Consider the following 112,016-nt stretch of genomic DNA (forward strand, 5'->3'; position numbering starts at 1 on the left):
ATGACCGAGGAACCTAACAACGACGCTGGCCAAGGCCTGTGGCAGGTCTGCGTGGAGCAGCTGGGGCAGGATCTGCCCGAACAGCAGTTCAACACCTGGATCAAGCCGCTGACCGCCACGGTGGCGGAAGACTTTTCAAAGGTCACGGTACACGTGGCCAACCGCTTCAAGCTCGACTGGATACGTGCGCAATATGCCGGGCGCATCTCGGCAATGCTCGAAGCCCTGTATGGCCAGCCCGTCACCCTGGAGTTAGCACTCGCTCACCGTGAATCGGTGACGCGCACTTACGTGCGCCCGTTTTCTGCCGAGCGCGGCGGTCAGCAGGAAACCCACCAGATCACGACCAGCGCCGTGCAGGAAGAGCCTGCGGCGCCCGTGTTCCGCACCCGCCTGAACGCTGCCCTGACCTTCGACACGCTGGTCGAAGGCACGGCCAACCGCATGGCGCGCTCGGCGGCAATGCACGTTGCGGGCTCGCCCGGTCATCTGTACAACCCGCTGTTCATCTACGGCGGCGTGGGCCTGGGCAAGACCCATTTGATGCACGCTGTGGGCAACCAGCTGCTTGCCGACAAGCCCGACAGCAAAGTTCTCTACATCCACGCCGAGCAGTTCGTGTCGGATGTGGTCAAGGCCTATCAGCGGCGCACCTTTGACGAGTTCAAGGAACGCTACCACTCGCTCGATCTGTTGCTGATTGACGACGTGCAGTTCTTCGCCAACAAGGACCGGACGCAGGAAGAGTTCTTCAATGCGTTCGAAGCGCTGCTGGCCAAGAAGAGCCACATCGTGATGACCAGCGACACCTATCCCAAGGGCCTGGCCAACATCCACGAGCGCCTGGTGTCGCGCTTCGATTCGGGCCTCACGGTGGCGATAGAGCCGCCCGAGCTCGAGATGCGCGTCGCGATCCTGATCAACAAGGCGCGCGCCGAAAGCGCCGACATGCCCGAGGAAGTCGCATTCTTCGTCGCCAAGAACGTGCGCTCCAACGTGCGCGAGCTCGAAGGCGCGCTGCGCAAGATCCTTGCGTATTCGCGCTTCAATCAGAAGGAAGTCTCGATCCAGCTCGCGCGCGAAGCATTGCGCGACCTGCTTTCGATACAGAACCGCCAGATTTCGGTGGAAAATATCCAGAAGACGGTCGCCGACTACTACAAGATCAAAGTCGCCGACATGTACAGCAAGAAGCGCCCGGCCAGCATTGCGCGGCCGCGCCAGATTGCGATGTACCTGGCCAAGGAGCTGACGCAAAAGAGCCTGCCCGAAATCGGCGAGCTGTTTGGCGGCCGTGACCACACCACGGTGCTGCATGCGGTGCGCAAGATTGCCGCCGAACGCCAGCAGCTCACGGAACTCAACCAACAGCTGCACGTGCTGGAGCAGACGCTCAAGGGCTAGGGCACAACGCCCGCGCTTTCCACGCCCAGAAATGCCACGCGACAAGGCAAAATATGCGGTGGGGTGGCGCGAGGGCCCAACCCCTTGAATCGCACAGTAGCAGCGACCGTACCCCCAATTTACTAAAGGTTGACATGATCGTCCTGAAGGCAACACAAGACAAGGTTCTCGCAGTTCTGCAGTCGGTGTCCGGCATCGTCGAACGCCGTCACACACTGCCCATCCTGGCCAATGTGCTGATCCGCAAGACCGGCAATGCCCTGCAACTGACCACCAGCGATCTCGAGATCCAGATCCGCACCACCGCCGAACTCGGCGGCGACACCGGCGACTTCACGACCACCGTGGGCGCGCGCAAGCTGATCGACATTCTCAAGACCATGCCCGGCGACCAGACCGTGGCGCTGGAAACCAGCCAGAACAAGATCATTCTCAAGGGCGGCAAGAGCCGCTTCACGCTGCAGACCCTGCCCGCCGAAGACTTCCCGCTGGTGCAGGAAGCCGCGGCTTTCGGCCCGTCTTTCAGCGTGCCGCAGAAGGTGCTCAAGGACCTGCTGGGCCAGGTCTCGTTCGCGATGGCCGTGCAGGACATCCGCTACTACCTCAACGGCATTCTGTTCGTTGCCGAAGGCAAGACACTGAGCCTGGTGGCCACCGACGGCCACCGCCTGGCGTTCTCCAGCGCCACGCTGGACGTCGAAGTGCCCAAGCAGGAAGTGATCCTGCCGCGCAAGACCGTGCTCGAGTTGCAGCGCCTGCTGTCCGACGTGGGCGGCGACAACCAGCCCCACATCGAGATGCAGTTCGCCAACAACCAGGCGAAGTTCACGTTCGGCGGCATGGAATTCGTGACCAAGCTGGTCGAAGGCAAGTTCCCCGACTACAACCGCGTGATTCCCAAGAACCACAGCAACAGCGTGACCCTGGGGCGCGCGCCGCTGCTGGCCAGCCTGCAGCGCACGGCCATCATGACCAGCGACAAGTTCAAGGGCGTGCGCCTCACGCTCGAACCCGGCACGCTGCGCGTGGCGTCGAACAACGCCGAGCAGGAAGAGGCCGTGGACGAGCTCGACATCGACTACGGCGGCGACACGATTGAAATCGGCTTCAACGTGACCTACCTGATCGACGCGCTGACCAACATGGCCCAGGACATGGTGAAGATCGACCTCGCCGACGGCAACAGCTCCGCGCTGCTGACCATCCCCGAGAACGAGTTCTTCAAGTACGTCGTCATGCCGATGCGCATTTGAGCCACCGGCCCCACGCAATCAATCGCGGCATAGGCCTGTTATCCACAGCCTGTGCCGCCTTTAACTACCCCACTGAATATTTTGGAAACTTCGTTTCCTCCGGATCGCAAGGCTCCCCCAATGACCGCTGACACTACGCTGCCCGAACCCCAAGGCGACTCGATCGAGCCGACCCACAAGATCGACGCCCAGCAGGCCGGCGCCAGTGAAGGCTACGGCGAAGGCGCGATCCAGATCCTCGAAGGCCTGGAAGCCGTGCGCAAGCGCCCCGGCATGTACATCGGCGACACCTCCGACGGCACGGGCCTGCACCATCTGGTCTTCGAAGTTGTGGATAACTCCATCGACGAAGCCCTGGCCGGCCATTGCGACGACATTCTGGTCACCATCCACGCCGACAACTCGCTGTCGGTGATCGACAACGGCCGCGGCATTCCCACCGGCGTGAAGATGGACGACAAGCACGAGCCCAAGCGCTCGGCCGCCGAAATCGCGCTGACCGAACTGCATGCCGGCGGCAAGTTCAACCAGAACAGCTACAAGGTCTCGGGCGGCCTGCACGGCGTGGGCGTGTCCTGCGTCAACGCGCTGTCCATCTGGCTCAAGCTCACCGTGCGCCGCGAAGGCAAGGCGTATGAGATCGACTTTGCGCGCGGTTTTGTGCAAAACCGTCTGATCGAGGAAGTCAACGGCGTCGAAGTTTCGCCCATGCGCGTCATCGGCGACACCGACAAGCGCGGCACCAAGGTCCACTTCCTGCCCGACGTCGAGATCTTCACGCAGAACCACGAGTTCCACTACGACATCCTGGCCAAGCGCCTGCGCGAGCTGTCCTTCCTGAACAACGGCGTGCGCATCCGCCTCAAGGACGAACGCTCGGGCAAGGAAGACGACTTCTCGGGCGCGGGCGGCGTGCGCGGCTTTGTCGGCTTCATCAACGCCACCAAGAAGGTGCTGCACCCCACGCCGTTTTATGCCACGGGCACGCGCCCGGCCGAATCGTACGGCGGCATTCCCGGCACCGAAATCGGCGTCGAAGTCGCCATGCAGTGGAACGACGGCTACAGCGAGCAGGTGCTGTGCTTCACCAACAACATTCCCCAGCGTGACGGCGGCACCCACCTGACCGGCCTGCGCGCTGCGATGACGCGCGTCATCGGCAAGTACATCGAGCAGAACGAACTGGCCAAGAAGGCCAAGGTCGAAGTCACGGGCGACGACATGCGCGAAGGCCTGTGCTGCGTGCTCAGCGTCAAGGTGCCCGAGCCCAAGTTCTCGAGCCAGACCAAGGACAAGCTGGTGTCCAGCGAAGTGCGCGCCCCGGTGGAAGACATCGTCGCCAAGACGCTGTCCGACTACCTGCAGGAGCGCCCGATAGACGCCAAGATCCTCTGCGGCAAGATCATCGAAGCCGCACGCGCGCGTGAAGCCGCGCGCAAGGCGCGTGAAATGACGCGCCGCAAGGGCGTGCTCGACGGCATGGGTCTGCCCGGCAAGCTCGCCGACTGCCAGGAAAAAGACCCGGCGCTGTGCGAAATCTACATTGTCGAGGGCGACTCCGCCGGCGGCTCCGCCAAGCAGGGCCGCGACCGTAAATTCCAGGCCATCCTGCCGCTGCGCGGCAAGATCCTGAACGTCGAGAAGGCACGCTACGAGAAGCTGCTCGCAAGCCAGGAAATCATCACGCTGATCACCGCCCTGGGCACGGGCATCGGCAAGGCCAGCGCCGAGTCGGGCAAGAGCAGCAGCGACGATTTCGATCCCGCCAAGCTGCGCTACCACCGCATCATCATCATGACCGACGCCGACGTTGACGGCGCCCACATCCGCACGCTGCTGCTGACCTTCTTCTACCGCCAGATGCCCGAGCTGGTCGAAGCCGGCCACATCTACATCGCCCAGCCGCCGCTGTACAAGGTCAAGAGCGGCAAGGAGGAGCTGTATCTGAAGGACGGCCCGGCGCTCAACAGCTACCTGCTGCGCATCGCGCTGAACAACGCCAGCGTCACCACCGGCGGCGAGACACCGCGCACGCTTGAAGGCGAAGAACTCGCCAAGCTGGCCTACATGCACCTGGCCGCCGAAACGGTGATCGAGCGCCTGTCGAACTTCATGGACGCCGAAGCCCTGCGCGCCATCGCCGACGGCGTGCAGATCAAGCTCGACACCCTGGAAGAAGCCCAGGCCTGCGCTCCCATCCTGGAAGCCAAGCTGCGCGAACTCACCATGACCGGCGTGCCCGCCGAAGTGACCGGAGAGATCGACCCGCAGACCGACAACCCGGTGCTGCGCATCAGCCGCCACCACCACGGCAACATCAAGAGCTCCATCCTGACCCAGGACTTCGTGCGCAGCAGCGACTACGCAGCCCTCTCGGACGAAGCCCAGCACTTCAACGGCCTGCTGTCCGAAGGCGCCAAGGCGCTGCGCGGCGAAGGCGAAAAAGCCAAGTCGGAAAAAGTGGGCGACTTCCGCCAGGCCATGCAATGGCTGCTGTCAGAAGCAGAACGCACGACCAGCCGCCAGCGCTACAAGGGCCTGGGCGAAATGAACCCGGCCCAGCTGTGGGAAACCACCATGGACCCGAACGTTCGCAGCTTGCTGCAGGTGCAGGTCAATGACGCCATCGAAGCCGACCGCGTGTTCACCATGCTGATGGGCGACGAGGTCGAGCCACGCCGTCACTTCATTGAGAACAATGCGTTGCGGGCGGGGAATATTGACGTCTGATGCAGCGGGTCGAATGCCTTGGGTTGTGAAAACATCCGGCAGAGACTGATAGCAAAAACGCCCGGCATGCCGGGCGTTTTTCTTTGGCGCCGTATGCTTTGAGAAAACTGGAAGTCATTGCGCAGACGCAGCGCAGCCCTATCTAGGCAGCGCCACTCCCATGAAAATGAACCATACACCCGACACTGCCTGTCCTCGCATCGAGCGTTTGGCATGCTTTGCCTGATGACCATTGCAGTGCTTGTGCCCAGCACCCTGGTCGCGGGTTTCTGGTCGCTGCTGGGCGCGGGGTGGTGGATGCGCTGGCGTTTTTCACCGTGCTGCTGTCGCGCCTCAGTCGGGCTGCTGCAACCGCCCCGTGAACGGCTGCGCCTTGCCCTGCGCATTCTGATGGGGCAGTTGCCAATCGGGCCAGCGCGAACGTTCGGTGGTGATTCGGCCTTCACGCAATAGATCGCGTGTCAGGCGATTTTGCTCGGCGCTGAAAGTATCTTTCCAGACCACAGTGCCCTGGTCCTGCCATTGGCCTTCGGGGTTGCGCGCGCTGAGACGGCAGCGACGGTTGCTGCGGTCTTCGAGCTTGCACAGCAGGTGGTCGGTCTGCTGGTCCTGATCCCAGTCGCCCGACAGCAGCACGCAGTCGGCGCCGGACAACAGGCATTCGAGCGCCCAGGGTTGCTGCTGCGCCTGCTGTTGCCACCAGTCCCACCAATCGGGCTGCGGGCGCGCCATGCCCGCGGGGGTCTTGATGCGCTGCTGGGCCGCGACCAGGTCGAAATCATCACCAGGTTGCGGGGCTGTGGCGGCACGCCTGGATGTCGAAGCGCGTGCCATGTCGAGCCGCTCGCGCGCCTCGCCCGCCTGGAAGCCGGGGTCGCTGGCCAGCGCGTCAAGCGCGGCAAGGCCGTAGGGCCCGTGGCCCCACTTCAGATCGGTCAGGCGCTCCAGGCTGGCATGCGCCGGATAGGCACGCAGGCGTTCGCGCTGGCTCGCGGCGCTGATGCGCTGGCCGTCGAGCAGCGGCGTCTGCAGCGCCAGCAACAGTGCCAGCACCAGCAGCGACAGCGCCAGGTTGACGGGCGCGAGCCATTGCAGCCAGGGGCGGGCCGTGCCCTGGCGCACGCTGTGCACGGCGGCGCAGGCATAGCCCAGCGCATAGAGCCACAGCACGCCGGCGGCGGCCGCGGCCCAGACGCGCTCCAGCGTCCAGCCGTATTGCCGCACGCGCAGGCCTATGGCCACGCAGGCCAGCGTGGCAAACACGGGCATGGCGATCAGGCTCGCATCGACCAGCCAGCGCAGCAGGCGCGGATAGGGAGCCTGGGCCGCCGCGCCGTCCTGGTAGACCGCGTTCACGACCCAGATCTGCAGTATCAAGACGCCCATCAGCAGCGCCGCGGCAAAGCGCGTGGCCCACAGGCCTTCGACGCCGGTGAACACCAGCGCCAGCACGAAGAACACCAGCACCCAGGCGAGCAAGGGCAGCAGCAGGCGTCCCAGCGCCAGCAGGGTCTGGCGCATCACCTGGATGGGCCGCTGCTGGGTGCGTGCCAGCCACAGGCCCAGGCCGCCCAGCAGCCCGGTCACGATGAACACAAACCACTGCGCGGAAAACAGCGTGGCGAAGAACTCGACTTTGACCAGCGCGAACAGCCCGGCCCAAAGCCACAGCACGCCCCATACCAGCTGCACGCACAGCGTGGCCAGCGCCAGCACCAGCGCGTTGTTCCAGGCCAGCACGAACAGCGCGGCATAGGGCACGCGCCAGCGGCCATGAGCCATGAAAGCCTGGAACCAGGGCAAGGCGACAAACCACCAGAGCGACAGCGCCACGCCCAGGCAGGCAAACACCCGGCTGTCTTCCCAAGGCGAATGCCGTAGGCCCCAGATCATGCTGCCCGCCATCACCGCGACCACCGCCGCCATCACGGCGCCACCGGCCCACAGCCGGGCGTCGCGCCAGCGCGTGACGGTCATCGCCATGAACAGCGGCGGCAGCAGGACCAGCAGCAGCGCCAGCGTCTGTCCGTCGCGCTCCAGGCCCGAATGCACCAATGTCAGTGCCAGCAAGCCTTGCAGCAGGCCCATGCACAGCAGGCCATTGCGCGCCTGGGCCAGCGGTCTATCCAGGGGAAGCGTGGGTGTGGGCATGGCGCGCAGTGTAGCGCCAGCCCTCTTGAACCATCAGGCCTTGGCGTCGCGCACCAGCAGATCGCCCGTGATGTCGCTGATCTTGCTCACGCTGGTCAACGTCATCGCCACCCGCATTTCCTTTTCCAGCAATTCCAGCAGATGCTTGACGCCCGCCTCTCCGGCAGCGGCCAGGGCGTAGATGTAGGCGCGGCCAATCATCGCCGCATCGGCGCCCAGGGCGATGGTGCGGACTACGTCGAGGCCGTTGCGTATGCCGGAGTCGGCCAGGATCTTGATCTGGCCCTTGACCGCGTCGGCGATGGCCGGCAGGGCGCGGGCCGAGGACAGCACGCCGTCAAGCTGGCGGCCGCCGTGGTTGGAGACAACGATGCCATCGGCGCCGAAGCGCACCGCGTCCTTGGCGTCTTCGGGGTCGAGGATGCCCTTGATGACCATCGGGCCCTTCCAGAACGCGCGAATCCATTCGAGGTCTTTCCACGAAATGGAGGCGTCGAAATTGGCGCCCAGCCAGCCCATATAGTCCTGCAGTCCGGTGGGGCTGCCGCGATACGCAGAAATGTTGCCCAGATCGTGCGGCCGGCCCTGCAGGCCCACGTCCAGCGCCCAGCGGGGGTGCAGCACCGACTGCCAGTAGCGGCGCAGCGCGGCGTTCGGGCCGCTCATGCCGGAATGGGCGTCGCGGTAGCGCGCGCCGGGCACGGGCATGTCGACGGTGAAGACCAGGGTGGTGCAGCCCGCGGCCTGGGCGCGCTCCAGCGCGTTGCGCATGAAGCCGCGGTCCTTGAGCACATAGAGCTGGAACCACATGGGGCGCTTGATCTCGGGTGCCACTTCTTCGATCGGGCAGACCGAGACCGTCGACATGGTGAACGGAATGCCATGCGCGTCCGCCGCGCGCGCAGCCTGCACTTCGCCGCGGCGGCGGTACATGCCCGTGAGCCCCACGGGCGACAGCGCGACGGGAATCGACAGCTTCTCGCCGAACAGCTCGATGCTGGTGTCGAGCCGGCTCATGTCCTTGAGCACGCGCTGGCGCAGGGCCACGGCGGCCAGGTCGTCGACATTGCGGCGCAGCGTCTGCTCGGCATAGGCGCCGCCGTCGATGTAGTGGAAGAGAAAAGGCGGCAGGCGCTTTTGCGCGGCCGCGCGATAGTCGGCAGTCGAAGAGATGATCATGGTCTAGAAACTTTCATGTCAGTGGTTCATGGCGCTGCACATGAAACCGGCAGCCTCATGCCAGATCCGAAGGCGGCAGTCGCATGGAGCGCTCCAGCCTGGCCTGGTCTTCGTCGAGCTGCTGCAGGCTCACGCGCACATGCTCCAGGTGTTCGCCTATGCATTCACGCGCGCGTTGCGGGTCGCCGTCAAGGATGGCCTGCATCAGGCTCTGGTGCTGCAGGGTCAGCTCCTGCACGGTGCGCGGCGCGCTGAGCCGGAACATGACGTGGCGGTTGTGCGCCACCGTGGACAGCACGACTTTGAACAGGCTCTGCATCACCTGCACCAGCACCAGGTTGTGCGAGGCCTCGGCAATGGCCAGATGGAATTGCGCGTCGGCGCGCGCCGCCAGTTCGGAATGGCCGTCCTGCTGGTGCTGGACCATCACGTCGAAGCAGCGCTTGATATGCGCCTTGTCCTCGGCCGTGGCGCGCTGCGCGGCCAGCCAGGCGGTGCTGGACTCCAGCGCGTGGCGCGTCTCGAGCACGTCGTAGCGGTAATGCTGGTCATCGTTGATCAGCCGCACCAGCGGACCCATGGCGTCCTGCAGCCACTCGGCGGGCGCGCTGGATTGCACATAGGTGCCGGCGCCGCGCCGCGTGGCGAGCACGCCCTGGCTGATCAGCTTCTGTATCGCCTCGCGCACCGAGGTGCGCGATACGCCCAGTTCGGTGGCCAGTTGCCGCTCCGCGGGCAGCCGCTGGCCGGGCTGTATTCCGCGGGCCTGCACCAGGGCAAGCAATTTCTCGACGACATGATCTGCAAGGCGCATGGGGGACGTTTCGGTTTTTCAGTGACCCGGAATCATCCACGTAAACACATAGGCTTGCAGCGTGGTGATCACTCCAATGAGCGTCGCGAAAATCAGGCTGTGCTTGACCGTGAAGCGGAACAGGTCGGACTCGCGTCCGGCCAGCCCCACTGCGGCGCAGGCAATGGCGATCGACTGCGGAGAGATCATCTTGCCGGTCACGCCGCCCGTGGTGTTGGCCGCCACGGTCAGCACCGGTGGCAGACCCAGCTGCTGCGCGGTCGTGGCCTGCAGCGCGGCGAACAGCGCATTGGCAGAAGTGTCCGAGCCCGTGAGGAACACGCCTATCCAGCCCAGGAAAGGCGAGAAGAACGTGAACGCCTTGCCCGTGTGCGCCAGCGCCAGCGCCAGCGTCGCGGACAGGCCCGAGTAGTTGGCGATGAACGCGAAGGCCAGCACCATGCCGATCGAGTAGATCGGCACCGCGAGTTCCTTGAGCGTTTCACCCAGCGTGGCCACGGCCTTGACCGGCGACAGGCGCGTGAACGCGATGTTGATCAGCGCCGCGATCAGGATGGCCGTGCCCGTGGCCAGCAGCCAGTTGAAAGTGTAGGTCGCGCCATAGGGCGCGGCGGCCGCAACGACGGGTGGAGTCTTCTCGACCAGGTTGTGCAGGAAAGGCACGGGAATGTTGATCACCGAAGAAGCCAGCGCGCCGCCGGTGGCGAACAGCGCCTTGAAGGGCTTGATGCTCCAGACCGTCACCATGAGCGTGAGAATGAGGAACGGCGACCAGGCCTTGACGATGGCGCCCGCGGTCAACGAAGCGCCCTTTACTGCAGGCGCGGGTACGGCGGCACTGCCCTCTTCGGGCGCAAAACGGAAGATGCGCTTGGGCTGCCAGACCTTGAGAAAGGCCGTCAGCACCACCAGCGAGACGATGGCCGAAGTGATGTCGGGCAGTTCGGGGCCGATGTAGTTTGCCGTGAGGAACTGCACCACCGCGAACGTGCCGCCGCCGACCAGCACCGCGGGCCAGGTTTCCTTGACGCCGCGCCAGCCATCCATGATGGCCATCAGCCAGAACAGCACGATCACGGTCATGAACGGCAGCTGGCGGCCGGCCATCTGGCTGATCGCGAACGTGTCCACGCCCGAGACCTGTCCGGCGACGATGATGGGAATGCCCATGGCGCCGAAGGCCACGGGCGCGGTATTGGCGATCAGGCACAGCCCGGCCGCGTACAGCGGCTTGAAGCCCATGCCCACCAGCAGCGCGGCCGTGATCGCCACGGGCGCGCCAAAGCCGGCAGCGCCTTCGAGAAACGCGCCAAAGCAAAAGCCCACGAGGATCAGCTGCAGCCGCTGGTCGGGAGTGACCGCCAGGATGGAGGAGCGGATGACGTCGAACTGCCCGGTCTTGACCGAGATCTTGTAGAGGAACACCGCCGCCACGATGATCCAGGCAATGGGCCACAGACCATAGAAGAAGCCATAGACCGCCGAAGCCAGCGCGGCGCTGACAGGCATCTTGTAGAACAGCAGTGCCACGCCCATGGCCAGCACCACGGTTCCGGTGCCGGCCTGGTAGCCCTTGAGCCTGAACTTGGTCAGCGCGAGAAAGAAAAAGATGATGGGAATCAGCGCAACCAGCGCCGAAATCCAGATGTTCCCTACAGGGTCGTAATTCTGTTGCCAGATGGTTTGCATGACGAAGTCTCTAGGTTTATTGAAAGGGCGCAGAGCGCCCCTCGTTTACTTCTTGCGTCAACGCCAGGTCTCGAGCCGGACTTGTCTGGCTGAACAGAAGGCGCTGTGTAGTTTTCTCAGTGGCGCAAATCCAGAAAACTGAAATTGGTCATACCAAAATAATCAGAGAACCAGAAAACGCCGCAAGGTGTGCGATCTTTGAGTTTTTTGCAGCATTTACACATAGGGAAAATACCTATTCGCGTTGTAAATGCACCATTTACTCAAATTGGTACTACCAATTAACCAGTAGTTCAGCCCTGTCTCTGTAAGAAAACAAGCCACTGCTGACGACCGGCACGCATACGCCGCGGGCCGTGGCCGCGTGGCGCGATCTACACTTTGCGACGCACCCGCCTCAGGCCCACGGCAACGCTCTCAACGCCGCATGGCCTGCATCAACAAGGACCCCTCATGAAAATGGAAAACATCCCCTTCGGCACCACTGACTGGTCCGCAATCCCTCGCACCGAGCACTCGGCCGAAGCGGGCCAGGCGTTCTGGCAGACGCAGAACTTCGGCGGCATTCGCGTGCGCATGGTCGAGTACACGGCGGGATATGTGTCGGATCACTGGTGCAGCAAGGGCCATGTGCTGCTGTGCCTCGAAGGCGAGATGGAGACGGAGCTCGAGGACGGCCGCAAGTTCACGCTCAAGGCCGGCATGAGCTACCAGGTGGCGGACAACGCCGAGCCCCATCGTTCGCGCTCGGCCCACGGAGCCAAGCTTTTCATCGTCGATTGACGGCACAGGGACCGTCCCTTCCACCGCTATACCTGGGATTGAAGTGCTTGTGCACGCCCGCGGCAGGCGCTTTGCAGGCAGGCAATGAAGTCTTCCAGCGTCGCGTTCACATGGTCCGTGTTCCACATCACGGTGATGGGCCCGAAGCGGATCGCGGATTCCATAGGCAGCTTGCGAAACAGGCCCACGCCGACCATTTCGTCGGCCATGGACTCGGAACACACGCCCACGTAATCGCCCTTGAGCAGCAGCGCCTGCATCATCGCCAATGATGCGGTCTCGACCCGCGGCACCAGCCAGGACGCACCTTGCTCGATGAGAAATGCATCGAACTGAATGCGCGTGAGCGTGCCGCTGGGCGGCATCACCCAGCGCTCGTGCAGCAGCCCGGAAAAGCCCGGCGTCGCGGCCCGCGACCAGAACCGGCTGCCGCGCCCTATCACCACCGCAACCCGGTCTTCGAACAACACCCTGTGCTCCAGCCCTTCGCGGTGCGCACGCGCGTCGAGCACGCCTATCACCGCATCCATGGAGCGCGACTCCAGGCCTTCGAGCAGGCTGGCGAACGGCCCGTCATGGATGGAAATGGCGACGTCCTCATGCAGCGCCTGGAACGCGGAAATCGCCTGCGGCAGGCCGCCCGCGATGCCCGCCCAGACGCTGCCGATGTTCAGGCGCGGCACATGGCCCGCGGCCACCGCGCTCAGCGCTTTTCCGGTGTGCTGGATGTCGCCCAGCACGTTGATGGCCAGCTGCTTGAGCAGATGGCCAGAAGGCGTGAGCTGCAGCTTGCGGCCGCGCACCACCAGCGCCGTGCCGACCACGCTTTCCATTTCTGCCAGCCAGTGCGACATCGCCGACTGCGTCATGTGCAGGCGCGCGGCGGCCTGCGTCAGCGTGCCGGCCTCGTCAAGCGACAGGAACAGCTCCAGGTGCTTGATCTTCAGTCGGCGCGCCCAGTTGGTGCCATCCATTTTTTGAGTCATGAGAAAACCTTCATGAGCGCAGTTTGCATTTTCATTAGGAGATAGCCAAGGCATCACATGAAAATAACTTCATGTTCCATGTTTTCTAAGTCCAAGGATTGCCCGTGTCAAATGCCTTTCCCCGCGCCTTCCAGCTGCTGGCCTGCGCCGCAGTCTGCGCCGTCAGCACTACCGCCGTGCATGCCCAGAGCGCCTATCCCGAACGTCCCGTGCGGCTGATCGTTTCGCAGGCGCCGGGCGGCAGCTCGGACACGATTGCACGGCTGTGGGCCGAGCATGCGGGCAAGGCCATCGGTGCGACGATCGTGGTGGAAAACAAGCCCGGCGCGGGCGGCATCATCGCGGCGCAAGGCCTGCTGACCCAGCCGGCCGACGGCTACTCGCTGCTGTTCGGCAGCGTGTCGCTGATGGTGCTCAACCAGTTCACCTACAAGCCCCTGCCCTACAACCCGCAAAAGGACTTCACCGGCGTCGCCATGCTGACCACCGTGCCGTTCGTGCTCAGCGCCAACCCGGCCACCGGCATCAAGTCGCTGCAGGAACTCACGGACAAGGCCAAGGCCGCGCCCGGCAAGCTCAACTACTCCTCGGCAGGCCTGGGCAACTCGACCCATCTGGCGGTGGAACTGCTGTCGAAGAAGCTGGGCATCACGATGACCCACATTCCGTACAAGGGCGAGGCCGACGGCATTCTGGCGACCATTGGCGGGCAGACCGAAATCATGGCGCCGGTCTATGGCACGGCGCTGCCGCACATCCTCAACAAGAAGCTCAATCCGCTGGCCGTGCTCGCGCCCCAGCGCGTGCCCGGGCTGCCCGACGTTCCCACGGCCAGCGAGCTCGGCGTGAAGGGCTTCGACAACATGGGCTGGAGCGCCGTCGTGGCGCGCGCCGGCACGCCCGCGGCCATCGTGGAAAAGCTCAACAAGGCCACCGAGGCCTTTCACCAGAACCCGGCCGTGCAGGCCAAGCTGAAGACGCTGGGCGTGATCCCGGTGTCCGGGCCGGCATCGATGGTGATGGAGACCACGGCGCGCGACGTCGCCGCCTGGGGCCCGACGCTCGAGTCGCTGGACCTGCACAGCAAGTAAACCCCATCCCGTTCACTTCGCTCCAGGCGACGCCGCACAGGCACGCATGGGGCCACTTTCCCTATTCCATGAACAAAGAAGCAATGGTGGTCTGCCCTCAACCGGAGGCTGCCGAATCCGGCATCGAGATCCTGCGCGCGGGCGGCAACGCCGTCGACGCCGCGGTCGCCACGGCGCTGGCCCAGACCGTGGTCGATCCGCTGATGTGCGGCATCGCGGGCTTCGGCACGGCGGCCGTCTACCTGCCCGGCGCGGGCGTGCACGAGTACTTCGACTTCCACTCGCCCGCGCCGCTGGCCGCCACCGAAAACATGTGGGAGCACCTGCTTGAAGGCGAGACCAAGGACGGCTTCGGCTTCATCCTGACCGGCCGCGTCAACGACATAGGCCCGCAGTCCATAGGCGTGCCGGCCACGCTCAAGGGCCTGGCCGAAATGCACCGCGCCCATGGCCGCCTGCCGTGGAAGCAGGTGGTGGCGCCGTCAATTGCCTGGGCCAACGACGGCTTCTTCGTGCGCCCCGGCATGCATGCGTTCTGGACCGACGAACCCTCGATGGGCCGCGTCGGCAATCTGGAGCGCCTGCAATACAGCGAGGAAGGCCGGGCGCTTTATTGCCGGCCCGACGGCCGCGCCAAGCCGATAGGCGCGCCGCTGCGCAATGCGGGCATGGCCGACGTGCTGCGCCAGATTGCCGACGAAGGCGCAGCGCCCTTCTATGAAGGCGAGATCGCGCACAAGATGGTCGCGCACCTGCAGTCGCTGGGCGCGCTGATCACGCTCGAAGATCTGGCGCAGTACCGCGTGCAGCGCAATGCGCCGCTGGTGGGCAGCTACCGCGATCGCAGCATCACCACCAACCGTCCCCCGGGCGGCGGCGCGATGCTGCTGGAGATGCTCAACATCCTCGAGCACTTCGATCTGGGTGCGATGGAACACAACAGCCCCGCGTACATCCAGTTGGTCTGCGAAGCGATGAAGAAGGCGACAACCGACAAGGACCGGCATATCGGCGATCCGCGCTTTGTCGATGTGCCGCTGGAGCAGCTGCTGTCCAAGGACATGGCGCGCGCGGTCGCGCAGCAGATTCGCCAGGGCCAGCGCTTCAACGTGGAGCGCTTCAATCCGGGCGCGCCCGTGCCGCGCGACACCACACACCTGAGCATCGTGGACGCCGACGGCAACGCGGTCTCGATGACGCATTCGCTGGCCATGCCTTCGGGCGTGATCACGCCGGGAATGGGCTTTCTCTACAACGGCTGCATGGGCGTGTTCGACCCGCGCCCGGGCCGCGCGGGCAGCATACAGCCCGGCAAGAGCCGCTTCACGTCGTCCTGCCCGACCATGACGTTCAAGGACGGCGCGCTCGACATGGTGCTGGGCGCGCCCGGCGGCACGCAGATCGCGATGGGCGTGCTGCAGGTGCTGCTCAACGTCATCGACCATGGCATGGAAATGCAGGCCGCCGTCGCGGCGCCGCGCTTCTCCTCGACCAGCAATTCCATCGACGTCTGCAACCGCATTCCGCGCTACACCACGCGCGAACTCGAAGCCGACGGCTACAGCGTGGGCCGCAACCCGTACAACTACACCATAGGCTGGGTGCATGGCGTGCAGGTGCAGGCGGACGGACTGCACGGCGGCGCCGACCCGGGCCGCGATGGCGTGGCGCTGCGCACGGCCATCAAGGGCTGACCTTCAGCCCGCGCTCGCGGCCCGCTGCAGCGCGGGATGGGCCGCGAAGTAGCTCGCCATGGTCTTGAGCAGCCCCGTGATGTCGTTGCGCACCACGTCGAAATTGGCATTGCGTTCGCGCGATTCCTCGTCCATGTAGATCGGGCGGCGGATCTCGATCTGCATGCTGTGGCGCTGGAGTTGGGGCTGGCCTATCTTGGCGATCAGCTGCACGCCCTTGTAGGGGTCGTTGCGCGCCACGGTGTAGCCGCAGCCGCGCAGGTATTCCTCGACCAGCGCGACGAATGCCGGCTCGCAGGTCGTGCCGTCGCGGTCGCCGAGAACGAAGTCGGCCAGCGGCTTGTCGCTCTTGATCTGCAGGCGCTCGTAGGCGTTGTTGGGCATGGAGTGCAGGTTCAGATGCCACACGGCGCCAAAGCGCTGGTGCGTACTTTCCACGGCCCCGGCCAGGGCCTGGTGGTAGGGCTGGTAGCAGCGCGCAATGCGCTGGCGCACTTCGTCCACGGGCAGCAGCCGGTCGTAGATGGGCGTGTTCTTGACCGTGCGCCACACCAGACCCGAGCCAATGCGCGTCTTCTCGCTGGGCGCCAGCCGCGTGGGCCAGTCGCTGGCCAGCAGCGTGGGGTCGATGTCGTCCAGCGTGCGGTTCAGATCGAGATAGCTGCGCGGAAACAGCGCTTCGACCAGGGTCGCGCCCAGTTTGGGAGCTTCGCCCCACAGCGCTTCGACATGGGTGTCCTCGGCGGCGCGCAGCAGCGCGCGCGGCACGGCGTGGCCGAAGTCTTCGGGGTAGCGGACGCCGCTGTGCGGCGAGTCGCAGACCAGCGGAATGGCCGCGCCTTCGGGCGCGTGCAGCAGGAACATGGCGGAGCTGTCTTGCATTCTTACTCCATCGAGATCTTGGCGACCTTGGCAACGTTCTTGTAGCGCTGCACGGCCTGTTCGATCTGGGTCTGGAACTGCGCCGAGGTGCCGGGAATGAGCGTGGCGCCGGCCTCGTCCATCTTGCTGATGAAGTCGGGTTCCTTCATCGCGGTGTGGATCGCCTGGTTGAGTTTCTTCACCACCGCCGGCGGCGTGCCCGCGGGCGCGACCACGCCAAACCAGCCGCCATTGCCCATCTGCGGAAAGCCCAGCTCGCCATAGGTGGGCACGTCGGGCAGCGCGGGCGAGCGCTTGTCCGAAAGCACGGCCAGCGCATGCAGGCGCCCGGCCTTGATGTGCGGCAGCGCCGAAGGCAGGTTGTCGGTGATCGCGTCCACCTGGCCGGCAATCGCGTCGTTGAGCGCCATGCCCGAGCCCTTGTAGGGCACGTGCAGCAGCTTGATCTTGGCCATGCTCGAGAAGTACTCGACGTTGGAGTGGCCCAGCGAGCCCGTGCCCGGCGAGGCAAACGTGATCTTGCCGGGCTCGCTCCTGGCCAGCGCCAGGAAGTCGGCCATGTTCTTGGCCGGGAACTTGCCGGTGACGGCCAGCACGCTGGGCACGGTGGCGACATTGCTCACCGGAACGAAGTCCTTGATCGGGTCGTACTTGAGGCGGCTGCCGTAGGCCGCAACGTTGGAGCCATGGGTGCTCATGGTGGCCATGCCCAGCGTATAGCCGTCGGGCTTGGATTTGGCGACCATGTCCATGCCCAGCGAGCCGCCGGCGCCCGCGCGGTTCTCGATGACGATGGCCTGGCCGAGCACGCGGGCCGCGTATTCGCCGATCAGGCGCGCCGCGAGATCGGTGGAGCCGCTGGCGGCAAACGGCACGATCAGCTTGATCGGGCGGTCGGGGTACTCGGCGTGGGCCGCGCCCGCGCCCAGGGCGGCGAAGGCGGCAAGCAGGGCGACGGAGCGGCGGGAAAGGAGGAAGGTGGGCGTGGTCATGGCTGCCAAGTGTCGGGCGCCGGTGCTGCGGCGCAAAACGACAAATTGGCAATGAGCATGACTGTTGTGCATACTCGCACCGACGCGTGGCACTCATGCACCGCGCTTGACACCTCCTGCCCCATGCGAATGCACTCGCCCTCGATGTCCGAACTCCATGCCTTTGCCACGGCGGTCAGGCTGGGCAGCTTTTCGCGCGCCGCGGCGGAGCTTTGCGTGACCCAGAGCGCGGTGAGCCGGGCCGTCGCGCGGCTCGAGTCGCACTACGGCATGCCGCTGATCAAGCGCAATGCGCATGCGCTGTCGCTCACGCCCGTGGGGCGTGAACTGCTCGATGCGGTGCGCGCACCGCTGGCGGCCATCGAGGAAGTCAGCGCGCGGCTGCGGGTCGCGCCCGCCGACCGTCCGCTGCATCTGGCGGTGGTACCCACCTTTGCCAGCGTCTGGCTGATACCGCGGCTGCGCGGCTTCCAGGAGCTGCACCCGGGCATCAAGCTGAACTTCGTGCCCTACAGCAAGGGCGAGGACTTCTCGGGCACGGTGCCCGATGCCGCCGTGCTCACGGGCCTGGGCCCCGAGGAATGGCCGCAGTGCAGCGCCGACTACGTGATAGGCCGCGAGATGGTGCCCATCTGCCACCCCGCGCGCCTGCAGCAGCGGCTGGCGCAAGGCCTGTGGCGGCGCCCCGGCGATCTCGCGTCGGAGCCGCTGCTGTACCACACGACCGCGCCGGGCAACTGGACGCAATGGCTGCGCGCCGCGCAGGCCGGGCGCGCAGCGCCCAACCTGACCACGGCCTTCGACCAGGTCTCGATGCTGATCCAGGCCGTGATAGCCGACATGGGCGTGGCGCTGGTGCAGCGCTGCCTGGTGAAAGACGCGCTGCAATCGGGCGCCGTGGCCGTGCCCTTCGATCTGCCGATCGCGCTGCAGCGCGGCTATTTCCTGTGCACGCCGCAGGACCGCCGGCCGCGCCCGGGGTTTGCGGAGTTTCGCCGCTGGTTGCTGGATGCGGCGCAGGAGGATATCCGGGGCATGGGGGTCTTGGCTGGGGGAGCGCCTGGCCTTTGAGGGCAGGACGTTCATCCTTCGACGAGCTCAGGACGAACGGGAAAGCCGTTCGTGGTGAGCCTTGCTGGCCGGGCGCGTCGAACCATGAACAGCCCGCCCTCGAACCAGCGCCACCGACCCACGCCCATGCCGCACAAAAAACGCATATCCATCCAATGAAAACAAGCACTTGGCTTCGACCAGCCAAAGCGACATAGCCAAAAACCAGATATCGAAGATCTCTTTCCTTCGTTCCTTGCAGGCCCATGTCTTCTTAACCTTCAGCAACCACTGCATGAAGGATGGATGCCATGACGAGAAGACTTTCGAGCAAGAAATCATCGCGCTGCGCCGCCGTCAAGTCGCGGCTGGATTTCCCGGGGACAGACGCCGGTGTGCATGTCAACGACTACACGCCCACGCTGCGCCGCATTGCAGCGGCGGCGCGCCGGTCGATGCGCTGCGCCTGTCGCTGGGCGGGCGGTTCGCGCCCTATGGCGCCGGGCGCACCAAGGGCCGGCCGGTGAACAAGCAAGCGCCGCTGCGCGACCGCCTGGGCGCCTCGGCGCTGGTGCAAGGCCGCGCGCCCCAAGGCAAGCAGCCCGCTCAAGCCAACCCCGATTTTTTCGCCGCCCGGCGCTGAGCGGCGCGCATTTTTCTTCGCATTTTTTCGCGCGCCACGCGTGGCGCCAGTCCCTGCCCAAAGGAATCGAGATGACCTACGCCTTCACCCTCCGCCGCCGCGCCAGCTTGCTGGCCCTGGGCCTGTTTCTTGGCGCCACGGCCCAGGCCGCGCCGCCGCAGACCATACGCATAGGCGTGGCCACCGCGGGCGGCGGCGAGCCCGTGACCTGGGGCGGATCGCCGGGCGGCGTGCTGCGCGCCAACCAGGCGCTCGAGGAGGCCTTCAAGGCCGACGGCATCACGGTCGAATGGCTGTTTTTCAAGGGCGCGGGGCCGGCGGTGAACGAGGCGCTGTCAAACAAGCAGATCGACTTCGCCTACCAGGGCGACCTGCCCTCCATCGTGGGCCGCGCCAACGGCCTCAGGACCCGGCTGCTGCTGGCCAGCGGCGCGCGCAACAACCTCTACGTGGTGACGCCGCCGCAGTCCGACATCAAGGGACTGCAGGACCTCAAGGGCCGCAAGGTCTCGCTGTTTCGCGGCACCAACGGCCATCTGGTGGCGATCAATGCGCTCGAAGGCGTGGGCCTGGCCGAGCGCGATCTGAAGGCCGTCAATCTCGACACCGGCAGCGCCCAGGCGGCGCTGGTGTCCAGCGGCGTCGATGCGGCATTTGGCGGCTATGAATGGTTCAAGGTGCGCGACAGCGGACTGGCCAAGATCATCTATTCGACCCAGGGCAAGGACCCGGCGCTCACGCGCCAGGCCGCGCTGCTGGTGCGCGAGGATTTCGAGAAGCAGCATCCCGCGCAGGTGCAGAAGGTCGTAGACCAGTTCGTGCGCGCGGCCCACTGGTCTTCCGATGAAAAAAACCGCGCCGAGCTGTTCCAGATCTGGGCGCGCAGCGGCACGCCCCAGGCCTCGTGGGAAGCCGAGTTCGACAAGCAGGAGCTGGCGCTGCGCAACTCGCCGCTGCTCGACGAGTTCATCGTCGGGCGCTACAAGGCCGTGGCCAGCGATGCACTCAAGCTCAAGCTGATTCGCCGCACGATCAGCGTCGACGGCTGGTTCGAGCCGCGCTATCTGCAGACCGCGCTCAAGCAGCAGGGCCTGGAAAAGCGCTGGCAGTCGTTTGACGCCAAGGGCCTGGCCAAGGCGTCGGCCGGCACTCCGATCGCTCAGCGTTGATCAGCATGGCAAGCACTCTTTCCTATCCCGTGGCCGCAGCGGCCTCCAGCGGCCGCCAGCGCCTGCAAGCCGTGGCGCGCAGCGCCGAACCGTTCCTGCTGCCGATCGCGTTGTTCGCGCTCTGGGCCGTGGGTGCGGCCCAGGGCTGGATCTCGGCCCAGGTGCTGCCTTCGCCGCAATTCGTCTGGGAAACGCTGAGCGAACTCGCGACCAGCGGCGACCTGTGGCTGCATGCCCAGGCCAGCCTGCAGCGCGTGCTCGTGGGCTTTGTCATCGGCAGCGCGCTGGGCCTGCTGCTGGGTGCTGCCATGGGCTTGTCGAAGACCGTTGAGGCCTATCTGCTGCCCACATTCAACGCGCTGGTACAGATCCCGGTGCTCGGCTGGCTGCCGTTCGTGCTGCTGCTGGTCGGTATCGGCGAGCCGCTCAAGTACATCCTGATCGCCAAGGCCGCGCTGGTGCCCGTGACGCTGGCAACGCTGCAGGGCTTTCGCCAGACGCCGGCGACGCTGCTCGAAGTCGGCAATGTCTACGGCTACACGCGGCGCCAGCAGGTGCTCGAGATCGTCGTGCCCACGGCCTTGCCCACGCTGTTCACCGGCCTGCGCCTGGGCTTCACCAAGGCCTGGCTGTCGCTGGTGGTGGTGGAACTCGTCGCATCGAGCGAAGGCCTGGGCTATCTGATCGTCTACGGCCGCCAGCTGTTCCAGCTCGACCTGGTGATGGCCGCGGTGATCGTCGTCGGCGCATTGGGCTATGCGATCGATCGCCTGCTGGACTGGGCCGAAGCGCGCGTTGCCGCGCGCCATGGCGCGCGTCCCACCCCGAAAGGCCTGCTGTGAGCACCACCACCCTTGCCCCCTTGCCGGCCGCAGCGCCGGCAGCCATTGCGCCCACGCGCCGCGACAAGGCCCTTGCCGGACGCTGGCGCGGCCTGGTCGTGCCGTTCGCAGCCATCGTGCTGTGGGCCCTGGTGTCCAGGCTCGATCTGGTGAACTCGGCGCTGCTGGTCTCGCCCGCCAAGGTGCTGGACACCGGCTGGGATTTGATCAGCAGCGGCCTGCTGTGGCTCAACCTGCGCGCCAGCCTGGCGCGCGAGCTCACCGGCTTCGTGATCGGCACCAGCAGCGGCCTGGTGCTCGGCGGCCTGCTGGGCCTGTGGCCGCGCTTCAACCGCATCGTCGGTCCGAGCTTCAACACCTTCAAGCAGATCTCGCTGTTTGCCTGGATTCCGCTGATCTCGGTCTGGTTCGGCCTGGGCGATGTCGCCAAGGTGGTGTTCCTGTCGCTGGCGGCGCTGGTGCCCGTGGTCGTCAACACGGCGGACGGCATCCGCAACACGCCGGCCACGCTGCTCGAAGTCGCGCGCATCTATGGCTACACGCGTGCCCAGACCATCTGGCATGTGGTGTTGCCTTCGGCCGCGCCCTCGATCTTCACGGGCGTCTATCTCGCGCTGGTGTATTCGTGGCTGGCCACCATAGGCGCCGAGTACCTGCTGGTCTCGGGCCGCGGCGTGGGCAATCTGCTGATCGAGGGCAGCGAACATTTCCGCATGGACCTGGTGCTGTTCGGCATGGTCGCCATCGGTCTCGTCGGCTGGCTCATGAACGCCAGCGCCCGCACGCTCGAGCGCGCACTGGCCCGGCGGCTGGGCCGCTGAAATCCCTGCTCTTTGAAAAGGCACACCCCATGACAAGCACCGTCACCACGGATGATCTGCACATCCACGTCGCCTCCAAACGCTTCGACAGCACCCAGTCCACGGACGGCAGCCTGCAGGTGCTGCAGGACATAGACCTGCAGCTGCCGCCGGGCGAATTCGTCAGCATCGTCGGCGCCAGCGGCTGCGGCAAGTCCACCCTGCTGCGCCTGGTGCTGGGCCTGGACACCGAATATGACGGCGCCATCACGCTGGGCGGCGAGGAGATCACCGGCCCGGGCCTGGAGCGTGGCATCGTCTTCCAGGACCACCGATTGTTCCCCTGGCTCACTGTGGAGCAGAACATAGGCGTGGGCCTGCGCAACGCGACGTTCAACGCCCAGCAAAAGCGCAATCTGATTGCCGAGCATGTGGCGCTGGTCGGTCTCGAAGGCTTCGAGAAGTCGTTTCCGCACCAGATTTCAGGCGGCATGGCGCAGCGCGTGGCGATCGCGCGCGGCCTGGTCAATCGCCCGCGCGTGCTGCTGCTCGACGAGCCTTTCGGCGCGCTCGATGCGCTCACGCGCGCGCGCCTGCAGGGCGAGCTGCAGCGCATCTGGCAGAAGGAGCGCATCACCATGTTGCTGGTCACGCACGACGTCGAGGAAGCCGTGTTTCTCGGCGACCGCGTGGTGGTGATGCAGCCGCACCCGGGCCGCATTCGCCGCGTCGTTGCGGTGAACCTGCCCCACCCGCGCAACCGCAGCGACCCGGAGTTCATCCGCATCCGCGATGACGTTCTTGCCGACTTCCTCGCGCCCGACCGGCGTGGGCCAAGCGATGTGCCGCCCGCCGCCGCGATTGGTTTTTCCAGCGAGCGCATCCGCTTTGCCTGGTGATCTTCATTTCCAACGAAAGCCCTCCGTGACCACTCCCAAAAAGCAGATCAAGCTCGGCGCCTTCCTGATGCAGACCGGCCACCACATCGCGGCCTGGCGCCACCCCGACGCGCAGGAAGATGCGGGCATCAACTTCCGCCACTACGTGCAGCTGGCGCAGAAAGCCGAGGCCGCGAAGTTCGACGCGGTGTTCCTGGCCGACGGCGTGGCCGTGCGCTCCGAGAACATCGAGGCGCTGGCGCGCACCGCACGCAGCGACCAGTTCGAGCCGCTGACGCTGCTGTCGGCGCTGGCCGCCGTGACCGACCGCATAGGCCTGATCGCGACCGCTTCCACGAGCTACCACGAGCCCTACAACCTGGCGCGCAAGTTCGCCTCGCTCGATCAGATTTCGGGCGGGCGCGCGGGCTGGAATTTGGTGACTTCGGCCACCAAAGCCGAGGCGCTGAACTTCAACCGCGCCGACCAGTACGCGCATGCCGACCGCTACCGCCGCGCGGCCGAGTTCCACGATGTCGTCACGGGCCTGTGGGACAGCTGGGAAGACGACGCCTTCGTGCGCGACAAGGCCAGCGGCAGCTATTTCGACGCCGACAAGCTGCACCCGCTGAACCACCGGGGCACGCACTTCCAGGTGCGCGGCCCGCTCAATGTCGCGCGCTCGCCCCAGGGCCGGCCGGTGGTGGTGCAGGCGGGTGCGTCAGAAGACGGGCGCGAACTCGCGGCGCGCACCGCCGAAGTGATCTTTGTCGCCCACCAGACCTTTGCCGAGGCGCAAGGCTTCTATGCCGACATCAAGGCCCGCGTGCAGCACTACGGCCGCCACCCCGATGACGTGAAGATCATGCCCGGCATCTTTCCCATTGTCGGCCGCACCCAGGAGGAGGCCGAGGCCAAGTTCGAGCAGCTGCAGTCGCTGATCGACCCGGTGGTGGGGCTGTCGCTGCTCGCGGGAATTTCCGGCGGCGTGGACCTTTCGGGCTACCCCGTCGATGGCCCGCTGCCCGAGCTGCCGCCGACCGAAGGCCCGCAAAGCCGCCAGCGCCTGCTGATCGATCTGGCGCGCCGCGACGGCCTGACGATTCGCCAGCTGTACCTCAGGATCGCGGGTGCGCGCGGCCACCAGCAGGTCGTGGGCACGCCCAAAACCATTGCCGACCAGCTGCAGCAATGGTTCGAGGAAGGCGGAGCCGACGGCTTCAACATCATGGGCCCGTGGTTCCCCGGCGGCCTCGATGATTTCATCGAGCTGGTGCTGCCCGAGCTGCGCCGCCGCGGGCTGTTTCGCACCGAGTACGAAGGCCGCACGCTGCGCGAGCATCTGGGCCTGGCGCGTCCCCAGCACCCGGCGGCGCGGGCGCGGGCACAAGCCCTGGCCGCCTGAATTCCCGCTTATCTCCTCACCTCCGACCGCAGACACACATCATGACCATTCAAGCCATCAACGTTCGCAATCAGTTCAAGGGCAAGGTGCGCGAAATCATCCGCGGCGATGTCGTCTCCGAAGTCGACGTGCAGACGCCCTGGGGCGTGGTGACCTCGGTGATCACCACGCGCTCGGTCGATGACCTCAAGCTGGTCATAGGCTCGGAAGTCGTGGCCCTCGTCAAGTCCACGGAGGTATCCATCGCCAAGCTCTGAAGCCGGCGTGGCCTCTCAGATATCCATTTCCTTGAACACTTCCGCCGCGACGCGGAAGGCGTCAATTGCCGCCGGCACGCCGCAGTAGATTCCGGCCTGCAGGAACACTTCCTTGATCTCGTCCTTGGTCACGCCGTTGTTGATCGCGCCGCGCACATGCAGCTTGAGTTCGTGCGGGCGGTTGAGCGCCGTCAGCATGGCCAGGTTGAGCAAGGAGCGCGACTTGCGCTCCAGGCCCGGCCGGTTCCAGACATCGCCCCAGCAGTTCTGCGTGACCATTTCCTGCATGTCGATATTGAAGTCGGTGGCGTTCCTGATGGAAGCATCGACGTATTCAGCGCCCAGCACTTCGCGGCGCGTGGCAAGGCCTTGATCAAACAGCGCCTGATTCTTGGGGGCGTAGGGACGGGTCATGAAATCTCCTGGGTTGAATCGTGCTCATTTTCCCCGTTTGACCGACATCTGTCGAAGCACCGAAGGCTGGCACACAAACTGCTTTATCTCAGCATCTTGTATACATCAGGGTATTCATCATGCTGATCGGCACCATAGAAGACTGGAAGAATGCATACGCCCGGGGCGCAAGCCCCGCCGACCTGCTGGAGCCGCAGCGGCAGGCGTGCGAGGCCGGCGACACGGCATGGATAAGCATTGCCAGCGCTGAGCAACTGCAGCGCCAGATCGAAGCGCTTGCCGCGCTGGAGCAGGCCGTAGGACGCGAGCAGCTGCCGCTGTACGGCGTGCCCTTCGCGGTCAAGGACAACATCGACGTTGCGGGCTTTCGCACCACCGCGGCCTGCGAAGCATTTGCCTATGAAGCGCAAAGCGATGCATTTGCCGTCCAGCGCCTGAAGAATGCCGGCGCCATCGTGCTGGGCAAGACCAACCTCGACCAGTTCGCGACCGGCCTGGTCGGCACGCGCTCGCCGTATGGCGTGGTGCCCAACACGTTTGATCCCGTCCTGGTCAGTGGCGGCTCTAGCTCGGGCTCGGCCTCGGTGGTCGCGCGCGGTCTCGTGCCTTTTGCGCTGTCGACCGACACCGCGGGCTCGGGCCGCATTCCCGCAGGCTTCAACCAGATCGTGGGACTCAAACCCACGCCGGGTGCAGTCAGCGGCACCGGTTTGGTGCCTGCCTGCCGCACGCTGGACTGCATTGGCGTGCTCGCATGCACCGTTGCGGACAGCGCGCGCGTCATGGCGCTGATGGAAGGCCTGGACGCGGACGATGCCTACTCCCGGCCCCGCCCGATGGCGCCGGCCCACAAGCCGCTGGCGCAGCTGCGCGTGGCCACGCCCGCGGGCCGCAAGCTGTCGGCCAGCTACGAAACCGCATTTGCCGATTTCTCGGCGCAGCTGCAGGCCCAGACCGCGCAGCTGCAGGACATTGCCTTCGACACACTGTTTGAAGTCGCCGAACTGCTGTACCAGGGCCCCTGGGTCGCGGAACGCGTGGTCGGCGCGCGCAGCATCTACGAAGGCCAGCCCGACAAGATGCTGCCCGTGGTGCGCAGCGTGCTCGACGTGGCCCAGCGGTTTTCCGCCGCCGACACATTCGCCGCGCAGTACCGGCTGCAGGAACTCAGGCAGCAGGCCGAAAAGATCTGGCAGCAGTGGGATGTGCTGTGCGTGCCCACGGCGCCGCGCCATCCGCGCATCGATGAAGTCATGGCCGAGCCGATTGCCGTCAACTCGGAAATGGGCGTCTATACCAACTTCGTGAACCTGCTGGGCTGGTCGGCCATCGCCATTCCCGCGAGCCGCCTGCCCGACGGCCTGCCGTTCGGCATCACGCTGATTGCACCCGGCTGGTGCGAGCCCGATCTGGTGCGCTGGGCCGCGCAACTCGAGCAGCAGGCCGGACTGCCCGCGGGCGTCACGGGTCTGCGTGCCGTTGCCGGCGCAGCGCCCGTCACCTGGAACGTGGCCGCGCACGGCGAAATGGTCAAGGTGGCCGTGGTCGGCGCACATCTGCGCGGCATGCCGCTCAACCACGAGCTGCAGTCCTGCGGCGCGCGCTTCGTCGAAGCCACGCACACCAGCGCCAGCTACCGCCTGTATGCGCTGCAAGCCACGGTGCCGCCCAAGCCGGGACTGGCGCGCGTGGCCGCTGGTGCAGAAGGCGGCGCCGCGATTGCCGTCGAAGTCTGGGAGATGCCGCTGGCCCATTTCGGCCGCTTTGTCGCCGGCGTGCCGGCGCCGCTGGGAATCGGCTCGGTCACGCTGGCCAGCGGTGCAAGCTGCAAGGGCTTCATCTGCGAAGGCCAGGCGCTGGCCCAGGCGACCGACATCACGGATTTCGGCGGCTGGCGCGCGTATTGCAACAGCCTGCACTAGACCGTCACACTACAAGAAACCAGGAGACTCCCGTGGCCCAGACCAGCCTTGCCGCATCGGCATACACCCAGCTCAAGCAGGCGCTAGACAACTTCCATTTCGTTCCCGGCGACCGCTTCAGCGAAAACGAAGTCAGCGCGCTGCTGGGCATGAGCCGCACGCCGATTCGCGAGGCCTTGGTGCGGCTGCAGCGCGAGGGCTACATCTCGGTCATGCCCAAGCTCGGCTGGCTGGTCAACAGCATCGACTTCAATGTGTTCGAGCAGCTCTACGACGTGCGCTCGGTGCTCGAATGCGCGGCCATAGACCTGCTGGGCGCGGCGCCCGATCTTGCGCAAAGGCTGGCGCCGCTGTGCACGCTGTGGTGCGTCGATCCGTCCCAGCGCCTGGCCGCCTGCGCCGAAGTCTCGCAGATGGACGAAGCCTTTCACATGGCACTGGTGCATGCCAGCGGCAATCTCGAGATGGCGCGCATCCACTGCGATCTGACCGAACGCATACGCGTGGTGCGGCGCCTGGAATTCACGCGCAACTACCGCATCGAAGCGGCCTACAACGAACATGCGCTGATCCTGCAGACGCTGCTGCAACGCGACACCGCAGCGACCAAGGCGCTGCTGCAAAAGCACATCGCCGTGAGCCGCGACGAAGTCAAGAAGATCACGCTGCATACGCTGCAGGCGGCCAGGCAGGGACGGGTCGCGGCTTGATTCGCCATTTGCTGTAGGGCAGTCCGTTCATGGTTGGACGAGGCCGGCTCGGCACCAACACGTTTCCCGTTCGTCCTGAGGTTCTATGGTTTTCGTCAAGCGTTTACCGCCATCCGTGAACCATCGAAGCAGCTTTTCTGCTTGAACAGCGCGAACGCTACACGCAGCAGTTTTCGAGCAAGCACGATCAGCGCAGCTGTCGTGCTCAATCCCTTTTTGCGCTGAGCCTCATACAACCCGCTCCAAGTCTTGGTTCGCGCAGCTGACATCGCGGCTGCAAACAGCAGGCGCCGGATCTCCGGCCAACCCCGCTTGGACAGCCGCCTTTGGCCCATCTTCTTGCCCGAATCATTCGGGCGTGGGTCCAGTCCGGTGAATGCAACCACTGCATCCGAACTACGTTCTTGCATACGCCCGAACAGCATCACAAGCAGCGATCCGCAGACCAGACCCAGTCCTGGTACAGAGGTAATGTGTTCGAATGCCTGTTGGCTGGGTGGGTCCATCTTGATGGCCGCAGCAAGTTTCGCATCGACGCGCTCGATGGCTTGCTTCAACGCCTGAAGCACCGGGGCATCCAAGCTCTTGAGCATCTTGCTGTGGCTGCCCGCTTGCGTCAGCGCGCTGCGCTGACGCACCAAGGTTGCGCGGTGGCCAATGAGTTCACGCACTTCTTCTTGGGTCTGTGTGGGCGGCTGCCATTGGCGCAGTTGCTCATGCTCACGGCAAACGTAGCGCGCCAGCATAAGGGCATCAATGCGGTCGGTCTTGCCGCGCTGGCCCACAGACTGCGCATAGCGGCGCGCGTCCAGCGGGTTGAGCACATAAACGCTCAGGCCTGCTGCATGTGCAGCCTGTGCCAGCGCCTGGTGATAGCGGCCTGTCGATTCAAGCCCTATCGCGCATCCACAAGGCAGTGCGCGCAGCAACTGGGCTATACCTTTGGCGGTGTTGTCGAATCGCTGCACACGAGTCTGTCCCTGAATGGCGACGTCCAAATGCGCGCTTGCCACATCCACACCAACAAAATTAGTAGCTTGTTGGATCTTCATCGCTCAAAATACGAGTGCCGGGGTGGACCCTGCTGTCGGCGTGAGCTTGCAAGAATTGGCGATCGAGACTGCAAATGCAGGTGACGTCGCCAGGTTCCTTATCGACGCTCGGCGCAGGGATGGGGTAATGACTCAAGAAGTCGGTCCGTTGGGTCTAAAGCAACGGCCGATGCCTGTCGATGTCCCTCCATCCCGGCTCCTCGCCCTTTCTTGAAGTTTGGTTGATGGAGACCAAACCATACAAGCCTGTCGAAGGATGAACGGCCGCCCTTGAAAATCAGTCCGAAGCAGCGTTAAACCCAGCCCACCAAGCGCTGCAACAGCACCCCATCGGGCGCGGCCAGCGCATTCAGAATGCTGAAATGATCGGCTCCGTCGACTGCCAGCAGACCGCCTTCGCAGCCCTGGCGCAGCAGCGACAGCGCCAGGCTCTGCGCCTGCAGCTGCGGCAGTTCGGCCGTACCGAACGCGGTGATGAATGGCTTGTCCACCAGCGGCAGATGCAGCGGGCTCAGCATGCGCACTTCGGTCGGCGTGAGCTGCAGCGCCGCGTTGAGATAAGTGTGCTGCAGCGGCGCGAGATCGTAGATGCCGCTGACGCCCAGACCCGCGCGCACGCCTTCGCAGTCCAGGCCCAGCGCCGTCAGGTGAGCACCGGCCGACCAGCCGCACAGCAATATGTCGCCGCTGCGCCCCCGGGCCAGCGCATGCGCGCGCACCGCGGCAATGCCCTGGCGCACTTCCTCGACGATCTGCGTGAGGCTGGCCTGGGGCGCAAGCGTATAGCCCAGCAGCGCGGCGTTCAGGCCCAGCGCCAGCGCGCCTTCGGCAACAAAGCGAAAGCTGTTCTTGTGGCGCATCTGCCAGTAGCCGCCGTGAATGAACAGCAGCGTGGGCGCGTCGGCGCGGCCCGTGAAGCAATCGAAGACCTGGCGCTCGGCCGGGCCATAGCGCTGATCGATGTCCCCCGCGGCGCGCGCCAGCAACGCGGCGCTGCGCGCGTCAAAGCCGGCAAGCTGCGCGGCGCTGTCGCGCACCGCGGCCGTGTTGTCATAGGCCGCGTCGCGCAGCGCCTGGGGCCAGGACTGCAGGCTGTCCAGCATCACGCGGCCTTGGGCAGCGACACATGGCTGCTGAGCATTTCCGTCAGTTCGCGGCGCACCGCATTGAATTCGGGCGCGGTGATGCAGCGCGGGCGTTCCAGCGGAATGCGGTAGTCGCGCTCCACCCGCCCCGGGCCCGCGGTCATCACCACCACGCGGTCGGCGAGCAGCACGGCTTCCTCGACCGCATGGGTCACGAAGATCACCGTCAGTTTTGTCTTTTCCCAGATGTCGAGCAGCTCCTGCTGCAGCACTTCGCGCGTCAGCGCATCGAGCGCGCCGAACGGCTCGTCCATCAGCAGCACTTCGCAGTCATTGGCCAGCGCGCGCGCAATCGACACGCGCTGCTTCATGCCGCCCGACAGCTGGTTGGGGAAATGGTCGGCGAACTTGCCCAGGCCCACCATGTTCACGAAACGGTCCGATATCTCCTTGAGCCGGCTTGCGGGCAGGCCGCGCTGTTTGGGGCCGAAGGCGATGTTCTCGCGCACCGTGAGCCAGGGAAACAGGCCGTAGTCCTGGAACACCATGCCGCGCTCCGGGCCGGGCTCCTGGATGGGCGCGTGGTACATGCGCGCCGAGCCCGTGGACACCGGCTCGAAGCCGCCCATGATGCGCAGCAGCGTCGACTTGCCGCAGCCCGAGGCGCCGATCAGGCAGACGAACTCGCCTTTGTGGATCTGCAGGTTGACGTCCTTGAGCGCATGGATGGGCCGGCCGTTGAGATTGAACACCTTGCTGACATTCGCGATGTCGAGAATGGGCGTCGGCTTGCGGTTGGCGATGGAATCAGACATTGTGTTGCGGGCTCCACTTGAGCAGACGGTTGTTGAGTGCGACGAGCAGGCGGTCGGTGACAAAGCCGGTGAAGCCGATGACCACCATGCCCGCGATCACGACATCGGTGCGCGACAGCATGCGTCCGTCCATGATGGCCGCGCCCAGGCCTTCGGGCACGCCCGTCATCTCGCCGACGACGATCAGGAACCAGGCAATGCCGTGGCCCAAGCGCAGGCCGTTGAAGATCGAGGGCAGCGCCGCGGGCAGCACCACCTGGCGGAACATCGATGTGCCCGAGCAGCCCAGCATTGCCGCGGCCTCGAACAAGCGCACTTCGACCGACTTCACGCCAAACGTGGTGTTGATCACGATGGGAAAGAACGCGCCCAGGAACACCAGGAAGATCGCGGCGTTCGGGCCCACGCCGAAGAAGATCATCGACAGCGGCAGCCAGGCCGTGACCGGCACGGGGCGCAGCATCTGCAGCGTGGGGTCGACCACGCGGCGAATCGTCGCGTTCTTGCCTATCACCAGGCCCAGCGGAATGCCGACCAGCGCGGCCAGCGCAAACGCGCCGTATACGCGCGACATCGACTTGATCCAGTGTATGCCCAGGGTCTCGCTGAACGCATCGTCGTAGATGCCGCCAAACGCGAAGTCCCAGAGCATCAGCCCCACTTCCTTGGGCGGCGGCACCAGCATCGTTCCAGACAGGCGCACCGCCAGGTCCCAGGCCAGCAGCAGGGCCAGCGGCAGCAGCGCCGGCACCACCCATTTCACCAGCCACAGGTGCAGCGCGCCGGGCTGGGCCGGCATCACGAACTCTGGCACATGGTTGGGCGCCGGCGCCGCCGGCTGCACGGGCGTGGCGGCGGCCACGGGTGCGGCGCGCGCGCCGGTATCAAGGGTGGAAGTGGTCATGGCGGATCTTTCCGGGACGGACTGCAGGGCGGGAGAGCGATCAGGACTGGGGGTTGAGGCCGGTCACGATGAAGCGGCTGTAGTCGGGCAGCTTGCGGATCTGCTTGCGCTCGAGCATCAGCGAGCCGTAGTACTTGCTGCGCTGTATCCAGTCGGCATCGATCTTCCAGGTCAGCTTGACGTTGTCGGCGGCCAGGTTGGCGACATCGGCCGGCAGGCCCAGCTTGGCGCCGGCCATCTCGATCAGCGCGGGCCGGTTGGCCATGGCGAACTCCGAAGCCTTGCGGTGGATTTCCAGGAACACCTTGGCAAGTTCGGCCTGGTCCTTGACGGTGTCGGCATGCGTGGTCATCACCATGTTCACCGCGCCCGTGGGCGTGCTGTACGGGTACTCGAGCACCTTGCCCACGCCCTTGACGACGCTGATCGACGGGCCGGGTTCGGCGCCCACGTAGGCGTCGATGTCGCCGCGCTCCAGCGCTCCGGCCATCTCGCTGAACGACACGCGCACCGACTTCACGTCCTTGATCGTCATGCCTTCGGCCTTGAGGCGGTCGAGGAACACCGCTTCCTGCGTGGAGCCCGGCAGGATGCCCACGCGCTTGTCCTTGAGGCCCTTGAAACTGGCCACGCCGCCGTCCTTGCGCACCACGATGGCGATGCCGCCGTTGCACTGCGGCGCAATGATCACCACGGGCTCGCCCGCGGCCGCGCCCAGCGTCGCGGCGGCCAGGCCGTAGGTGCCGAAATCCACCGACTTGGTCACCACCGCGTTCTTGCCATCGGTGGGCGTCTCGAAGGTCACCACCTCGATCTTGTAGCCCGGCGGAGTGAACCTGTCGTAGAAGTACGGCGTGATGCCATGGATCAGCTTCAAGGTGCCGACCTTGATGACCTTGTCCGCGGCCTGCGCGGGCGCCACCATGGACGCGGCAAGCGCCGAAGAAGTCAAAGAGGCAAGCAAGAGTCGACGTGAAAACATGGCAGTTCCTTCTTGAGTTGGGCCTTGGCGAAAATCGATCCGCTCTTGAATACTCGCTTGTACACAAGGCAGTCGAAGCCATTCAAGCAAGCTGCGTGCCAGCTGTTTTTCGCGCTTGTTTCCCTCTGGCGGGCGCGTGCAATGCCGTCGCCGCGCGCACCATTTGCGATCAGCCTGCACGCAGATGAGGCAGACGCGTGGTGCACGCACGAAAAAAAGCCGGCAGGCGCCGGCGTTTGCGTGGTGAAAGGTTTGCGTCTAGGCCGTTGGCGGCACCAGCACCACGCCTTCCATCAGCCGGCGCGCCGAGCGGCTTAGGCTCACCTTGGCGATGACCCAGCCGCTTTCGGGCCGGTGCTCGGCCGTCGCGCCCACAGCCAGTGCGCCCGAAGTGTGGCCCATGCGCACGTCCCGGCCCGCAACGCCGGGGCGCAGCGCCTGGGCGACGATGCTGCCTTCGACCGCTGCCGCCGCGCCCACGGCAACCGCGCCGGTGCCCGTGATCGCGTGGTGCAGCTTGCCCATGGAGACAATGCGCACCAGCAGGTCCAGCGCCTGCGCGGGCACGGCCTTGCCGCTCGATGCGACATAGTCGGCGGGCGGCGCGACCCAGGCCAGCTTGGGCGTTCCCGGGCGCGAAGCCGTGGCCTGGGCGGCCGAAGTCGCCAGGCCCATGGCCACCGCGCCCGCGGCGCGCACCGCCTCGATGCGCGCCAGCAGCGCCGCGTCGCCGTTGACGTCGGGCTGCAGCTCCTTGCCGGTCAGGCCCAGGTCGCCGGCGCGCAGGAAGATCGTCGGATTGCCGGCGTTGATGTAGGTGACATCGAACCTGCCCACGCCTTCGACGTTCAGCACATCGACCACGCGGCCCGTGGGCAGCAGCGATTCCTCGGCGCTCGAGCCGTCGCCTCCGGGCGCGAGAAAATCGAGCCGCACCTGCGCCGCGGGAAACGCCACGCCGTCGAGTTCGAAGTCGCCCAGCTCCTGCACCGTGCCGCCCGCCATGGGCACATGGGCGACGATGACCTTGCCGATATTCGCCTGCCAGATGCGCACCACGGCCACGCCATCGGCGGGAGCGTCCACCAGGCCGCGCGCGATCGCGAACGGCCCCACGGCCGTGGTCAGATTGCCGCAATTGCCGGTCCAGTCGATGCGCGGCTGTTCGATATCGACCTGGCCGAACAGGTAGTCGACATCGCAGTCGGCACGCGTGCTGCGCGACACCAGCACCACCTTGCTGGTGCTCGACGTCGCCGCGCCCATGCCGTCGGTCTGCTTGCCGTACGGATCGGGGCTGCCGATCACGCGCATCAGCAGCGCGTCGCGCAGTGCGGCATCGGCGGGCAGATCGCCGGCCTCGAAAAACACGCCCTTGCTGCTGCCGCCGCGCATATAGGTAGCGCGTACCTCTATCTGTTTTTGCATTGCGTGTATCTCCCTTCAACCCTTGACTGGCTGCACAGCGTAGCGCGCGTCCAGCGCATCGAACGCGGTCTTCTGCACCAGCGCCTGGCGCTCGGCAAACGTCGCCACCAGATCGGGATCTTCGGGCAGCTCGCCGCGGCGCTGCAGTTCTGCCAGCGCATTGGTCATGCCGCGCACCGCGCCCTGCAGGGCCGCATTCGCGTAGAGCACCATGCCAAAGCCCATTTCACCGAATTCGGCGGCCGGCAATGCGGGCGTCTTGCCGCCGATCACCACGTTGACGATCTGCGGGCAAGGCAGCTCGCTGGCGATGCGGCGCAACTCGTCCACGCTGGTCGGGGCTTCGACAAACGTCACGTCGGCACCAGCCTCGGCAAACGCGCGCGCGCGATCGAGCGCGGCGTCCAGGCCCTCGCTGGCGCGCGCGTCGGTGCGCGCGATGATGAGGAAATCGCCCGATACGCGCGCATCGACCGCGGCCTTGATCTTGCTGACCATCTCGGCCTGGTCGATCACCGCCTTGCCCGCGAAGTGACCGCATTTCTTGGGCATCACCTGGTCTTCGATCTGGATCGCATTGGCGCCCGCGCGCTCGAGCGTGCGCACCGTGTGGCGCACGTTCAATGCATTGCCGAAGCCGGTGTCGGCATCGACGATCAGCGGCAGGGCGACGGCGTCGCGAATCGCCGCGCAGTGGCTGGCGATGTCGTTGAGGCTCACAAAGCCCAGGTCGGGCATGCCGTAGAAGTTGTTGGTCAGGCCCGCGCCGCTGAGGTATACGGCTTCAAAGCCCATGGTTTCGATCACGCGCGCGGCCAACGCGTTGCCCGCGCCCGGCACCAGCAGGCCGCGGCGTTCGTTGAGGAGAGTGCGCAGCAAAGTGCCGGGATGGATGCTCATGGTATGTCCTGGAAAAAACGCAAAAGGAAAATTCTGAAAGGTCGGCCTAGCGCAGGCCCTCATCGATCCACACCACGCTCTTGCCCACCTGCGCGCGCGCCTCGATGCGCGCATGCACCAGGTGCACGTCGTCAAGCGTGCAGGGCGCGGCCCTGTCGATGGTCAGCGCGCCCGCGGCAATCGCCGAGAACACCGCGTCGGCGCGGCGCTGGATGGTGGCGGCGTCGGTCATGTGATCGGCCAGGCGCGGGCGCGTCAGCAGCAGCGAGCCGGCTTCACCCAATTCCATGGGATCGAGATCGGCCACCGAGCCCGAGACGTTGCCGTAGTTGACGATCAGCCCGCGTGTGCGCGCCGCGCGAAAGCTGTCGCGCAGCGTCGCCTGGCCCAGCGAATCGAACACCACGTCGACGCCGCGCCCGCCCGTTGCCGCGCGCACCGCGTCGGCAAAGCCGCCGTTGTCGTAGGCCAGGGTCTGGTCGGCGCCGCGCTGCGCGGCCACGGCGCGCTTTTGAGGCGTGCTGGCCGTGGCGAACACCGTCGCGCCCAGGCGCTTGGCCATCTGTATCAGCAGCTGGCCTATGCTGCCCGAGCCCGCATGCACCAGGCAGCTCTGGCCCGGCCCAAGCCGCGCGACATCGTCCACGAGGTAATGCGCGGTGCTGCCCTGGAACATCGCCGCGGCCGCCAGGTCGAAGCCGATCGCATCGGGAATGCGCGCCGCCTGGAACGCCGGCACACAGGCGTACTGCGCATAGCTGCCCCAGGCAATGCACCAGGCCACGCGGTCGCCCACGGCCAGGTGCGTGACGCCTTCGCCCAGCGCCAGCACCACGCCCGCGCCTTCCATGCCCAGCGTGCAGGGCAGGCGCGGCGGATAGGTGCGCGACTGCCGGTACTTGCCCTGGCGCGTGTGGATGTCCATGAAGTTGACGCCCGCGCAGACCACCTGCACCAGCACCTGCCCGGCCAGCGGCGCGGGCACCGGCACATCGCCGCGCAGCTGCGCCACTTCGGGGCCGCCGTAGCGCTCGATGGTGATGGCGCGCATGCTGCGTGGCGTGGGCCGCGCGTTCATTGCACGACGATCTTGTTGTGGCGCACGACTTCGGCCCACTTGGCGGTTTCGCTGCGCACCAGCGCCTCGAACTGCTGGGGCGTGCCGCCGCCGATCTCATTGCCCTGGCTCAGCATCTGCGCCTTGATCGCCGGATCGGCCAGCGCCTTGTTCACCACGGCATTGAGCTGGCGCACGATGCCAGCAGGCATGCCGGCCGGACCGATCAGGCCTTGCCAGTTTTCCATCACGAAACCCGGCACGCCGGCTTCGGCCATGGTGGGCACGTCGGGCATCATCGGCGAGCGGTTGGCGCTGGTGATCGCCAGCGCGCGCATCCTGCCGGCCTTGACCGAAGGCACGGCCGAATACATGGGCTCGAACATGAAATCGAGCTGGCCGCCGATCAGGTCGACGACCGCGGCCGCACCACCCTTGTAGGGAATGTGGGTCATCTCGGTATCGGTCATCGACTTGAACAGCTCGCCCGACAGATGGTGGGCACCGCCCGGGCCGCTGGAGCCGAACGACAGGCCGCCGGGCTTGGTCCTGGTCGCGGCAATCACGTCGGCCACCGAGCGCAGCGGCGAATCGGCCTTCACCACCAGCATCAGCGGGCCGCGCTCGAGCAGCGCGATCATGCTCAACTCCTTGAGCGGATCGAACGTCGACTTCTTGTACAGCGACGGGTTCACCGCCATAGGCGCCATGTTGCCTATGCCCAGCGTATAGCCATCGGGCTTGGAACGCGCGATCACCTGGGTGCCGATGTTGCCGCCCGCACCCGGGCGGTTTTCGACGATCACGGACTGGCCCATTTCAGCGCTCATGAACTTGCCGATCTGGCGCGCGCGCTGGTCGGCACTGCCGCCTGCGGTGAACGCCACGATGATGGTGATTGGCTTGCTGGGAAAGGTCTCCTGCGCCTGGGCCGTGCTCCACAGGGCCTGCGCTGCAGTCATGGCACCGGCCTGTATCAAGGTTCTACGTCTCATGGTTTTTGTACTCATTGTGAAAGGCAATGCCCAGCTGATTGCAAACCCCATGCCAGCCAGCACACCCTATACAACCCATTGATTTCATTGACATTTCTTGCAGAAGCAAGCGTGCATTTGCGCAATCATTGCAGGATTGAAACATGCTTTGTTTCAGTATTGCTACCATCGTGCATGCCCAACCTGTTCCATGCCATCCCTCCCCGCCACGATCTGCCCTGCGTGCTGGTCGTCAGCGCCTATGAACTCGCCGACGTGGCGCTGTTGGTCGCGCCGCAATTCCAGGGGCGCGCGCAGATCCGCATCGAGCGCGGCAACCTGGACCGCGGCGTCGAACTGGTGAAGAAAGCGGTCGCCCAGGACGGCGTCGAAGTGGTGGTGAGCGCGGGCTCGAACGCGAGCTATCTGCGCAGCCGCATCGACGTGCCGCTGGTCGCGGTGCGCGTCGGCGGCTTCGACATCATGGCCGCGCTGGCGACGGCGCGCGCCGCGCAGGGCGACATCGCGCTGGTGTTCTTTCGCGAGATTCCCGACGACGTCGCACGCTTTCTGCGCCACTACGACCTGCCCGTGCAGCTGCACGCCTACGAGTCCGAAGCCCATGCGCATGCGCTGGTCGAGCAGCTCGCGGCCAGCGGTGTCACGGCCATCGTGGGCCCGGGCGTGGCGGTGCGCGCCGCCCATCAGCGCGGCCTGCGCGGCGTGCTGCTGTACTCGCGCGATTCGATTGCCGCGGCGATCGACGATGCGATCCAGCTAGTGATTGCCCGGCGCGCCGAACGCTCGGAACGCGAACGCCTGGCCGCCGTGCTGCGCCATCTCGACAGCGGCGTCGTCGCCACCGATGCCCAGGGCCATATCCTCGCGGCCAACCCCGCGGCCGATGCGCTGACCGGCGTCGCGCTCACGTCCGCTGTGGGCCAGCCGCTGCAGCAATGGCTGCCAGCGCTCGATGCGCATGCCGTGCAGGGCGCGGACGACGCGCCGCGCATGGCGCGCGTGCAGGAATGGGCGCAGCGCAAGGTGCTGGTACATGGTCAGCCCATCATGGAAAGCGGCCGGCCCAATGGCGCGGTGTTCACGCTCGAACGCTCGAGCAGCGTGGAGCAGGCGTTCCGCAAGCTGCGCGCGCACGAGCGCGAACGCGAACGCCGGCCCGCGCGCTACACGCTGGCGCACGTGGTGCAGGCCTCGGCGCAGATGCAGGCCGTGGTGCGGCGCTGCGAAACCGTGGCCGCGCTGACCGAAGCGCCGGTGCTGATCACGGGCGCGACCGGCGTGGGCAAGGAGTTGATCGCCCAGGGCATACACAGCGCCAGCCGGCGCCGCAGCCAGCGCTTTGTCGCGGTGAACTGCGGCGCGCTGACCGAAAGCCTGCTCGAAAGCGAGCTGTTCGGCTACGAAGACGGCGCGTTCACGGGCGCGCGCCGCGAAGGCAAGGCCGGACTGTTCGAAGCCGCGCACCGCGGCACGGTGTTTCTCGATGAAATCGGCGAGCTGCCGTTCGCGCTGCAGACCCGGCTTTTGCGCGTTCTGCAGGAGCGCGAAGTCACGCGCGTGGGCGCAAACGCGCCCGTGGCCATAGACATCCGCATCCTGGCCGCGACCCACCGCGATCTCGCGGCCATGGTGCGCGCCGGCAGCTTCCGCGAAGACCTGTACTTTCGCATCGCCGTGCTGCGCATAGACCTCGCGCCGCTGGCTGAACGCCCGGCCGACCTGCTGCTGCTGGCCGACATGATGGTCCAGACCGCGATGCGCGAAATCGGGCTCGCGCAGTCGATGGCGCCCGTGCTGCGCCTGCTGCCGGCCGTGGTCGCGCGCCACCGCTGGCCCGGCAATGCGCGCGAACTGCACAACTTCGCGCAACGCGTGGCCGTGCGCTGCGTGGAGCTGGCAGGCACGCCCGACCTGGCCGATCTGATCGCGCTGATCGACCTGCCCGCGCCGCCGCAAGCGACACCGCAGGGCGCTGACGCCTCGCTGGTCGCCGAACGCGCGCACCATGAACTGCGCCATATCCAGCAGGTGCTCGCGGACTGCGACGGCGACCACAATGCAGCCGCGAAAGCACTGGGCATCAGCCGCACCACGCTGTGGCGAAAACTCAAGGACCGCGCGAGCGCCTAGGCCCGTGCGCTCAGATCTCGTGGGTGGCGGGCGGCCGCTGGTGCGAGGCGCTGACGAATTCAAGAAACACGCGCGTTCGCTCGGGCATGTGCTTGCGGCCCGTGATCCAGCCGGGCAGCACGCGCTGCAGCGCGCCCGCGCGCATGAACGGCGCGGCGATGTCGTCCGTGAACGTCGCTATGCCTGCGCCATCGAGCACCATCTGCATCAGGCTCGCGGTCTCGTTGATGGTGACGACAGGCGAGACCGCAATCTGGTGCACCGCGGGCCCGGTCACGCGCTCGCCGCTGCGCCACAGCGCCAGCACATCGCGGTGCGCAGGCGTTGCGCGGCGCAACAGGCAATGATGGTCGCGCAAGTCTTGCGGCGTCTGCGGCTGGCCATGGCGCGCGATATAGGCCGGCGAGGCGCAAAGATAGGCTTCCGAGGTCGCCAGCGTGCGCGCCACGATATGGGCGTCGAAGCCTTCGTGCGCGCGCGACGACCTCAACCCCCGCCTGGGCGCGCGCCTGCAGGCCGCGCTGCAGGCGCTGGACCCGCGCTTCGGTCCCCAGGCCAGCGCGCTGTGGCAATGGATAACAAACGGCCAGGTGGCGCTGGCGCAACTGAACGCGCGCCTGCAGTCGCGGGCAGCGGCACGCGCACCCAGGTCGTGGCCTATGAGTTCGCGCTCAACGCGCAGACCGTGGCCGACAAGCTCAAGCCGCCGACCTACTCCTACGGCCTGTATGGCAGCTGGACGCGCAACCCCACGACGTTCAACCTCCGGCGCCTGCCGGTGCACGGCTGATCGCCGCCGGACCCCCAGTCCCCCACAAAAGAACACCCCATGGCTGATTCCACCCCTCTTTCCGCTTACTACGTGATCGTCGGCGCCGGCATCATCGGCGCGATGCTCGCCGCCAGGCTGGCCAAGGCCGGCGCTTCGGTGCTGATGCTCGAAGCCGGTGCCAACGTGCCGCGCGCGCAGATCGTCGCGCAGTTCCGCAACTCGCCGCGGCGCAGCGACTGGATGTCGCCCTACCCTTCGCTGGACACCGCGCCCCACCCCATCTACCAGCCCGAAGACAACGGCTATCTGGTGCAGGCCGGCCCCTACCCGTACAAGGCCGAATACATCCGCATGGTCGGCGGCACGAGTTGGCACTGGGCGGCGCACGCCTGGCGCAATGTGCCCGGCGACTTCAGGATCAAGAGCCTCTACGGCGTGGGCGTGGACTGGCCGTTCGACTACGACGAGCTCGAGCCCTACTACCAGCAGGCCGGGGAAATCATGGGCGTGGGCGGCTCCACCGAAACCGGCTCGCCGCGCAGCCAGCCCTTCCCCATGGGCGAAGTCGCGATGCCCTACGCCATGCAGCGCGTGCGCGACCGCCTCGCGGGCACCTTCCCCGTGGTGGGCAACACCGTGGCGCGCAACAGCCGCAGCTTTGATGGCCGCCCGCCCTGCTGCGGCAACAACAGCTGCCAGCCGATCTGCCCCATCGACGCGCAGTACCACGGCGGCATTGCAGTGCAGCAGGCGCTGGCCGCGGGCGTGAAGCTGCAGACCCGCGCCAACGTGTTCCAGCTCGAGCATGACGCCCGGGGCCGCATCGTCGCCGCCAACTACTACGACCCCGACAAGAACGTGCACCGCGTGACGGGCAAGACTTTCATCGTCGCCTCCAACGGCATCGAGTCGCCGCGCCTGCTGCTGTCGAAAAGCGACAAGTTCAAGAACGGCATCGCCAACGACAACGACAACGACATGGTCGGCCGCCATCTGATGGACCACCCCAGCACCTCGCTGACCTTCGACGCCGACGAGGATGTCTGGCTGGGCCGCGGCCCGAAAAGCCCGGTGTCGATCAACACCATGCGCAACGGAGCGTTCCGCGCCGAGCACTCGCCCTACCGGCTGGACTTCACGAACATCTCGCGCGTCGACGGCGCGACGCGCTCGCTGCTCAAGGCCGGGGTCTACGGCAAGGAATTCGCCGACAAGCTGCGCCATGCCTCGGCGCGCGAAATGAACGTCAAGAGCGTGCTCACGTCCCCGCGGTCGCAAACGACAAGGCCAGGCAGGCGGCCGACCGCTTCGGCCAGGCGCGCGACGACCTCGACAGCGTGCGCGGCACGGCGCTGCCCAGGGACTTCGATGCGCTGACCGGCCTCCAGCTCTATGACGCGTACTGCGCGAGCTGCCACCAGGGCCAGGGCAGCGACGGCGACGGTCTGCCCGCGCTGTTCCACAACACGTCTCTGGGCAATGCCAACAGCAACAACCTGGTGCAGGTGCTGCTGCACGGCATACACCGCGTGGGCACCGACAGCGTGATGCCCGCGTTTGCGCACGAACTCAGCGACAGGCAGGTCACCACGCTGAGCAACTATCTGCTGACGACCTACGGCAATCCCGAGGCCAGGGTCAGCGAAGCCCAGGTGGCCAAGCTGCGCGACCCGGCCACGGCCGGCGCCGACGCCACGCGGCTGACGCTGGCGCGCGCGGCCATGGCCGTGGGCGCAGTTGCGCTGCTCGCGCTGATCGCCTGGTTGATGCGGCGACGCCGCCAACGCTGAGCGCCGCGCCTTGCCTCCTAGCCCCGTGCCTGCCTGCAGCCATGGGGCTTTTTGCATGCAGACAAAAGAACTTTCCGCTGGCGAGCGCTCACAACACCCGAGCACCTCAAGGGTTTTCCCTTACTTCACGTACGGGATTTGGGGAATCGCACAAATAATGAGTGTCATCACTCAATACAGCAGCCGACGAGAATTGCCCGCCTGGCAGCGCCCCAAGGCCTCGACAGCGTGACTCACATTCCCGGTATCTCTGCAAAGCATTGGATTGCTCCAATGGCAAGAACAATATCTCCGACATCGGTCTGCACCTAATTTCCAGCACTGGAAATAGCTCCCTATTTCCCTCCAGAGAAAATCGGCGCCCGCCGATTTTCTTTTTTGTTTTTTGCGCAGCAATTTTTCCCGATCGCATAGGAAAACCCGCCACGAAGCTTACGCCCGCCCGGCTCACAGGTCATCAAGAACAACCGCGCTCGCAGCGCGAAAACATATAACACGCGATGAAATTCAAACTCAATGGCAATACGGTGGATGCAGACAAGGCATCTGCTGATACCCCCTTGCTGTATGTCCTGCGCAATGACATGCAGCTCAACGGTCCCAAATACGGCTGCGGCTTGGGCCAATGCGGCGCCTGCGCCGTGCTGATCGACGGCAAGGTCGCGCGCTCGTGCTCGGTGCCGCTGTCCGTGGTCAACGGCAAGGAAGTGACCACACTCGAAGGTCTGTCGCCAGAAGCCACGCGCCAGGCGCAGGCCCAGGTCGCGCTCGACCCGCTGTTCAAGGACCTGGGCGACGCTTCGCTGCAAACCCAGGCCGCTGCCGCCACGCAAGCCGTGCTGCTGCATCCGGTGCAGCAGGCGTTCATCGACACCCAGGCCGCGCAATGCGGCTACTGCGTCAACGGAATGATCATGGCGCTGGTTGCGCTGTTCGACAAACGCCCGCAGGCCAGCGATGACGAAATCAAGAAGCAGCTGGCCCACCACCTGTGCCGCTGCGGCACGCATATCGAGATCCTCGAGGCCGCAACGCGCGCGCGCGATCTGATCGCCCAGGGCCGCCATGTGCACGGCGCCGTGGCGGTCGTTGAAGGCGCCTGCGCAACGCATGGTCAGGCTGCATGTTCCAAGGAGCTGGTGTGATGTTCGGATTCAAGACTACTTCGCGCGACGACCAGCCCGGCACGCTGCAGCTGACGCGCCGCCAATTGCTCAAGACCGGCGGCCTGATCATGGTCAGCGCCGCGGCCACGGGCCCGCTGGCCATTCTTGCAGGCACGGGCCCGCTGCTGCATCCACCGACCCCGGCGCAAGGCCCGTTTCCCGTGCCCGCGGGAACGCTGGTCGACAGCTTCATCGCCATCAGTGCCGACGGCGACGTGATCGGCTTCAACGGCCACGTGGACCTGGGCACGGGCGTGCGCACGGCCATAGGCCAGCTCGTGGCCGACGAGATCGAGACCGACATCGCGCGCGTGAAGATCATCCTGGGACACACCACGCGCACCCCCGATCTGGGCCCGACGATTGCCAGCGACACCATCCAGAACACGTCGACGCCCATGCGCCAGGCCGCGCGCCAGGTGCGCCAGCTGCTGATCAACCTGGCCAGCGAGCGCTGGTCCGTGCCCGCGGCCCAGCTGCGCACCGAGAACGGCTTCGTCATCGGTGCGGGCAAGCGCCTGTCGTACGGCGAACTCGCCGCGGGCCAGGACCTGCACATCGATCTCGACCAGCACATGCCACTGCGCTCGAGCAAGGAACACAAGTACATCGGCCAGTCGGTGCCGCGCGTGGACATCCCGAACAAGGTGCTGGGCGCGCTGACCTATGTGCATGACGTGCGCCTGCCCGGCATGCTGCACGGCCGCGTCGTGCGCCCGCCCTACACCGGCGCGGACCACACGGCGCCGCTGGGCGACAGCCTGATCTCCGTGGACCACGACTCGATCAAGCACCTGCCCGGCATCGTCAAGGTCGTGGTGCAGGGTGACTTCATCGGCATCGTTGCCGAGCGCGAAGAGCAGGCCATTGCCGCCATGCACCAGCTCAAGGTGCAGTGGAAGGAATGGGCCGGCCTGCCCGACCTGAGCCTCGACGGCCTGCGCGCCACGCTCAACCAGCTCGAGAAGGCGCCGCGCATGCTGCGCGAGGATGACAACTTCAAGGACGCGATCCAGAAGGTCACCCAGCCCCTGGAGCGCGAATACGTCTGGCCGTACCACATGCATGCCTCGATAGGCCCGTCCTGCGCGGTCGCGCAGTTCGCCGACGGCAAGGCCGAAGTCTGGTCGGGAACGCAGAACCCGCACGACCTGCGCAAGGACCTGGGCAAGCTCATCGACCTGCACGCCGACTATGTCAACGTGCACCGCATGGAAGCCTCGGGCTGCTACGGCCGCAACTGCGCCGACGACGTCGCCGCCGACGCGCTGCTGCTGGCGCGCGCCGTGGGCAAGCCGGTGCGCGTGCAGCTGATGCGCGAGCAGGAATCGGGCTGGGAGCCCAAGGGCACGGGCCAGCTGATCAAGCTGCGCGGCGGCCTGGACGACGCCGGCAATGTCGTCGCCTACGAGCTGCAGACCAGCTACCCGTCGAACCTCTCGCCCACGCTGGCGCTGGTGCTGACCGGCAAGGTCAAGAACGAGAAGAAGGTGCTGCAGATGGGCGACCGCACGTCGATCCCGCTGTACGACTACCCTTCGGTGCGCGCGGTGTCGCTGGACGCCGCGCCCATGGTGCGCGCGTCCTGGATGCGCGGCGTGTCGGCCCTGCCCAATGTGCTGGCGCACGAATGCTGGATTGACGAAGCCGCCTATCTCGCCAAGGCCGACCCGATTGCCTACCGCCTGCGCTACATGAAGGACGAGCGCGCGGTCGGCGTGATGAAGGCTGCCCACCGCCTGAGCCAGTGGCAGGACGGGGTCGCGTTCCGCGCGCCCACCGCGGCCGATCAAAAGATCGCCAAGGGCCGGGGCTTTGCCTACGCGCGCTACTTCCACAGCAAGTTCCCGGGCTTCGGCGCGGCCTGGGCCGCCTGGGTCTGCGATGTCTCGGTCAACCGCGAGACCGGTGAAATCAAGGTCGACAAGGTGTTCTGCACCCACGACTGCGGCGCCATGGTCAACCCGGCCGGCGTGCGCCACCAGGTGCACGGCAACATCATCCAGTCGACGAGCCGCGCGCTCAAGGAGTTCGTGACCTTCGACGCCAGCGGCACCACGTCGCTCGACTGGGGCGGCTATCCGCTGCTGCGCTTCGACGAACTGCCCGAAGTTCAGATCGAACTGCTCGAGCTGCCGCATGAAGCGCCCATGGGCGCGGGCGAGTCGGCCTCGGTGCCCAGCGCCGCCGCGATCGCCAACGCCGTCTTCGACGCCATCGGCGTGCGCCTCACGGAAGTGCCGTTCACGCCCAGCCGTGTACTGGCCGCGCTGCGCCAGGCCCAAGCCCGCAAATAACCCCCGGACAGCCACATGAAAACCATCAAAAAAATCACCCTGGGGGGCCTGGGCCTGGTCGCCGTTGCCGGCGCAGCATTCCTCGCCGTGACCCACCATGGCGAAATCGCGCCCCAGCAAAGCATTGCGGTGCAGGACTTCTCGGCCCAGCAGATCGCCAACGGCAAGACGCTGGTCGCAATGGGCGACTGCGCGGTCTGCCACACCGCCAAGAACGGCGCCGAGAACGCGGGCGGCTTTCCCATGCCCAGCCCGTTCGGTACCATCTACTCGACCAACATCACGCCCGATCCCGAAACCGGCATCGGCCGCTGGTCGTACGAGGCGTTCGAGCGCGCCATGCGCCACGGCGTGGACCGCGAAGGCCGGCATCTGTACCCCGCGTTCCCGTACACCGCGTTCACGCGCGTGACGGACGCAGATATGCATGACATCTATGCCTATCTGATGTCGCAGCCCGCGGTCAAAAGCGAAGCGCCGCAAACCGCGCTGGGCTTTCCGTTCAACATCCGCCGTGGCATCGCGGTCTGGAACTGGATGAATCTGACACCCGGCCCCGTGGCCGATGTCGCCACCCAGACGCCCGAATGGAACCGCGGCGCCTACATCGCCGAAGGCCTGGGCCACTGCAGTGCCTGCCATTCGCCACGCGATGCGTTTGCCGGCGAAAAGAAAGGCATCTTCCACCTGGCCGGCGGTTCCGCCGAAGGCTGGGATGCGCCTGCGCTGACCACGGCCACGGCCGCGCCCGTGCCCTGGACGTCCGATGACCTGCTGCAGTATTTCCGCACCGGTGCCTCGCAGCGCCATGGCGTGGCGGCTGGCCCCATGGCCCCCGTGGCCCATGGCCTGGCCCAGCTCGACGACAAGGACCTGCAGGCGCTGACCACGTACATCCTGTCGTACAAGAAGGCCGACGCCCAGCCCGTCGACGCCCAGGCACTGGTGCGCAAGGCCGAGACCGCGCAAGCCGTTCCCGCCGATGCCCAGGGCCTGCGCCTGTACCAGGGCGCGTGCATGAGCTGCCACAGCAGCGATCCGCAGGGCCAGCTTGCCGAATCCACGTTCGGCAGCCGCCCGCAACTCGCGCTCAACACCAACATGCATGCGCAGTCGCCCAACAACGCCGTGCGCGCCGTGCTCGAAGGCATACAGGCGCCCGCGCATGCGGAACTGGGTACCATGCCGTCGTTCCGCTACGCGCTCAGCGACGCGCAGATCGCGGTGCTGCTCAACACCATGCGCGCCCAGTACGGCCTGCAGGAATGGCCCGACCTGAAGCAGACCGTGGCCAAGGTGCGCGCCGAGACCGATCCGGCCAAGGCCCACCACTGAGTGTGCAAAGGGCCAGCGCACAGAGCGCAGCGCGGTGGCCCGGTCTACACTTTCCATGCAACCCTTCGTTCTTCGTCACCTCTGGGCCCTGGGCTCCGAGCCCGACGAAGGATTGAAGGACCGGCCATTTACCCGTTCGCCCTGAGTCCTGAGCCGGTCGAAGGATCGAAGGGTCGGATATGGATGGGCATATTTCTCGCAAGCACGCCGCATGAACCACATCGATATCACCGTCCTGCAACAACTGCACCGCTGGCGTGCCCAGGGCCTGCACGCCGTGCTCGCCACGGTCGTGCGCACCTGGGGTTCGTCGCCCCGGCCCGTGGGCGCGATGATGGCGCTGTGCGAAAACGGCCAGACCGTAGGCTCGGTCTCGGGCGGCTGCATCGAGGACGACCTGCTGCAGCGCTACACACGCCTGGGCGAGCAGATGGACCATGCGCGCGGCTGGGCCCAGCCGCCGCGCCATGTCACCTACGGAGTCACCGCCGACGAAGCCCATCGCTTCGGCCTGCCCTGCGGCGGCACGCTCGAACTGGTGCTCGAATTCGACCCGGATGCACAGGAGCTGCTGCAACTGACCGAACAGCTGCTGTCGGGCGCGCTGGTGCGCCGCAGCCTGGATCTGGCGACCGGCCAGGCCACGCTGGGCCAGACCGATGCGCCCCAGGCGCTGGCCATCGACGCCCAGACCCTGCACAACGTGCTGGGACCGGGCTACCGCATGCTGCTCATAGGCGCGGGCACGCTGAGCGAATACCTCGCGACCATGGCCATCTTCAACGGTTTCGTCGTGACCATCTGCGACCCGCGCCAGGAATACATGGCCTCGCTGCAGATCCAGGGCGTGCAGCGCAGCACGCTGATGCCCGATGACGCCGTGACGGCCTTCAGACCCGATCTGCGCAGCTGCGTGATCGCGCTGAGCCACGACCCCAAGCTAGACGACATGGCCTTGCTCGAAGCCATGCAGAGCCCGGCCTTCTATGTCGGCGCCATCGGTTCGCGCCGCAACGCCCAGAGCCGGCGCGAGCGCATGCAGGAGCATTTCGATGTCGCGCCCGACACGCTCGCGCGCCTGCACTCGCCCGCTGGCCTGTCCATAGGCAGCAAGACGCCGGCCGAAATCGCCGTGAGCATCATGGCCCAGGTCATTGCGCACAAGAACGGCAATCCGATCGCCTGAACGGCGCCGCGGGCCTAGCGCTCAGGCGGACGCGACGGCGGACTTTTCGGCAGGCTTGGCACTGCCGGCCTCCGCACTGGTGTCGGGCCCGCAGACCCGGTTGCGGCCCGCTTCCTTGGCACGGTAAAGCTGGGCATCGGCCTGCAGGAACAGGCTGTCGGTGGTGGCCGCGGGCTCGGCCTGGGCGATGCCTATGCTGGCCGTGAGGCACGAGGCCGTGGGCGAGTATTCATGCAGGATATGCAGCCCCTGCAGCTGCGCGAGCAGATGCTGCATGCGCCGGGTCAGCGCCGGCGCTTCGTCGGCATAGCTCAGCAGACCGAATTCCTCGCCGCCCAGGCGTATCGCCATGTCCATGGGACGCGCCGCATAGTGTCCGAGGACCAGCGCCACCTGCTGCAACGCCCGGTCGCCCGCCTTGTGGCCGTAATGGTCGTTGTAGAGCTTGAAATGGTCGAGGTCCAGGATGGCCAGCATCAACGTCTTGCCGTCGCGCTGCGCCTGCGCCAGGCAGACGTCGAAATGCCGCTGGAAGCTGCGGCGGTTGGCCAGGCCGGTGAGCGGGTCGTGGGCGGCCTCCCAATCCAGCAGGCGGCGCAGCAGAAACTGCTCGCGCGCGCCGCGTTCGCGCAGATAGCTGCCGAAGGCCATCATGCCCAGGCACACCATCAGCAGACTGCCGGTGTCGCGAAACGCTTCCCAGCGTGCGGGCGACAGAAACTGCCATGCCGTGAGCCAGTAGGCAGCAATGAGCAGCGCACTGGTCGGCAGCGCCTGCCTGAGCGTCATGCCGCAGGGAAACAGCACCGTCATCAAAATCAGGATCGATGCGGCCATGCCATCGCGGATGTCCAGCCGGTTGTACACATAGGCGCATATGAAAGCGCAGACGCAATACACCGCGATGGTCGCCAGGCCCGCAGTCCCCATCCATGCGCTGTGACGCAGACGCGGCAGACTGATCAGCAGTGCGCCCAGCGCCAGCAGATTCACCAGCCGCGTGGGAATGATGATGTGCAGATAGCTCGCCTCGATCGCCGTACCTTGAATGTGCTGCAGGTAGCGCAGCACATCCCAGCCCACAATGCCCAGCCACAGCGCGAGCCCGATCCAGGCGCAAGCCACGAAATTCACCGATTGGGATTCGCGCAGGAAATTCATGAATTCGCGCTCTATGTCCGGAGCAAAGCGCAGCCAGCGGTAACGGCTTTGCAGTTCATGCCTGTAAAGGTATGAAGCGTTATCCATCGCGGACGAAGTGAGAGGCGACGTGGGCATATGGAAGCTTAAGCCTGTTCACACTGTGGTTGTTGGCGTTGCGAGCACCGGCAGCGTCCTCCGTACCAAGCCCTGTGCAACGCGGCAGGTCCGCGTCTGGAAATCAATGGGCAGGTAAACCAAGCAGCCAGGTTCGACAACACATTGTTGCACTCTCTGCGCAATACCACAGCGTCATTTTTATTCAGGCTATGGGCATATGGTTTCAGATAGCCGAATCAGCCGAACAAAAAGATAAGAAAAATTACAAACCATGGGCAAGCATGCTTTCACGGCTTGCCCATCGCCAAAGCTGAAATCGGCTGCAAAACCCGATATATCCTTTTAAAACAACACTTTACAGCTACGTTATGAATAGCTTTAAACCAAATCCCCCCGGGTAAACCCCATTTTTTGGGCGCAGACTGCCAAAGATTGAGCTTTTTTTGCCTGTTTTTTAAGCAGAAACGGGAATCGCCGGGATTTGAGCCGCAGCCGTCGCCCGGGATGGGTCCATGCGTGCGCAACCCATCGCAGGGGCGCATCACTATGCACAGCGCAGGCACGCTATGTGCAGGCTGTACTGTGGATAAATGGCTGCTGATGCCTGTGTGGTTTTGGGTCATCTCCAGCCAGCTTTCTGGAAAACCTGTGGATAGTCGGCGCAAGTCATTGGCAGGCAACGAATTTTCCATGCAATCCTCTGACAATCCGCATAGCTGTCCCCAGAGATACGCACAGTGTATGTACCTGAAGTCACGCAAAAAATGCTGTGGATAAGTTTCCTCCCACAGAAGCCGGCAAAAACTTATCCGCTCTTATCCACAGAATTCTCAGTCCTGCGAAAATACACAGTCGGCACTTCCATGACCGGCTCGAACGCGTATGCAACACAGGTTGTATGTGCTCAAAAGCACCGTATGTAGCGTAGAAAACATAAGATTTAACATTTTATTCACTACATATCTGTGTTTTATTTCTTATTTATACCGACAGGCCCTCGAAAAGCCAGTCCATTCCGCTCTCAATGTCCCAGCAAAAGTGGGCCCAGTTGGGCCTTGAATCGTTCGATGATGTCGTCGCGTCCATCCCCGGGTTTCGCGGCCGCGAAGGTCAGCGGCGCATGGCGGCCCAGGTCGCCACCACGTTCAGCACCGCCCAGCTCGGAAAAGTCGATGACGATGCTCCGGAGCCGGAACGCTCCATTGCGGTAATTCAAGCCGGAACGGGCGTTGGAAAATCGCTGGCCTACAGCATTCCCGCGATCACGCTCGCGCTGGCGCGCGGCACCCGGGTGCTGATCTCGACCGCGACCGTGGCGCTGCAGGAGCAGTTGGTCAACAAGGATTTGCCGGCCCTCGCCGCACAGCTTGAGCAGCCGTTCAAATTCGCCCTCGCCAAGGGCCGCGGACGCTTTGTCTGCAAGCTCAAGCTCGAGCGCCTCGCGGGCACGGGCGAATCGCATGACGCGGCCGACGACCTGTTCGCCGAGGAAGAAGCCGCGACCCGGGCGCGTCCGGCCCAGGAACTCGAGGCGCGCATGCAGTTCTATGCGAGCATGGCCGACGCCATGGCCACAGGAGTTTGGGACGGCGACCGCGACTCGCTGGCCACGCCCCCCGAACCCGAGGCCTGGAGTCCGGTCGCGGCCGAGTCGAGCTCCTGCACCGGCAAACATTGCCCGGCTTTCGATGGCTGCACTTACTATGAACGCCGCAAATCCATGGTTGCGGCCCAGGTGATCGTGGCCAACCATGATCTGCTGCTGTCTTCGCTGGGCGCGCGCCTGCTGCCCGACCTGGACAACTGTCTGCTGGTGCTCGACGAGGCCCACCACCTGCCGGCCACCGCACTGTCCCAATTCGCCTGCGCACTTGACTTGAGCCGTCTGGGCTGGATAGACAAACTCGCCAGCCGCGCGCTGCGCGTGGGCACCATGCTCGAAGTCGAGGAGGTCGCCGACGTACCGACCCACTCGAGCCAGCTGCGCCAGACGCTGCAGGATCTGGCCCGCCTGGTGATGGATTTCTACGGCGACGAACTCAAGTCGCAGAAGGACAGCTGGGGACCGGCGCGGGTGCGCGCAACGCGCGGAATACTGCCCGAGGCTCTGCTCGAACCCCTGGCCCAGGCTTCGCACCACGCCAGTGGCTTTCTGGACGCACTGCGCGCAATCTCCAAGGCACTGCGCGTGGAGATCCGCGACAAACCCGAAGAAGCTCGCAGGTTATCCACAATGTATGCACAGGTCGGCGCACTCGCACCCCGACTCGAATCGGTATACGACACGGCCCAGCTGCTGCTGCAGCAGCCTGCTGAAAATGACGACAGTCAGTATGTTCCCAACGCAAAATGGTTCACGTTGGAGACAGATGGCGAGTTCATCGTGGTCAAGGCCCATGCCAGTCCGCTGCTGCCGGGAGCGACTCTGCGCCGCCATCTGTGGTCGCAGGTACGCGGCGCGGTGCTGACTTCGGCCACTTTAACAAGCTGTGGACAATTTGACTTCTTCCTGCGCGAATCCGGCCTGCACGGCGATGCGGCAGTAACCACGCTCGAAGTGCCCAGCCCGTTCGACTACGCGTCCCAGGGCATATTCGTTGCCGCGCAGACCCATGCCGATCCACGCCAGGCCAGCGCCTTCACCAGCGAGATGGTGGAGGCGCTGCTGCATGACCTGGCACGCGTCGAATCCGGCGCGCTGGTGCTCTTCACTTCGCGCGAGCAGATGCGCCAGGCCGTCGACGCCCTCTCGACCGCAATGCGCGCCAATGTGCTGGTGCAAACGGCCATGCCGCGCGCCCAGCTGCTGGCCCTGCACCGCGAGCGGGTCGCAGACGGCCAGCCCTCCATCATCTTCGGCATGCAGTCGTTCGGCGAGGGGCTGGATCTGCCGGGCGCACTATGCGAGTCGCTGTTCATCACCAAGCTGCCGTTTGCCCCGCCAGACGACCCCGTGGGAGAAGCCCGCGCCGAATGGCTGCGCAGCGCAGGCAGGGACCCCTTCAGCGAGCTCGTGGTGCCCGCCACGGCCATACGCCTGGCCCAATGGGTAGGCCGTGCGATCCGCACCGAAGAGGACCGGGCATTTGTCTACTGCTATGACAAGCGCCTGGTGCACACCAGCTATGGCCAGCGGCTGCTCAACGGCCTGCCGCCTTTTGCGCTCGAAAAGCGCCCGCCAAGATAAAAGGGCAGGGCCCATCAACCATTGCATCGTTTCCACTTGAAAGAGAAAGTTTTCCCCATGCCAGAACAAGTCCCGGCCTGCCCCCAGTGCGGCCTTGAGAACACCTATCCCGACGGCGCGAGCTACCTGTGCCCCGACTGCGCGTTTGAGTGGCCCCAAAGCGGCCAGGAGGCAGCAGAGGAAAGCGAGACCGGCGACGGCAGCATCCGCGATGCCAACGGCACGCTGCTGGCCGATGGCGACGCGGTGCTGCTGATCAAGGACCTCAAGGTCAAGGGATCATCGACCGTGATCAAGAAGGGCACGAAGATCAAGAGCATTCGCCTGGTCCATGGCAACGGCGACCATGACGTCGACTGCAAGACCGAGCAGGGCAGCTTCATGCTCAAGTCGGTGTTTCTGAAAAAAGCCTGAGCCTGGCATTGCGGCGCACGTGGCGCCGGCAACGGGCCCCCGATGGAGCCATCGCTCCATCGATATCTCCAGCGCGCTTCGCCCAGAACGCGCACAAACCGCCAGGGCCCGCGGTTTGATGATTTCCTCACCCCTGCCATCGTCCTGGCGGTTGCGGCCCTTCCTGAGGCCTTGCGGGCCCTTCGCCACGCATATCGCGCCTTGGTCTGAAACGCCGGGCATCGGTGCCTGCATTTGACTTCTGGCCGCCCAACGCTCACATGACCGGCTTTCCCTCGCCGTGACGTCAATGGCCCTGCAGGCCGTTCCTGCGGCGGAGCCGGGCACTCACAGGTCCTCCATCCCGCCTCGCGTCTTGCTTTGCCTCTGCCAAGGTCCGAATCTGTCCCAACGCGTGCCAAAACAAGGGGCGAACACCCAAAAAAACCGCATGTAACCGGGTTACAGCCGCAGCGCCAGCGGCTGCATTGCGTTGAATTTATTTGAACACCTAATAAAAACAACGACTTAGCCACGCCTGGCCATGGCGCCGCGCATTTTTCCACCGATGTTGATAACAAGCTGTGGACAACTCTTCGTTTTGAGTAATTTCAGAGGTAGTTGTCCCCAAATTGGTCATTTTTTCCAGAAAACCCGGCGTTTTTCATGCTTGTCCGGTTCATGGAGGTTTGAACTTTGCGCTTTTTCCGTCTGCGATGCAAGACGGATTTGCCTGGATGCGGTGTTTCGACGGCTTGTCCCAGGAACTCTCCTAGTTGTTCATTTATTTCACTATAAGAAATTAGTCGTAGTAGTAGATCCGCGCTGTTTCTGTGGATAACTTAAATTTCCTTATAAAAATCAACATCTTATGTTTTCCAAAAGGCTGTGCGTGAAGCCCTGTTCTCGATGTACGGCAAAAGTGGATAACTTTCATAAATCTGAATTTCCTGTGGATAACAAAGAGGTTGATATTTAGATATCCACAGAGTCTGCGGCTGTTGTTTTTTCCACAGATTTAGTGATATTTGCCTAGCATTTATTGGATAGTTAGCTATTAATTTAGGAGTGGATAACTTTTTTTATGGTTACTTTCCACAGTTGTTTTGCTGCTGTGTTTATTTTTTGTCGAGCCTTGGATCGAAAAGGCACGCCAACCGCATTGAGGCAACTTCTGAAAAGCTGCCCAAAAATTGTGCGCTGTTGTTATTCCTAATATTTCTATTTATAGATAGTCGTAGTAGTAGAGGCGCCCATTTTTTGTGGATAACTTGGATTTATCCATTGAAATCAATAGGTTGCAATGCTTGAAAGCATGTGTCCAGAGGGCTGTCGCTGCTGCATGCCGATTGGGTACAACTTTCAAATGATCAGTATGCTTGTGGATAACTGTATAGATTTCCCAATTTTCTCCTCAGGTTTATCCACAGGCATGCGAGGCATAAAAAAACCGCCCTGGCGGGCGGTTCGGGGGCAGAGTTTGCAGCTTTTCCGGGCGACTCTGTGGATAACTGATCAGTTTCAGAACCGGTGGGCGTAGCGCAGTTGCAGGAAGTTTTCGCCCGGGTTGGGGCGCTTGATGCCGGCATTCGAAAAATGTTCAAGGCGCAACATGACCTCGTGTTCGCGCCGCGCGCCGAAATTGGTGCCTACGGCGAGGTGTGTGGCGAAGTTGTAGCGCGTGCTGAAAAGCTTGTCGTGCGATTGGTAGTAGGCGCTGGACCATGCGAGACCGGTGCCGGCCTGAGCGAACCAGGGCGACCGGCCTTGATCGCCACGCCAGCGCAGCGTGGGTATCACGCCAATGACATAGGAGCGCTGGCGTTCATCTCTGAGCGTATGGCTGGACCAGTGGCTCGCAAACAGATCCCAGTGACCGGTGACCTGGCCAGAGCCCAGACCGTAGGTCCATTGCTTCCAGGGCAAGGTCACACCTACGCTGGCTGCATAGGCATCGCTGGCCCCCACGGCGCCCTGCGCATACCAGGTGGGAGAGTGGTCATTGAAAACGGGTTGGGACTGCGCGCCCCAACTGGCTAACAGTAAGGCCATGCCAGCGGTCCATGAGGAGGCGAGGCGAGATGGTTTCAACGGCATTGTTAACAACTCCAATGGACTGAATAAATTACGCTTTTAAACAAGTGTATGGAGGATGAAACCATGTTTTTGACAGCAAATGTCGCGTGATGCTTTTCCCCCCTCAAGCGCTGTAGGGGCTTGCGCAGCCGGCGCAACGCTGACCATCGATTCGCCATGAAAAAAGCAGGCACAAGGCCTGCTTTGGGGGGTGGCAAGCCGCGAGGGCCTGGGCATGAGTTACTTGGCAGGCGCTGCGGCCGCAGGTGCGTGGCGATGTTCGCCATGGGGGCCATGGCGCTTGCCGTGATGCGGGCCAAAGCGCAGACTCTCGGCGTCAAAGGTTTTCTGCTGCGTGGGGCTCAGCGTTGCATAGAAGGTCTTGGTCGCTTGCGCACGACGGTCTGCCTGGGCATTGCGTTCGGCGCGCTGCTGCTGCATGTGGTCTATGCGTTGCGGCGTGGTCAATTTGGCGAAGCTCTCGCGGTCCATGCGCTTGCCATGGGGCTGGGGCTTGACCGCTTCGCGGTAGGTGTTCCAGCCGGCTTGCTGGGCGGGCGTGAGTTGCAGCGCCGTCTGGAATTTCTGGGCCTTTTCGGCCATGCGCTTTTCATGCGCCGCAGGGTCACGCGGGTGGTGGCCTGGACCACGGGCTGCGGGTTCGGCGGCGATGCTTGTGGCTGCTGCGGGAGCTGCGGCCGGTGTCTGGGCCCATGTCGGCATGGCCAGCGCGGCAAAGACGGTGGCAGCGGCGGCGGTGGCAGTCAGGGTACGTTGGAAAATAGCCATGGAGCTGATCCTTTCTTGGGATGGAAGAACACGCTGTGGCGGGGAAACTGCAGCGCTGGATGTCAGTTTGCGATGCGCATGTAACGCTCGCATGTGGGCTGCGTGATGCTGTGTAAAGTAGTGCCAAGTTGCGGCGTCGCCGTGAAACGCTTTTTTACAGGCACGCGGCCGCCGAAGCCTTGTATGGTTTGCGCCGAGGCTTGTAGATTTCAAATCAATCAGGGTGATGATGGTCATCACCGGGTGCGGGGAGTGTCGGCGCGCGCCGGCGACAAACCCCTTTGCCGAATGAACGAAGGTAGTGGATGTTCAAGAACATGATCGTGTACCGCATTGCCGAGCAATGGCAGGGTACTTTGGAGCAGGTGGAGGAAGCGCTGGCGCGCACGCCGTTCACCGAGTGCGGCGCCACGCAGGAGCGCTCTGCCGGCTGGGTGCAGCCGCGCGGCGAAGGCGAAGGCCTGTTTGCCGAGTCGGTCGGCGGGCAGTGGATCCTGCGCTTCATGAGCGAAAGCAAGATGCTGCCGGCCAGCGTGCTCAACCGCAAGGTGCAGGAAAAGGCCGATGCGATCGAGCGCAATTCGGGCCGCAAGCCCGGCAAGAAGGAAAAGCAGGAGCTCAAGGACGAAGCCAAGCTCGACCTGTTGCCCATGGCTTTCACCAAGCAGGGCGGCATGTGGATCTGGATAGACCCCGACGCGCGCTTTCTGGTGCTCGACACCGGCAGCCAGACACGCGCCGACGAAGTCGTGACGCTGCTGGTCGATGGACTGCCTGGCTTTGCCGTCGCCTTGCTCGACACGCAGACCGCGGCCCAGGCCGCCATGGCGCATTGGCTGTCCAGCCAGGAGCCGCCCGTGGGCTTCACCATAGACCAGGAGTGCGAGCTCAAGAGCGCCGACGAGGCCAAGTCGGTGGTGCGCTATGCGCGCCACCCGCTGGACATCGATGAAGTCAAGGCGCACATAGAGGCCGGCAAGCTGCCCACCAAGCTCGCGCTGACCTGGGACGACCGCGTTTCCCTGGTGCTGACCGAAGGCCTGCAGGTCAAGAAGATCACCTTCCTGGAAACCGTGTTCGACGGTCAGTCCAAGGACGACGGCGGCTTTGACGCCGACGTGGCAATTGCCACGGGCGAGCTCAGCAAGCTGCTGCCCGATCTGATCGAGGCCCTGGGCGGCGAAGGCCGCACGGCGCTCGGCGAGGGCCTGCCGGCCGCGCTGCAGCAGGGGGCACCGGCCGAAGTGCTGGGCGTGCGCCTGGCCGCGGCCAAGGGCAAGGCCATGGCCGTGACCGGCCCCAAGGAAGCGCCCGAGGATTCGGATCCGGAATCGGCGCCGTTCTGAGGCGTTCCTGCACCATGAGAAAGAGCCGCTTGATGCGGCTCTTTTTTTATGTGGAAAGCGCGCGCGTCACACTCTTTCGAAGATCGCCGCAATGCCCTGGCCGCCGCCAATGCACATGGTCACCAGCGCATAGCGTCCGCCCGTGCGCTGCAGCTCGGCAATCGCCTTGGTGGTGATGATGGCGCCGGTCGCGCCCACCGGGTGGCCCAGCGAGATGCCCGAGCCGTTGGGGTTGACCTTGGCCGGGTCCAGGCCCAGCTCCTGGATTACGGCGCAAGCCTGGGCGGCAAACGCTTCGTTGGCTTCGATCACGTCCATGTCGCTGATCTTCAGGCCGGTGCGCGCCAGCACCTTCTGCGTTGCGGGCACCGGGCCGATTCCCATATAGGCGGGATCCACGCCCGCATGCGCATAGCCCACGAGGCGGGCCAGGGGCTTGGCGTTGAGGCCGGCGAGGCGATCGCCCGCGACCAGCACCACGGCGGCCGCGCCGTCGTTGAGGCCGGAGGCATTGCCGGCGGTGACGCTGCCGCCATCCTTCTGGAACGCGGGCTTCATGCCTGCCAGTACCTCGAGCGTGGTTGCGGCGCGCACATGCTCATCGGTGTCGAACAGCACCGTGCCCTTGCGCGTGGCGATTTCCACGGGAACGATCTGCTGCTTGAAGTAGCCGGCTTCGATGGCCGTGGCCGCGCGCTGCTGGCTTTGCAGCGCGAGCTGGTCCTGCTGCTCGCGCGAGATCTTGTAGCGCGCAGCGACGTTTTCGGCGGTGATGCCCATGTGCATTTTTTGCCAGGGGTCGTGCAGTATGCCCAGCATGTAGTCGATGCTCTTGGCGTCGCCCATGCGCGCGCCCCAGCGCGCGGCGGTGTCGAAGTAGGGGCCGCGGCTCATCGATTCCGAGCCGCCGCCGACGGCGATGTCGCAGTCGCCCAGAGCGATCGCCTGGGCCGCCGAAACGATGGCCTGCAGGCCCGAGCCGCACAGCCGGTTGACGTTGAACGCGGGCGTTTCAATAGGGCAGCCGGCGTCGATGGCCGCGACGCGGCTCAGATAGGCGTCCTTGGTATCGGTGGGAATCACATTGCCCATGACCACATGGCCAATGGCCTCGGGGTCCAGGCCCGAGCGCGCGATCGCGGCCTTGACGGCCGTGGTGGCGAGCTGGGTGTTGGGGACGTCTTTCAGGCTGCCGCCAAAGGTGCCTATGGCGGTGCGTGCGCTGCTGACGACGAAAATTTCGCGAGTGGTCATGGCCTGATCCTGTGGATAACTTTGCAGTCAACGGCCCGTGAAGCGCGCCGGCTGCTTTTGAAAGAATGCATCAATGCCGGCACGCAGATCGTCTGTCTGCGCGCATGCCCGAAACGCCTGCCATTCTGCGTGAAGCTGGGTCTGGAGGTCTGTCTCCAGCGAGGCACGCATGAGCCGGCGCATATGGCCCAGCGCCTGGGTCGGGCCCCGGGCCAGGCGCTGGGCCAGGCGCTGGACTTCGCCCGGCAATTCTGCGGCCGGCAAGACACGGTTGATCAACCCCATCTGCAGCGCCTGAGGTGCATCGAGCGCGTCGCCCAGCATCGATATCTCGAGCGCGCGGCGCAAACCTACCCAGCGCGGCAGCGCCCAGGACGCGCCCACATCGCAGCTTGCGCCCAGGTTGATATAGGCCAGGTTGAACTGCGCGCCTTCGGCGGCCAGCACGAAGTCGGCCTGCAGCATCAGGCTCAGGCCCGCGCCCGCTGCCGCGCCCTGGACCTGGGCGATCACCGGGGCGTTCAAATTGGCGAGCAGCAGCAGCGCCTGGTTCAGCGGCTCGAGCAGCGCATCGACGCCGGCCAGCGGGTCGCGCTGCAGCGTCAGCAGGTCGCCGCCGGCCATGAAGGCCCGGCCTGCACCACGCAGCACCAGCGCGCGCACGCTGGCGTCGCGCGCGATGTCCTGCAGCGCGGCGAGCAGGGCCTGGGCCATGGCGACGTTGATCGCATTGAGCGCCTGGGGTCGGTTGAAGACCAGCGTGACGATGGCGCCGTCGCGCTCGATGCGCAACGGCTCGTCGGGAGGGGAGGGAGAGTTCATTGGTAAAGCGCCTCGATTTCGCTGCCATAGGCCTTGTAGATGCTTGCGCGGCGCACCTTCATCGTTGCCGTGACTTCGCCGTCGTCATGGTCCAGTTCCTTGGTCAGCAGATGGAATTTTCGGATCTGCGAGACCTGGGCCAGGCGCGCGTTGCCCGCGGCGATTTCGCCGTCGATCAGCGCCAGCACTTCGGGGTGCTCGGCCAGCGAGCGGAAGTGGGTGAACGGAATGCGCCGCGACTGCGCCCACTGGCCCACGGTCTCGGCGTCCAGCATCACCAGCGCGGCAACGAACTTGCGACCTTCGGCAACGATCACGCATTCCTTGATGTAGGGGCTGGCCTTCATCGTGTTCTCGATCTCGGACGGCGTGAGGTTCTTGCCGCCCGCGGTGATCATGATGTCTTTCAGGCGATCGACGATTTTGAGCTGCCCCTGTTCCTCGCGCACCACGTCGCCGGTATGCAGCCAGCCGTCCTGCAGCGTTGCGGCCGTGGCCTCGGGGTTGTTGTAGTAGCCCGCGAACACCATGTCGCCGCGGATCTGCAGCTCGCCGCTGTCGGCCAGCCGCCATTCCACGCCTTCAATCGCTTCGCCCACGGTGCCGGGAATGACCTGGTCGAGGCGGTGTCCCAGCACCATGCCCGTCGACTCGGTCAGGCCGTAGACCTCGACCAGCGGAATGCCCAGCACACGGAAATAGCGCACGACCTCGGCGGGAATCGGCGCCGCGCCGGTCAGCGCAACCTGCACGCAGCGCAGTCCCAGGAAGTTCTGCAGCGCGCGTAGCACCAGCCAGTACCAGAGGCCGTAGGTGAGCTTGTCGACTACGCTCCATTGCGCGCGCGGCTTGTCGGCCAGCGGCGTGCAGGCGGCGATCGCGCGGTCCATCAGCTGGCGCTGCCAGCGCCCGGTCTCCAGCCGCTTGATGCTCAGGCTGGCGTGCATCTTTTCCCAGATGCGCGGCACGCCCAGGAACATGTTCGGGGCGACTTCGCGCAGGTCTTCCTGCACGGTGCGTATCGACTCGCCGAAGTGCACCTGCGCGCCCAGATAGATGGGCACGAAGGTGGTCAGCATCTGCTCGGCCACATGGCACAGCGGCAGATAGGACAGATGGCGCGTCTCGGAGCTCAGCTGCAGCCTCTCGATGATGCCCGGCGCGACGCCGCGGATATTGCGCCACGAAATCATCGCGCCCTTGGGCTTGCCGGTCGAGCCCGAGGTGTAGATCATCAGCGCGATGTCGTCGAATGCCTGCTGCGCCAGCGCTTCGTCAATCAGGGCGTGCTGGCCCGCGTTCCAGGCCGCGCGGCCCAGGGCCTCGACTTCGGCAAAGGTCGCGATCAGTTGGCGCTCATCGGGCGTGTAGCTGCGCAGGCCCTTGGTCTCCATGACCACGATATGCGTGAGCCGCGGCAGGCTGGCGCGCGCGGCCAGCAGCTTGTCGACCTGCTCCTGGTCTTCGCAGACCATGATGGAGATGTCGGCATGCGCGACCACGTAGGCGACTTCGTTGGTTGGGCTTGTGGGGTAGACGCCCACGGTGACGCCCGCGACCAGGCCGCAGCCCATCTGCGCCAGCACCCACTCGAGCCGGTTTTCGGAAATCACGCCCATATGGCCGCCGGCGCGCAGGCCCAGCGCGTGCAGCCCCAGGCCGAAATGGCCGGCGCGCTGGTAGTAGCTGGCCCAGGTCACGGGCTTCCAGATGCCGAAATCCTTTTGCCGGATGGCAACGCGATCGGGCTGGCTGCGCGCGAGTTCGCGCAGCTGCTGGGGCAGGGTGCGGTCGGGCAGGGAGGTGGAATGTTTCATGTGGAACAATTCCTAGGAAAGCCAGCGCTTGCGGCGCTTGTAGTGCTTGATGTCCTTGAAGCCTTTGGCTTCGCCCGCGCCGCCCATGCCGAGATAGAACTCGCGCACGTCGGCGTCGCCGGCCAGCAGTTCGGCCGGGCCGTCGATCACGATCTTGCCGTTTTCCATGATGTAGCCGCGGTGGGCGACGGCCAGGGCCACGGTGGCGTTCTGCTCGACCAGCAGCATCGACGTGCCGCGCTCGGCGTTGATGCGCGCGATGATGCCGAAGATGTCCTCGACCAGCTTGGGCGACAGGCCCAGCGAGGGTTCGTCGAGCAGGATCAGCGTGGGCTCGGCGATCAGCGCGCGGCCAATTGCCAGCATCTGCTGCTCGCCGCCCGACAGATAGCCGGCAAGGCCCTTGCGGCGCTCGTGCAGGCGCGGAAAGTAGCTGTAGACCAGGTCATAGTCGGGTCTGGCGTCGGGCCGTCCTGTGAGCGCATAGCTGGCCGCGACCAGGTTCTCCTCCACCGTCAGGTCTTCGAACACGCGCCGGCCTTCCATCACGTGCGACAGCCCGCGGCGCACCAGCTGCTGCGGCGCGAGCTGGGCCAGCGGCTGGCCGTTGAAGGCGATGCTGCCGCTGGCCAGCGCGCCGTTCTCCAGCGCCAGCAGGCCGGAAATGGCCTTGAGCGTGGTCGACTTGCCAGCGCCGTTGCTGCCCAGCAGCGCCACGATCTCGCCGCGCGGCACGATCAGCGACAGGCCGCGCAGCGCCTGCACCACCTTGTTGTAGATGACCTCGATGTTGTTGACTTCGAGGACCAGGTCGGGGGCCGGTCGGGTCATGCTGTTTTCCATTGCGTCAGAGCGCGATCCAGTCCGAGGCCGGCACCATCTTCTGTGCCGCCATGTCGGCGCGGTAGACCCGGCCCACGGGAATGGAGTTGCCGCGGATGGTGATGGGCACGCCGATCAGGCCACCGGTGTCGAAGTCCTTGAGGCTGTTGAGCGCGGCCTTGAGGTTGGGGCCGTTGAGCGGCTTGCCGGCGTCGAGGCAGCGCTTGGCGGATTCGACGAACAGCATGGCCGCCAGATAGCCCTGCATGTAGGCCGTGCTCTGGTACTCGGGGCGCAGCTTGCGGATCTTGTCGAGGGTGGGTGCGGGCGCCGATGTGTCGTAGTAGTAGCGGTAGGGCATGACGCCCATGAAGCCGTCGCCGGCCGGGCCCATCTTCATCACGGTGGAGCTGTCCATGGTCCAGAACGTTCCCATCCACTTGCTGGTCATGCCCATCTGCTTGCCCTGGGTGATGAACTCGGGAATGGGCGCGAGGATGTAGCCGTGGAAGATGGTGTAGTCGGGCGCGGCGCGGCGCAGCTTGATGACTTCGGTCGACACGTCGACGCTGCCGGCCGGCGTCATCAGCTTGACGGGCACCGTGAGGCCCAGCTTCTTGGCCAGGGCTTCGCTGGCCTCGATGGGGTCGCGGCCGAACTCGGAGTCGGAGTAGACGAAGGCCACCTTGGCGCCGGGCTTCTCCTTGGCAATGTGCTTGAGCAGGATGCCGAACATCTCGGTGTAGTCGGGGCCGACCAGGAACTGGTTGGGGTATTTCTTGGGGTCGTTGAGCTCGGTGGCAAACGAGGCGCCGGCCATCAGGATGCCGCCGTTGCGGTCCAGCTCGGGATTGATGGTCTTGGAGAAGCCCGTCGAGTCGCCGTAATAGAGATTGATCTTGTTCTGGCTGGTGAGCTTCTTGTAGGCCGCGACCGAGACGTCCACCTTGTAGCCCGTGTCCTCGGGCACGTAGCGCAGCTTGCGGCCCTTGATGCCGCCGGCGTCGTTGACCATCTTCACGTAGTCGCCAATGCCCAGGTTGATGCCCACGCCGGCGAAGGCAAACACGCCGGTCATGGGAATCGAGCCGCCGATGACGATGTCTTCGCCGCCGGTCTGGGCCTGCGCGGCCAGCGGCGCGGCGAGGCTGGCGCCGGCGGCCAGCAGCAGCGAGCGGCGGCGCTGGGAAGTCAGGTTCTGTTGCATGCTTTGTTCCTCGTCGATGACAGGGCGCTGCCGCTCAATTGCGGAAAGGCCACAGGTGGAAAAAGCGGCGAATGCGCCGCCACACTTCTGCGAGCCCCAGCGGCTCGAACACCAGAAAACCAATGATCAGCAGACCGAAGATGATGGTGCGCACCGGCGACAGGAACACCGTGAGCTCGCTGCCGCCGGGCAGCAGATCGACCACCAGCTTGAGCAGCTCGGGCACCATGGTCATGAAGACCGCGCCGAGGATGGCGCCCAGGATGGAGCCCATGCCGCCGACGATGATCGCGGCCAGGAAGAAGATCGACATCAGCAGCGGAAAGCTCTCGGGCGTGACCACGCGAAAGAAGTAGGCCCAGAGCCCGCCGGCCACGCCCGCGTAGAACGACGAAAGACCGAACGACAGCAGCTTGTAGCGCAGCAGCGGAATGCCCAGCACTTCGGCCGAGATGTCGCGGTCGCGGATGGCGATGAAGGCCCGGCCGATGCGCGTGCGAAACAGGTTGGCCGCGCCCAGCAGCATCAGCAGCGTGACCGGAACGATCACCCAGTAGAGCCGGAACGAGGTCTCCAGTGGCAGGCCGAAGAACTTCGCCGGCGGCATCGAGATGCCCGTGGTGCCGCCCGTAAGCGCGAGGTTGGCAAACAGGAAGTGGGCGATGAACGAGGCGGCAATCGTGGCGATTGCCAGGTACAGACCCTTGACGCGCAGCGATGGAATGCCGACCACGATGCCGCCCAGCATGGCGACGATGCCGCCGGCCAGCAGGTTGAGCAGGAAGGGCGTTCCCAGCCGCGTCTCGAGGATGGCGACGGTGTACGCCCCCAGACCCATGAACGCCGCCTGCCCCAGGCTCACCAGTCCCGTGTAACCGGTCAGGATGTTGAGCCCGGTGGCGCTGGCGACGTTGATGCTCACCAGGCAGGCCAGGTACAGCCAGTAGTCGCTGGCCATGAACGGAAAGATGCACAGCAGCGTGGCCGCCACGGCCAGCCAGACCTTCTGCGTGCGCGAGTCGAACAGTGCCGCATCCGCGACGTAGCTTTGCTTGAGCGTGCCGATTCTCATGGGACTACAACCTCTCGATTTCGCGTGTGCCGAACAGGCCGTAGGGGCGGATCATGAGCACGATCACCAGCATGATGAAGGTGCTCAGCAGCTTGTATTCGCCGCCGAGGAAGGCCCCGGCCAGCGCTTCGATCAGGCCGATGAACAGCCCGCCTATCAGCGCGCCCAACACGCTGTCGAGGCCGCCGACGATCACCACCACCAGCACCGACAGCCCGAACACGCCCATCGATGAGGAGATGCCGCCTATCGAGCCGACGATGATTCCCGAGACCGCGGCAATCATGGCCGAGACCACCCAGGCCAGCGAGAACACGCGCGGCACGTTGATGCCCATGGAGTAGGCCGCGGCCTGGTCCGAGGCGGTGGCGCGCAGCGCCACGCCGCCGCGCCAGAAGCGGAACACCAGCAGCACCACGGCAATGAACACCACGGCAATCACCGCGCCCCAGAAGATCTTGGGCGCGAGAAACGCCTCGCCGATCATGATCGGCTGGGTGGGCATGAAGTCGGGCAGGCGGCGCTGGTCGGCGGTCCAGATCATCTCCACCAGGCCCACCAGTACCGAGGCCAGTCCCACGGTGACCATGAATACCGAGATCGGCGGCTCGCCCAGCAGCGGCCGGATGATGGTGCGTTCGATCACCGCGCCCAGCAGCCCGCAGCACAGCACGGCCGCGGGAATCGCCAGCCACAGCGGCAGCGCGAAACTCGCCGAGAAGGTGAAGAACAGGTAGGCACCGACCATCAGGATTTCGCCTATAGCGATGTTGACCACGCGCGTCGCCTTGTAGACCATGACGAAGGCCAGAGCGGCCAGCGCATAGAGGCCGCCGCCGGCCAGGCCGGTAAGGCTGATTTCAAACAGGTAGGCCCAGTCCATCATGCGACTCCCACGCCGTCGGTTGCGGCGGCGTTTGTTGCGACGCTGGCGGCCGTGTGCTTGAGCCCCGCATGCAGCCGCTGGCGCAGGTCGCCGACATCGCCCGAGCCCAGGTAGGCGCGAATCACTTCGGGGTCGGCCTGGACCTGGGCCGGCGTGCCCTGGGCAATCACCTGGCCGAAGTTGAGCACCACCACATGGTCGGACAGGTCCATCACCATGCCCATGTCGTGCTCGACCATGAGCACGGTCACGCCCCATTCGGCGCGCACGTCGAGAATGAAGCGCGCCATGTCTTCGGTCTCCTCGCGGTTCATGCCGGCGACGGGCTCGTCGAGCATCAGCACCTTGGGCTGCATGGCCAGGGCGCGCGCCATCTCGACGCGCTTTTGCAGGCCGTAGGGCAGGGCCGAGACCGGCGCGTGGCGGATATGGTCGATCTCGAGAAAATCGATGATGCGCTCCTCAATGTCGGCGCGCAGCGCGGCTTCCTCGCGGCGCGCGCGGCCCAGGTAGAACAGCGCGTCGAGCACATTGGTCTTGAGATGCGCGTGGCGGCCGAGCTTGATGTTGTCGAGCACGGTCATGCCGCGGAACAGCGCGATGTTCTGGAAGCTGCGGCCCAGGCCCAGCCTGGCGCGCTGCGGCGCATGCACCTGGCTGATGTCCTGGCCTTCGAACAGGATGCGGCCCTGGGCCGGGCGGTAGAAGCCCGAGATGGTGTTGAACAGCGAGGTCTTGCCCGCGCCGTTGGGGCCTATCACCGCGGTGATGGAGCCGGGCTGCACGGCAAAGCCCACGCCGTTGAGCGCCTTGACGCCGCCGAACGCGAGCGTGATGCCGTCGACCTGAAGCAGGGGGGCAGCGGGGCTGCCTGGGGTATGTTTCTCCATCGGCCTTCTTCTGCGGGTTTGTGCGAACCGGAGGGGGGCTACTCATGAGTAGACTTCTTACTCACGAGTAGGATTCTGGTTGGCGACCTCGGGTCCCGGCATTGGGACTTTCCCGCCACCCATGGAAACACTGATGAACCCTTTCTTGCACTCCGCAGACACCACAGAAGAGGAACCGCTCTGGCCCGCGACGCAGCACAGCGCGCAGCAGCGCGAGGCCAAGCGCCAGGCCGTGCTGTCGGCGGCCGCGCAGCTGTTCAACGAGCGCGGCTTTCATGCGACCTCGCTCGACGACATCGCCGCGCGGCTGGGCGTGAGCAAGCCCACGCTGTACTACTACGTGAAGAACAAGGAGGAGATCCTGCTGGGCTGCGTGCGCCAGGGGCTGCAGCTGATGCTCGGCGGCATCGAGGCCTCGCGCAGCGCGGGCGGCACGGCGCTCGACCAGCTCACGGCCTGCATGCAGGTCTATGCGCGCATCGTCACGCAGGACTTCGGCATGTGCCTGATACGCGTGGGCGAAGAACAGATTTCAGCGCCCAACCGCGCCGAACTGCGGCGCATCAAGGCGGAGATAGACCACGAATTCCGCCGGCTCGTGGCGCTGGGCGTGGAGGAGGGAAGCCTGGCGCCTTGCGATCCGAAGATGACCGCTTTCGTGATCGGCGGGGCGCTTAGCTGGATTGGGCGCTGGTATCAGCCCGGCGGGGAGTATTCACCGCAGGAGGTGGCGGAGCATTGTCTGCGGACGCTGCTGGGGGGGGTGTTGCGGCGCTGATTTGAGGGCAGGCCGTTCACCCTTCGACAGGCTCAGGGCGAACGGAACACATGGGTTCGCGCCAAGCGGAAACCTCGCCGGCCGCGTCTAACCATGAACGTCCTGTGCTCAAGACACACGTGGAGACACCTCATCCGCTGCCGCCAGATCATCGAGGATGGGGCAGTCGGGCCTGTCATCTCCATGGCAGCACTGCACCAGCGTCTGCAGGCTGCGCTGCATGGCCTGCATCGCGGCGATGCGTTCGGACAGACTATCGATATGCGCCTGGGCGATCTGCTTGACGCTGGCGCTGGTGCGCTCCTGGTCCTGCCACAGGCCCAGCAGCGTGGTGATTTCCTCGATCGAGAAGCCCAGGTCGCGGCTGCGGCGTATGAAGCGCAGCACATGCACGTCAGCCGCGCTGTACTGGCGGTAGCCGCTGTCGCTGCGCGCCACCTGCGGCAGCAGGCCCAGGCTTTCGTAATGGCGCAGCATGCGCGCCGACACACCCGCGCGGCGCGCGGCTTCGCCGATGGCAACCGGCCATTGCTGTGTGGAAGACATGTGGATAAGCTTGGTGAAGAGTTGTGAAGTGCGTGTGGGAAAGCGCGGGAGTGTCGCGCTTTCCCCGCGCGATCAGGCGACCTTGTAGCCTTCTTCCTGGATCGCCGCCTGCAGCGCGGCACGCTCGGCCTGGCTCTCGACTTCGACACGGTTTTGCGCGCGCTCTATACGTACGCTGGCTTGCGGGTCGGTGCGCTGCAGCGCCTGGGTCACGGATTTCTCGCAATGGCCGCAGGTCATTCCCTGGACTTCGAATACATGTTGCATGGTGCTTCACTCCTGTGGATAACTTCTGGCGCCGGATGGGCCATGGATGCATGATGAACCTTAACACCGTGAGAAGGTCAAGCGCCCAAGTTATCCACAAGGTAATCCACATCGGGGCTTGACCTTGACATGGCGTCAAGGATTAACCTAGCTCCATGAACAATTCCTCAGCTTCTTCTTCGGGCGCCACGCCCGGCGCTGCCGACAGCGCCGCGGTCAGCGTGGACTTTGGCGTCGGCGGCATGACCTGCGCGAGCTGCGTGGGCCGGGTCGAACGCGCGCTGCAGCGCGTGCCTGGTGTCACGCAAGCCTCGGTCAACCTGGCGACCGAAAGCGTGCGCGTACAGGTCCAGAGCGCAGGCGAAGACGCCGAACAGGTGCAGGCGCGGCTGCGCCGCGCGGTGCGCGACGCGGGCTACGAGCCGCGCACCCTGTCGGCCGAAGGACCGCCGCAGGATGTCTCGGCCTGGGCCGGTTTCGGCCCCGTGGCACTGGCCATCGCGCTGTCGCTGCCACTGGTTCTGCCCATGGTGGGCATGCTCTGGGGCTCGCACTGGATGCTGCCGGCCTGGCTGCAGTTCGTGCTGGCGACGCCGGTGCAGTTCATTCTGGGCGCGCGCTTCTACAAGGCCGGCTGGCATGCGCTCAAGGCCGGCACGGGCAACATGGACCTGCTGGTCGCGCTGGGCACCTCGGCCGGCTGGGGACTGTCGATGTGGCTGTGGATAACTGCGGCGCCTGGCGTCGCGCCCCACCTGTATTTCGAAGCCTCGGCGGTGGTGATCACGCTGGTGATGCTGGGCAAGTGGCTCGAAGGCCGGGCCAAGCGCCAGACCACGGAAGCGATACGCGCGCTCTATGCGCTGCGCCCCGACACCGCCCACCTGCTGGGCCGCGACGGCGAAGTCGATGTGCCGGTGGCCGAAGTCATGGTCGGCGACCGGATAGTTGTGCGTCCGGGCGAACGCATTCCCGTCGATGGCGTGCTGCACGAAGGCCATACGCAGGTCGACGAATCGATGCTGACCGGCGAGCCGCTGCCTGTTTCACGTGAAACAGGCGATGCGCTGACCGGCGGCTCGATCAACGGCGAAGGGCGCATTGTGGTGCTGGTGCGCGCCGTGGGCAACGAGACCGTGCTGGCGCGCATCATCCGCTTGGTCGAGGACGCCCAGGCCGGCAAGGCGCCCATTCAGCGGCTCGTGGACCAGGTGGCAGCGGTATTCGTTCCCGTGGTGCTGGGCATCGCGCTGGCGACGCTCGTGGGCTGGCTGCTGGCCGGCGCGCCGGTCGAGGAGGCGCTGATCCACGCGGTCGCGGTGCTGGTCATTGCCTGCCCCTGCGCGCTGGGCCTGGCGACGCCCACGGCCATCATGGCCGGCACGGGCGTGGCGGCAAAGCAGGGCATCCTGATCAAGGATGCGCAGACGCTGGAGCTCGCCCACCGCATCGATACCGTGGCTTTCGACAAGACCGGCACGCTGACCCAGGGCCGGCCGCAGCTGACGCAGTTCCTGGTAGCTGCCGGAGCCGACGAGAACGCGGTGCTGGCGCAGGTGGCCAGCGTGCAAAGCGGCAGCGAACACCCGCTGGCGCGCGCCGTGCTGCAGGCCGCCAAGGAGCGCGATCTGCGCGTGGACGCGCCCGAAGCCGTGCGCGCCGTGCCCGGCCGCGGCACCGAAGGCCGAGCCCAGGGCGCCGAGCTGCTGATCGGCAGCCTGCGCTGGATGCGCGAGCTGGGCGTGCCGGGGCTGGACGAGGCACGCTGGGCGCAGGCTGCGGCGCAATGGCAGCAGGGCGGGGCCACGGTCTCGGCGCTGGCCGAACGCGGCGTGGACGGTCTGCAGCTGCGTGCGCTGCTGGGCTTCGGCGACGAACCCAAGGCGGGCGCGGCCGAGGCCCTGGCCGAACTGCGCGCGCGCGGCCTGCGCACGGTGATGGTCTCGGGCGACAACCAGGGCGCGGCGAATGCGATGGCACGGCGCCTGGGACTGGACCCTGACAAGGGCGAGGTGCTGGCCGAAGTGCTGCCAGGCGACAAGGCCGCGCAGATCGCGCGCCTGCGCGCCGACGGTGAAGGCGGCCACATCGTGGCGATGGTCGGCGACGGCGTCAACGACGCGCCCGCGCTTGCTGCCGCAGATGTGGGCATGGCCATGGGCAACGGCACCGACGTGGCAATGCATGCGGCAGGCATCACGCTGATGCGCGGCGACCCGCGCCTGGTCGCGCAGGCGCTCGATATTTCGCATCGCACGGTGATGAAGATCCGGCAGAACCTGTTCTGGGCGTTTGCGTTCAACGTGGCCGGGATTCCGCTCGCGGCGCTGGGCTATCTGAGCCCCGTGGTCGCGGGCGCGGCCATGGCCCTGAGTTCGGTCACGGTGATGGGCAATGCCTTGCTGTTAAAAAGGGCTACATATACCCGCTGATCTATCGAGCGTTTTTTTCCAGCTCTGGCAAACTGCAACATTTTGTTTGTGCTGGTGCACAATGTTTCTCCTGCAATTTGCTTGTCAGTGAAGAGGACGATAGATCATGAATGTTTTGAGGCTCATGCGGATGCTCACCATCCGGGTGCGGATGATTGGCGCGATAGTTATGGTGCTCACGCTGCTGGCGCTTCTTGGAGGCGCCGGAATGTGGGGGATGCTGCGCATCCATGACATGAGCCAGCAATTCATCGAACAGTCGCATACCAAGCTGCGCCATCTCGTGGACATGCGCAAGTCCATGGCCGATGTGCGCCTCGCGGAAAAGGACATGATCATCCAGTACGAGCGTCCCGAAGCGGTGGCCAAGGCGCGCGCGGAATGGACCAAGGGCCTGGAGTCCGCGAAGAGCATTGGCGGACGCTTCCTCGAGGGTGTCGACGACGCCGACAACGCGCTGGTCAAGAACGTGCTCACGCGCCTGGACAGCTACAGCCAGAAGTTCGCGCATGTGGCGCGCCAGCTCGAAGCCGGCGGCTACGACACCGCGACCATCGCCAATCGCATGGGTGCGAATGCGATGGCCGAGTTTGCCGAAGCCGACAAGCAGATGATAGAACTCGAGAAGCTGCTCAACTCCCAGGTCGACGAGCTGGTCGCCCAGGAGCAGGCCGTGGCCACGCAGACCCAATGGCTGTTCGTGCTGGCGGTGCTGATCGCCATTTTGCTGGTCGTTCCACTGACGCTGCTCAACATGGTGTCGATCTGCCGTCCGCTGGAGCGCGTGCGCCAGACCACGCTGGCAATTGCCCAAGGCGATCTGTCGCAGCGCACCGAAGTGGTGGGCCGCGATGAAGTCGCCGACCTGCAGCGCGCGCTCGAGGAAATGCAAAACGGCCTGGGCTCCATGGTGCGCCAGGTGCGCGACGCGAGCGGCAGCATTGCCACCGCCAGCCAGGAAATCGCCTCGGGCAACGAAGACCTGTCTGCGCGTACCGAACAGACTGCGAGCAACCTGCAGCAGACCGTCGCTTCGCTGTCGCAGCTGACTTCGACCGTGCAGCAGACCGCTTCGTCGTCGCAGCTCGCCAACCAGCTTTCGGCTTCGGCTTCGGGCACGGCCACGCAGGGCGGCCAGATCGTGCAGCAGGCCGTGGTCAGCATGCACGAGATCACGGCATCGAGCCGCAAGATCGGCGACATCATCGGCCTGATCGACTCCATCGCTTTCCAGACCAATATCCTGGCATTGAACGCGGCCGTCGAGGCCGCGCGCGCGGGCGAGCAGGGCCGCGGCTTTGCGGTGGTGGCCGGTGAGGTGCGCAATCTGGCACAGCGTTCGGCGCAGGCGGCAAGCGAGATCAAGGGCCTGATCCAGAGCAGCGAGCAGGCCGTGGGCGGCGGCGTGCGCCAGGTCGAGGACGCGGGCAAGGCCATGCAGGAAATCGTCAGCAGCGTGCAGCGCGTGGGCGACATCATCGGCGAGATCACGGCTGCATCGGGCGAGCAATCGTCGGGCATCGGCCAGGTGAACCAGGCCGTGGGCGACATCGACCGCATGACGCAGCAGAACGCCGCGCTGGTCGAGGAGTCGGCGGCCGCGGCGCAATCGCTGCGCGAGCAGGCCGCGCGCCTGGCGCAGGTGGTCAGCCAGTTCCGCCTCGCCGACGACAACAACGGCATGATGCGTGCGGCCGTGGCTTATGGCGCGCGCCAGGGCCAGGTCGCAACCCCGGTCGAGCCTTCGCTGGCCGCACCGGCCCCGCGCCAGGCGCGTATCAGCGCCTGATTCGTCAGCGTTCGACAAAAAGCCCATGGCCTCGCGGCCATGGGCTTTTTTTTGCTTGCGGGCGGCGCGCTACGCGGCTTTGTCGCTGTAGCGCGGGTAGTCGGTATAGCCTTGTTCGCCGCCGCCGTAGAAGCGGTCCTGGTCCCAGGGAGCGAGCGGCAGGTTGTCGTGCAGGCGGCGCACCAGATCGGGGTTGGAGATGAAGGGCTTGCCGAAGGCGACGATGTCGGCGTAGCCGCTGTCCACGGCCTGCATCGCGCTCGCGCGGTCGTAGCCGTTGTTGACCATCCACGCGCCCTGGCCGCCGGCCATGCGGTAGGCCGAGTGCAGGGCAGGGTAGTCGAAGGGGCGTTCGGGCAGCTCGCGCGGACCGCCGGTCGCGCCTTCGATGATGTGGACAAAGGCCAGGTTCAGGGGTGCGAGTTCGCGCACCACATGCTCGAACAGCGGCTGCGGGTCGGCGTCGACGATGTCGTTGGCCGGCGTCACGGGCGACAGGCGTATGCCGCAGCGGCCGCCGCCGATCGCATCGGCGATGGCGCGCGTGACTTCGAGCAGCAGGCGCGCGCGGTTGGCGATGCTGCCGCCGTAGTCGTCGCGGCGGTGGTTGGCGCCGGTCTTGAGAAACTGGTCGAGCAGATAGCCGTTGGCCGCATGGATCTCTATGCCGTCGAAGCCCGCGCCCTGGACGGCGTTGCGCGCCGCGGCCACGAAGCTGTGGACGATTTCGGGCAGCTCGGACGCGAGCAGCGCGCGCGGCGCCGAGGTGGGCACGAAACGGCCCTTGCCGGTCTGCGGATCGATCAGGTAGGTCTTGGCCTTGGCGGTGATCGCCGAGGGCGCCACGGGCGCGCGGTGGCCCGGCTGCAGCACTTCATGCGAGATCCGGCCCACATGCCACAGCTGGGTCACGATGCGCCCGCCGGCCTCGTGCACCGCGTCGGTCACGCGCTTCCAGCCTTCGAGCTGCTCCGAGCCGTAGAGGCCGGGCACATCCGAGTAGCCCTGGCCCTGCTGGCTGATCGCCGTGGCCTCGCTGATCAGCAGGCCCGCGCTCGCGCGCTGGGCGTAGTGCGTGGCCATCAGTTCCGTGGGAATGGCATCGGGCGCGCGGTTGCGCGTCAGCGGGGCCATGGCGATGCGGTTGGGCAGCTGCAGCTTGCCGGCGCGCAGGGGATCGAACAAGGTAGGCATGGGACGCTTTCTGGCTGTTCAGTTGAGCAAAAACCTTAGCAGACCCGGCCCGCCCGCGCTGGCGGTAACGGTATGCGGTCCGGGTCGAGAACCGCAGCCATGTTTCACGTGGAACAGCGGCAGCGGCTGCATCTGACGTCTGGCCTGGGTCCTGGTTCAAGGCCAGGTGCCAGCGGGCGCGTTTTCGGGGACAGGCCGTTCACCCTTCGACAGGCTCAGGGCGAACGGAATTTCGGGGACAGGCCGTTGACCCTTCGACGGGCTCAGGGGCGAACGGGATTTCGAGGCCCGATGTTTCTTTCATACGCCTGGCGAGACCTAGGCTCGCTGGCTGCGCTCGGGGCGAACGCGTACGAACGGTTCGCCCCGAGCTTGTCTGGCCGAGCGCTTCCGAGGAGGAACGGCCTGCGCTGCGGATATGGCTACTTCTGGCCTTCGATTTTCAGCGCCGCCTGCACCGCGGGGCGCTGTGCCATGCGCTGCTGGAAGGCCAGGATGTTGGCCATGCCCGACAGATCGAGGCCGACGAAACCGGCCCAGCGCGAAACGGTGTAGAGATAGGCGTCGGCAACGCTGAACTGCTCGCCCAGCAGATAGCTCTTGCCGGCAAGCTGCCCGTCCACCCATTGCAGGCGCTTGGTCAGCGCCTCGAGCGCGATCGGCTTGTAGTTTTCGGGCGTGGTCGGCTTGAACAGCGGACCGAAACCCTTGTGGACTTCGGTGCCAATGAAGTTGAGCCATTCCTGCAGCTTGTAGCGTTCGAAGCTGCCGTTGGCCGGAGCCAGGTTCTTCTCGGGAACCTGGTCGGCGATGTACTGGACGATGGCCGGGCCTTCGTGCAGGCGAGCGCCGTTGTCGAGCTCCAGCAGCGGCACATAGCCCAGCGGGTTGATGGTGTAGTAATCGGTGCCGTCGGCAAGCTGGTGGGTCTTGGTGCTGGCAAGCACGGGCTCGTAGGCCAGGCCCGATTCCTGCAGAACGATCTGCGGGGACAGGGAGCATGCGCCGGGGCTGTAGTAAAGCTTCATGGTCGGAATGGTGAAGTGATGGACGCAACGATGCTAACGCGACTGCCGCCAGCGCTGTGTGGGCCGGTTTCCCGCCTGTCCGCGTGGTGGCCTGGGGTCATGCGGCGAAAAACACGCAAAAGTGGGAAAATTGCCGGTTCTCCCGCAAGGATGGCTACAGGGGCCATCCGTGGCGCGGGCCGGCGCAGGCGCGCTGCGAACAGATTGGGGCGGTGATCGAAGCATCGGCCCCCGGAGCTATTGCATGTTGTATCCCCAAGAATTTGATGTCATCGTCGTTGGCGGAGGCCACGCCGGCACCGAGGCGGCGCTGGCGGCCGCGCGCATGGGCAGCAGGACGCTGCTGCTGACCCACAACATCGAGACGCTGGGCCAGATGAGCTGCAACCCGTCGATCGGCGGCATAGGCAAGGGCCATCTGGTCAAGGAAGTCGACGCGCTCGGCGGAGCGATGGCGCTGGCGACCGACGAGGGCGGCATACAGTTCCGCATCCTCAACAGCTCCAAGGGCCCGGCGGTGCGCGCCACGCGCGCCCAGGCCGACCGCATTCTCTACAAGGCCGCGATCCGTCGCATGCTCGAGAACCAGCCCAATCTGTGGCTGTTCCAGCAGGCGGTCGACGACCTGATGGTCGAAGGCGACCGCGTGGTCGGCGCGGTGACGCAGGTCGGCATACGCTTTCGCGCGCGCACCGTGGTGCTGACCGCCGGCACTTTCCTCGACGGCAAGATCCACGTGGGACTGAACAACTACGCGGCCGGCCGCGCGGGCGATCCGCCGGCGGTGAGCCTGTCGGCGCGCCTCAAGGAGTTGCAGCTGCCCCAGGGCCGGCTCAAGACCGGCACGCCGCCGCGCATCGACGGCCGCAGCATCGATTTCTCGCAGTGCGAGGAGCAGCCCGGCGACGGCATGCCCGGCGGCATCAACGAAGGCCAGCTGCCGGTGTTCAGCTACATGGGCAATGCCAGCATGCACCCGCAGCAGATGCCTTGCTGGGTCACGCACACCAATGAACGCACGCACGACATCATCCGCTCGGGCTTCGACCGCAGCCCGATGTTCACCGGCAAGATCGAAGGCGTGGGCCCGCGCTACTGCCCCAGCGTCGAGGACAAGATCAACCGCTTCGCCGACAAGGACAGCCACCAGATCTTTCTCGAGCCCGAAGGCCTGACCACGCACGAGTACTACCCCAACGGCATCTCGACCAGCCTGCCGTTCGACATCCAGTACGAACTGGTGCGCTCCATGAAGGGCCTGGAGAACGCCCACATCCTGCGCCCCGGCTATGCGATCGAATACGACTACTTCGATCCGCGCTCGCTCAAGGCCAGCTTCGAGACCAAACAGATCAACGGCCTGTTCTTCGCCGGCCAGATCAATGGCACGACCGGCTATGAAGAGGCCGCGGCCCAGGGCCTGTTTGCCGGCCTGAACGCCGCGCTGCAGGCGCGCGGCGACGCGCCCTGGACGCCGGGCCGCGACGAGGCCTATCTGGGCGTGCTGGTCGACGACCTGATCACCAAGGGCGTGACCGAGCCCTACCGCATGTTCACCAGCCGCGCCGAGTTCCGCCTGCAGCTGCGCGAAGACAACGCCGACATGCGCCTGACCGAGACCGGCCGCCGCCTGGGCCTGGTCGACGACGCGCGCTGGGAAGCCTTCAGCCGCAAGCGCGAAGCCGTCGAGCGCGAGACCCAGCGCCTCAAGTCGACCTGGGTCAGCCCGCGCAATCTGCGGGCCGAGGAATCCGCGCGCGTGCTGGGCAAGGCGATCGAGCATGAGTACAGCCTGTTCGAGCTGCTGCGCCGGCCCGATGTGAGTTATCCACAGCTTGTGAGCCTGGATGACGGCAAGTATGTGTCGGCCGATGTTTCACGTGAAACCCTGGGTGATCTGAGCGAGTCGGTGATCGAGCAGGTCGAGATCGCCGCCAAGTACGCGGGCTACATCGACCGCCAGAAGGACGAGGTCGAGCGCGCCGCGCACCTCGAGCACCAGCGTCTGCCGGCCGACCTCGATTACCTGCAGGTCACGGCGCTGTCGTTCGAAGCCCGCCAGACGCTGCAGAAGCACCGCCCCGAAACCCTGGGCCAGGCCTCGCGCATTTCGGGCATCACGCCGGCGACGATCTCGCTGCTGATGGTGCACCTGAAGAAGGGCGGCTTCCGCGGCTTCACGCCGGTGGCCAAGGGAGAAGCCGCATGAGCGCCGCGCTGCGACCCGCGCTGGAGCAGGGCATTGCGAAGCTGGGCCTGTCGCTGTCGACGACCCAGGTCGATCTGCTGCTCGACTTCCTCGCCTTGCTGCAGAAATGGAACAAGGTCTACAACCTCACGGCGGTGCGCGATCCGCAGGAAATGCTGAGCCACCATCTGCTCGACAGCCTGGCCGCCGTCGCGCCGCTGCAAAAGCATGTGCAGGGCCTGGCGCGCGCCGAAGGCGCGCGCACGCCGCTGCTCGATGTCGGCTCGGGCGGCGGACTGCCCGGCGTGGTGTTTGCCATCTGCTGCCCAGAAGTCGATGTCAGCTGCGTCGACACCGTGGCCAAGAAGGCGGCGTTCATCCAGCAGGCCGCGGCCAGCCTCAAGCTGCGCAACCTGCGCGGCATCCATGCGCGCGTCGAATCGCTGACCACTCCGTATGATGTGGTCAGCTGCCGCGCGTTTGCCTCGCTGCCCGATTTCACCAAATGGTCGCGTTCGGCGCTGGCCGCCGACGGCGTCTGGTTCGCGATGAAGGGCAAGCATCCGGCCGAGGAAATCGCCGCGCTGCCCGCCGACGTGCACGTGTTTCACGTGGAACAACTGCAGGTTCCGGCACTCGATGCCGAGCGCTGCATCGTCTGGATGCGCGCCGTCTAATCCCCTGGTTCCGGGCACGCGGGGTTGTCGATGACGGTGCATTGCACGCGTCTCGCATAAACTGCAGACTTTTGTTGCCGGGGAAATCATGTTTGGCGTTGCTGATTACGGCGCGTTCGTCGCCGCCATCGTTCTGTTCCTGGCGATTCCCGGACCCGGCAATCTGGCGCTGATCACGTCGACCGGACAGGGCGGAATCCGCTCCGGCATGGCCGCCTGCGGCGGCGTGATTGCCGCCGATCAGCTGCTGATGTGGCTGGCCGTGGCCGGCATGGCGGCGCTGCTGGCCGCGCATCCGGCAGCCTTTGCGGCGCTGCAGTGGCTGGGCGCGGCCTACCTGGCCTGGCTGGGGTTCCGCATGCTGCTGGCCAGGCCCGGCACCCAACCGGTGCTCAGGATGCAGCCGCACCACTATTTCCGCCAGGGCGCGCTGATCACCTTGCTCAACCCCAAGGCCATCGTTTTCTACATGGCGTTCTTCCCGCTGTTCGTCGACCCCGCAACGCACCAGGGCCTGAGTACATTCGCAGTGATGGCCGCGACCGTCGCGGCGCTGACTTTCCTGTATTCCCTGATCGTCGTGCTGCTGACGCACTTCCTGGCCGACCGCCTGCGCGCCAACCCGCGCATCGTGCAGGCGCTTGAGAAGACAGCGGGCACTTTCCTCATCGGCTTTGGCATCAAGCTGGCCATTTCCAAATAAGTTATCCGAAAGCCCTATGGCCAAGATTTTCTGTATTGCCAACCAAAAAGGTGGCGTCGGCAAAACCACTACCTGCGTGAACCTGGCGGCGGGCCTGGCCAAGATCGGCCAGCGCGTGCTGCTGATCGACATGGACCCGCAGGGCAATGCGACCATGGGTTCGGGCGTCGACAAGCGCAGCCTCGAGCTCACGGTCTACGACGTGCTGCTAGAGAACGCGTCGGTGCAGGAAGCCGCGGTGTTCTCCGAGAAGGTCGGCTACCACGTGCTGGGCGCCAACCGCGAGCTCACGGGCGCCGAGATCGAACTGGTGGCGCTGGAGCGCCGCGACAAGCGCCTCAAGGGCGCGCTCGCGGCCGTGGACGCCGACTACGACTTCGTGCTGATCGACTGCCCGCCCAGCCTGTCCATGCTCACGCTCAACGGCCTGTGCGCGGCCAACGGTGTGGTCGTGCCCATGCAGTGCGAATACTTCGCGCTCGAAGGCCTCACGGACCTGGTCAATACCATCAAGCAGGTGCACGCCAACCTGAACCCCGACCTGCAGATCATCGGTCTGCTGCGCGTGATGTTCGACACCCGCACCACGCTGCAGCAGCAGGTCAGCGACCAGCTCAAGGACCATTTCGGCGACAAGGTGTTCAACACCGTGATTCCGCGCAACGTGCGCCTGGCCGAAGCGCCGAGCTACGGCGTTCCCGGCGTGGTGTTCGACCCTTCCGCCAAGGGCAGCAAGGCCTTCATCGAGTTCGCGCGCGAGATGGTGGACCGCATCAAGAAGATGTGATGCCGGTGTCCGCGTCTTCCTCCACATTGCCTCAAATACTGCTGCTGCCGGACGGCGGGCCGCAGTCCCATGCCGAGCCCTGGCTCGCGCGCTGGCAGGGCCTGCATGGCGCCGTGCTGCTCGAGCAGCACGACTGGCAGCGGCCGCTGCGCGGCGACTGGAGCGCGCGCCTGCAGGAGACGCTGGTCGACGCGCCCGCACCCGTGGTGCTGGTGGCCAGCGGCCTGGGCTGCGTGCTCGCGGCCTGGTGGGCCGCGCATTCGCCGGCCGCGGCCAAGGTGCGCGCCGCGCTGCTGGTCGGGCCGGTCGACGTGGAACAGCCCGCGCTGCGCGAGCAGTTGCCGGGCTGGTCGCCGATCGCGCTGCAGCGCCTGCCTTTCCCCAGCATTCTTGTGGGCCAAGCGAACCCCGCCGCGTGCAGCCTGGAGCGCGCGCAAGCCCTGGCCCAGGCCTGGGGCGCGACGTATGTGGCACCCGATGAGACGGCACACGATCCGACCCGGGACGACTGGGCCACGGGTCGCACGCTGCTGCAAACCCTTTTGAAAGACGATAAGCCATGGTGACAAAGAAACCCAAGGGCCTGGGCCGCGGCCTGGAAGCATTGCTCGGCCCCAAGGTCGAGGAGTCGGCAGCGAGCACCGACGCGGCGACGACGCCGCATGAGCTGCGGCTCGAGCAGATGGTCGCCGGCCAATACCAGCCGCGCACGCGCATGGATGAAGGCGCGCTGTACGAGCTCGCCGAAAGCATCAAGGCCCAGGGCATCATGCAGCCCATCCTGGTGCGCCGCCTGGCCAAGGGTGCGAATGCCGGTCAGTACGAAATCATTGCCGGCGAACGGCGTTTTCGCGCGGCGCGCATTGCCGGCCTGGAGAGCGTTCCGGTGCTGGTGCGCGCTGTGGCCGACGAGGCTGCGGCCGCCATGGCGCTGATCGAGAACATCCAGCGCGAAGACCTGAACCCGCTCGAAGAGGCCCAGGGCCTGGCGCGGCTGGTCAATGAATTCGGCCTCACGCATGAACAGGCCGCGCAGTCGGTGGGACGTTCGCGCTCTGCGGCCTCGAACCTGCTGCGCCTGCTGAACCTGGCCGAGCCCGTGCAGGAAATGCTCATGGCCGGCGACATCGACATGGGCCATGCGCGCGCGCTGCTGGCGCTCGACAAGGCCGCGCAGATCACCGCCGGCAACCAGATTGCCGGGCGCAAGCTGTCGGTGCGCGAAGCCGAGACGCTGGTCAAGAAGATGGGCGAGGACTTCAGCCTCAAGCCCCAGACGGCGAAGAAGGACAAGTCGCGCGACATCAAGCGCATCGAGGAAGAGCTGTCCGACCTGCTGATGGCCCAGGTCGAAGTGCGCGTCAAGAAGCGCGTGCGCCGCCGCGGCAAGGTGCAGGACATGGGCGAGGTTTCCATACAGTTCGGCTCGCTGGAGGAGCTCAACGGACTGATCGAACGCCTGCGCGGCTGAGCCTGCTGCACCGATGCCGCATCGCAAGCTGATGGGCGCGGGCGACTCCGCCGAGCGCGAGCAAGCCTACCGCGAGCAGACGCTCAAGCGCCTGCAGAGCACGGCCGTGGAAATGGGCGTGACGGCGGTCATGGGCTCGGTGGTGGCGCTGCTGGCGCGGCTGCTGATTCCCGACCCCGAATATGTTGCGTTGCGCGTGGCGCTGCTGCCGCTCACGGCGCTGTTCGCCTACCTCATCGTGCGTGCGCCTTCGGTGCGCGCCTATGGCTGGTGCTGCATGGCGACCATTGCCACGGTCAGCCTGAACAGCTACCTCGGGGCCCTGGGCACGGACCGGCCGCTGCTGTACTTCCTGCCGGCCGCGGTGCTGATAGTGCTCACCACCAGCTTTTTCTGGATCACGCTGGCCCAGTGGATAGGTGGCGCACTGGTCAGCTATGCCTGCTTCCTGCCGTTCATCATCGACCACACGGCCAGCCGCACCGAAACCGTTTTCAGCCTGCTGTTCGCGGGCCTGGCGCTGGTCACGGGCTTTGTGAGCCACATGCGCATCCAGGATTCGCAGCACCGCGCCTTCGATCAGGAATGCCGGCTCGCCGAGCTGTCGGTGACCGACACGCTCACGGGCGCGAGCAGCCGCGCCGAGTTCCTGCAGCAGGCCGAGAAGACCGCCGTGAAGGCGCGTGCCAGCGGCACGCCGCTGACGCTGCTGTACCTCGACATCGACCATTTCAAGCGCCTCAACGACGGCCACGGCCATGCGGCCGGCGATGCGGTGCTGCGCGGCATGGCGGACGTGCTCAAGCATTCGCTGCGCGCCAGCGATGTGTTCGGCCGGCTCGGCGGCGAGGAGTTCTGCGTGCTGCTGCCCGATCAGACGCCGCAGCAGGCGCAGGCGCTTGCCCAGCGTCTGCGCCTGCTGCTTGCGGCCGTGCCGCGGCCCGATGCGCGGCTCACGGTATCGGCCGGCATCGCCGGCATGCGCGCGGGCGAGCCCGTGGTGCAGACGCTGCACCGCGCCGACCTGGCAATGCTGCAAGCCAAGCAGATGGGTCGCGACCGGGTATGCGTTGATCCGCTGTGAAGCGCAGGGCGTGACGCCCGCATCTTTTTTGATTCCATGAACATGACGAACACTATTGCGCGCGACGACTTCTACTGGCTGGGGCAGATCAACAAGGCCAGCGCCGTCATCAACGCGCGCCAGGGCCTGCTGGAGGGCCCAGCCGCCCGGCGCATCGCCCAGGGCCTGCAGCGCGTGCTGCAGGCCGCTGAAGAGCCCGGCGCCGAGCGGCCCACGCTGGTCATCACGTTCGAGCCCTTGCTGATACGCGCGGCCGGCGTGGAAGCCACCTTGCTGCACGCCGGACGATCGAGCCAGGACATGCTGGTGGCGGTGCGCCACGCCATCCTGCGCGACGAGATCCTGGGCCTCGCGCAGCAGTTGCACCGGACCACGCAGCTGCTGGTCGGCATGGCGCGCGCGCATGCGGATGCCATCGTGCCCAACTACACCAACGGCGTTGCCGCCCAGCCCAACAGCTACGGCCACTACCTGCTGGGCCATGCCTGCGGCCTGCAGCGCGACGCCCAGCGGCTGCAGCAGGTGTATGCGCGCCTGAATCTGTCGCCCATGGGCACCACGGTGCTCAACGGCACGGGCTGGCCGCTGGACCGCGAAGCCATGGCCGCGTACCTGGGCTTCGACGGACTGGTCGACAACGCCTACGATGCGGGCCAGATCCATGGCGCCGAGATGCCGGTGGAAATCGGTCATCTGGTCACGACCATGGCGCTGCATGTGGGCGCGTTCATCCAGGACGTGACGCTGCAGTATTCGCAGGCGCGGCCTTGGCTGCTGCTGCGCGAGGCCGCGGGCAACACCTACGTCTCTAGCGCCATGCCGCAAAAGCGCAATCCCGGCCTGCTGATCGACACCCGCACGAAAGCCTCGCGCGTGCTCGCGCTCGCGTCCGGGCGCACCTGGCATGCGCACAACATTCCGCCGGGAATGAACGACGCCAAGGTCGTCGTGGAAAACGTCGAAGTGCTGCGCTGCGCGGTCGACATGCTGGCCATGTTCGGCCGCGTGCTCGATGGGCTGGAGCTCAACACGGCGCGCGCACTGGAAGAGCTCAACAGCGACTGGACGGCGTCCCAGGAAGTCGCCGATGTGCTGATGCGCGACCACGGCCTGCCGTTCCGCGTGGGCCACCATTTCGCTTCGGAGATGGTCTCCCATGCAAAGCAGCATGATGTGCGGCCCAGCGACTTTGCGTATGCCGATGCGCAGGCGATCTACGCCCGCACCATTGCCCATGAGATGCCCGATGGCGATCCGGCGTTTCCATTGAGCGCGGCTGGATTGCGCGCCGCGCTGGACCCCGTGGGCATAGTGCGCAGCCGCCAGACCCATGGCGGGCCCCAGCCCGCGGAAATGCAGCGCATGCTGGCGGCGGCCGATGCCGATCTCGCCGCCCAGGCGAACTGGGTGCAGGCGCGGCGCGGCGCAGTCGAGGCCAGCATCGCGCAGCTGGACGCGGACTTCGCGCGGCTCGCCGGCGCAACGCTGGCGCCGGCCTGAGGGCCTACTGCGCGGCCAGGCGCGCGAAGTCGCGGTCGAGCTGGGCCAGCGCCGCCGCAATGCGATTGCGGCGCTCCACGACCCATTGCTCATCCTGCGCCAGCCGCTGCTGCGACTGGGCGATCATGCGCGCCATTTCCTTGGGCTGCGGGCCGCCGGCGGTCATCCGGTGGCGCACGATGGCCACCGGGTCCAGGGCCGCGCGCAAAGCGCTTTCCGACATCGGCAGCCGGCCATTGTCCTGGCCCATCTCGTGCTTGATGGTCGCCGCGTAGATGCGCTGCGCATCGGCATAGGGGAAGTCGCTGGGCTTGATGTCGCGCTCCTTGGCGAAGCTGACGATCTCGGAGGCGAAGTGGTGGCCCACGCGGAACGGCAGCTTGTGCTCGCGCATCAGCACATCGGCGACTTCCTGGGACGCGGTCCAGTCGAGGTTGAGTTCCTCCAGCGCGCGCTCGGGATTGACCACCAGTCCCGCGAGCACCCGGTCGAAGGCCTGCAGCGTCGCCAGCGTGGCGTCCACAACGGCCGCGGAGTCACGCGATGACTTGTTGTCGCTCATGCCGGGCGGGATGTTGTGCTGGGCGATCAGCCGGCCTATGCCCAGGGTCAGCACGCGCGAGGCCTGGGCGCGCGTGTCGTTGAGCAGGCCCGGATTGCGCTTTTGCGGCATGGCGCTCGACACATAGGTGTTGCCGCCGCCTTCGCGCAGCAGTATCCAGGGCCGGGGCTGGGCGTACTGCACCATCACGTCCTCGACAAAGGCGCCGACATGCAGCGCAATGCTCGACGCCACGGCGCCGATTTCCACGGGCATCTCGGCGGCCAGGATCTGCGCGGCGTCGTAGGCGTTGTCCACGGTCGCGGGATAGCCCAGGTACTTCGCCATGCGCTCGCGGTTCAGCGGCCAGCTGGTGCCGTTGAGCACCGTCGTGCCCATGGCCGACTGGTCCAGGCGCGCAAACGCCTGCTGCAGGCGCTGGGCGTCGCGGTCCAGGCCGGCCAGGTGTCCCAGCAGGTAGTGGCCGTAGCTGTTGGGCTGGGCGGCGACGCCGTTGGTGTAGTTGGGCACGATGGTGGCGGCATGGGTCTGCGCGAGCTGCAGCAGCTGGGCGCGCGTCTGGCGCAACTGCTGGGCCAGGCGCAACAGGTTGTCGCGCTGCGTGGCCGAGCGCACGGTGGCCAGCATGTCCTGGCTCGAACGCCCGGCGTGCAGCAAGGTGGCCTCGACACCCGCGGCCTCGATCAGCAGCGGCTCGAAGGTGATGACCAGGCCGGGGCGCTTGCCGTTGGGGGCCTCGCCCGCGCTCAGAACGCTTTGCAGACCTTTTGCGATGCGCGGCGCGACGGCCTTGTCTAGCAGGCCTTCGTCGGTGTTGATCACCGCCGAGGCCTTGTTGATCTGGCCCAGCCAGTAGAAGTCGTCGCGCTTCGCGTCCTGCGCCCAGGCGACATGCGACAGCGTCGCCAGGCCCAGGGCGCAGATGGCGCGCAGGGCCAGGCGTGAATGGTTTTTGGGGTTTTGCAAGATTTGTCTCCAGTGTTTTTTATGTTCTCAATGGTACGGTCAGGCGCTGTTCCAGGCGCTCACCGGAGGCGCAAACACAAAAAAAGGGCTTCCGAGGAAGCCCTTTGTTCATCGCCGCAATGGCTTACTGGCCGACCTTGAGCTGGCCGCCGCGGCCCAGGCCGCCCTTGACTTCCTGCGCCTTGTAGTTGCGCAGCGAAACCACCATCTTGTTGTACGCGTCCATGAACGCGGCCACCGTGGCCTTGCCTTCGGGCGTGCGCGAGAAGCCGCCCAGACCGGCGACCGCGCCGCCGCCGAACGCGCCCAGCGCCGCGCCGTAGTTGGTCGCCGTCGCATTGCCTTCGGAGATCGACAGCTGCACGCCCGAACGGATGTCGAACATGGTCATGGTGACCACCGAGACCTTGCTCTGCAGCGAGCCGGCGAGCGCGCCCGCGGCGCCGCCGAACAGGCCGCCCAGGCCGGCAGCGAGGCCGCCGACGGAGTCGTTGTTGATGATGATGGCCGGCTCGAGGTAGTAGTCGGCGGCCACGCGCTGGCCCTTTTGCTGCTTGGAGCCGGCGCGGAATTCACCGGAGTTGCGCTGCTTGTCGGTGATGGCGCTCATGCGGCTGTCGGTACGGCTGTTGCCGATCGAGGTGATCACGAAGCAGTTCGACTGCTGCACGGCCAGGCGGATCAGCGGCTCGATGTTGGTCACCTGGGTGGCCTGGCCGAAGCTCGCAAACCATTCCTTGCCGCGGCCGTCATCGACGGCGATCGTGCCCAGAGGCGCGTCGCAGCGCTCCAGCGATTCGTTGGCGTTGACGCTGGTCGCGCCGCCCGCGGCGCCGCTGGCGGCCGTGGGCGCATTGCCAGCGGTGAGCAAGCCGCCGCCGGGCGTGACGCAACCCGACAGGACCAGGGCGGACGCCAGCGTGGCAAGGCTCAGGGAAATCTTGGACATAGGTACTCTCTGGTTGTAAAACTGTTGTGGTGAGGGCGCCGCGTCAGCGGCGCGGCAATGTGGTCAGCGCAGTATCCAGCCCGCGCCGCCCCAATACCAGTAATAGGGCGCAGCGGCGTACCAGCTGCCCCATGACGTGCGATAGGCTTCGCGCACCCGGTACTCGGACTGGGCATCGCGCTTGGCGGCCTGGGCATCGGGCAGCATGCGCTGCGCTTCCTTGTGGCCCTTGGCGGCCGCGCGGCTGAGCCAGGCTTCGGCTTCTGCCGGGTCCGAACCCATTTCCTCGAAGCCCTGCAGGTACATGCGGCCCAGCGCGAATTGCGCGGCCACCAGTCCCTGGTCACCGGCCTTGCGCATCCATTCAATGGCCTGGAAGCTGTTGCGTTCGACGCCGTCGCCGCGCAGCAGGCGCAGGCCCAGGTCGTAGGCGGCCTTGGGGTCCTTTTCGGCCATGCGGCTCAATGCTTCGAGCCTGCGCTCGGCCGCCACATCGGTGGCCGGCGGCTGCCAGCGCGTGGTGTTGCGGTGCTGGTCCACGCAGCGGCTGCCTTCACAGACGCGCACGGTGTCGCTCACGGCGCCCAGCTGCTCGGCAGGAGTCTGCGCCGCGCAGCCCAGCAAGGCCAGGGTGGCGGAACATAGCAATAAAGCCCTGTGCATGGACGGAGTTCCCCATTCGTTATTTTGCAAAGGGACGATTCTTGTGATTTCAAGCCGTTAGTGCACACTAATTTTCATTCGGATACATTTCGCGACGCATTCGCGTCTCTGTGTCCCGAAGGCGTCAGCTTTCCGAAGATTGCAGCCGGTGCTGGCCGAGAAACGCCGCGGCCGTCATGCCCACGCTGCGCCGCACCATCGCGCTGAAAGCGCTGGGCGTGTAGTTGAGCTCGGCCGCAATGTGCGCAATGGGCATCTGGCGCGCGGCCAGCGCCACGGCATGGGCCAGCACCACCTGCTGCTGCCATTGCGTGAAGGTGCAACCGAGCTCGCTGCGGAACAGCCGCGCCACGGTGCGCAGGCTCGCGCCGGTGTCCAGCGCCCACTCCTGCAGGCTTGCATGGCGCGTGGGCTGCTCGAGCACGGCCTCGCACAGGTGCAGCAGCCGCTTGTCGCGCGGCATGACGATGCCCAGGCGCATGTCCGGCGCGCGGCGCAGTTCATCGCAGACCAGCGCGCTCAGATGGTGTTCGCGCTGCAGTGCCAGGGGTGACAGCGGCGGGCCGGCATCGCTGTCGGTCGACAGTTCCCGCACCAGCGCGCGCAGCAGCTGCGAGGCCTGCAGCACACGGCACTGCTGCCAGGCCGGCTGGTCCATCCATTGCGCCTGCGCGCCTGCGCCGTCGCTTGCCGGCAGGAAGTACAGCGTGTAGAGCCGCGCGGTCTCGACCATGGTGACCGCATGCGGCTGGCCTGGCGGCACCCAGACCGCGCGGTTGGGCGGAACGATATAGGTGGCATGGTCCATCGACAGGCGGATCACGCCGCCCGTGGAAATCGCCATCTGCGCCCAGGGATGGCTGTGGGGCATGACCTGGGTGTCGCGGCGCAGCTCGCGCATTTTCGCGCGCACCGGCCGCTGCGCGTTGGGCTGGTACAGATGCGGGTCCAGCGTGGGCACGTAGAACAGCGGCCGGGGAAGCTTGCGCATGGCCGGCGAGGGCAGCAGGGCGATGGCGGGTTTCGGCATGTATGCGATAGTTTTTGGCAGTCTATCGCATACATGCCGCGCCGCGCTTGCCTAAGATGGCCGCATGAACGCTTCATCGTCAACTTCCGCGAACGCGCCCGCCGCCGTTCCGCTGCGCCAGGACGCGCGCACCATAGGTCTCATTGGCCTGGCCCATGGTTCCTCGCACTTTTTCCATCTTCTGCTGCCGCCGCTGTTTCCCTGGCTGATCGCGGATTTCGGCTACAGCTACTCGGAACTGAGCGTGCTGCTGTCGGTGTTCTTCGTGGTGTCGGGCGTGGGCCAGGCGCTGGCCGGCTTCCTCGTCGATCGCGTGGGCGCGCGCCCCATCCTGTTTGCCGCGCTGAGCAGCTTCGTCGTTGCCGGCGTGATCGCCAGCACGGCCCAGGGCTATGCGACGCTGCTGCTGGCCTCGGTGTTTGCCGGCCTGGGCAATGCGCCTTTCCATCCGGTGGATTTCACCATTCTCAACAAGCGCGTGTCGGCGCCGCGCATAGGCCATGCGTTCTCGGTGCACGGCATTTCGGGCAATCTGGGCTGGGCGCTGGCGCCGGTGTTCATGGCCGGCATCACGACAGCCACGGGTTCGTGGCGCACGGCCTGCCTGTGCGGCGCGGGCCTGGCGGCGCTGGTGCTGCTGATCATGGTGCTCAACCGCGACGCGCTGGACGACCGCAAGCCTTTGGTGCCTGCCGCGGCCCGGCCGGTGGCCGGCAGCGCGCCTGCGGAGCATCCCATGGCCTTCCTGCGCCTGCCATCGGTCTGGCTGTGCTTCTCGTTCTTCTTCTGGAGCACCTGCGCGCTCAGCGCCATCCAGAGCTTTGCCAGCCCTGCGCTGCAATCCATGTACGGCCTGCCGCTGAGCCTCACGGCGCTGGTGGCGACGGGCTACATGCTGTGCGGCGCGGCCGGCATGCTGATCGGCGGCTTCCTGGTGGGCCGCGTGCAGCGGCTGGAAAAGCTGATTGCCATCAGCCTGCTGGCGTCGGCGGTGCTGCTGGCGGTCGTCGGCTCGGGCCTGCTGCCGGGCTATGTGGCGCTGGCCGTCGCCGCCGTGGCCGGCCTGGGCACGGGCATTGCGGGCCCGTCGCGCGACATGCTGATCAAGAAGGCCGCGCCTGCGGGCGCCACGGGCCGGGTCTACGGCACGGTGTACTCGGGGCTGGACCTGGGCTTTTGCCTGGCCGCGCCGGTGTTCGGCGCCATGCTCGACGCCCACTTCTACGGCGGCGTGTTCTTCGGCTCGGCGACGGCGCTGGCGCTGAGCGTGGTGTCGGCGGCCTTTGTCGGCCAGAAGGTGGCGCAGCGCTACGCCGCGGCGTAAAATATGAGCCCCACGCTGCCCCCGACTGGTGGCGACGTGGCGATGAAAAAAGCGCCCCGCGGGGCGCTTTTTTTACAGCGTGAAGATCTTGCCCGGGTTGAGGATGTTCTTCGGGTCCAGCGCGCGCTTGATGGCGCGCATCATGTCGACCGCGCCGGCGCCGGTCTCGTCGACCAGAAAGCCCATCTTGTGTATGCCCACGCCGTGTTCACCGGTGCAGGTGCCGCCCAGGCGCAGCGCGCGCGCGACCAGCTGGTGGTTGAGTTCCTCGGCCTTCTCGAACTGCTCGGGCTTGGTGGGGTCGAGCAGGTAGCCGAAGTGGAAGTTGCCGTCGCCCACATGGCCGACGAGGAAGTAGGGCAGGCCGCTGGCGTCGGCTTCGGTGATCGAGTCGAGCAGGCAATCGGCCAGGCGGCTGATGGGCACGCAGGTGTCGGTGCTGATCGCGCGGCAGCCGGGAACGGAGCTCACGGCGGCGAAGTAGGCGTTGTGGCGCGCGGTCCACAGGCGCGTGCGGTCCTCGGGCGTGCTGGCCCATTCAAAGGCCTGGCCGCCGAACTCGCTGGCGATGTCCTGCACGGTTTCCGCCTGCTCCTTGACGCTGGCCGGCGTGCCGTGGAATTCCATCAGCAGCATCGGTTCTTCGCGCAGCGTGGTCTTGCTGTAGTTGTTGACCATGCGTACGGAGTTCGCATCGAGCAGCTCGACGCGCGCGATCGGCACGCCCAGCTGTATGGTCTGGATCACGGTGCGCACCGCGGCTTCGATGCTGGGGAAGGAGCAGATCGCGGCCGAGACGGCTTCGGGCAGCGGGAACAGGCGCACCGTCACTTCGGTGACTATGCCCAGCGTGCCTTCGCTGCCGACCATCAGCCGCGTGAGGTCGTAGCCGGCGCTGCTCTTCTTGGCGCGCGTGCCGGTGTGAATCACTTCACCGCTGGCGGTCACGACTTCGAGCGCCAGCACGTTCTCGCGCATGGTGCCGTAGCGCACGGCGTTGGTGCCGCTGGCGCGCGTGGCGGTCATTCCGCCGATGCTGGCATCGGCGCCCGGATCGATGGGAAAGAACAGGCCGGTGTCGCGAATGGCTTCGTTGAGCTGCTTGCGCGACAGGCCGGGCTGCACGGTCACGGTGAGGTCGTCGGCGTTGACGCTCAGCACGCGGTTCATGCGGCTCACGTCGAGGCTGATGCCGCCCTGCACGGCCAGCAGATGGCCTTCGATGGACGAACCCGCGCCATAGGCAATGATGGGCACTTCGTAGTCGCTGGCCAGCTTCACCGCATCGGCCACGTCCTGGGTGCTTTCGGCAAACACCACGGCGCTGGGCGGAGGCGCGATCAGCGCGCCTTCGTCGCGCCCATGCTGCTCGCGCACGGCCAGGGATTGCGAGCACTGGGCACCGAAACGGGCAACCAGGGCTTCGAGAAAGGCAGCGGGCACCGCGCGGGGTGTGGCGGGCAGCAGGTGGTGGGCAGCGACGGGTGAATTCATGGGGGACCTCTTCAAGGGATCCAAAAGAATACCACCCGTGACCTGCGTCAATGCGCGCCGTGGCGCATGTCGCAGCAGCGCGCGGGACTACTGGCGCGCGCCGCGCTGGAACTCCTGCGGCGACAGGCTGCCATTGCCGTCCGTATCGAGTTCGCGCAGGCGGCTGGCGATCACCGGCAGGGCCTGGGCTTCGGCGGCGCTGAGCTGGCCGTCATGGTTGACGTCGGCGCGTTCGAAAGCCGCCTGTTCGGCGGTCTGGCGCGGTGCCGCGGTGCGGCCCGACGGGGCGGGCGAGGCGGGTGCGGCGGCGCTGCGCGCCGCGGGCTGAGGCACGGTCTGCGCGCCAGCGACACCGCCAAACGCCAGACTCGCAAACAGGACCATGCTGCGCACTTCGAAAGCGCCGATGGCGCGGGGGTGGCTGGACTTCATGGACAAAAAACTCCGGAACAATGAAACACGACTGCATTCCACTGCACATCGGGCTGCATTGCTAGCATTTTTGCTAGCTGTTGCCTGGGCCTACACTTTCCTGCGCGCTGTAACGGAGAATGGCGTTTTTCCTCGCAGGAGCCAGCATGGGCAATCGTTTGACACAGATAGCCACCCGCACGGGTGACGACGGCACCACGGGCCTGGGCGACAACTCCCGGGTCTCGAAGAACAGCGGCCGGCCGCACGCTATGGGCGATGTCGACGAACTCAACTCGCATATCGGCCTGCTGCTGTGCGAGCCGCTGCCGCAGGACGTGCGCGAGCTGCTGGTCGATGTCCAGCACCAGCTGTTCAACCTGGGCGGCGAACTGTCGATTCCGGGTTTCGAATTGCTCAAGGACGAAGGCCTGCTGCAGCTCGACAATGCGCTCGCGCACTACAACGCCCAGCTGCCGCGGCTGCAGGAGTTCATCCTGCCCGCGGGAACGCGTGCCGCGGCCCAGGCCCATGTCTGCCGCACCGTGGCGCGCCGCGCCGAGCGCATGGTGGTGGCGCTGGAGCAGGGCGAAGCCATGCGGTCCGCGCCGCGCCAGTACCTGAACCGGCTGTCCGATCTGCTGTTCGTGCTGGCGCGCGTGCTCAACCGCATGGACGGCGGCGACGATGTCTATTGGAAAAGCGAGCGCCTGGCCGCGCAGGCGGGCGACGCGTCCTGATGCGCCTCAGCGCGGCGCCAGGATCGCCATGGTGATGCGTGAGGTGCAGGTCGGCTGGCCTTCGTCGTTGACCATGTCGATCTGCCACACATGGGTCGTGCGGCCTATGTGCACCGGCCTGGCCGTGGCCGTGACCCAGCCGCTGCGCGCGGCGCGCAGGTGGTTGGCGTTGATGTCCAGGCCGACCGCGCTATGGCCTTCGGGGCTGGCGTAGAACGCGCCCAGGGACCCCAGCGTCTCGGCCAGCACCACGCTGACGCCGCCGTGCAGCAAACCGAACGGCTGCACCGTGCGCGCGTCCACGGGGACCCGGCCGACGATGAAGTCGTCGCCGATTTCGGTGATTTCTATGCCCAGATGGCTGACGGCCGTGTTGGCACTGTCACGGTTCAGGGCTTGCACGGAGGCGGGCTTTTTCCAGATCGACATAAGGCAACTCATAGAGGGTGAAGGCAATGATCCGATCATGCCCGCAGTGGACCTGGGCGGCAAAAACCGAGGCGACAGCGCGTGTACGGGCGTAAAAAAGCCCGGCGCGGGCCGGGCTGGCGGAAAGGCAATGCGCTCGAATCAGACGTGCATTGTTCCGGTTTCCAGGAAGCGCTCGTGCCAGCTCAGCGCCTCGCGCAGGATGTGCGGCGTGTGCTGCGCGCCCTTTTGCCGCGCGCGGTCGAAGTAGTCCTGCAGCATGGGGCGGAAGTCGGGGTGCGCGCACTTGTCGATGATGACCTGGGCGCGCTCGCGCGGCGACAGGCCGCGCAGATCGGCCAGGCCCTGCTCGGTGACGATGATCTGGGTGTCGTGCTCGGTGTGGTCTACATGCGAGCACATAGGCACGATGCAGCTGATCTTGCCGTCCTTGGCGACCGACGGCGTGACGAAGAACGACAGGTAGCCATTGCGCGCGAAGTCGCCCGAGCCGCCTATGCCGTTCATCATTCCCGAGCCCATGATGTGGGTCGAGTTGATGTTGCCGTAGATGTCGGCTTCGATCATCGAGTTCATCGCGATGATGCCCAGGCGGCGCACCAGCTCGGGGTGGTTGCTGATCTCCTGCGGGCGCAGGATGATGCGTTCGCGGTAGAAGTCGATGTTGCCGACGAAGTCCTCGTAGGCGCTGTTGCTCAGCGAGATCGACGTTGCCGAGGCCTGGCGCATCTTGCCCGCGCGCAGCAGGTCGAGCATGCCGTCCTGCAGCACTTCGGTGAAGCCCAGCAGGTTCTCGAACGGCCCGGTCAGCAGGCCGGCCAGCACGGCGTTGGCCACATTGCCCACGCCCGACTGGATGGGCAGCATGTCCTTGGGCAGCCGGCCCTGCTTCATCTCATGCGACAGGAAGTCGATGATGTGGCCCGCGATCTGGCTCGACACCGCGTCGGGCTGGGCAAAGCCCGAGTTGCGGTCGCTCTGGTGGGTCTCGACCACGGCGATGACCTTGGCCGGATCGACGCGCAGGTAGGGCTCACCAATGCGTTCGGCGGCATGCGTCATGTTGATCGGCGTGCGCCGCGGCGGGATGGCCGTGCCGTAGTAAATGTCGTGCATGCCTTCCATGGCCAGCGGGGGCTTGGTGTTGACTTCGAGAATCACCTTGTCGGCGATCTCCAGCCAGGTCTTGTTGTTGCCCACGGCCGTCGACGGGATCAGCCGGCCGTCGGGCAGCACGCCCAGCACCTCGATCACCGCGACCTTCATCTCGCCCAGAAAGCCGAACCAGGCGTGCTGGGCGACATGCGACAGATGCATGTCGACGAAGTGGATCTCGCCGGCATTGATCTTCGCGCGGCAGATCGGGTCAGTCTGGAACGGCAGGCGCTTTTCGTAGGCGTCGGCCGCAGCCAGCGTGCCGTCCATTTCGGGCGCCGTCGACGCGCCGGTCCAGACGCTGATCTTGTACGGCCGGCCCGCAGCGTGCTCGGCGCGCGCGCGCGCGGCCAGGGCCTGGGGCACGAGCTTGGGATAACCCGCGCCGGTGAACCCGCTCATGCCGACGTTGGCGCCCGCGGGCACCAGCTCGGCCGCCGCTTCGGCGCTCATGATCAGGGGATGGAAATCGCTATACCGTACGCGGTCAATCAATGACATCAACAAACTCCGCAAAAAAACGCCACCGCTTGTCTCCAGAATCGGGCGCGGTGACTTGCGGGGCGCATATTAGCAGCGATGATCCTCGGACCTCTGGTTTACCCGAGGTATCCAGTTTGCCGTCATGCTCACTGCGTCGGCGATGTCTGCGCGCAAGAAAAAGGGGCCTTGCGGCCCCTGGATGACATCTGCGCCAGCTTAACGTGGCTTGCGGTCCAGCAGCGCGTAGAGAATGATCGCGCCAAACGTGGCGGTCCCGATGCCGCCCAGCGCGAAGTCGCCGAACTTGAGCGTGAACTCGCCCGTGCCCAGGATCAGCGTGATCGCGGCGACGATCAGGTTCTTGTTCTGCGAGAAGTCGACATGGTTGCGCACCCAGATGTTGGCGCCGGCGACGGCGATCAGGCCGAACACGACGATGGACACGCCGCCCATCACCGGCAGCGGGATCGCCTGTATCAGCGCGCCGAACTTGGGGCTGAAGCCCAGCAGCACGGCCAGCAGCGCGGCGCACAGGAACACCGCTGTCGAGTAGATGCGCGTGGCGGCCATCACGCCGATGTTCTCGGCATAGGTGGTCACGCCCGTGCCGCCGCCCGCGCCGCTGACCATGGTCGCGACGCCGTCGCCTATGAACGCCCGGCCCATGTACTGGTCGATGTTCTTGCCGGTCATGGCCGTGACGGCCTTGATGTGGCCCAGGTTCTCGGCCACCAGGATGATGACCACGGGAACGATCAGCAGCATGGCGGGCGCGCTGAACACCGGCGCATGGAACTGCGGCAGGCCCAGCCACGCGGCGTTGGCCACGCCCGACAGGTCGATGGCCTTGCCCATGCCGGCCACATTGGTCAACAGCGCGTAGAAGATGCTCGAGACGATCAGGCCGACCAGGATCAGCAGGCGCTGCAGCATGCCGCGCGTGAGCACCGCGACCAGGCCCACGGTGGTGAAGGTCAGCGCCTGCATCCAGCTGTCGAAATTGCTGGCCGCCATGTTCTTGACGGGAATCGCCGCCAGGTTCAGGCCTATGACCGCGACCACGGCGCCGGTCACGACCGGCGGCATGAAGCGTTCGATCCAGCCCGTTCCCAGCCACTGCACCAGCACGCCGATCAGCGTATAGACCGCGCCGCAGGCAATGATGCCGCCCAGCGCCACGCCGATGTTGGCGTTCGCGCCCTGGCCCGCGTAGCCCGTGGCTGCGATCACCACGCCGATGAACGCGAACGACGAGCCCAGATAGCTGGGCACCTTGCCGCCCGTGATCAGGAAGAAGATCAGCGTGCCTATGCCGCTCATCAGCACCGCCAGGTTGGGGTCGAAGCCCATGAGGATGGGCGCGAGCACGGTCGAGCCGAACATCGCAATCACGTGCTGTATGCCCATCAGCCCGGTCTGCGGCCAGGGCAGGCGCTCATCGGGGCCGATCACGCCCCCGGAATGCAGCACATCGGAGGACTTTTCTGTCCATTGGAATATTCCCATCGCTTCTCTCCTGTGAAAACTGGCGCGATATTAGAGATATTCCGCCGGCCATGGGGGACAGTTTCGCCAAACGTTGTAGGCGCATGACGCCTGCTGCGGCTGTCGCGCAGGCGGCTTTTTGCGGGCTAACCCGCAAACGCTTGCGCGCGTCGCGCTTTAACGTCAGGGAACTATGTCCACACTTCCTGCCTACATCCCCCAGATTCGCCGTTACCAGGACTGGCTCGCGCAGCGCCACGGGCTGGTTTTTGCCGACTACGACGCGCTGTGGCGCTGGTCGGTCACCGAGCTTGATGCGTTCTGGCAGAGCATCTGGGAGTACTGCGATCTGCAGTCGCCCACGCCGCACACGGCCGTGCTGGCGCGCAACGTGATGCCCGGCGCCCAGTGGTTTCCGGGTGCCCAGGTCAATTACGCGCAGCAGGTGCTGCGCCACACCGCGGCGGCCCAGGCCGCGGGCATGCCGGCCGTGATCAGCCGCAACGAGCAGGGCCTGCACCGTGAGCTGACCTGGCCCGAACTGCGCCGCCAGGTCGCGGCGCTGGCGCTGCATCTGCAGGCCCAGGGCGTGGGCCCCGGCGACCGCGTCGCGGCCTATCTGCCCAACATTCCCGAAGCCATGGTCGCGCTGCTGGCCTGCGCGAGCATAGGCGCGGTCTGGAGCATCTGCGCGCCCGACATGGGAACGCAGGCCGTGCTCGACCGCTTCCGCCAGATCGAGCCCAAGGTGCTGATTGCCGTTGACGGCGTGCACTATGCGGGCCGCGACATCGACCGCCAGCCGGTGCTGGCCGAGCTGCGCGCCGGCCTGCCCAGCCTGCAGCAGGTGGTGCTGATCAACAACCTTGACCTGGCGCTGGAGCGCGCCGACTGCGCCCACTGGGGCCGCATCACGGCGCGCGACGACGCCGCCACGGCGGCCTTCGAGCCGCTGTGGCTGCCGTTCGACCACCCGCTGTGGATCGTCTATTCGAGCGGCACCACGGGCCTGCCCAAGCCCATAGTCCACGGCCACGGCGGCATGGTGCTGGTCGCGCTGCAGCTCAAGGGCCTGCACAACGACGTGGGCTGCAGCTGGGACCCGAACAGCTGGGGCGAGCGCTACCACTGGTACAGCTCCACGGGCTGGGTAATGTGGAACGCCCAGGTCTCGGGCCTGCTGGGCGGAACGACCTGCGTGATCTTCGACGGCAGCCCCGGCGGCAGCAAGGAGCAGCCCGACTGGGGCGTGCTGTGGCGCTTTGCGGCCGAGACCGGCGTCACCTGCTTCGGCTCGGGCGCGGCGTTCTATGCGAACTGCATGAAGGCCGGGGTCGATCTCGCGGAGTGCGGCGACCTGTCGCGCGTGCGCAGCCTGGGCTCGACCGGCTCGCCGCTGTCGGCCGATGTGCAGCAATGGGGCACGGACCAGTTCCGCGCGCTGCGCGCCCAGGCGCAGGCCCAGGGCCGCCCCGGCCTGCCGGCCGACGAAGACATCTGGTGGAACAACATTTCGGGCGGCACCGATTTCTGCGGCGCGTTTCTGGGCGGCCACCGCGAGCTGCCCCAGGTGCCGGGCGTGATGCAGTGCCGCCAGCTGGGCGCGGCCGTCGAAGCCTGGAACGACCAGGGACAGCCGGTGATCGATGAAGTCGGCGAGCTGGTCTGCACCCAGCCGATTCCTTCGATGCCGCTTTATTTCTGGGGCGACGAGGGCGGGCGGCGCTACCGGTCGAGCTACTTCGAGCATTTCGCGCCCGGCCAGGGCCGGCGACCGGGCGGCGGCGACGCCGCGCCCGAAGCCGGCGCGGTCTGGCGCCACGGCGACTGGATTCGCGTGACGCCCGAAGGCGGCTGCGTGATCTACGGGCGCAGCGACGCGACCATCAACCGCCATGGCCTGCGCATGGGAACCAGCGAGATCTACCGCGCGGTTGAAGCCCTGCCCGAAGTGCTCGACAGCCTGGTGGTCGATCTCGAGCATCTCGGCCGCGAAAGCTACATGCCGCTGTTTGTCGTGCTGCGCCCCGGCGTGAAGCTGGACGCCGAACTGCGCGCGCGCCTCAACGGCGCGATCCGCGCCGCGGTCTCGCCGCGCTTCGTGCCCGACGAGATCTTCCAGGTGGCCGAAGTGCCGCGCACGCTCAGCGGCAAGAAGCAGGAGCTGCCGATCAAGCAGCTGCTGCTGGGCAAGCCGCTGGCCCAGGTGGTCAACAAGGACACCATGGCCAACCCCGCGAGCCTGGCCTGGTACGAGGCGCTGGCGCAAAAGCGCCAGGCCGAGGCCGCGGCAGCTGTTCCGGCAAAGCAGGACGCGGGCGTGCATATGTCATGACATGTATCTCCGCGGTCACAGGCAGACTGCAGTTCATGGGGCCGGGGTACACTTTGTCATCTTTTGAGATGCGTCTCCGACCTTTCCTTTCGCACTCCCCTCCATGGCCGCTGATCCGACGGGCATTGCCCGCTCCAGTTTTGACCTCAAGAGCGCACAGCTGCATGTCGTGGCTGTTGCGCTCAAGGACACCGACGTCCAGCTGGTCGCGGCCGATCTCGCGCAGCGTCTGGCCGACGACCCCGACTTCTTCGACAACGACCCGGTCCTGATCGACCTGGCCCAGGTCAGGGAAGCCGAGCAGGCGATCGACTTTCCCGCGCTGCTCGCGCTGCTGCGCTCGCACCACACGCAACCCGTGGCGGTGCGCGGCGGCAGCGAAGCCCAGACCCGTGACGCCGTCGCCGCCGGCCTGAGCCTGGTGCCCGACGCGCAGACCGCGCGCCCGGCGCCGGTCGAAGTGCAGGAAGTGATTCGCGAAGTCGAAGTGATACGCGAAGTGCCCGCGCCCCAGGCCGATGCGATGGTGATCGACAAGCCCCTGCGCTCGGGCCAGCAGGTCTATGCCCGGGGAACCGATCTGGTGGTCCTGGCCGTGGTCAGCTATGGTGCCGAAGTGATTGCCGACGGCAATGTGCATGTCTATGCGCCGCTGCGCGGGCGCGCCATCGCGGGTGCGCGCGGCAACACCGCGGCGCGCATTTTCAGCACCTGCATGGAACCCCAGCTGCTGTCGATCGCGGGCATGTACCGCACCACCGATACCGAGCTGCCACCCGAAATCGTGGGCAAGCCGGCCCAGGTCCGTCTCGACGGCGAGAAGATCATCGTCGAGCCTTTGTAATGTGTCAGCGTTGTCGGAGCGTTATCTCCCAGCAATCGAGCCCGTCTTTTAAGGAATAGTGCAAACATGGCCAAAATCGTCGTCGTGACCTCAGGCAAGGGTGGAGTGGGCAAGACCACCACCAGCGCCAGCTTTGCCTCCGGCCTCGCCCTTCGGGGCCACAAGACCGCCGTCATCGACTTCGACGTCGGCCTGCGCAACCTCGATCTGATCATGGGCTGCGAACGCCGCGTGGTGTACGACCTGATCAATGTGATCCAGGGCGAAGCCAACCTGAACCAGGCGCTGATCAAGGACAAGCAATGCGACAACCTGTTCGTGCTCGCGGCTTCACAGACGCGCGACAAGGATGCGCTGAGCCAAGACGGCGTCGAGAAGATCCTCAAGGATCTGGGCGAGATGGGCTTCGAGTACATCGTCTGCGACTCGCCCGCCGGCATCGAGAGCGGTGCGCTGATGGCCATGCACTTCGCCGACGAAGCGCTGGTCGTGACCAACCCCGAAGTCTCGTCGGTGCGCGATTCCGACCGCATCCTGGGAATGCTCAGCTCCAAGACCAAGCGCGCGATCGAGGGCGGCGAAGCGATCAAGGAGCACCTGCTGATCACGCGCTACAACCCGAACCGCGTCGAAGACGGCCAGATGCTGTCGCTGGAAGACATACAGGACATCCTGCGCATCGAACTGATCGGCGTGATTCCCGAGTCCGAAACCGTGCTGCAGGCGTCCAACCAGGGCATTCCGGCGGTGCATATGGCCAATACCGATGTGTCCGAAGCCTACAAGGATGTGATCGACCGCTTCCTGGGCGAGGAAAAGCCCATGCGCTTCATCTCGGCCCAGAAACCGGGTTTCTTCAAACGCATCTTCGGAGGGAAGTGATCTATGTCGATGCTGTCTTTTCTGCTGGGCGAAAAAAAGAAGTCGGCTTCGGTCGCGAAGGAGCGTCTGCAGATCATCCTGGCGCACGAGCGCGTTGGCGGCGGCCGCAGCCAGCACGATTACCTGCCCGAGCTGCAGCGCGAGCTGATGGCGGTGATTTCCAAGTACGTAACCATCCACCCCAACGACATCAAGGTCCACCTCGAACGCCAGGACAACCTCGAAGTGCTGGAAGTCAAGATCGAGCTGCCGGAAGCGAAATAGAGCCCCCACGCTCCCCCACTGCGTGTGGGTCACTGCCCCCCAAGGGGGCCCTCGCCGCCTTGGGGCGGCCCGGCGGCGGCTCGTATCGCCCCCACGCTCCCAACCGTTCGCCCTGAGCCTGTCGAAGGGTGAACGCCGGACCTCACGCAATACGCAATGCTGCCGTGGGGCAGGCAGATTCCGCCCTGCAACGCCCTGACAAGCTCAGGGCGAACGGTATCGATTTTCTCGCAACCGCTGTCTAGGCCGCCTACCGCATGCGCCCATCGTGATAGATCAGCGGCGCCGCGTCATTGCGGTGGCTGCAATGCTCGACTTCGCCCACGAAGATCACGTGGTCGCCTTCCTGGTAGCGGCTGCGGTTGAAGCACTCGAAGGCCGCGACCGCGCCGTCGAGCAGCGGGGCGCCGCTCAGGCCGGGCTGGTGAACGACGCCGGCCCAACGGTCTATGTCCTTGGTCGCGAACTGCATTGCCAATGCCTTCTGCTCCGCGCCCAGCACATGCACCGCATAGTGCGTGCAGGCCATGAACACCGGCAGCGAAGCCGCGCTGTTGGCCATGCTCCACAGCACCAGCGGCGGATGCAGCGACACCGAGTTGAACGAGCTCACGGTCACGCCCACGGGCTGGCCCTGGGCGTTGAGCGCAGTCACGATGGTCACGCCGGTTGCAAACTGGCCCAGCGCCTTGCGGAATTCATGCGAGGAAAATTGCGGCGGCAGGGCTACGGCGGAGTGGGGTAGAGGCGAGTTCACGGGCAGCGATCACGGAAAGGATGGGCCTATTATGGGCTGAGCCTGATGCACCGTTGTGTCCTGGGGAAGAAGGCCGGCATCGCGGCCGAAGAGCTCGCCGCTGCGCAGCGGGAACTTCGCCGCCTGTTGCGCGAGCATGCGCGCCATCTGTGCCTTGGGGCAGCGCTGCAGCTCGGACAGCACACCGTGGCCGGTCTGGGCAATGCCCCAGCGCTGGCGCAGGTCCTGCTGCATGCGCGCCAGCAGGCTGGCCGCCATTTCTGCATCGGCCAGCGCGCGGTGGGCGCGTCCGGCGCGCGGCAGGCCCAGGTGGTCGACGATATTGCCCAGCTTGTGGCTGGTGGCCTCGGGGTAGAGCCGGCGCGACAGCAGCACCGTGCAGGCAAAGGCATGGGGCGCGGGCAGGCCCGCATGCGCGAGCTCGGCTTCCCAGAACTTGCGGTCGAAAGCCGCGTTGTGCGCCACCATGGGCGCGGCACCGACAAAGCGCGCGGCGTCGCGCATCACTTCCTCGGCTGCGGGCGCCGTCGCCACCATGGCATTGCTGATGCCCGTGAGCTGGGTGATGAACGATGGGATGTGGACGCCGGTGCGCATCAGGCTCTGGAAGCGGTCTACGACCTGGCCCGCTTCCAGCAGCACGATGGCCACTTCGGTGGCGCGTGCGCCCTGGCCGGGCGTCATCCCGGTGGTTTCAAAGTCGATGACGGCAATGGCAGAAGACATGCCTGGGATTGTCCCATGGGCATCGGGCGGCGGCCCGGCAATGAAAAAAGGCCGCGGACATGTCCGCGGCCTTCGGTTCCAGGCCTGGGTCCAGGCCGGGAAATCAAGGTGTCGCTCAGCGCACCAGCAGCACGGGAACCGTGCTGTGGGCCAGCACCTGGGTGCTGACCGAGCCCATCACCAGCTTGCCCAGCGCGCCATGGCCGTGGGTGCCCATGACCAGCAGGTCGAACTGGCCGTCTTCGGCCAGCTTGGCGATGCATTCGCCGGCGGGGCCGATCTTGCCCACGCCGGTGGCGTTGACGCCGTGCTTGGCCAGGAATTCGGTCACGGGTGCCAGCACCTTGTTGAACTCTTCCTGGTAGTACTCGTCGATCACATCCTTGCTCAGCGCGCTGCGCGCGCGCGGCGGCAAGGCGGCCTGCACCGTCACGGCCGTGTACTCATGGGTACGCGCCAACAACTCGGCGTGCGAGGCCAGGTAGTTCAGCATTTTCTGGGTGTATTCGCTGCCGTCGACAGCAAGCAATATTTTCATGGTGTTCTCCTGATGTTCAGAAACCAGATTAATCCCAGCAGAAATTGCGCGCCTTGATTTAAGTCATGTTTTTGCAGGCCGCTGCCGGAGAACCGCAGGGCTGGAATGCAAGCGGTGACCCATCATAGTTCCACGCATGCGCTGGGCCGGAAAAAGTCCTGCTCGCCCTTGCGCGCATAGCCCAGCGGATTGGCGACGACCCGGCATTGCCAGGGCGTGCCGTCGGCGCGCTCGCCGCGCACGGTGTAGTCGCTGGGCGCGTGCAGATGGCCGTGCAGCCACAGCGGGGCGTAGGCAAACCAGTCATCGAGCGCGTTGCAGAAACCCGCCGTGCCCGGCACCAGCCCGTAGCGCGGGTCGGCGCTGCGCAGGCTGGGCGCGAAGTGGGTCACGGCCACCGTGGGGCCGTCGAACGGCCGGGCCAGCGCGGCCTGCAGCCACTGCTGGCACAGCAGCGCCTGCTCGCGCATGGGCTCGGCGAGAAACGCTTCGCCGTGGCGCGTGCCGCCGGTCTTGCGCAGGTAGAAGTTGGCGGCGCGAAACGCCTTGTCGCGCAGCCGCAGCAGCGCGCCCAGGTCGCCCGACTGCACCTTGGCGTCCTGCAGCGCAATCGCGTCGTAGTCGGTCCACAGCGTGGTGCCGACAAAGCGCACGCCGTCCAGCACCGCGGTCTCGCGCTCCAGCCAGATCATTCCCAGGCGCTCGCAGGTGGCGCGCAGGCGCGCATGGGCGGCATCGAAGTCCTGGTTGTCGTATTCATGGTTGCCGGGAACGAAGATCACGGGGCAGGGCCAGGCCGCGTACTGCGGCAGTGGCGAAAAGCGCGCCAGCCCGAAGTCCTGGTCGCTCAGCAGCCCGCCCTCCTGGTAGGAGCCGATGTCGCCGGCAAGCACCAGCACATCGGCGCCGGCCGCGGGTTCGGGTTGGAAATGGGGGTGGGCTTCGAGGTGCAGGTCGGAAAGCAGTTGGATTTTCATTGCGGCGTCGTGGGCAGGAATTTTCAGGATTGCTCGCTGAACATCGCCAGGGTACCAACAAACGCGCCAACCGGCCCTTGCCGCGCCGATGGCCGGCGCTCACGCGGGTGGCGGCGCAAGCAGGCTCACATGCGCGGCCACCACGCGCCAGCCTGCGGGCGTGCGCAGCCAGGTCTGGCTCTGGCGGCCCGTGCGGTCGCTGCCACAGCGGCGGAACTCGACGTTGGCCGTGGCGCAGTCCTGGCCATAGGTCGTTATGACGGTGCGCAGCAGCGCGCGCTCCAGGCCGGCCGCGGGCCGCGCCGCGCGGAAGCCCGCAATGGCGTCGTAACCGTAGAGGTTCTCGGTCGCGCCATAGCGCAGCGTGTGCGGGCTGCGCCAGAACAGCTCGTCGAGCACGGCGACGTCGTTGGCGGTGAGCGCGCGCTCGTAGCGCGCGAACGCGGCCGTCACTTCGGCCAGGACTTCGGGAAGGTTGATCTGCATTGTTTCCATCATTGCTTCATGCGGGCCGTGCCCGCTTGTTCCAGGGCGCGCGCGGCGCGCAGGCACAGCGCTTCGTTCCAGGGGGCGGCAATGAGCTGCACGCCTATCGGCATGCCGCCCGTTGCTTCGGGCCACAGCGGCGCGGCCACCACCGGGCAGCCGGCAAACGAGATGGGCTGGGTCAGCAGGCCCATGGCCGGGCGGCAGGGGTGGGACACGCCATTGATCTCTATCCATTCCGTCCCCACCGCGGGCGCGCTGATCGGCGTCGCCGGCGCAAGCAGCAGATCCCAGTGCTGGAACAGCGCGTTCACCTGATCGCGGTAGGCGCGCCGAAAGCGCTGCGCGCGCAGATACCAGTCGGCGGGCTGCAGCAGGCCGGAAATGAAGCGCTCCACCGACAGCGGCTCGAAGTCCTGCGGCCGCCGGCGCAGATCCGGCAGGTGCAGGCTCGCGCCTTCGCTGGCGGTGACGATGAAGGCCGCGGCGCGCGCCAGCGCGGCGTCTGGCCACAGCACTTCGTCGCGCGCGCCCAGCGTGCGCGCGGCAAGATCCACGGCGGCGCGCGCCGGGGCGCTGGCGTGCTCGCGGAAGTAGCCGCCAAGCACGCCTATGCGCAGTCCGCCCGTGCCTTGCTGCAGGTCCGGCATTGCGGCCTGTACGCGCAGCGCATGGCAGCCCGGGTCCAGCGGGTCGGGGCCCTGCATGGCGTCATAGGCCAGGGCCAGGCCTTGCACGCTGTCCGCTATCGGGCCCAGATGGTCGAGGCTGTGCACGAACGGATAGGTGCCGCGGCGCGACAGCCGCCCGAACGTGGGCTTGAGCCCCCACGCCCCGCACAGCGAAGCCGGCACGCGGATCGAGCCGTTGGTGTCCGAGCCCAGCGTCAGCGGCACCTGGCGCGCGGCGACCGCCGCGCCCGAGCCGCCCGACGAGCCGCCCGCAATGCGCGTGCGGTCGTGCGGATTGCGCGTCGCGCCGTAATGCGTGTTCTCGGTGGTGAAGCCGTAGGCGTACTCGTCCATGTTGAGCGCGCCGATCAGCACCGCGCCGGCCGCCTGCAGGCGCTGCACCAGCAGCGCATCTTCATGGGCCGCGGGCAGTTCGCGGTTGATCCTGGAGCCCGCCAGGGTCGTGAGGCCCGCGACGTCAAACAGGTTCTTCACGGCATAGGGCAGGCCGGCGAGCGGCGGCAGGGCTTCGCCGCGCGCGCGGCGCGCATCGACGGCATCGGCCTCGGCGCGCGCGCGCCGCGCGGTGGTGGCGGTGAACGCGTTGATGGCGCCGTCGCCGGCCTCGATATGGGCCAGCGCTTGTTCGCAGACCTCGCGCGCGCTGCGCTCGCCGCTGGCAATGGCCTGCAGTATCTCTGAGGTGTTCATGCGCTCTCCTGCGCGCCGGGAAACGGCGCCGCGCGGTAGATTTCGGCGAGCTCCAGCTCGGGCGCGAGCGGCGCCTGCTCGAGCAGCCGCGCCATGGCCAGCGTGCGGCCGAAGTGCTGGGCGACCGCGGCCGCGCGCTGCGCGTCGAGCTCCAGACCCAGCGTCGGCGCCGCGGCCTGGACGTAGGCCAGGATGTGCTGTTCTTTCATGTCGGTTCTCCCTGGTGCGGTTTCAGGTGCGCGCGATCACGGCGACCGGGCCGCCGCCGGCCGGGCCCTGGTGCTCGGCGCCGCCGGAGACGTAGACCATGCCGTGGCCGACCACCGAGGCGACGACGGCGCCGGTGACGGCGCGCGCGTGGCGCGTAGAGTTGATGTCCGAGTCGCCCAGCATGGTGTGGCGCATGCCGCGCACCAGGCCGTCGGGGCTGGCTTCGGCCTTGCAAAAGACATTGACGATGCGCTCCCGGTCCTGATCACCGTGCAGGCCCAGCGCTTGCAGCGTGCGCCGCACGGCCGGCGCATCGATGGCGTCGGCCATCACGTCATGCGCAATGACCAGATCGCTGGTCGCCTGGGCGCTCATGCCCAGGGCAATCACGACGTTGTGCTCGACCTCGATTCCGGCCGAGGCCGAGGCCACGCCCGAGCTCAGGCGCCAGTCATGCAGCACTGCCTCGTCGGTCAGCGCCTGCAGGTCCGCTTCCCCGGTGGCCAGGGCAATGCCCAGGGCCGAGGCGCCGCGCGAGTAGCCCATGGATTCATAGGTGTCGGCCGTGACCGGCTCGCAGCCGCGCGCGCGCGCCGCGGCGATCTTGGCCGACGTCAGCAGCGGGCATTTCACCTGCACGAAATGCAGGTCTTCGGTCGACGCAATGCCCGCGTCGCGCATGGCCTGGCGCACGGCGGCGGCGGTCTCCTCGATCTGCGCGCGGCGGCCGATTTCCTCGGGCAGGAAGTCGCGCGTGAACGCAATGCCCAGCGTCAGCCGCTTGGCGCCGGCCAGGGGCGCGCCCTGCGCCGGCCGGCGTGCGAACACCGTGTGGTGCGGCGACAGCACGCCTTCGGTGCCGCCCGACATGACAAAGGCCACGCGCTTTTCCACGGCCTCGGGCGCCAGGTCCAGATGCCGGCCCAGGCAGGCCGCAAGCATGCGGGTGGCGAACTCGCGCGTGTAATCGTTGACGCAGCCGTTGCCTTCGGTCTTGCCCATGACCGCGACGATGTCGTGCGCGGCCACCTGGCCGCAGGCGATCAGCGCCTCCAGGCCCGAGATGTCGCCAGGGCTGCTGCTGGGAATGCGGATGACGTCGACGTGGTGCATGTTCTGTGCTCTTTCATGGAACGGGATGGCCCTGGCGGCACGCAAGCGCCATGCCATTGAGCGCTCTCGACCGAGGCTTTTTTGCGCGCCATGCGCTGCCGTTCTGGCATCGGTCTTGCGATGGGGAAGCCATGCAACACCTGCGCTTTCTCCATTACATAGACACCGTCGCCCGCTGCGGCTCGATCCGCGCGGCCGCCGAGAAGCTGCATGTCGCGTCGTCGGCCGTCAATCGCCGTGTGCAGGACGTCGAAGCCGAACTCGGAACGCCGCTGTTCGAGCGGCTGCCGCGCGGCGTGCGCCTCACGGCCGCCGGCGAGCTGTTCCTGGGCTATGCGCGCCGGCGCCAGGCCGATCTCGAGCAGGTGCGCTCGCAGATCGAAGACCTGGAAGGCATGCGCCGCGGCCAGGTCACGCTGGCCGCGAGCCAGGCGCTGGCGCCCGCTTTCCTGCCCCAGGCCATCCATGCCTTCCAGACGCTGCGCCCCGGCATTGCCTTTGACGTCAAGGTGCTCGACCGGCAGCGCGCCGTCGATGCCGTCACCGACTTCGAGGCGGACCTGGGCCTGATCTTCAACCCGCCCGATCTGCGCGGCCTCACGGTGCTGGCCCAGGCGCGCCAGCGCACCTGCGCGATGGTGGCGCCCGACCATCCGCTGGCCGGGCGCGAAAGCGTGCGCCTCAAGGACTGCATGGACTATCCGATTGCGGTGCCGGACAGCAGCCTTTCAGGCCGCAGCGTGCTCGAGGACCTGTTCGAGCAATCCTCTGCCCAGCCGCATCCGCCGCTGGTGTCCAACTCGTATGAAATGATGCGCGGCTATGCGCGTGCCGCCGGCGGCGTGAGCTTCCAGATCGAGATCGGCGCCGGGCCTGCGGCGGGCGCGGTTGCCATCCCCATCGCCGAGCGCGGCCTGCCCAGCGGCAGGCTGGTGCTGGTCGCGCTGCGCGAGCGCGTGCTGCCGGTGGCGGCAGCGGCGTTTGCCGAATTCGTCGCCGCCAGGCTGGTGGACGCGAACCAAAACGGGGAGTGATCAGCCAACATGGTGCAGCCCGGTGAGGCCTGCACCAAAACCGCTGCCGTTTCGGCCGCGGTGGATTCAAGGCGCAAGCGGAAAAGTGGTCTGGGCGGCGCGGAACAGCGCCTTGAGCAGCCAGTCGCCGGCGCTGGCCTGCGGGCCGCGGTGGCGCCACAGCGCTTCGACATGCACGGGCGGCACGCTGAACGGCAGTTCGCGAAGCGCCAGCGATCCGGCCATTCCGGTCACGGGAACGAAGTGGCGCGGCAGGATGGTCAGCAGGTCGGATTCAACCACCACCCGGCCGGCGGTGAAGAACTGGTTGACCGTGAGCACCACCTGGCGCTTGCGGCCCAGCGCGGCCAGCGATTCGTCGATGAAGCCGAAGGAGCGCCCGGAAAAGCTCACCAGCATGTGGCGCGCCGCGCAGTAGTTGTCGAGCGTCAGCGGTACATGGGCCAGGGGATGGCCTTCGCGCATCACGCAGATATAGGCACTTGCATAAAGCCTGCGGTTTTCAAAGCCGACGACGTCACCCGATTGCTCGCGCGCCGTCAGGTCGGCGAGCACCGCGGGAAAGTAGCCCACGGCGATGTCGGCCGTGCCGTCCTCTAGCAGCTGGCGCGGGTCGCGCGTGGTCAGCGGCACGACGCGCACCGAGACGCCGGGCGCTTCGCGTTCGATGATGGCGTACAGCGCGGGCACCAGTGTCGAGGCCGTGGCGTCGGCCATCGCCAGCACGAAGGTGTTGGTGGCCGTGGCCGGATCGAAGGGGTTGGGAGCGAGCGTCTGCTGCAGCTGGGCCAGCGCATTGCGCACTGCCGGCCACAACGCGAGCGCGCGCGGCGTGGGCTGAATCCCCTGACCGTGGCGTACCAGCAACTCATCGCCCAGGGCTTCGCGCAGGCGGCGCATCGCATTGCTCACCGCCGGCTGGGTGATCGCGAGCTTGTGCGCGGCCCGGGTCAGGCTGCGTTCGGCCATGACCTCGTCGAAGACGCGCAGCAGATTCAGGTCGAGGTGGTGGAAGCTGTGCGGCGTCATGGCGGCAATACATCACTCCTATGAATGATATTAATTCAAAAGATAAATTTGAAGTTGCATGGGGTAAACCCTATGATTACTGCATTGCCCGGCAATTTCGCCACAAGCGTCTGTAACGAGGGTTTCCATCATGACCAGCTTCGTAAATACCACCCAATCCTTTGAGCATTCCGGCGTCGTGCGCGTGCAGCGTGCCGCCGTGTTCCTGCAAGCCACCGCCGCCGACCTCACGGGTTCGCAGCGTCTGCCGCTGCTGGCAACTCTGCGGGCAGGTCTGCGCATGCTGGCTTCGGTGGCACGCCGCACTGCCGTGACGGTGCGCGCCGGCCACCGCGACTGGGTGCAAAGCCGCAAGCAGGCCGCCGAAGACGAGCGCACCTGGAACGCCGCGCTCAAGGATGCCCGCATCATGGCCGATCTGAGCCGTGCAATGCAAGGCGAAGCTCGCTGAGCCGCTGACCGGTCCCTGGCGGGGCGTCCCGCCGAATCAAGCCGCTGCCCACAAGGCCGCGGCTTTTTTTCGCATGGAAATAGCCCCCACGCTTGCTCGCTTCGCGTAGCCGCTGCCCCCCAAGGGGGCGTTTTTCATCTTGGGGCGGCCCGGCGATGAAAAAGCCCCCACGCTTGCTGGCTTCGCGTAGCCGCTGCCCCCCAAGGGGGCGTTTTTCATCTTGGGGCGGCCCGGCGATGAAAAAGCCCTGCGTAGCAGGGCTTGAACGGCAAGCGGGCAGGCCCGCTCCTCGGCACGAGGCTTAGTCGGCCAGACGCTTTTCCAGGTTGGCGCGCGTGGCCAGCAGTTCTTGCGGCAGCTTGTCGGCGAGCTGGGTGAACAGCGCGTCGTGCAGTTGCAGCTCGGCCTTCCACGCGTCCTTGTCGATGCGCGTCACGGTGTCGAACTGGGCGGCGTTGAAGTCCAGGCCATTCCAGTTGATTTCGGCGTAGGCCGGGCTCACGCCCAGCATGTTGTCCACACCTTGCACCTGGCCTTCGATGCGGTCGATCATCCACTTGAGCACGCGCATGTTCTCGCCGTAGCCGGGCCAGACGAACTTGCCGGCTTCGTCCTTGCGGAACCAGTTGGTCGTGTACAGGTGGGGCAGCTTGGCGCCCGTGGCTTCGAGCTTGGCGCCGATGTCGAGCCAGTGCTGGAAGTACTGGCTCATGTTGTAGCCCATGAACGGCAGCATGGCGAACGGATCGCGGCGCACCACGCCCTGGGCGCCAAACGCCGCGGCCGTGGTTTCGGAGCCCATGGTCGCTGCCATGTAGACGCCTTCGGTCCAGGTGCGCGCTTCGGTGACCAGCGGCACGGTGGTCGAGCGGCGGCCGCCGAAAAGGAAGGCGTCGATCTTCACGCCGGCCGGGTCGTCCCAGGCGGGGTCGAGCGCGGGATTGTTGGTCGCGGCGACGGTGAAGCGGGCATTGGGGTGGGCGGCCTTGGCGCCGGTTTCACGCGCGATCTGCGGAGTCCAGTCCTTGCCTTGCCAGTCGATCAGGTGATCGGGCAGCTTGCCGGTGTCCTTTTCCATGCCTTCCCACCAGACGTCGCCGTCATCGGTCAGCGCGACGTTCGTGAAGATCACGTTCTTGTCGAGGCTGGCCATGCAGTTGGGGTTGGTGTGGTAGTTCGTGCCCGGGGCCACGCCGAAGTAGCCGGCTTCGGGGTTGATCGCGCGCAGCGAGCCGTCGGCCTGGGGCTTGATCCAGGCGATGTCGTCGCCGATGGTCGTGACTTTCCAGCCGTCGAACGCCGCGGGCGGCACGAGCATGGAGAAGTTGGTCTTGCCGCAGGCCGAAGGGAAGGCGGCAGCGACGTGGTACTTGGTGCCGTCGGGCTTGGCCACGCCCAGAATCAGCATGTGCTCGGCCAGCCAGCCCTGGTCGCGGCCCATGGTCGAGGCGATGCGCAGCGCGAAGCACTTCTTGCCCAGCAGCGCATTGCCGCCGTAGCCCGAACCGTAGGACCAGATTTCGCGCGTCTCGGGGTAGTGCACGATGTACTTGGTCTTGTTGCAAGGCCAGCTGGTGGTGTCCTTCTCGCCTTCGGCCAGGGGAGCGCCCACGGTGTGCATGCAGGGCACGAAGTCGCCGTCGGTGCCGATCACGTCGTACACGGCCTTGCCCATGCGCGTCATGATCTTCATGTTGACGGCGACATAGGCGCTGTCGGACAGTTCGACGCCGACATGGGCGATGGGCGAGCCCAACGGGCCCATGGAGAACGGCACGACATACATCGTGCGGCCGGCCATGCAGCCGTCGAACAGCGGCTGCAGCGTGGCGCGCATTTCATTGGGCGCCATCCAGTTGTTGGTCGGGCCGGCGTCGGCCTGGTCCTGGCTGCAGATGTAGGTGCGGTCTTCGACGCGCGCCACGTCCGACGGGTCGGACCAGGCGAGGTAGCTGCCGGGGCGCTTGGTGGGGTTGAGAGGCTTGAAGGTGCCGGCGTCGACGAGTTGCTGGCACAGCGCGTCGTACTCTTCCTGCGAGCCGTCGCACCAGTGGATGTTGGCCGGCTTGCACAGCGCGGCCATTTCTGCGACCCAGGCGATCAGCCGGGCATTCTTGACATAGGAGGGCGCCTGAATGGTCAGGGCTTGCAGTGCAGGTGCGTTCATCACGGGAGCTTTCTAATTGAAAAAACGTTTTTTCAAAGACAACGCGGCAGCGTTGAAACAGCTGGGCAGCCTTTGAGAAAACAGGTTTTTTCAGGGTCGTAGGCAACGCCATCGGGGTGCTGACCCGATGCTCAAATCAAAGAGGAAGCCGCCATTCTAGGTAGCTACCGCATTTTTGTGTCAGACAGAAGTCCAAAAAACTATGCAATATAAGTATCAGTATATGCATTGCATGAAGATGGGTTGCATAAAAAAAAGGCAAAAAAAAACCCCGTGACCGGGGCTTGGAGCTGCCATGAGAAAGGCTCAGGCGAGGTATACGGCGATGAACGCCAGCAGGAACATCAGCACCGCGCCGACCAGTGGCAGCACGACCGGGATGTAACGGACAACGGATTCGGTCGCGTCCTCGGGGTGCTCATCGGCCGTGGCCGAAGCGTGGGGATGGGTCATGAGAGGCTCCCGTGGGTGGTTCAAGAAAGCTGCACTGGGGCTGCGATGCCGTTATTTTAAGCAGACCCGGCCGAGGACGGGCCTGGGGTAAGCCATGAGGTTTGCAGGGCGCTCAGACGCGCTGCGCTTCCATGCCCTGGGCACGCAGGCTGGCGAGCACCTGTTCCACATGCGGCTGGTTGCGCGTCTGCAGCACGCATTCGATCTCGACGTTCTGCGCGGCCAGCAGCGTGAACGCGCGCTGGTGATGGACTTCCTCGATGTTGGCGCCGGCGTCGGCGACGGTGGCGGTGATGCGCGCGAGCACGCCGGGCACATCGCGCGCGCTCACGCGAATGCGCGCCAGCCGGCCCGAGCGCACCATGCCGCGCTCGATGATGGCCGCCAGCAGCAGCGGGTCGATGTTGCCGCCCGACAGCACCAGCCCGACCTTCCTGCCCGCGAAGCGCTCGCGGTGGCGCAGCATGGCGGCCAGGCCCGCGGCGCCCGCGCCTTCGACCAGCGTCTTCTCGATTTCGAGCAGCATCAGCACCGCCTGCTCGATGTCGCCTTCGTCGACCAGCAGCAGGTCGTCAACCAAGGCGCGTACCACGCCCTGGGTCAGCTCGCCGGGCGAGGCGACGGCAATGCCTTCGGCAATCGTCGACTGGCCCATGGGCAGCTCGCTGCCCTGGATCGCATTGACCATCGACGGAAAACGCTGGGTCTGCACGCCGATGATCTCTATGCCGGGCTTGAGCGCCTTGGCCGCGGTGGCCACGCCGGCGATCAGGCCGCCGCCGCCTATGGCCACGACCAGCATGTCGAGATCGGGCTGGGCCTTGAGCATTTCGAGCGCCAGCGTGCCCTGGCCCGCGGCCACGGCGGCGTCGTCATAGGGGTGGACGAAGACCAGGCCCTGGGAATCGGCGAGCGCGCGCGCATGGGAACGCGCTTCGTCCAGCGTGTCGCCGTGCAGCACCACTTCGGCGCCGAAGCCGCGCGTGCGCTCGACCTTGACGTCGGGAGTGAAGCGCGGCATCACGATCACCGCGCGCAGTCCCAGGCGCTGCGCATGGTAGGCCACGCCCTGGGCGTGGTTGCCGGCGCTCATGGCGATCACGCCGCGCGCGCTTTCTTCGGGCGTGAGCTGGGCGAGCTTGTTGCAGGCACCGCGCTCCTTGAACGAGGCCGTGAACTGCAGGTTCTCGAACTTGAGGAACACCTGGGCGCCGACGATTTGCGACAGCGTGCGTGACTCCACGCAAGGGGTTTCGAGGATGTGGCCGTGCAGGCGCTGGGCCGCGAGCTCGATGTCTTGAAGGCTGATCATGGGCCATTGTGTCCACAGATGAAAACCTGGACCTGGCATGCAGGTTCTGCTGCCTGGCCTCAGGCGGGCAATGCCCGGTGCAGCAGGCGCTCGAGATCCATTTGCCGGGTATCGAGCGCGCCAAGCACGCGGCCCGTGCCGCTGTTGCCCAGGCGCGTGGTGATGAAGGCCTGGGCCACGGCCGGCGGCGCGTCGCGATGCAGCAGGCAGGCCTGGGCCGTGAGCACCAGGCGCTGCACCAGCATGCGTGCCATGGCCTGCTGTTCGGCCGGCGGCTGGGCGAGCATGGCGCGCAGCGCGTGCAGCTGCGCAAGAATGCGCGCGTCGCCGCCGGCGATCTCTTCCATGGCTTCGAACAGCACGCGGGCCGCGGGCTTTTGTCGGTCGAGCGCGTTCAGCACCTGCAGGCACAGCGCATTGCCCATGCCTTCGCCGCGGCCCTGCGCGGGCGCGGCGAGGAACAGCCGCGCCAGGGTCTGGCCCTGGGGGCTGTCGAGCGCGCCCTGGGAGCCGGCCCATTCCATGGTTTCCGCCGTGACTTCCATCGCGCGGCGCCCCACCCAGAACTGCGCGGCCGGTGCCATCACATGTTTCCAGGCGAGCTCGAGCGGCGAAATGCTGTCGGCGGCGGCGTCATCGCAGCGCTCGAATGCCTGGGCCAGCCGCATGGCCAGCGTCAGCGCGGCTTCGCTTTCGAGCGCCATGTCGACGAGCACGCTGTCCAGCAGCGGCTGGGCCGGGATGTTTTTCATGCCGCGTGCCTGTGTCAGCGATTGCACCAGCGCCTGGCGCAGCAGCGCGCAGCTGGCCAGCGTGCGGCCCAGCCGCAGCACGCTCACGGCGGCGCGGAACGTCAGGGCTCCCTGGCCTTCCTCGCCCAGCAGGTAGCCGCTGGCCGCACTGAGCTGCAGCTCGGCGACGGATTGGGGCCCGAACGCGCCGAACAGCGGGCGCACGACCAGGCTGTTGCGTTCGCCGTCCTCGCGCCAGCGCGGCACGAAAAAGCAGCTTGGCCCCTGAGGTGTCTGGGCGCTGAGCAGGTGGGCATCGCTGTCGGGCGCGGCCAGCCCCGGGCTGCTGCCGCTGAGCAGGTATTGCCGGCCCCAGAGCCCCATGCCCACGGGTGTGGCCTGGAGCAAGGTGGGCGTGGCGTACAGCGGCTGAATCGACTGCACGGCATTCGCGCCCAGGCCCATCCAGAGCGCGGTCTTGCGCGCGATCGGCAGGTCGCGCGCATCGTCATCCGGATTGCGCAGCAGCGGCCCCAGCCGCGCCCAGAGCGCGGGCTCCTTGCGCAGCACGGCCAGCGAGGCCGAGGTCAGCAGCAGCGTGTCGAGGCTGTCGGGTGCGAACTGGCCATGCAGATAAAGGCCCGCGGCCCAGACGCTCCAGCGCCCCGGCGTGTGCTGGGTCAGCGCCTGGGCGACCAGACCCTGGCGCCGGCCCAGTGCGCGCTGGGCCTGCCAGG

Annotated in this window: 103 protein-coding genes (1 of these 103 running past the window's edge); 46 read left to right on the plus strand and 57 right to left on the minus strand. The window is 66.0% G+C overall.

Going from position 1 to position 112,016, the window contains the following annotated elements:
• The 3 genes from dnaA to gyrB all read left to right on the plus strand — a co-directional run bounded on the left by dnaA (position 1) and on the right by gyrB (position 5,387).
• A complete protein-coding gene (gene dnaA, locus ACSVDO_RS00005; protein WP_332539965.1) occupies positions 1-1,404 on the plus strand; it encodes a chromosomal replication initiator protein DnaA in 1,404 nt (467 codons plus the stop codon).
• 134 nt (positions 1,405-1,538) lie between these two features.
• Entirely contained in the window at positions 1,539-2,657 is a 1,119-nt protein-coding gene (gene dnaN, locus ACSVDO_RS00010) for a DNA polymerase III subunit beta (protein WP_332539963.1), read from the plus strand.
• Positions 2,658-2,777: 120 nt separating this feature from the next.
• Positions 2,778-5,387, plus strand: a complete 2,610-nt coding sequence (gyrB, locus tag ACSVDO_RS00015; protein WP_489594446.1) for a DNA topoisomerase (ATP-hydrolyzing) subunit B — start codon at positions 2,778-2,780, stop codon at positions 5,385-5,387.
• A gap of 333 nt (positions 5,388-5,720) precedes the next feature.
• Here the strand turns inward: gyrB and ACSVDO_RS00020 are convergent, their stop codons facing one another.
• From ACSVDO_RS00020 to lldP, 4 genes are read right to left on the minus strand one after another with little or no spacing between them, the layout of a single operon-like run.
• A complete protein-coding gene (locus ACSVDO_RS00020; RefSeq protein WP_489594448.1) occupies positions 5,721-7,538 on the minus strand; it encodes a hypothetical protein in 1,818 nt (605 codons plus the stop codon).
• 33 nt (positions 7,539-7,571) lie between these two features.
• Positions 7,572-8,717, minus strand: a complete 1,146-nt coding sequence (lldD, locus tag ACSVDO_RS00025) for an FMN-dependent L-lactate dehydrogenase LldD (protein WP_489594450.1) — start codon at positions 8,715-8,717, stop codon at positions 7,572-7,574.
• A 55-nt stretch (positions 8,718-8,772) separates the two neighbouring features.
• Positions 8,773-9,531, minus strand: coding sequence for a transcriptional regulator LldR (gene lldR / locus ACSVDO_RS00030; protein ID WP_332540291.1), 759 nt, complete (start codon positions 9,529-9,531; stop codon positions 8,773-8,775).
• A gap of 18 nt (positions 9,532-9,549) precedes the next feature.
• On the minus strand, positions 9,550-11,220 hold the full coding sequence (lldP, locus tag ACSVDO_RS00035; protein ID WP_332540292.1) for an L-lactate permease: 1,671 nt from the start codon (positions 11,218-11,220) through the stop codon (positions 9,550-9,552).
• Between the two features lie 453 nt (positions 11,221-11,673).
• Here lldP and ACSVDO_RS00040 point away from each other — a divergent pair, with 453 nt between their 5' ends.
• Positions 11,674-12,003 carry a DHCW motif cupin fold protein gene (locus tag ACSVDO_RS00040; protein WP_489594452.1) on the plus strand — a complete coding sequence of 110 codons (330 nt, stop codon included), beginning with the start codon at positions 11,674-11,676 and terminating at the stop codon, positions 12,001-12,003.
• Between the two features lie 26 nt (positions 12,004-12,029).
• Here ACSVDO_RS00040 and ACSVDO_RS00045 read toward each other — a convergent pair whose 3' ends face one another.
• Positions 12,030-12,977 carry a LysR family transcriptional regulator gene (locus ACSVDO_RS00045; RefSeq protein WP_489594454.1) on the minus strand — a complete coding sequence of 316 codons (948 nt, stop codon included), beginning with the start codon at positions 12,975-12,977 and terminating at the stop codon, positions 12,030-12,032.
• A 116-nt stretch (positions 12,978-13,093) separates the two neighbouring features.
• Here ACSVDO_RS00045 and ACSVDO_RS00050 point away from each other — a divergent pair, with 116 nt between their 5' ends.
• Positions 13,094-14,080, plus strand: coding sequence for a Bug family tripartite tricarboxylate transporter substrate binding protein (locus ACSVDO_RS00050; protein ID WP_442881560.1), 987 nt, complete (start codon positions 13,094-13,096; stop codon positions 14,078-14,080).
• Positions 14,081-14,148: 68 nt separating this feature from the next.
• Positions 14,149-15,774, plus strand: a complete 1,626-nt coding sequence (gene ggt, locus ACSVDO_RS00055; protein WP_489594457.1) for a gamma-glutamyltransferase — start codon at positions 14,149-14,151, stop codon at positions 15,772-15,774.
• 3 nt (positions 15,775-15,777) lie between these two features.
• Here ggt and ACSVDO_RS00060 read toward each other — a convergent pair whose 3' ends face one another.
• Complete coding sequence (locus tag ACSVDO_RS00060) at positions 15,778-16,656, minus strand: N-formylglutamate amidohydrolase (RefSeq protein ID WP_489594458.1); 879 nt, start codon at positions 16,654-16,656, stop codon at positions 15,778-15,780.
• 2 nt (positions 16,657-16,658) lie between these two features.
• Entirely contained in the window at positions 16,659-17,648 is a 990-nt protein-coding gene (locus ACSVDO_RS00065; protein WP_489594460.1) for a Bug family tripartite tricarboxylate transporter substrate binding protein, read from the minus strand.
• Between the two features lie 123 nt (positions 17,649-17,771).
• Between ACSVDO_RS00065 and ACSVDO_RS00070 the strand changes: the two genes are divergently transcribed.
• The gene (locus ACSVDO_RS00070) at positions 17,772-18,719 is read left to right on the plus strand and encodes a LysR substrate-binding domain-containing protein (protein WP_489594462.1); all 948 of its coding nucleotides are present in this window, start codon (positions 17,772-17,774) and stop codon (positions 18,717-18,719) included.
• A 27-nt stretch (positions 18,720-18,746) separates the two neighbouring features.
• Here ACSVDO_RS00070 and ACSVDO_RS00075 read toward each other — a convergent pair whose 3' ends face one another.
• The gene (locus ACSVDO_RS00075) at positions 18,747-18,995 is read right to left on the minus strand and encodes a hypothetical protein (RefSeq protein WP_489594464.1); all 249 of its coding nucleotides are present in this window, start codon (positions 18,993-18,995) and stop codon (positions 18,747-18,749) included.
• Here ACSVDO_RS00075 and ACSVDO_RS00080 point away from each other — a divergent pair.
• The 7 genes from ACSVDO_RS00080 (at position 18,994) to ACSVDO_RS00110 (ending at position 24,692) form a co-directional block, all read left to right on the plus strand.
• The gene (locus ACSVDO_RS00080; RefSeq protein WP_489594466.1) at positions 18,994-19,341 is read left to right on the plus strand and encodes a hypothetical protein; all 348 of its coding nucleotides are present in this window, start codon (positions 18,994-18,996) and stop codon (positions 19,339-19,341) included. The two genes, ACSVDO_RS00075 and ACSVDO_RS00080, sit on opposite strands and share 2 nt — an antisense overlap.
• A 71-nt stretch (positions 19,342-19,412) precedes the next feature.
• Positions 19,413-20,510: an ABC transporter substrate-binding protein gene (locus ACSVDO_RS00085; protein ID WP_489594468.1), complete on the plus strand. Its 1,098-nt coding sequence runs from the start codon at positions 19,413-19,415 to the stop codon at positions 20,508-20,510.
• Between the two features lie 5 nt (positions 20,511-20,515).
• Positions 20,516-21,352, plus strand: coding sequence for an ABC transporter permease (locus tag ACSVDO_RS00090; protein WP_489594470.1), 837 nt, complete (start codon positions 20,516-20,518; stop codon positions 21,350-21,352).
• A gap of 20 nt (positions 21,353-21,372) precedes the next feature.
• Positions 21,373-22,173, plus strand: a complete 801-nt coding sequence (locus tag ACSVDO_RS00095) for an ABC transporter permease (RefSeq protein ID WP_489596460.1) — start codon at positions 21,373-21,375, stop codon at positions 22,171-22,173.
• Between the two features lie 29 nt (positions 22,174-22,202).
• A complete protein-coding gene (locus ACSVDO_RS00100) occupies positions 22,203-23,051 on the plus strand; it encodes an ABC transporter ATP-binding protein (RefSeq protein ID WP_332539747.1) in 849 nt (282 codons plus the stop codon).
• Positions 23,052-23,118: 67 nt separating this feature from the next.
• Positions 23,119-24,435, plus strand: a complete 1,317-nt coding sequence (locus tag ACSVDO_RS00105; protein WP_489596461.1) for an LLM class flavin-dependent oxidoreductase — start codon at positions 23,119-23,121, stop codon at positions 24,433-24,435.
• 41 nt (positions 24,436-24,476) lie between these two features.
• Positions 24,477-24,692 carry a TOBE domain-containing protein gene (locus tag ACSVDO_RS00110; RefSeq protein WP_213293588.1) on the plus strand — a complete coding sequence of 72 codons (216 nt, stop codon included), beginning with the start codon at positions 24,477-24,479 and terminating at the stop codon, positions 24,690-24,692.
• A gap of 15 nt (positions 24,693-24,707) precedes the next feature.
• On the opposite strand, the gene pcaC is transcribed toward ACSVDO_RS00110, so the two are convergent.
• Positions 24,708-25,106 carry a 4-carboxymuconolactone decarboxylase gene (gene pcaC / locus ACSVDO_RS00115; RefSeq protein WP_332548993.1) on the minus strand — a complete coding sequence of 133 codons (399 nt, stop codon included), beginning with the start codon at positions 25,104-25,106 and terminating at the stop codon, positions 24,708-24,710.
• 119 nt (positions 25,107-25,225) lie between these two features.
• Between pcaC and atzF the strand changes: the two genes are divergently transcribed.
• Together atzF and ACSVDO_RS00125 are read left to right on the plus strand one after the other, a co-directional pair.
• Complete coding sequence (atzF, locus tag ACSVDO_RS00120; RefSeq protein WP_489594472.1) at positions 25,226-27,028, plus strand: allophanate hydrolase; 1,803 nt, start codon at positions 25,226-25,228, stop codon at positions 27,026-27,028.
• Between the two features lie 32 nt (positions 27,029-27,060).
• Positions 27,061-27,738 carry a GntR family transcriptional regulator gene (locus ACSVDO_RS00125; protein ID WP_332540220.1) on the plus strand — a complete coding sequence of 226 codons (678 nt, stop codon included), beginning with the start codon at positions 27,061-27,063 and terminating at the stop codon, positions 27,736-27,738.
• A 95-nt stretch (positions 27,739-27,833) separates the two neighbouring features.
• On the opposite strand, the gene ACSVDO_RS00130 is transcribed toward ACSVDO_RS00125, so the two are convergent.
• The 9 genes from ACSVDO_RS00130 to ACSVDO_RS00170 all read right to left on the minus strand — a co-directional run bounded on the left by ACSVDO_RS00130 (position 27,834) and on the right by ACSVDO_RS00170 (position 36,956).
• Positions 27,834-28,790, minus strand: coding sequence for an IS110 family RNA-guided transposase (locus ACSVDO_RS00130; protein WP_489593684.1), 957 nt, complete (start codon positions 28,788-28,790; stop codon positions 27,834-27,836).
• A 293-nt stretch (positions 28,791-29,083) separates the two neighbouring features.
• A complete protein-coding gene (locus tag ACSVDO_RS00135; RefSeq protein ID WP_489594474.1) occupies positions 29,084-29,893 on the minus strand; it encodes an alpha/beta hydrolase in 810 nt (269 codons plus the stop codon).
• Positions 29,893-30,690 carry an ABC transporter ATP-binding protein gene (locus tag ACSVDO_RS00140; RefSeq protein ID WP_332540223.1) on the minus strand — a complete coding sequence of 266 codons (798 nt, stop codon included), beginning with the start codon at positions 30,688-30,690 and terminating at the stop codon, positions 29,893-29,895. Before ACSVDO_RS00140 ends, ACSVDO_RS00135 begins: the two co-directional genes overlap by 1 nt.
• Entirely contained in the window at positions 30,683-31,594 is a 912-nt protein-coding gene (locus ACSVDO_RS00145; RefSeq protein WP_489594476.1) for an ABC transporter permease, read from the minus strand. Before ACSVDO_RS00145 ends, ACSVDO_RS00140 begins: the two co-directional genes overlap by 8 nt.
• A gap of 40 nt (positions 31,595-31,634) precedes the next feature.
• On the minus strand, positions 31,635-32,576 hold the full coding sequence (locus tag ACSVDO_RS00150; RefSeq protein WP_489594478.1) for an ABC transporter substrate-binding protein: 942 nt from the start codon (positions 32,574-32,576) through the stop codon (positions 31,635-31,637).
• 258 nt (positions 32,577-32,834) lie between these two features.
• Positions 32,835-34,004: a 2-methylaconitate cis-trans isomerase PrpF gene (gene prpF / locus ACSVDO_RS00155; protein ID WP_489594480.1), complete on the minus strand. Its 1,170-nt coding sequence runs from the start codon at positions 34,002-34,004 to the stop codon at positions 32,835-32,837.
• Between the two features lie 15 nt (positions 34,005-34,019).
• A complete protein-coding gene (locus tag ACSVDO_RS00160) occupies positions 34,020-34,904 on the minus strand; it encodes an isocitrate lyase/PEP mutase family protein (RefSeq protein ID WP_332538619.1) in 885 nt (294 codons plus the stop codon).
• A 46-nt stretch (positions 34,905-34,950) separates the two neighbouring features.
• Entirely contained in the window at positions 34,951-35,955 is a 1,005-nt protein-coding gene (locus ACSVDO_RS00165) for a quinone oxidoreductase family protein (protein WP_489594482.1), read from the minus strand.
• 23 nt (positions 35,956-35,978) lie between these two features.
• Positions 35,979-36,956 (minus strand): Bug family tripartite tricarboxylate transporter substrate binding protein, encoded by a 978-nt coding sequence (locus tag ACSVDO_RS00170; protein ID WP_489594484.1) that lies wholly within the window; start codon positions 36,954-36,956, stop codon positions 35,979-35,981.
• 174 nt (positions 36,957-37,130) lie between these two features.
• On the opposite strand from ACSVDO_RS00170, the gene prpR reads away from it, so the two are divergent.
• Positions 37,131-39,086, plus strand: a complete 1,956-nt coding sequence (gene prpR / locus ACSVDO_RS00175) for a propionate catabolism operon regulatory protein PrpR (protein ID WP_489594486.1) — start codon at positions 37,131-37,133, stop codon at positions 39,084-39,086.
• A 10-nt stretch (positions 39,087-39,096) separates the two neighbouring features.
• On the opposite strand, the gene ACSVDO_RS00180 is transcribed toward prpR, so the two are convergent.
• Positions 39,097-39,576, minus strand: a complete 480-nt coding sequence (locus ACSVDO_RS00180; protein WP_489594487.1) for a LysR substrate-binding domain-containing protein — start codon at positions 39,574-39,576, stop codon at positions 39,097-39,099.
• A gap of 81 nt (positions 39,577-39,657) precedes the next feature.
• On the opposite strand from ACSVDO_RS00180, the gene ACSVDO_RS00185 reads away from it, so the two are divergent.
• The 7 genes from ACSVDO_RS00185 to ACSVDO_RS00215 all read left to right on the plus strand — a co-directional run bounded on the left by ACSVDO_RS00185 (position 39,658) and on the right by ACSVDO_RS00215 (position 47,632).
• Positions 39,658-39,876, plus strand: coding sequence for a sugar dehydrogenase complex small subunit (locus ACSVDO_RS00185; RefSeq protein WP_489594489.1), 219 nt, complete (start codon positions 39,658-39,660; stop codon positions 39,874-39,876).
• A 39-nt stretch (positions 39,877-39,915) separates the two neighbouring features.
• Positions 39,916-41,235, plus strand: coding sequence for an NAD(P)-binding protein (locus ACSVDO_RS00190; protein ID WP_489594491.1), 1,320 nt, complete (start codon positions 39,916-39,918; stop codon positions 41,233-41,235).
• Positions 41,196-41,648, plus strand: a complete 453-nt coding sequence (locus ACSVDO_RS00195) for a c-type cytochrome (protein WP_489594493.1) — start codon at positions 41,196-41,198, stop codon at positions 41,646-41,648. Before ACSVDO_RS00190 ends, ACSVDO_RS00195 begins: the two co-directional genes overlap by 40 nt.
• A gap of 500 nt (positions 41,649-42,148) precedes the next feature.
• Entirely contained in the window at positions 42,149-42,793 is a 645-nt protein-coding gene (locus tag ACSVDO_RS00200; RefSeq protein WP_489594495.1) for a (2Fe-2S)-binding protein, read from the plus strand.
• Positions 42,793-45,111: a xanthine dehydrogenase family protein molybdopterin-binding subunit gene (locus ACSVDO_RS00205; protein WP_489594496.1), complete on the plus strand. Its 2,319-nt coding sequence runs from the start codon at positions 42,793-42,795 to the stop codon at positions 45,109-45,111. The genes ACSVDO_RS00200 and ACSVDO_RS00205 overlap by 1 nt, the downstream gene beginning before the upstream one ends.
• A gap of 15 nt (positions 45,112-45,126) precedes the next feature.
• A complete protein-coding gene (locus tag ACSVDO_RS00210; protein ID WP_332538631.1) occupies positions 45,127-46,446 on the plus strand; it encodes a cytochrome c in 1,320 nt (439 codons plus the stop codon).
• Positions 46,447-46,657: 211 nt separating this feature from the next.
• Positions 46,658-47,632, plus strand: coding sequence for an XdhC family protein (locus tag ACSVDO_RS00215; RefSeq protein WP_489594498.1), 975 nt, complete (start codon positions 46,658-46,660; stop codon positions 47,630-47,632).
• Positions 47,633-47,653: 21 nt separating this feature from the next.
• On the opposite strand, the gene ACSVDO_RS00220 is transcribed toward ACSVDO_RS00215, so the two are convergent.
• On the minus strand, positions 47,654-48,880 hold the full coding sequence (locus tag ACSVDO_RS00220) for a GGDEF domain-containing protein (RefSeq protein ID WP_489594500.1): 1,227 nt from the start codon (positions 48,878-48,880) through the stop codon (positions 47,654-47,656).
• A gap of 299 nt (positions 48,881-49,179) precedes the next feature.
• Positions 49,180-49,584: a hypothetical protein gene (locus tag ACSVDO_RS00225; protein WP_489594502.1), complete on the minus strand. Its 405-nt coding sequence runs from the start codon at positions 49,582-49,584 to the stop codon at positions 49,180-49,182.
• Between the two features lie 332 nt (positions 49,585-49,916).
• Here ACSVDO_RS00225 and dinG point away from each other — a divergent pair, with 332 nt between their 5' ends.
• The gene (dinG, locus tag ACSVDO_RS00230; RefSeq protein WP_332548871.1) at positions 49,917-52,079 is read left to right on the plus strand and encodes an ATP-dependent DNA helicase DinG; all 2,163 of its coding nucleotides are present in this window, start codon (positions 49,917-49,919) and stop codon (positions 52,077-52,079) included.
• A gap of 57 nt (positions 52,080-52,136) precedes the next feature.
• A complete protein-coding gene (locus tag ACSVDO_RS00235) occupies positions 52,137-52,493 on the plus strand; it encodes a zinc ribbon domain-containing protein YjdM (RefSeq protein ID WP_332548873.1) in 357 nt (118 codons plus the stop codon).
• A 1,500-nt stretch (positions 52,494-53,993) separates the two neighbouring features.
• Here the strand turns inward: ACSVDO_RS00235 and ACSVDO_RS00240 are convergent.
• Together ACSVDO_RS00240 and ACSVDO_RS00245 are read right to left on the minus strand one after the other, a co-directional pair.
• Positions 53,994-54,524, minus strand: a complete 531-nt coding sequence (locus ACSVDO_RS00240; protein WP_489594504.1) for an acyloxyacyl hydrolase — start codon at positions 54,522-54,524, stop codon at positions 53,994-53,996.
• A gap of 264 nt (positions 54,525-54,788) precedes the next feature.
• Positions 54,789-55,337, minus strand: a complete 549-nt coding sequence (locus ACSVDO_RS00245; RefSeq protein WP_489594505.1) for a Spy/CpxP family protein refolding chaperone — start codon at positions 55,335-55,337, stop codon at positions 54,789-54,791.
• 305 nt (positions 55,338-55,642) lie between these two features.
• On the opposite strand from ACSVDO_RS00245, the gene ACSVDO_RS00250 reads away from it, so the two are divergent.
• Positions 55,643-56,683 carry a recombination-associated protein RdgC gene (locus tag ACSVDO_RS00250; RefSeq protein WP_489594506.1) on the plus strand — a complete coding sequence of 347 codons (1,041 nt, stop codon included), beginning with the start codon at positions 55,643-55,645 and terminating at the stop codon, positions 56,681-56,683.
• 66 nt (positions 56,684-56,749) lie between these two features.
• On the opposite strand, the gene ACSVDO_RS00255 is transcribed toward ACSVDO_RS00250, so the two are convergent.
• Genes ACSVDO_RS00255 through ACSVDO_RS00290 form a run of 8 tightly spaced genes read right to left on the minus strand, consistent with a single transcriptional unit; the run spans position 56,750 to position 65,453 of the window.
• Positions 56,750-57,937: an acetyl-CoA C-acyltransferase family protein gene (locus tag ACSVDO_RS00255; protein ID WP_489594508.1), complete on the minus strand. Its 1,188-nt coding sequence runs from the start codon at positions 57,935-57,937 to the stop codon at positions 56,750-56,752.
• A 27-nt stretch (positions 57,938-57,964) separates the two neighbouring features.
• Positions 57,965-58,759, minus strand: coding sequence for an enoyl-CoA hydratase/isomerase family protein (locus ACSVDO_RS00260; RefSeq protein ID WP_489594509.1), 795 nt, complete (start codon positions 58,757-58,759; stop codon positions 57,965-57,967).
• Positions 58,756-60,576, minus strand: a complete 1,821-nt coding sequence (locus ACSVDO_RS00265; protein WP_489594511.1) for an AMP-dependent synthetase/ligase — start codon at positions 60,574-60,576, stop codon at positions 58,756-58,758. The genes ACSVDO_RS00260 and ACSVDO_RS00265 overlap by 4 nt, the downstream gene beginning before the upstream one ends.
• Positions 60,577-60,588: 12 nt before the next feature.
• A complete protein-coding gene (locus ACSVDO_RS00270; protein WP_489594513.1) occupies positions 60,589-61,407 on the minus strand; it encodes an ABC transporter ATP-binding protein in 819 nt (272 codons plus the stop codon).
• Positions 61,408-61,423: 16 nt separating this feature from the next.
• Positions 61,424-62,605 (minus strand): ABC transporter substrate-binding protein, encoded by a 1,182-nt coding sequence (locus tag ACSVDO_RS00275; protein WP_489594515.1) that lies wholly within the window; start codon positions 62,603-62,605, stop codon positions 61,424-61,426.
• Positions 62,606-62,639: 34 nt separating this feature from the next.
• Positions 62,640-63,677, minus strand: coding sequence for a branched-chain amino acid ABC transporter permease (locus tag ACSVDO_RS00280; RefSeq protein WP_332537772.1), 1,038 nt, complete (start codon positions 63,675-63,677; stop codon positions 62,640-62,642).
• A 4-nt stretch (positions 63,678-63,681) separates the two neighbouring features.
• Entirely contained in the window at positions 63,682-64,563 is an 882-nt protein-coding gene (locus ACSVDO_RS00285; protein ID WP_332537778.1) for a branched-chain amino acid ABC transporter permease, read from the minus strand.
• Entirely contained in the window at positions 64,560-65,453 is an 894-nt protein-coding gene (locus ACSVDO_RS00290; RefSeq protein ID WP_489594518.1) for an ABC transporter ATP-binding protein, read from the minus strand. Before ACSVDO_RS00290 ends, ACSVDO_RS00285 begins: the two co-directional genes overlap by 4 nt.
• Positions 65,454-65,586: 133 nt before the next feature.
• Between ACSVDO_RS00290 and ACSVDO_RS00295 the strand changes: the two genes are divergently transcribed.
• Entirely contained in the window at positions 65,587-66,231 is a 645-nt protein-coding gene (locus ACSVDO_RS00295) for a TetR/AcrR family transcriptional regulator (protein ID WP_332537770.1), read from the plus strand.
• Between the two features lie 108 nt (positions 66,232-66,339).
• On the opposite strand, the gene cueR is transcribed toward ACSVDO_RS00295, so the two are convergent.
• On the minus strand, positions 66,340-66,777 hold the full coding sequence (gene cueR / locus ACSVDO_RS00300; RefSeq protein WP_332537769.1) for a Cu(I)-responsive transcriptional regulator: 438 nt from the start codon (positions 66,775-66,777) through the stop codon (positions 66,340-66,342).
• Positions 66,778-66,849: 72 nt separating this feature from the next.
• Positions 66,850-67,044 carry a heavy-metal-associated domain-containing protein gene (locus ACSVDO_RS00305; RefSeq protein ID WP_332537768.1) on the minus strand — a complete coding sequence of 65 codons (195 nt, stop codon included), beginning with the start codon at positions 67,042-67,044 and terminating at the stop codon, positions 66,850-66,852.
• 155 nt (positions 67,045-67,199) lie between these two features.
• On the opposite strand from ACSVDO_RS00305, the gene ACSVDO_RS00310 reads away from it, so the two are divergent.
• Together ACSVDO_RS00310 and ACSVDO_RS00315 are read left to right on the plus strand one after the other, a co-directional pair.
• A complete protein-coding gene (locus ACSVDO_RS00310) occupies positions 67,200-69,476 on the plus strand; it encodes a heavy metal translocating P-type ATPase (protein ID WP_332537767.1) in 2,277 nt (758 codons plus the stop codon).
• Positions 69,477-69,582: 106 nt separating this feature from the next.
• The gene (locus ACSVDO_RS00315) at positions 69,583-71,265 is read left to right on the plus strand and encodes a methyl-accepting chemotaxis protein (protein WP_332537766.1); all 1,683 of its coding nucleotides are present in this window, start codon (positions 69,583-69,585) and stop codon (positions 71,263-71,265) included.
• A gap of 69 nt (positions 71,266-71,334) precedes the next feature.
• On the opposite strand, the gene ACSVDO_RS00320 is transcribed toward ACSVDO_RS00315, so the two are convergent.
• Positions 71,335-72,459, minus strand: coding sequence for an alkene reductase (locus ACSVDO_RS00320; protein ID WP_332549534.1), 1,125 nt, complete (start codon positions 72,457-72,459; stop codon positions 71,335-71,337).
• Positions 72,460-72,881: 422 nt separating this feature from the next.
• Positions 72,882-73,487 (minus strand): glutathione transferase GstA, encoded by a 606-nt coding sequence (gene gstA / locus ACSVDO_RS00325; RefSeq protein WP_489594522.1) that lies wholly within the window; start codon positions 73,485-73,487, stop codon positions 72,882-72,884.
• A 244-nt stretch (positions 73,488-73,731) separates the two neighbouring features.
• Between gstA and mnmG the strand changes: the two genes are divergently transcribed.
• The 8 genes from mnmG (at position 73,732) to ACSVDO_RS00365 (ending at position 81,897) form a co-directional block, all read left to right on the plus strand.
• Complete coding sequence (gene mnmG / locus ACSVDO_RS00330; protein ID WP_489594525.1) at positions 73,732-75,696, plus strand: tRNA uridine-5-carboxymethylaminomethyl(34) synthesis enzyme MnmG; 1,965 nt, start codon at positions 73,732-73,734, stop codon at positions 75,694-75,696.
• A complete protein-coding gene (gene rsmG / locus ACSVDO_RS00335; protein WP_489594527.1) occupies positions 75,693-76,352 on the plus strand; it encodes a 16S rRNA (guanine(527)-N(7))-methyltransferase RsmG in 660 nt (219 codons plus the stop codon). The genes mnmG and rsmG overlap by 4 nt, the downstream gene beginning before the upstream one ends.
• Positions 76,353-76,440: 88 nt before the next feature.
• A complete protein-coding gene (locus ACSVDO_RS00340; protein ID WP_489594528.1) occupies positions 76,441-77,055 on the plus strand; it encodes a LysE family translocator in 615 nt (204 codons plus the stop codon).
• Between the two features lie 16 nt (positions 77,056-77,071).
• A complete protein-coding gene (locus tag ACSVDO_RS00345; protein ID WP_332537760.1) occupies positions 77,072-77,842 on the plus strand; it encodes a ParA family protein in 771 nt (256 codons plus the stop codon).
• Complete coding sequence (locus tag ACSVDO_RS00350; RefSeq protein ID WP_489594530.1) at positions 77,842-78,408, plus strand: RBBP9/YdeN family alpha/beta hydrolase; 567 nt, start codon at positions 77,842-77,844, stop codon at positions 78,406-78,408. The genes ACSVDO_RS00345 and ACSVDO_RS00350 overlap by 1 nt, the downstream gene beginning before the upstream one ends.
• The gene (locus ACSVDO_RS00355) at positions 78,402-79,313 is read left to right on the plus strand and encodes a ParB/RepB/Spo0J family partition protein (protein WP_489594532.1); all 912 of its coding nucleotides are present in this window, start codon (positions 78,402-78,404) and stop codon (positions 79,311-79,313) included. Before ACSVDO_RS00350 ends, ACSVDO_RS00355 begins: the two co-directional genes overlap by 7 nt.
• Before the next feature lie 13 nt (positions 79,314-79,326).
• Positions 79,327-80,397, plus strand: a complete 1,071-nt coding sequence (locus ACSVDO_RS00360) for a GGDEF domain-containing protein (RefSeq protein ID WP_489594533.1) — start codon at positions 79,327-79,329, stop codon at positions 80,395-80,397.
• 42 nt (positions 80,398-80,439) lie between these two features.
• The gene (locus ACSVDO_RS00365) at positions 80,440-81,897 is read left to right on the plus strand and encodes an argininosuccinate lyase (protein WP_489594534.1); all 1,458 of its coding nucleotides are present in this window, start codon (positions 80,440-80,442) and stop codon (positions 81,895-81,897) included.
• Positions 81,898-81,901: 4 nt separating this feature from the next.
• Here the strand turns inward: ACSVDO_RS00365 and ACSVDO_RS00370 are convergent, their stop codons facing one another.
• The 4 genes from ACSVDO_RS00370 to ACSVDO_RS00385 all read right to left on the minus strand — a co-directional run bounded on the left by ACSVDO_RS00370 (position 81,902) and on the right by ACSVDO_RS00385 (position 86,067).
• Positions 81,902-83,425 carry an argininosuccinate lyase gene (locus ACSVDO_RS00370; RefSeq protein ID WP_489594536.1) on the minus strand — a complete coding sequence of 508 codons (1,524 nt, stop codon included), beginning with the start codon at positions 83,423-83,425 and terminating at the stop codon, positions 81,902-81,904.
• Positions 83,426-83,549: 124 nt separating this feature from the next.
• Entirely contained in the window at positions 83,550-84,374 is an 825-nt protein-coding gene (locus ACSVDO_RS00375) for a hypothetical protein (RefSeq protein ID WP_332537755.1), read from the minus strand.
• Positions 84,375-84,437: 63 nt separating this feature from the next.
• The gene (locus ACSVDO_RS00380; RefSeq protein ID WP_489594539.1) at positions 84,438-85,022 is read right to left on the minus strand and encodes a tetratricopeptide repeat protein; all 585 of its coding nucleotides are present in this window, start codon (positions 85,020-85,022) and stop codon (positions 84,438-84,440) included.
• A 139-nt stretch (positions 85,023-85,161) separates the two neighbouring features.
• Entirely contained in the window at positions 85,162-86,067 is a 906-nt protein-coding gene (locus ACSVDO_RS00385; protein WP_489594541.1) for an AraC family transcriptional regulator, read from the minus strand.
• A 64-nt stretch (positions 86,068-86,131) separates the two neighbouring features.
• On the opposite strand from ACSVDO_RS00385, the gene ACSVDO_RS00390 reads away from it, so the two are divergent.
• Positions 86,132-87,391, plus strand: a complete 1,260-nt coding sequence (locus ACSVDO_RS00390) for an MFS transporter (protein WP_489594543.1) — start codon at positions 86,132-86,134, stop codon at positions 87,389-87,391.
• A gap of 72 nt (positions 87,392-87,463) precedes the next feature.
• Here the strand turns inward: ACSVDO_RS00390 and ACSVDO_RS00395 are convergent, their stop codons facing one another.
• Complete coding sequence (locus ACSVDO_RS00395) at positions 87,464-88,885, minus strand: FAD-binding oxidoreductase (RefSeq protein WP_489594545.1); 1,422 nt, start codon at positions 88,883-88,885, stop codon at positions 87,464-87,466.
• Between the two features lie 87 nt (positions 88,886-88,972).
• Positions 88,973-89,317: an EF-hand domain-containing protein gene (locus tag ACSVDO_RS00400; RefSeq protein ID WP_332537750.1), complete on the minus strand. Its 345-nt coding sequence runs from the start codon at positions 89,315-89,317 to the stop codon at positions 88,973-88,975.
• A 146-nt stretch (positions 89,318-89,463) separates the two neighbouring features.
• On the opposite strand from ACSVDO_RS00400, the gene ACSVDO_RS00405 reads away from it, so the two are divergent.
• The gene (locus ACSVDO_RS00405) at positions 89,464-90,036 is read left to right on the plus strand and encodes a cob(I)yrinic acid a,c-diamide adenosyltransferase (RefSeq protein ID WP_332537749.1); all 573 of its coding nucleotides are present in this window, start codon (positions 89,464-89,466) and stop codon (positions 90,034-90,036) included.
• A 6-nt stretch (positions 90,037-90,042) separates the two neighbouring features.
• Here ACSVDO_RS00405 and ACSVDO_RS00410 read toward each other — a convergent pair whose 3' ends face one another.
• The 3 genes from ACSVDO_RS00410 to ACSVDO_RS00420 form a co-directional block, all read right to left on the minus strand.
• Positions 90,043-90,465: a hotdog fold thioesterase gene (locus ACSVDO_RS00410; RefSeq protein ID WP_489594548.1), complete on the minus strand. Its 423-nt coding sequence runs from the start codon at positions 90,463-90,465 to the stop codon at positions 90,043-90,045.
• Between the two features lie 141 nt (positions 90,466-90,606).
• Positions 90,607-92,121, minus strand: a complete 1,515-nt coding sequence (gene scpC, locus ACSVDO_RS00415) for a succinyl-CoA:acetate CoA-transferase ScpC (protein WP_332537747.1) — start codon at positions 92,119-92,121, stop codon at positions 90,607-90,609.
• A gap of 198 nt (positions 92,122-92,319) precedes the next feature.
• On the minus strand, positions 92,320-93,609 hold the full coding sequence (locus ACSVDO_RS00420; RefSeq protein WP_332549013.1) for a solute carrier family 23 protein: 1,290 nt from the start codon (positions 93,607-93,609) through the stop codon (positions 92,320-92,322).
• A gap of 172 nt (positions 93,610-93,781) precedes the next feature.
• Here ACSVDO_RS00420 and ACSVDO_RS00425 point away from each other — a divergent pair, with 172 nt between their 5' ends.
• The 4 genes from ACSVDO_RS00425 (at position 93,782) to minE (ending at position 97,913) form a co-directional block, all read left to right on the plus strand.
• Complete coding sequence (locus ACSVDO_RS00425; protein ID WP_489594550.1) at positions 93,782-95,923, plus strand: acetoacetate--CoA ligase; 2,142 nt, start codon at positions 93,782-93,784, stop codon at positions 95,921-95,923.
• A 103-nt stretch (positions 95,924-96,026) separates the two neighbouring features.
• A complete protein-coding gene (gene minC / locus ACSVDO_RS00430) occupies positions 96,027-96,767 on the plus strand; it encodes a septum site-determining protein MinC (protein ID WP_332539666.1) in 741 nt (246 codons plus the stop codon).
• 66 nt (positions 96,768-96,833) lie between these two features.
• Positions 96,834-97,649, plus strand: coding sequence for a septum site-determining protein MinD (gene minD, locus ACSVDO_RS00435; protein WP_332539667.1), 816 nt, complete (start codon positions 96,834-96,836; stop codon positions 97,647-97,649).
• 3 nt (positions 97,650-97,652) lie between these two features.
• On the plus strand, positions 97,653-97,913 hold the full coding sequence (minE, locus tag ACSVDO_RS00440) for a cell division topological specificity factor MinE (RefSeq protein WP_159911359.1): 261 nt from the start codon (positions 97,653-97,655) through the stop codon (positions 97,911-97,913).
• Positions 97,914-98,163: 250 nt separating this feature from the next.
• On the opposite strand, the gene ACSVDO_RS00445 is transcribed toward minE, so the two are convergent.
• The 8 genes from ACSVDO_RS00445 to atzD form a co-directional block, all read right to left on the minus strand.
• The gene (locus tag ACSVDO_RS00445; RefSeq protein WP_332539668.1) at positions 98,164-98,670 is read right to left on the minus strand and encodes a flavin reductase family protein; all 507 of its coding nucleotides are present in this window, start codon (positions 98,668-98,670) and stop codon (positions 98,164-98,166) included.
• 9 nt (positions 98,671-98,679) lie between these two features.
• Positions 98,680-99,396 carry a 3'-5' exonuclease gene (locus ACSVDO_RS00450; RefSeq protein ID WP_489594554.1) on the minus strand — a complete coding sequence of 239 codons (717 nt, stop codon included), beginning with the start codon at positions 99,394-99,396 and terminating at the stop codon, positions 98,680-98,682.
• 115 nt (positions 99,397-99,511) lie between these two features.
• On the minus strand, positions 99,512-99,934 hold the full coding sequence (locus ACSVDO_RS00455) for a universal stress protein (protein ID WP_489594556.1): 423 nt from the start codon (positions 99,932-99,934) through the stop codon (positions 99,512-99,514).
• 122 nt (positions 99,935-100,056) lie between these two features.
• Positions 100,057-100,911 (minus strand): metallophosphoesterase, encoded by an 855-nt coding sequence (locus ACSVDO_RS00460; RefSeq protein WP_332539672.1) that lies wholly within the window; start codon positions 100,909-100,911, stop codon positions 100,057-100,059.
• A gap of 99 nt (positions 100,912-101,010) precedes the next feature.
• Complete coding sequence (hpxZ, locus tag ACSVDO_RS00465) at positions 101,011-101,397, minus strand: oxalurate catabolism protein HpxZ (protein ID WP_489594557.1); 387 nt, start codon at positions 101,395-101,397, stop codon at positions 101,011-101,013.
• An 8-nt stretch (positions 101,398-101,405) separates the two neighbouring features.
• Positions 101,406-102,779, minus strand: a complete 1,374-nt coding sequence (locus ACSVDO_RS00470; protein WP_489594558.1) for an AtzE family amidohydrolase — start codon at positions 102,777-102,779, stop codon at positions 101,406-101,408.
• Positions 102,776-102,988 carry a DUF4089 domain-containing protein gene (locus tag ACSVDO_RS00475; protein ID WP_332539675.1) on the minus strand — a complete coding sequence of 71 codons (213 nt, stop codon included), beginning with the start codon at positions 102,986-102,988 and terminating at the stop codon, positions 102,776-102,778. Before ACSVDO_RS00475 ends, ACSVDO_RS00470 begins: the two co-directional genes overlap by 4 nt.
• A 22-nt stretch (positions 102,989-103,010) precedes the next feature.
• Positions 103,011-104,102, minus strand: coding sequence for a cyanuric acid amidohydrolase (gene atzD, locus ACSVDO_RS00480; protein WP_489594559.1), 1,092 nt, complete (start codon positions 104,100-104,102; stop codon positions 103,011-103,013).
• A 131-nt stretch (positions 104,103-104,233) separates the two neighbouring features.
• Between atzD and ACSVDO_RS00485 the strand changes: the two genes are divergently transcribed.
• Entirely contained in the window at positions 104,234-105,136 is a 903-nt protein-coding gene (locus ACSVDO_RS00485) for a LysR family transcriptional regulator (protein WP_489594560.1), read from the plus strand.
• A gap of 66 nt (positions 105,137-105,202) precedes the next feature.
• Here ACSVDO_RS00485 and ACSVDO_RS00490 read toward each other — a convergent pair whose 3' ends face one another.
• The gene (locus ACSVDO_RS00490; protein ID WP_332539678.1) at positions 105,203-106,165 is read right to left on the minus strand and encodes a LysR family transcriptional regulator; all 963 of its coding nucleotides are present in this window, start codon (positions 106,163-106,165) and stop codon (positions 105,203-105,205) included.
• 130 nt (positions 106,166-106,295) lie between these two features.
• Between ACSVDO_RS00490 and ACSVDO_RS00495 the strand changes: the two genes are divergently transcribed.
• Entirely contained in the window at positions 106,296-106,616 is a 321-nt protein-coding gene (locus tag ACSVDO_RS00495) for a hypothetical protein (protein ID WP_332539679.1), read from the plus strand.
• Between the two features lie 301 nt (positions 106,617-106,917).
• Here ACSVDO_RS00495 and ACSVDO_RS00500 read toward each other — a convergent pair whose 3' ends face one another.
• From ACSVDO_RS00500 to ACSVDO_RS00515, 4 genes are all read right to left on the minus strand, one after another.
• Entirely contained in the window at positions 106,918-108,783 is a 1,866-nt protein-coding gene (locus tag ACSVDO_RS00500; protein WP_489594561.1) for a phosphoenolpyruvate carboxykinase (GTP), read from the minus strand.
• 306 nt (positions 108,784-109,089) lie between these two features.
• Positions 109,090-109,236: a hypothetical protein gene (locus ACSVDO_RS00505; RefSeq protein ID WP_332537896.1), complete on the minus strand. Its 147-nt coding sequence runs from the start codon at positions 109,234-109,236 to the stop codon at positions 109,090-109,092.
• Between the two features lie 112 nt (positions 109,237-109,348).
• Complete coding sequence (locus tag ACSVDO_RS00510) at positions 109,349-110,548, minus strand: threonine ammonia-lyase (protein ID WP_332537895.1); 1,200 nt, start codon at positions 110,546-110,548, stop codon at positions 109,349-109,351.
• Between the two features lie 59 nt (positions 110,549-110,607).
• Positions 110,608-112,016, minus strand: the 3' portion of a protein-coding gene (locus ACSVDO_RS00515) for an acyl-CoA dehydrogenase family protein (RefSeq protein WP_489594562.1). 166 nt of this gene lie beyond the right edge of the window; 1,409 of the gene's 1,575 nt are visible here — the last part of the coding sequence; its start codon lies beyond the right edge, outside the window; the stop codon is at positions 110,608-110,610.

The organism is Comamonas sp. DB36, from assembly GCF_057914905.1.

Excerpts from the sequence above, each read along its gene's own strand:
- ACSVDO_RS00425 (WP_489594550.1), top strand. The coding sequence starts at position 93,782 with ATGTCCACACTTCCTGCCTACATCCCCCAGATTCGCCGTTACCAGGAC.
- ACSVDO_RS00500 (WP_489594561.1), bottom strand. The coding sequence starts at position 108,783 with ATGAACGCACCTGCACTGCAAGCCCTGACCATTCAGGCGCCCTCCTAT.
- ACSVDO_RS00060 (WP_489594458.1), bottom strand. The coding sequence starts at position 16,656 with ATGCAAGACAGCTCCGCCATGTTCCTGCTGCACGCGCCCGAAGGCGCG.
- ACSVDO_RS00275 (WP_489594515.1), bottom strand. The coding sequence starts at position 62,605 with ATGCAACAGAACCTGACTTCCCAGCGCCGCCGCTCGCTGCTGCTGGCC.
- ACSVDO_RS00420 (WP_332549013.1), bottom strand. The coding sequence starts at position 93,609 with ATGGGAATATTCCAATGGACAGAAAAGTCCTCCGATGTGCTGCATTCC.
- hpxZ (WP_489594557.1), bottom strand. The coding sequence starts at position 101,397 with ATGCAGATCAACCTTCCCGAAGTCCTGGCCGAAGTGACGGCCGCGTTC.
- prpF (WP_489594480.1), bottom strand. The coding sequence starts at position 34,004 with ATGCAAAAACAGATAGAGGTACGCGCTACCTATATGCGCGGCGGCAGC.
- ACSVDO_RS00395 (WP_489594545.1), bottom strand. The coding sequence starts at position 88,885 with ATGAATTCACCCGTCGCTGCCCACCACCTGCTGCCCGCCACACCCCGC.
- ACSVDO_RS00360 (WP_489594533.1), top strand. The coding sequence starts at position 79,327 with ATGCCGCATCGCAAGCTGATGGGCGCGGGCGACTCCGCCGAGCGCGAG.
- ACSVDO_RS00490 (WP_332539678.1), bottom strand. The coding sequence starts at position 106,165 with ATGACGCCGCACAGCTTCCACCACCTCGACCTGAATCTGCTGCGCGTC.
- ACSVDO_RS00150 (WP_489594478.1), bottom strand. The coding sequence starts at position 32,576 with ATGTTTTCACGTCGACTCTTGCTTGCCTCTTTGACTTCTTCGGCGCTT.
- gyrB (WP_489594446.1), top strand. The coding sequence starts at position 2,778 with ATGACCGCTGACACTACGCTGCCCGAACCCCAAGGCGACTCGATCGAG.
- lldD (WP_489594450.1), bottom strand. The coding sequence starts at position 8,717 with ATGATCATCTCTTCGACTGCCGACTATCGCGCGGCCGCGCAAAAGCGC.
- ACSVDO_RS00455 (WP_489594556.1), bottom strand. The coding sequence starts at position 99,934 with ATGAAAATATTGCTTGCTGTCGACGGCAGCGAATACACCCAGAAAATG.
- lldP (WP_332540292.1), bottom strand. The coding sequence starts at position 11,220 with ATGCAAACCATCTGGCAACAGAATTACGACCCTGTAGGGAACATCTGG.
- ACSVDO_RS00350 (WP_489594530.1), top strand. The coding sequence starts at position 77,842 with ATGCCGGTGTCCGCGTCTTCCTCCACATTGCCTCAAATACTGCTGCTG.
- ACSVDO_RS00075 (WP_489594464.1), bottom strand. The coding sequence starts at position 18,995 with ATGCAGTGGTTGCTGAAGGTTAAGAAGACATGGGCCTGCAAGGAACGA.
- ACSVDO_RS00305 (WP_332537768.1), bottom strand. The coding sequence starts at position 67,044 with ATGCAACATGTATTCGAAGTCCAGGGAATGACCTGCGGCCATTGCGAG.
- ACSVDO_RS00045 (WP_489594454.1), bottom strand. The coding sequence starts at position 12,977 with ATGGATGGCACCAACTGGGCGCGCCGACTGAAGATCAAGCACCTGGAG.
- ACSVDO_RS00130 (WP_489593684.1), bottom strand. The coding sequence starts at position 28,790 with ATGAAGATCCAACAAGCTACTAATTTTGTTGGTGTGGATGTGGCAAGC.
- scpC (WP_332537747.1), bottom strand. The coding sequence starts at position 92,121 with ATGTCATTGATTGACCGCGTACGGTATAGCGATTTCCATCCCCTGATC.
- ACSVDO_RS00250 (WP_489594506.1), top strand. The coding sequence starts at position 55,643 with ATGTTCAAGAACATGATCGTGTACCGCATTGCCGAGCAATGGCAGGGT.
- ACSVDO_RS00495 (WP_332539679.1), top strand. The coding sequence starts at position 106,296 with ATGACCAGCTTCGTAAATACCACCCAATCCTTTGAGCATTCCGGCGTC.
- ACSVDO_RS00140 (WP_332540223.1), bottom strand. The coding sequence starts at position 30,690 with ATGTCTGATTCCATCGCCAACCGCAAGCCGACGCCCATTCTCGACATC.
- ACSVDO_RS00290 (WP_489594518.1), bottom strand. The coding sequence starts at position 65,453 with ATGGAGAAACATACCCCAGGCAGCCCCGCTGCCCCCCTGCTTCAGGTC.
- ACSVDO_RS00255 (WP_489594508.1), bottom strand. The coding sequence starts at position 57,937 with ATGACCACTCGCGAAATTTTCGTCGTCAGCAGCGCACGCACCGCCATA.
- minD (WP_332539667.1), top strand. The coding sequence starts at position 96,834 with ATGGCCAAAATCGTCGTCGTGACCTCAGGCAAGGGTGGAGTGGGCAAG.
- ACSVDO_RS00160 (WP_332538619.1), bottom strand. The coding sequence starts at position 34,904 with ATGAGCATCCATCCCGGCACTTTGCTGCGCACTCTCCTCAACGAACGC.
- ACSVDO_RS00065 (WP_489594460.1), bottom strand. The coding sequence starts at position 17,648 with ATGACCACGCCCACCTTCCTCCTTTCCCGCCGCTCCGTCGCCCTGCTT.
- ACSVDO_RS00280 (WP_332537772.1), bottom strand. The coding sequence starts at position 63,677 with ATGAGAATCGGCACGCTCAAGCAAAGCTACGTCGCGGATGCGGCACTG.
- ACSVDO_RS00165 (WP_489594482.1), bottom strand. The coding sequence starts at position 35,955 with ATGCGCGCCATCACCATCGAGCGCTACGGCGGCCCCGAAGTGGCGCAG.
- ACSVDO_RS00400 (WP_332537750.1), bottom strand. The coding sequence starts at position 89,317 with ATGAAGTCCAGCCACCCCCGCGCCATCGGCGCTTTCGAAGTGCGCAGC.
- dnaA (WP_332539965.1), top strand. The coding sequence starts at position 1 with ATGACCGAGGAACCTAACAACGACGCTGGCCAAGGCCTGTGGCAGGTC.
- ACSVDO_RS00215 (WP_489594498.1), top strand. The coding sequence starts at position 46,658 with ATGAACCACATCGATATCACCGTCCTGCAACAACTGCACCGCTGGCGT.
- ACSVDO_RS00135 (WP_489594474.1), bottom strand. The coding sequence starts at position 29,893 with ATGCTGGACAGCCTGCAGTCCTGGCCCCAGGCGCTGCGCGACGCGGCC.
- ACSVDO_RS00470 (WP_489594558.1), bottom strand. The coding sequence starts at position 102,779 with ATGAACACCTCAGAGATACTGCAGGCCATTGCCAGCGGCGAGCGCAGC.
- mnmG (WP_489594525.1), top strand. The coding sequence starts at position 73,732 with ATGTTGTATCCCCAAGAATTTGATGTCATCGTCGTTGGCGGAGGCCAC.
- ACSVDO_RS00080 (WP_489594466.1), top strand. The coding sequence starts at position 18,994 with ATGAAGGATGGATGCCATGACGAGAAGACTTTCGAGCAAGAAATCATC.
- ACSVDO_RS00105 (WP_489596461.1), top strand. The coding sequence starts at position 23,119 with ATGCAGACCGGCCACCACATCGCGGCCTGGCGCCACCCCGACGCGCAG.
- ACSVDO_RS00315 (WP_332537766.1), top strand. The coding sequence starts at position 69,583 with ATGAATGTTTTGAGGCTCATGCGGATGCTCACCATCCGGGTGCGGATG.
- ACSVDO_RS00220 (WP_489594500.1), bottom strand. The coding sequence starts at position 48,880 with ATGGATAACGCTTCATACCTTTACAGGCATGAACTGCAAAGCCGTTAC.
- ACSVDO_RS00270 (WP_489594513.1), bottom strand. The coding sequence starts at position 61,407 with ATGACCCGACCGGCCCCCGACCTGGTCCTCGAAGTCAACAACATCGAG.
- ACSVDO_RS00260 (WP_489594509.1), bottom strand. The coding sequence starts at position 58,759 with ATGAACTCTCCCTCCCCTCCCGACGAGCCGTTGCGCATCGAGCGCGAC.
- ACSVDO_RS00475 (WP_332539675.1), bottom strand. The coding sequence starts at position 102,988 with ATGAAAGAACAGCACATCCTGGCCTACGTCCAGGCCGCGGCGCCGACG.
- cueR (WP_332537769.1), bottom strand. The coding sequence starts at position 66,777 with ATGTCTTCCACACAGCAATGGCCGGTTGCCATCGGCGAAGCCGCGCGC.
- ACSVDO_RS00190 (WP_489594491.1), top strand. The coding sequence starts at position 39,916 with ATGGCTGATTCCACCCCTCTTTCCGCTTACTACGTGATCGTCGGCGCC.
- minC (WP_332539666.1), top strand. The coding sequence starts at position 96,027 with ATGGCCGCTGATCCGACGGGCATTGCCCGCTCCAGTTTTGACCTCAAG.
- ACSVDO_RS00090 (WP_489594470.1), top strand. The coding sequence starts at position 20,516 with ATGGCAAGCACTCTTTCCTATCCCGTGGCCGCAGCGGCCTCCAGCGGC.
- ACSVDO_RS00245 (WP_489594505.1), bottom strand. The coding sequence starts at position 55,337 with ATGGCTATTTTCCAACGTACCCTGACTGCCACCGCCGCCGCTGCCACC.
- ACSVDO_RS00210 (WP_332538631.1), top strand. The coding sequence starts at position 45,127 with ATGAAAACCATCAAAAAAATCACCCTGGGGGGCCTGGGCCTGGTCGCC.
- ggt (WP_489594457.1), top strand. The coding sequence starts at position 14,149 with ATGAACAAAGAAGCAATGGTGGTCTGCCCTCAACCGGAGGCTGCCGAA.
- ACSVDO_RS00365 (WP_489594534.1), top strand. The coding sequence starts at position 80,440 with ATGACGAACACTATTGCGCGCGACGACTTCTACTGGCTGGGGCAGATC.
- ACSVDO_RS00345 (WP_332537760.1), top strand. The coding sequence starts at position 77,072 with ATGGCCAAGATTTTCTGTATTGCCAACCAAAAAGGTGGCGTCGGCAAA.
- ACSVDO_RS00185 (WP_489594489.1), top strand. The coding sequence starts at position 39,658 with ATGGATAACAAACGGCCAGGTGGCGCTGGCGCAACTGAACGCGCGCCT.
- dinG (WP_332548871.1), top strand. The coding sequence starts at position 49,917 with ATGTCCCAGCAAAAGTGGGCCCAGTTGGGCCTTGAATCGTTCGATGAT.
- ACSVDO_RS00100 (WP_332539747.1), top strand. The coding sequence starts at position 22,203 with ATGACAAGCACCGTCACCACGGATGATCTGCACATCCACGTCGCCTCC.
- ACSVDO_RS00485 (WP_489594560.1), top strand. The coding sequence starts at position 104,234 with ATGCAACACCTGCGCTTTCTCCATTACATAGACACCGTCGCCCGCTGC.
- minE (WP_159911359.1), top strand. The coding sequence starts at position 97,653 with ATGTCGATGCTGTCTTTTCTGCTGGGCGAAAAAAAGAAGTCGGCTTCG.
- ACSVDO_RS00145 (WP_489594476.1), bottom strand. The coding sequence starts at position 31,594 with ATGACCACTTCCACCCTTGATACCGGCGCGCGCGCCGCACCCGTGGCC.
- prpR (WP_489594486.1), top strand. The coding sequence starts at position 37,131 with ATGCCCAACCTGTTCCATGCCATCCCTCCCCGCCACGATCTGCCCTGC.
- ACSVDO_RS00170 (WP_489594484.1), bottom strand. The coding sequence starts at position 36,956 with ATGAGACGTAGAACCTTGATACAGGCCGGTGCCATGACTGCAGCGCAG.
- ACSVDO_RS00390 (WP_489594543.1), top strand. The coding sequence starts at position 86,132 with ATGAACGCTTCATCGTCAACTTCCGCGAACGCGCCCGCCGCCGTTCCG.
- ACSVDO_RS00205 (WP_489594496.1), top strand. The coding sequence starts at position 42,793 with ATGTTCGGATTCAAGACTACTTCGCGCGACGACCAGCCCGGCACGCTG.
- ACSVDO_RS00285 (WP_332537778.1), bottom strand. The coding sequence starts at position 64,563 with ATGATGGACTGGGCCTACCTGTTTGAAATCAGCCTTACCGGCCTGGCC.
- ACSVDO_RS00040 (WP_489594452.1), top strand. The coding sequence starts at position 11,674 with ATGAAAATGGAAAACATCCCCTTCGGCACCACTGACTGGTCCGCAATC.
- pcaC (WP_332548993.1), bottom strand. The coding sequence starts at position 25,106 with ATGACCCGTCCCTACGCCCCCAAGAATCAGGCGCTGTTTGATCAAGGC.
- ACSVDO_RS00240 (WP_489594504.1), bottom strand. The coding sequence starts at position 54,524 with ATGGCCTTACTGTTAGCCAGTTGGGGCGCGCAGTCCCAACCCGTTTTC.
- ACSVDO_RS00235 (WP_332548873.1), top strand. The coding sequence starts at position 52,137 with ATGCCAGAACAAGTCCCGGCCTGCCCCCAGTGCGGCCTTGAGAACACC.
- atzD (WP_489594559.1), bottom strand. The coding sequence starts at position 104,102 with ATGCACCACGTCGACGTCATCCGCATTCCCAGCAGCAGCCCTGGCGAC.
- ACSVDO_RS00405 (WP_332537749.1), top strand. The coding sequence starts at position 89,464 with ATGGGCAATCGTTTGACACAGATAGCCACCCGCACGGGTGACGACGGC.
- ACSVDO_RS00085 (WP_489594468.1), top strand. The coding sequence starts at position 19,413 with ATGACCTACGCCTTCACCCTCCGCCGCCGCGCCAGCTTGCTGGCCCTG.
- ACSVDO_RS00200 (WP_489594495.1), top strand. The coding sequence starts at position 42,149 with ATGAAATTCAAACTCAATGGCAATACGGTGGATGCAGACAAGGCATCT.
- ACSVDO_RS00505 (WP_332537896.1), bottom strand. The coding sequence starts at position 109,236 with ATGACCCATCCCCACGCTTCGGCCACGGCCGATGAGCACCCCGAGGAC.
- ACSVDO_RS00310 (WP_332537767.1), top strand. The coding sequence starts at position 67,200 with ATGAACAATTCCTCAGCTTCTTCTTCGGGCGCCACGCCCGGCGCTGCC.
- ACSVDO_RS00410 (WP_489594548.1), bottom strand. The coding sequence starts at position 90,465 with ATGTCGATCTGGAAAAAGCCCGCCTCCGTGCAAGCCCTGAACCGTGAC.
- ACSVDO_RS00355 (WP_489594532.1), top strand. The coding sequence starts at position 78,402 with ATGGTGACAAAGAAACCCAAGGGCCTGGGCCGCGGCCTGGAAGCATTG.
- gstA (WP_489594522.1), bottom strand. The coding sequence starts at position 73,487 with ATGAAGCTTTACTACAGCCCCGGCGCATGCTCCCTGTCCCCGCAGATC.
- ACSVDO_RS00320 (WP_332549534.1), bottom strand. The coding sequence starts at position 72,459 with ATGCCTACCTTGTTCGATCCCCTGCGCGCCGGCAAGCTGCAGCTGCCC.
- ACSVDO_RS00020 (WP_489594448.1), bottom strand. The coding sequence starts at position 7,538 with ATGCCCACACCCACGCTTCCCCTGGATAGACCGCTGGCCCAGGCGCGC.
- ACSVDO_RS00375 (WP_332537755.1), bottom strand. The coding sequence starts at position 84,374 with ATGTCCAAGATTTCCCTGAGCCTTGCCACGCTGGCGTCCGCCCTGGTC.
- rsmG (WP_489594527.1), top strand. The coding sequence starts at position 75,693 with ATGAGCGCCGCGCTGCGACCCGCGCTGGAGCAGGGCATTGCGAAGCTG.
- ACSVDO_RS00225 (WP_489594502.1), bottom strand. The coding sequence starts at position 49,584 with ATGGAAAATTCGTTGCCTGCCAATGACTTGCGCCGACTATCCACAGGT.
- atzF (WP_489594472.1), top strand. The coding sequence starts at position 25,226 with ATGCTGATCGGCACCATAGAAGACTGGAAGAATGCATACGCCCGGGGC.
- ACSVDO_RS00265 (WP_489594511.1), bottom strand. The coding sequence starts at position 60,576 with ATGAAACATTCCACCTCCCTGCCCGACCGCACCCTGCCCCAGCAGCTG.
- ACSVDO_RS00070 (WP_489594462.1), top strand. The coding sequence starts at position 17,772 with ATGCGAATGCACTCGCCCTCGATGTCCGAACTCCATGCCTTTGCCACG.
- ACSVDO_RS00110 (WP_213293588.1), top strand. The coding sequence starts at position 24,477 with ATGACCATTCAAGCCATCAACGTTCGCAATCAGTTCAAGGGCAAGGTG.
- ACSVDO_RS00460 (WP_332539672.1), bottom strand. The coding sequence starts at position 100,911 with ATGAAAATCCAACTGCTTTCCGACCTGCACCTCGAAGCCCACCCCCAT.
- ACSVDO_RS00450 (WP_489594554.1), bottom strand. The coding sequence starts at position 99,396 with ATGTCTTCTGCCATTGCCGTCATCGACTTTGAAACCACCGGGATGACG.
- dnaN (WP_332539963.1), top strand. The coding sequence starts at position 1,539 with ATGATCGTCCTGAAGGCAACACAAGACAAGGTTCTCGCAGTTCTGCAG.
- ACSVDO_RS00295 (WP_332537770.1), top strand. The coding sequence starts at position 65,587 with ATGAACCCTTTCTTGCACTCCGCAGACACCACAGAAGAGGAACCGCTC.
- lldR (WP_332540291.1), bottom strand. The coding sequence starts at position 9,531 with ATGCGCCTTGCAGATCATGTCGTCGAGAAATTGCTTGCCCTGGTGCAG.
- ACSVDO_RS00510 (WP_332537895.1), bottom strand. The coding sequence starts at position 110,548 with ATGATCAGCCTTCAAGACATCGAGCTCGCGGCCCAGCGCCTGCACGGC.
- ACSVDO_RS00385 (WP_489594541.1), bottom strand. The coding sequence starts at position 86,067 with ATGCCGAAACCCGCCATCGCCCTGCTGCCCTCGCCGGCCATGCGCAAG.
- ACSVDO_RS00340 (WP_489594528.1), top strand. The coding sequence starts at position 76,441 with ATGTTTGGCGTTGCTGATTACGGCGCGTTCGTCGCCGCCATCGTTCTG.